Genomic DNA, 114,605 nt, shown 5'->3' with positions numbered 1-114,605 from the left:
GTGATAGGCACTGATGACGGACAGGTATTCGCGAAGCTCTTCGCGCCCCTCGTAGTCGTGACCATGGATCGGACACCGACCAGGAGGTGGGCGGCGAAGGAGAGTTTTGATCGCACGACCCAATCCGTGATCGATATCTTAACCCAGGAACGGTTCCTCGTTACCGAAGGCACGGACCAGTACAGTCTGGTCGCGGTTGCGCATGAAAAGCTCTTTGAGGGTTGGCCGAGATTGGCGCTGTGGATTGAGGGGAATCGGGAGCAGTTGTTCATTCTTCGGCAGGCGGAGACCGAGGCCGGTGAGTGGGAACGGCACGGGTATGATCTCAACTATCTGTGGTCTCCGGAGCGTCTCAAGACGCTACAAGGGGTTCTCCACGATCCTCACCATGCACAACGTGTCCATCAAGCCGTGCGCCTCTATGCCGCACCACAAGACAAGCTCATCGATCGCCTTCAGGACGCTTCGTGTTCCCACACTGAGCGTCTGAAAATCGGTCAGTATCTGGCGGCGCTTGGGGATCCACGTCAGGGTGTCGGTCTCCGTCCCGACGGCGTGCCCGACATCGAGTGGATCGAGATCCCTGGAGGCAAGATCGAACTGGAAAAGGTTGATCATGTATTCCAGGTGAAACCCTTCAAGATTGCGAAGTACCAAGTGTCCAACGCCCAATTCCAAGCGTTTCTGGAGGCAGCGGAGGGGTATCAGAACGATGAATGGTGGGAGGGCATTCAACATCAGGAGGTGGCGCAGCCTGCATGGTCGGAGGCCAACTCTCCTCGAGAGACGGTGTCCTGGTATGAGGCCGTCGCCTTTTGCCGGTGGCTGAGTATCAAAGTCAGTGGACAAGGGGGGACCAGTGTCAGTATTCGCCTTCCCACCGAATGGGAATGGCAGCAGGCAGCAACAGGTGGTGATCCGAAGTGCGAGTATCCATGGGGAGGTTCGTGGGACGCAACTCGCTGTAATAGCGATAAGAGCCGACTGAGACGCACGACCGCGGTGGGAATGTATCCAGAGGGCACGACGGAGCAAGGTGTACTGGATCTGGCCGGGAATCTTTGGGAATGGTGCCTCAATGAGTACGAGACCCCTGAACAACCGAAGGCAGGGCGTATTAATATGCAAGGCGCCCGGCGCGTGATCCGTGGCGGTTCTTGGGGCGACGACCCGGTGCTCCTGCGTGCCTCGTCCCGGTCCAGGTTCTTTGCCGACATCCGGTACAGCTACATTGGTTTTCGTCTCGTCCAGGACTTAGAGCCCTAACCCTTTGTTCTTTGTACTTTTACCCTTTGCATCTTCACGGTTCTTGTGTTCCCATTCTGGTCCGGAGAGGGTTCCTCTGAACAAGCACCTCAACGAAGGAGGTGATGCATGGCCAAATTCACGGTTGTGATTGCAGGCGATACACTGAAGCGCGCTCGGATGCGAGCCCTGGAGGAGGGGACATCCGTGAACGCAATCCTACGGGACTATCTCACTGATTATGCTGGAATGAAGGCGAAAAGGGATAAGGCGATTGAGGATTTGTTGCGGTTGTCGCAGGAGGCAAAGTCGAGGCGGGGAAATCACCAGTGGCCACGAGACGAGCTTCACGATCGGTAAAATCGAGAGGGGACCTCGTCTATTCGACTGCACTGCTTCTGCAATCCTGTGTTGAAGAGAATCTGCTTATTACAGCATCTCCCTCCGGATCGTGATCGGGATCTTCGCTTTCATCGATTGCTGAAATGAGACCAATGCACGTTGCTGTTTCTGCAACAGCATGTCATCCAGCACTCGTTGTTTGGCCTCCGCCATCTTTGCAGGGTCGTTACCATCCGCGGGGCGGGTCATGAGCGACTGCCCTTCGGCGATTTCCTCAGGCGTCAGTGCGACTGAATCTCGGACGATCATGCGCGCCTTGTTGGCTAAGACTTCCTGGTGTTGGATCGACTCGAAGGCCGCTGGGGTGAGGTGATTGGCGGCGAGGATACGCTTGTAGAGCTCTGGGTCGAAGGCACCGTTTTTTTGAAAGACCGGTGTTTGCATGATCAACTCACGCAAGTCGGCGTCGGACACCCGCACACCCATCTCTTGGGCGGCGATGATCCATACGCGGCTGTCGACGAGTTGACCCATGACGAAGTCCTTGAACTCCTCATCTTTGAACTCGGTCTTGACATTGTCTTTGTAGATACGGTGCATATTCTCGTAGGTGCGCTTAAACTCATCCAGTGAAACCGATTGTTCGCCGACTTTCGCCACCGGTCCACCAGTCTGTTCACCGAATCCCCACCAGCCCATCGTAATGACGAACGCAATGGCTAGGATCCCCATGATGGACTTCAACAGCCAAGGATAGTTGTGTGATGCATCTCGCATTGTCTTAATCATCAAACCCCTCTTTGCTTTTGTGAGGGTAACAGTGTACTTATGGGCTGGGCGGAAGGCAAGGGCCGGCTCCTGAGGCGCAGCGTGTCAGCACGGAGTGATGAGTCATGCGAAGACCCTTCGCTTGAGGCGTTCATGAGTTATTCCGGACCGGTACGAAAAAATATTCAGAAAAAGATGGCTCTTTGTTTGTGCAAGTTGGCGAATTTTGTTATACTTTGCCACTAATTAGAAGGAGATCCCTTGAGAGGGGAGGGGCCAGGCTCGACGCCGTTCGATTCCAGGGTGTACCCGAAGGCCCATGTGCTGAATCGCTTCATCGCGAAATTGATTGATCTATTCATCGTCGTCGCTGCAGGCGAAATTGCTCCTCCGGTCGGTTTTCTTTCCGGTTTGACGTACATCCTGATCGCCGATGGATTTGCGGGGGGAAAGAGCATCGGCAAACGGCTGGTTGGTTTACAAACCGTGCGCGTGGATGGCCGAGGGACCGTAGGGTTTCGAGAGTCGATCATTCGGAATCTTCCATTGGGTGGTGCGCAGGTCGCCTATGCGATTCCGTACATTGGATGGCTGGCCTCTCTGGCGATTCTCGCATTTGAAAGCTTTTTGATTATCGGGAATGAACAGGGGCGTCGCCTCGGTGATGAAGTGGCCCGGACACACGTGTTAGACGCTGGTCAACTGGCAGTTCCGGATTAAGCGCCATAACGATCACGTATGCAAGCTGGACTCTGAATGGGCCAGCTCAGATGAAGGGAGAGATGCCGTGGGGTTCCCGGGAGATGTGTTCGGCTGGTTTTCCGATGACCTGGCGATCGACTTAGGGACGGCGACGACCCTTGTGTATGTTCGTGGGAAGGGGATTGTCCTCAATGAACCCTCCGTAGTCGCAGTTGAAAAGAAGAGCGAAAAAGTACTCGCCGTCGGCGCCGAAGCAAAAAAAATGCTCGGTCGCACTCCAGGGAACATCGTCGCGGTTCGGCCCATGAAGGAAGGCGTGATCGCCGATTTCGAGATGGCTGAACAAATGCTGAAGCACTTTATTCGGAAGGCCCACAACCGCAGTGCGTTTGTTCGGCCACGGATCATCATTGGTGTCCCCTCTCGGATTACGCAAGTCGAACAGCGGGCGGTTCGTGATTCAGCGGAATTGGCCGGTGCTCGGGAAGTCTACCTCATCGAGGAACCGGTTGCCGCGGCAATCGGTTCAGGGCTGCCGATCACGGAGCCATCCGGCAACATGGTCGTTGATGTGGGTGGCGGTACGACCGACATTGCGGTCATCTCGCTGGGCGGGATCGTCTATAGTGAGTCCGTCAAGGTCGCCGGCGATCGGATGGACGAAGCGATCATGAATTACATCAAGAAGAAGTACAATTTGTTGATCGGTGAACACATGGCCGAGCGGATCAAGTTTGAAATCGGGTCCGCCTATCCGTTCGAAGAGCGGAAAACCATGATGATCAAAGGACGAGATTTGATTACGGGGATTCCGCGCACATTGGTCATTGATGACGCCGAGATTCGTGAGGCGTTGCACGAGCCGATAGGAACAATTGTCAATGCCATCAAGATTGCCTTGGAAAACACTCCACCAGAACTGGCGGGAGATATCATCGATCGTGGGATCGTGCTGACCGGTGGTGGCTCCCTGTTGAAGGGAATGGATACGCGATTCCGTGAAGAAACAAACTTGCCGATCATTACGGTCGATGACCCATTGACGTCCGTGGTCTTGGGGGTCGGGAAGATTCTGGATGAATTGGATCTGCTCCGAAAAGTATCGGTCATGTCTCAAGCCAACAACCTCCGGTAAGGTCCCATCCCCTCATGTGGATGGTTAATTTACGCGTGACGTCCAATGCCAGACGTGTGGCCCTCGTTCTTGCCGTCGTTCTGATCCTCAGCTTTTTGCTTCTGCCAGGCCAACTCCAAAGTGTGTTTCAAGGTGTGGGTGGTCCGCTCGGATGGATCATCAGTTGGCCGTTGAGTGTCGTTGCCGGGGTTCATGATCGGATTGCTGGAGTGTGGGGTAGCTATGTCGCGCTCCAGGGGATGGAAGAAGAGAATCGACAATTGAAACGAGAGATGGAACTGCTGAAAGAGCAGAATGTCCAACTGCGAGAGTCTGCCGCAGCCACCGAGCGACTGGCGACCCTGCTGGAGTTCAAAAAACAAGCTCTTCCCACACTCATCGCGGCCCAAGTGATCGGTCGTGATACCGGCAATTGGTACAAGACGATCATCGTGGATAAGGGAGCGTCCGACGGGATTCAGCCTGATCAGGGCGTAATTACTCCCGCAGGAGTTGTTGGGCGGATTGTCAAAACGACGGCGTCCACTGCTGTGGTGTTATTGGTAACGGACCCGAACAATGCGATTGCGGGATTGATCCAGCGCACCAGGGACGAGGGAATTGTCGAAGGGACGACCCAAGGGCAGGCACGCCTGAAGTATATCCCGCTCCTATCGGGTGCACGGCCCGGTGATCGAGTGGTCACCTCAGGATTGGTTGAAGGGTTTCCACGAGGGCTCGCGATCGGGACGATCACAAGAATTGATAAAGAAGAGGAAGCCCTGTTCCAGTCTGCGGAGCTGACGCCTGAGGTTGATCCCAGCCGGATTGAAGAGGTCCTCGTCATCCAGTCTTCTGTGGTGCCGACAGAAAAAGAACGATTGAGTATGCCAAGGCCGAAGCCATGAAAGCGTTGCTTTACAGCGTCATCATTGTGGGGATCGTCCCCATTCAATCCGTGCTGTTGCCGCATCTTACCCTCTGGGGCGTGAAGCCGGATCTTGGAGTTGTGGCGGTATGCTTGATTGGTCTGATCAACGGGGAGCTTGATGGCTTGTTAGTTGGCATGGCAATCGGATGGGCGTTGAGCCTGTTTTCTGCACAGGACGTGCTCACCGGAGCCATTCTAAAGGGGGGCCTTGGGCTGGCCGCCGGTCTAGCGGGACGACAGATGGTGTATCTGAGCCCTCTCGTACTTGTGTTGGGGTTACTGGCGGTTTCTTGTCTGATCGGACTGGTGACTCCGTTTGTGCTCAGGCTGAATGCCCAACAGGATTTGTGGTGGGCGGTCTGGAATGTGGTGTTGCCGCAAGCCTGTCTTGATGCGGTCATCGGTGGAGCGATCTACTGGCTGCTGTGGAGTCAGTTCAATATCGAACAGTTGATGTCTGAATCCCGAATGTAGGCAGTGACGTGGCGACAGCCCATTATTCAGAAACAGAGTTTGGGGATCTTCATCGGCGGCTAGTCATTCTCCGTGTGGGGCTTCTGTTGGTTGTGGCGCTGCTTGGGCTTCGGCTCTGGCACCTGCAGATTCGTGAAGGCCCCTATTATCGTGATCTGTCTGAAAATAACCGGACCAGGCAAGTACTGCTGGAGCCGGCTCGCGGGTTGATCTATGACCGGCATGGGGTGCTCCTGGCCAATAACGTGCCGAGCTTCAGTCTCTATGTCACATTGGAAGACGTGAAGGATCGGGAGCTTTTGGTCAAGCAGCTGACTGACCTGCTCGGTCTTGACGCCGCTCTTGTTCGGAAAAAATTGGCTGCCAGGGGGAGTAAGCTCCTTCCACGAAAGATCAAGGACCGCATGACCCTACGTGATGCCACATTGGTGGAGTCGCATCGACTTGATCTGCCCGGTGTCATGATTCAGGTGGAATCGCAGCGTAATTATCCGGGCGGTATGACGGCCGCTCACATCCTGGGCTATGTGGGAGAAATTTCCGGAGAGCAACTGGAAAAGCCGGAATTTCTTGATCTCCATCAAGGTAGTGTGGTGGGGCAGTATGGGGTGGAAAAGTCCTACGATCGCCACATGCGGGGCGTCGCCGGCCAGAAGAATGTGGAGGTCGACGCGCTCGGTCATGAGAAGAGGGCGACCGTGGTCGACAGGCCCCAGGCCGGCAATGATCTGTATTTGACCATTGATGCGAGACTTCAGAAGGTGGCCGAAGATCTGCTCGGCGAAGAGCATGGGGCCATTGTCGCGCTCGATCCGAACAGCGGGGATATTCTGGCCATGGCCAGTCGTCCCGGCTTTGATCCCAATGTCCTCTCACGAGAACTCACCGCGAAACAGTGGGTAGAAATCGTTCAAGATGAGGGGCGTCCGCTGAACAATCGTGCCTCACAGGGGCAGTATCCGCCTGGCTCGACCTTCAAGATTCCGATGGCCATTGCCGCCTTGGAAACGAAGACCATGTCACCATCCAGCACCGTCTTTTGCAATGGGGGCTATCAGTTCGGGAAACGGCTCTACCATGACTGGAAGGCTGGTGGACATGGGGCCGTTGATCTCCACAACGCGTTGGTCCATTCCTGTGATGTGTACTTTTATACGGTCGGGCAACGAATGGGGATCGATCTGATGGCGGAGTTCGGTAAGGATTTCGGCCTTGGGAAAGCGACCGGGGTGGAGTTGCCATCGGAGCGATCAGGCATCATGCCGTCGACGGCATGGAAGCAAAAGGCCAAGAATGAGCAGTGGTTACCGGGCGAAACCATTTCAGCCGCGATTGGGCAAGGCTATGTCACGGTGACGCCGTTGCAGATGGCGAGTTTAGTCGCTACGGTTGCCAATAACGGTGTCAGTTACCGCCCTCGACTGGTCCAGGCAGTGATGGACCGAGCGACCGGGAATCTGATGGAGATGCCGGCGGTTCCTCGTGGGAAACTTTCCGTGAAGCCGGAAACCTTCCGGCTCGTCAAAGATGCGCTTGCCGATGTTGTGACGAAGGGGACGGCGACGCGAGCGAAGTCGTCACTGGTGACAATTGGTGGAAAAACCGGTACAGCGCAGGTGGCGGCCCTTCGCACTGGGCCTGAGGAAAGTATTCCGAAAAAATTCAGAGACCATGCGTGGTTTGTGGCTTTTGCACCGGTCGAGTCACCCAAGATCGCGGTGGCGGTGATCGGCGAGCACATGGGGCACGGGGGGGCAGCGGCAGCTCCGCTGGCAAAGGAAGTCATCGAAACCTATATGAAGCTCACGCCCCAGGTACCAACGGTCACCTCGGATCGTCCCAGCATGGAAGGACCAGGGCGTTTCTCAAGCGACTCATGATCAATCGATTGACCGAACATCGTGAACTCGATAGTTTCGACATCCGCTACGTTGGGTTGATTCTCGCCATTCTCGGGATCGGCGTCCTCTCGATTTACAGTGTGACCTATGGGCAGCGTGGCGTCGGGACGCCGTACTATCTCAAGCAACTCATCTGGATCGGGGTCGGCGCGGCAGCGTTCCTCATCATGTGGGCGTCGGATTATCACCACCTTGCGCGGTTCGCCTATCCAGCCTATGCCGCGATCTTGGTGATGCTGGTCGTCGTCTTGTTCGAGGGGCGAACGAGCAAGGGGGCTCAACGCTGGATCGCCTTGGGTCCGTTGAGTTTCCAACCGTCGGAGTTCGCCAAGCTCATCCTCGTATTGGTACTGGCCCACTACTATTCGAAGGCACCGAGGGTCGGGTGGTTACAGCGAGTGATCGTCCCCGGGCTTTTGGTGCTGCCTGGTCTGCTCCTTATCTTGAAACAGCCGGATTTGGGCAGCGGGCTGAGCTTTGTCGCGGTCTATGCAGCGATGTTACTCATGGTCGGAGTTCGGTCACAAGCTTTAGGGGTAATTCTATTGTTTTCGATCATGTTGTTCCCTTTTGCCTGGGAAGGGGTCTGGGGGTCCTTGCATGATTACCAACGACAGCGCATTATGGCGTTCGTTGACCAAGACTATGATCCAGGTGGCAAGGGCTACCATGCGCTGCAATCGAGAATCGCCATTGGATCAGGAGAACTATTGGGTAAGGGGCTCTACGGCGGGACCCAAAGCCAGCTGAAGTTTTTGCCGGAAGGGCATACTGACTTCGTGTTTGCCGTATTCGCTGAAGAATGGGGATTCATGGGTGTGCTGGTGTTGTTGGCGTTGTTTGTTGGGTTGATCTGGCTCTCGTTGGAAATTGCGTCCAAAGCCAAGGACCAGTTGGGAACGTTGCTCGCTGCAGGGATTGTGGCCATGCTCTGTTTTTGCGTGGTGGTGAATATCGGGATGACGGCAGGCATGTTCCCGATCGTCGGTATTCCTTTGCCGCTTGTGAGCTATGGAGGGAGTGCCACGATTATGACCATGGCAGCCTTGGGCTTGCTGTTGAATGTCAAACGTAAGCGGTTAAGTTTATTTTATTGAGTCATGTCGGACAGTTGAACCACAGCGGTTCAGCTGTCCGTGAGATAATACCGGTTGGACAGCCAATGAAGCTGATTATATGGATGAGGCGCAGATCCGGATTCTTACCCGCATCACTCGCTTCCCCTTCGGCCTCGGCGGCTGTGAAACAAAGGAGTATGTATGGGAAATGAAATTGCGATAACGGTCGCGCGAGAAGAAACTCGTGTCGCCGTGCTTGATGGCGGGGTCGTCACGGATTTATTCGGGGACCGCGCGAAGCACAAGGATTTTGTGGGAAATATTTACAAGGGACGGGTCGCGAAGGTTTTGCCGGGTATGCAAGCTGCCTTCGTCGACATCGGGCTGGAGAAGGCAGCCTTCATGCATGTCTCGGATCTATTGGTGGAGGCGGAGCCCGGTGACATGCTGGTGGAAGCGGAAGAAGACGAAAAGGATTCCGACATGCTCAGGCCGAAACGGCAAAGTGCAAAGCCGATCGAACAGCTCTTGAGCGAGGGGCAGGAACTGATGGTGCAGATTTCAAAGGGGCCGATCGGCACCAAGGGGTCTCGAGTCACGGCCTATGTGTCGCTGCCCGGGCGATATCTCGTATTTATGCCGAACGTCGATCATATCGGTGTTTCCAGGCGGATTCCACGGGATGAGGAACGGGCCAGACTGAAAGAAATCATGCGACGGGTTCGACGGCAGGGTTACGGGTATATCGTGCGGACGGTCAGCGAAGGGGTCAAAGAAGACGAGCTCAAATCCGACGTCGATTTTCTGCATGTATTGTGGCAGGACATTTTAACGAATCGTGAACGGTTGCCTGCTCCTGCCTTGCTTCACTCGGACTTGAGCCTCAGCTTTCGTGTCGTCCGAGACTTGTTCAGCAAGAAGGTGGATCGGCTCTGGATCGATTCGCGAGAGGAATACGACGCCCTCCGGGGTTTTGTCCAGCGGTTTTCACCGGAGCAAACGGCGCGGATTCACTTGTATGACAAAGACGAGCCGTTGTTCGATCATCTTGGTGTGGAGCAGGAGATTGTCCGTGCCTTAAGCCGGAAGGTCTGGTTGAAGTCGGGCGGGTATCTGGTAATCGATCATACCGAAGCGATGACGGTGATCGACGTCAATACGGGGCGATTTGTCGGGAAGCGAGATCAGGAAGAGACGATCTTGCGGAACAATCTGGAGGCGGCCAAAGAGGTTGCCTATCAGCTGAAACTTCGTGGAATCGGTGGGATCATCATCGTCGACTTTATCGATATGGAGCGTGAAAAGAATCGGGATAAGGTCTACCATGCGCTGGTGGACGCCATGGGATCGGACAAGGCGCGAACCAGGATTTCTCGGATCTCGGATCTCGGCTTGATCGAGATTTCCCGTGAGCGTGTGCGCGAGGATCTCTTGCGCTCGTTGTCGGAGCCCTGTCGATATTGTGAAGGCCGAGGGTATACGAAGTCTCCCACGACCGTGGCCTATGAAATCTTTCGCGAGATCAGAAAAATTGAACCATCGGCCGATCAGCAACGGATCATCGTGGGGGCCCATCCGACGGTCGCTGAGTTGCTTCAAGACGAAGAGCGGTATGGTGTGGAAACGTTGGAACGCGACTGCGCTGCAAAAATCATCGTGACGCCGGATAGTCAGTTGCACCTGGAGCAATACGATCTCGTCGTGTTGTAGTGCGGTGCCGTGTCAACCGGTATCGCGTATGAGGTCGCACGCATCCTCCCTGCCGTTCCATACACCTCCCATTGTGTGATCGAGGCCGAGCATGGACGAAGCCTTCTTGACCCAGTGGCTCTCGCTTCAAGCCATAGACGGTGTCGGGGATCGAACGGTGCTGAAGCTCATTCAGGCCTTTGGATCATCCGATGCCGTGCTGCACGCGACCAGTGGTGATTTAGTCGCGGCAGGTTGCAGCTCCGATTTGGCAGATGCTATTCGCCGGGGGCCGTCAGCGGAGAGTCGTCGGCAGATCGATCGGCAAGTCGCTGCTGTTGTGCGCCTCAAGGTGCGGACTCTCACGTTTTTTGATGACGAGTATCCCGGACGATTGAAAATGATCCCAGACCCGCCACCGCTGTTGTACGCGAGTGGAGTACTGGTGCCGCAAGATGCAGTGGCGGTGGCCATTGTAGGGGGACGACGAGCAACACCTGTCGGGAGAATGATTACGGAGGAGATTGCCAAGGACCTCTCTGAATCCGGCGTGACCATCGTGAGCGGTCTGGCGCGTGGGATCGACGCAGCGGCTCATCGTGGCGCACTCGCAGGCAAGGGACGAACGATTGCGGTCCTGGGTTGTGGCATCGATCGAACCTATCCGTCTGAACACCAGACTCTCCGGCGGACCATTGAATCGCACGGGGCCGTTCTCTCAGAGCTTCCGATAGGTGCGGCTCCTCAAAGTCACCACTTCCCACGAAGAAATCGGATCATTAGCGGGTTGTCACTCGGCGTATTGGTCAGTGAGGCAGCGACTGATAGTGGGTCATTGATCACGGCGAGACTGGCATTAGAACAGGGACGAGACGTGTTTGCGGTGCCTGGTTCCATTAAAGAGGAAGCCTGTCGGGGATCAAATCGCTTGATCAAAGAGGGGGCAAAACTCATCGAAAGCGCGCGTGACATTCTGGATGAGATTGTGCCTCAACTCGATGCGCGACAACGGGCGATGTTGCGGTTGGAGCGTGCTGCGGTCGATGCCGTGGCGCCGTTGCGTCACGAAGAGGCGGCCGTCTATGAAGCGTTATCGTATGAGGCACGGTCGGTCGATGCCGTGATTGAAAGCACCGGATTGCGGGCAGCACAAGTCGTTGCAACATTACTGTCCTTGGAGTTAGGAGGACGCATTCGTCAGTTGCCCGGTCAACAATACATCCGCACCTAGTCTCGGCAAGACGTCACATTAACGTCAGTCGACAACCGTCACGTGAATGAAAACAGTGGTGACGCGATGGGGGAGAAGTATCTCGTCCGGTGAATGAATTGATCTGCGGTACGGAGCGTAACGACACCAGCCGTCTTGCTGTCTCGCCATAGGGCTATTCCATGGTCTACCCTCGATAAAATGGTACCGTCTCCCAATCTAGTTGCATGAATCTTCGATATTTGGTACGGATGATACAGTTTGTGGGGAATTGACGGAGCTGCTATGGCAAAAAATCTGATCATCGTTGAGTCGCCGACGAAGGCGAGAACGATTACGAAATATCTTGGCCGCGGCTATACGGTGATGGCATCGGTCGGACATGTCAAAGATCTGCCGACCAGTAAGCTGGGCGTGGACCTTGAGAACGATTTTGAGCCGCAGTACGTCACCATCAAAGGCAAGTCGAAGGTATTGTCAGAAATTAAGAAGAAGGCGGAAGAGGCGGACAAGATTTTCTTGGCGCCGGACCCGGATCGTGAAGGAGAAGCTATCGCCTGGCATCTTGAGCAAGAGCTGCTGGGAAAATCAAAGAAGAAAAAGCAGGATGGAAAGATCTTCCGAGTCTTATTCAATGAGATCACGCAATCGGCGATCAAACGCGCGCTGCAATCACCGGGCGAGATCGACATGAATCTTGTGAATGCGCAGCAAGCTCGCCGTGTGTTGGACCGTATCGTCGGCTATCAAGGCAGTCAGTTGCTGTGGAACAAAGTACGCCGCGGTCTCAGCATGGGGCGGGTGCAGTCGGTCGCGATGCGGCTGATTTGCGAACGCGAGGCGGAGCGGGAGGCCTTCCGGGCAGAAGAGTACTGGTCGATTACCGCGCTGCTGGCGGGTGCCAATCCGCCGTCGTTCGAAGCCAAGCTCCATAGCATCGATGGCGGAGAGGCCTCGATTGAAAATGCCGACCAGGCCGGGCGCATCGTCGGCGAGGTGCAAGGCAAGACATTCGTCGTGCAGTCGATTGAACGACGCGAAAAGAAGCGCAACCCCGTGGCTCCGTTTATCACCAGCCGACTGCAGCAGGAGGCGTCGCGCAAGTTGCATTTCTCGCCGAAGAAGACCATGACGTTGGCGCAGCAGTTGTACGAAGGGATCGAAATCGGCGCCGAAGGGGCGACGGGGTTGATCACCTATATGCGAACCGACTCGCCGCGTATTTCCAATGAGGCAATGGCCGATGCGCGAGAGGTGATCCAGTCTCGATTTGGCGCGGAGTACCTTCCGGCTACGCCGAATGTGTACAAGACGTCGAAAGCGGCGCAGGAAGCGCACGAGGCGATCAGACCGACATCAGCAGCCCGCGATCCTGAGTCCATCCGCCAGTATTTGGAACATGATCAGTATAATCTGTACAAGCTGATCTGGAATCGCTTCATTGCATCTCAGATGGTGCCGGCGATTTTAGATGTGACCCGCATCGATTCATCCCCGACGGGGACGACGGCTCGGTACATTTTTCGTTCCACCGGAACCGTTGTGAAGTTTCCTGGCCATACCATTGTCTATATGGAGGGAGTCGATAAGGAAGCTCCGTCACAAAAGCCCAAGGCTGACCAGGAGGCAGACGACGATGAACGGCAACTACCGGCGCTGTCCGAAGGCGAACGGTTGCGGCTTGTGGAACAAGAGGCGCAAACAGTGCCGGGCTTACTGTCGAAGCAACATTTTACGCAGCCGCCACCCCGATACAACGAAGCGCTGCTGATCAAGGAGCTGGAAGAAAAAGGGATTGGGCGTCCGTCGACCTATGCGGCGATTATCTCGACCATCCAGGACCGCAAATACGTGGAGAAAACCGAAGGACGGTTGGTTCCAACAGAGACAGGGAAAACGGTCAATGATTTTCTGCTGAAGGGTTTCCCTCAGCTCATCAACGTCGATTTTACCTCACAGCTTGAAGAACAGCTGGATGCTGTGGAAGAGGGGAATAAACAGTGGGTGGCGGCGGTGCGAGATTTTTATGCCCCGTTCACCATGGAAATGGAACGTGCCAAAACGATTCCCGGTCCTAAAGATATCGTCGAGCCACCGACCAACATCCCCTGCGAGAAGTGCGGTCGCATGCTGGAAATTAAGTGGGGGCGTAACGGCAAGTTTCTCGCGTGCCCGGCTTATAAAGACGATCCACCGTGCAAGAACACCCAAAACTTCGAGAAGCTGCCGGACGGGACCATCAAAATCGTGCCGAAGGAAGAAATTACCACGGATCAGAAGTGCGATAAATGCAATAGTCCCATGGTGGTGAAGACCGGACGATTCGGGAAGTTCATTGCCTGCTCAGCCTATCCGCAGTGTAAGACCACCAAACCGTTGGCGTTGGGGGTCAAGTGTCCGCAGCCCGATTGCGGCGGTGATCTGGTGCAGAAGCGGACGAAAAAAGGACGGTCATTTTTTGCGTGCAGTAACTATCCGAAGTGCGAATATGCTTTGTGGGATCGTCCGATCCCCAAGGCCTGCCCCACCTGTCAGGCTCCGTTCCTGGTCGAGAAAGTCAGCAAGCAAGATGGCCGGAGCGTCCAATGCCGTAATGAGGAATGCGGTTACCGCGAAGCAGGCTGATCATCACCATACGGATTGTGCCTTCTCAGCTATCGACGTCCATCCTGTGTCGACATCACAACTGGCCTGAAGCCCTGTAGCCTTCGACCCATGCCGCCAACCACTATCGGGTTGTACCTCCTGTTGCACGTCTGGCGAGTCTTCAGTGTTGTCCTGTTCTTCTGTGCAAGCGTGGTATGGATGGGTCCGGCGGCAGCGGAAGAGTCCTGGGTAGGGAGCCAGACGGTCGGATTCGTAGCGGGCGGAATGTTGCCGGTTCGCTTGTTGGAGTCGCAGTCATCAAAGCTGAATGGAGTTGCGGTCCATCCTTCGTGGCAGATCACACTGACTGATCCGATCGGGGAAAGCTGGTGGAGCGGCACGATTGCACTGGGGGTGGAAGCCGCATTCTTAGGAGTGACAGAACCGACCGGCGCCTACGGGATCGGATTCACGCCGAAGCTGCTCTACACCTTTTCGTCATTCGGTCGACTGAAGCCCTATATCGAAGGCGGTGGTGGACCACTGTGGACCAATTTCGATGGCCGGATTCGTGAGCAGGGATCAGACTTCAACTTTCTGGTCTGGGGTGGGGCAGGTGTGAGCTACGATTTGACCTCGCATTGGGCCATCAATGCCGGCGTCCGCTTCAGCCATATCTCCAACAGTGGCCTCGATACCCCGAACAGCGGGCTCAACTATTTGCTACCGTTCGCCGGCGTCTCCACCAAGCTTTTTTGACGATGGACGCGTGCTGCACGACAGGAATTGTGTCCATAGGCTGCAGCAACTTGGGGCGCTGAACTTGTGCTGATAGGGCCGTCCAACGTCACTCCTATTCGGGAATCGTGGAAGGTACCTCGGTGAAAGAGTCTCCATGATACAGGGCTACTCCATTCTCAGGATCGCGCTACTGAGCATTGCTGTTTTCGCCCTCGTGATGGGACTTCCCACCACGACGACTGCGGCACCGGTTGAACCGGTTTGGTCTCTCGTGCAGCAGGAAAAACCAGCCCTTGTGCAGACGTTACAGCAGCTGGTGAATGTTGAATCGGGTAGCCGAGACAAGGAAGGGCTCGACCGTCTCTCAGCGCTCATCGGTCAACGTTTGGCGACGCTCGGGGCGCGGGTGGAATATCACGAACCGTCATCGGCCGAGATTTTCCGTCTCTACGATACGCCTGGTGTCTTGGGCAAGATCGTCATCGGGCGCTTCCAGGGAAAAGGCTCCCGCAGCGTCATGCTCATGGCCCACATGGATACGGTTTATCCACATGGCACGCTCGCGACGCGGCCGTTTCGGATCGAAAGAAGCCGCGCGTACGGTCCGGGAATCGCGGACGACAAGGGCGGTATCGCGGCGATCCTCCATGCCGTTTCAATCCTACAAGCGATGGACTTCCGTGAATTTGGAACACTCACGGTGGTGATCAATGGTGATGAGGAAATCAGTTCGCCGGCCTCACGTGCTCTCATTCAGCGGTTGGCCGCTGAGCAGGACGTGGTGCTGTCTTGTGAGCCGCCTTTGAGTAAGCAGGATGAAATTACACTGGCCACAAGCGGCATCGGCCTGGCGACGCTGACGGTGAACGGCAAGGCGGCTCATGCCGGTGTGAATCCGGAACTCGGTCGGAATGCGATCATCGAACTCGCCCATCGTATACTTCAGGCGAACGATCTATCCGATCCTGAACAGCGCATCACGTTCAATTGGACACTCATGAACGGTGGTCAGGTGCGCAACATGATCCCTGATAAGGCAACTGCCTGGGCCGACGTGCGGGTCAATCGGCTGGCGGATCTCAAGCTGATCGAGCAGCGTTATCGCGAACGCATTGCGACGCAGACATCGCTCGTGCCGGACACTACCGTCGAAGCGGGTTTTGAACAACGCCGTCCACCACTAGAAGTCACGGATGCCTCGCGTGTGCTTGGTCGTAAGGCTCAGGCGATTTACTCGGAGATTGGCCGTGCATTGAAAGTCGATGAAAGCGGCGCAGGTGGGGGAACCGACGCGGCCTTCGCCGGTGTGTCCGGCAGGCCGGCCGTCGTGGAGAGTTTCGGTTTGATCGGCTTTGGCTTTCATTCATTCGATGAAGAGTATGTGGACCTAGATTCGATTGAACCGCGCCTCTATCTGCTGGTGAGGCTCATCATGGAATCCTCGCGGGCATCGAAAGACTAGCTGATCCGGGGTGAACGTCCTTCATCGCTTGGTGGATGGACAGGCAAACAGCGTTGGGTATCGTCAGTCTGCTAGGATGCAGGAATGAGCCATTCGTCGGCGACCTCCGCACCGCGGCAAGCCGCCGTTCTCTTTATTCTCATCACAGTCCTGCTCGACATGTTGTCGTTCGGCATCATCATCCCGGTGTTGCCGAAACTCGTCGAGGAATTTTTCTTCGGTGATACGGCCCAGGCAGCAGTCCTTTACGGCCTGATGGGGACGGCTTGGGCATTTATGCAGTTCTTCTGCTCGCCGATCCAGGGCGCGCTGTCAGATCGATTTGGCCGGCGACCGGTCGTGTTGCTGTCCAATCTGGGCCTGGGCCTCGATTACATTGTGATGGCGCTGGCACCGAACGTGGGCTGGCTTGTCGTAGGCCGGGTCATTTCAGGCATGGCCTCCTCCAGTTTCAGTACGGCCGGCGCCTACATTGCCGACGTGACCCCGCCGGAGCAACGCGCAGCAGCATTCGGCAAGATCGGCATGGTCTTCGGTCTCGGCTTCATCATCGGCCCTGCCTTGGGTGGCTGGCTCGGCGCGCTTGATCCTCGGCTGCCGTTCTGGGGTGCGGCAGCCCTCAGCCTCATGAACGCTGGATACGGATACCTTGTGCTTCCTGAGTCACTGGCGCCTCACAAACGGATGTCGTTCAGCTGGGCGCGGGCCAATCCGGTCGGCTCGCTCGTACTGTTGCGATCGCACCATGAACTGTTCGGCCTCGCGACCGTGGCGTTCTTTAGTTATCTCGCCCATGCCATACTGCCGAGCGTGTCCGTGCTATACATGGGCTATCGCTACGGATGGGGACCGGCATCGGTTGGGCTGATGATGGCTGGAGTTGGCGTGGCGGCCATGATCGTGCAGGGCGGACTGATTCGTCCGATCACGGCGAGAGTCGGCGAACGGAAGACGCTCATGCTCGGGTTGAGTTGCGGAGCGATCGGCTTCTCCGTCTATGGCCTTGCCCCGGAAGGTTGGATCTTTTGTCTCGGGATTCCTGTGATGGCCTTCTGGGGACTGGCCGGTCCCTCAAATCAATCACTCATGACACGCCATATCAGCAGTTCAGAACAGGGCCAGCTCCAAGGCGCTATCGCCAGCATCAACGGCATGACTGGCATGATTGGACCAACTCTCTTTACCCAGACCTTTGCCTTCTTTATCCGATCTGATTCCGGTCTGGGTCCTCAGCACTCAACCTTCACCACGTCCTTAGATCTTCCAGGCGCCCCGTTCATCCTCGCCTCGCTCATGCTTCTCAGTGCCGCTGTGATTGCGTGGCGGACGACGAGGCGATCATGAGCCTTATCCAGCAACGCCTATCCAACACGTTTACCGCATTTGTTGATTCTGAGAAGGCGAGTGGGGTCGTGCTCATGGGTTGCACAGTGCTCTCGCTTGGACTTGCCAATTCGTCCATCGGCACAAGCTATTCGGCGCTGTGGCAGAGCTCGATCGGTGGTGCGAGTCTGGAACATTGGATCAACGACGGGCTGATGACGATCTTCTTTCTGCTTATCGGATTAGAGCTGGAACGAGAGCTGTACAACGGTGAACTGGCTCAGCTCAAGAACGCTCTGCTTCCCATTTGTGCAGCTATCGGTGGAATGATCACACCGGCGTTGATTCACCTGGGGATCAATGGGGGAACCCCCACTCAGCCCGGGGTGGGGATTCCGATGGCCACGGACATCGCCTTTGCGCTTGGGGTGTTGGCCATCCTCGGCGACCGCGTTCCAGCCTCACTGAAGGTGTTTGTCGTGGCCTTCGCCATTATGGATGATTTGGGTGCCGTCGTCGTGATCGCGGCATTCTATACGACACACCTGTCCATATGGCATTTGGCCTGTGCCGCCGGAGTGTGGATGCTCTTGGCAATGTTGAATCATGCGTTTCGCGTGATGTCCCTCGTACCGTACCTGTTCGGTGGCCTGTTGCTCTGGTGGCTCATACTTCAGTCGGGCGTACATGCGACCATTGCCGGAGTCGCACTGGCCTTTGCCATTCCCTTCACTGCCAGGGAGGAGGATGAGGCGTCCCCGTCGCATCGACTCGAACGGTTCCTACACAAACCGGTAGCCTTCATTGTCCTGCCGATCTTCGCGTTGGCCAATACGGGCATCGCGGTAGGCGCTGACTGGCTGGAAAATCTGACCAGCCCGAACAGCGTCGGCATCATCGCCGGGTTGACGCTTGGAAAGCCGGTGGGTGTGATCATGCTGTGTGCTGTGGCCGTGGCTAGTGGTCTCTGCCGATTGCCAGAGGATCTGACGTGGCACGAGATCGCCGGAGCGGGAATTCTTGGCGGCATTGGTTTTACGATGTCGATCTTCATTGCCAATCTGGCGTTTCCCGGTAATCCGGATACGACCAACGCCTCTAAACTGGCCATTCTTCTTGCCTCGTTGATCGCAGGAACCACTGGGTTTCTTTGGCTCAGGGTTTTTGGCAAGCCCAGGCAGACGGATGGCCAAACAGTCCAATGAACGACCAGCTTGATCCTTCCGTACATGAATGGACCAAGTACGAACGGCTGATTCTCTTCGACGGCGTCTGCAACTGGTGCAATGGCTGGGTAAACTTCGCGATCGCCCATGATCCAAATCGGCGGTTCAAGTTCGGGACACTTCAGTCCGATCCGGCGCAACGTATCCTCCATGACCTGCATATGCCCACCACGAACTATCAGACCTTCCTCTTGCTGGAAGGATGCTGTGTCTATACCAAGTCCACCGCGGCTCTCAGGGTGCTACGACAGCTCTCCAGGTGGTGGCTCCTGTATTACGTCTGTGTGCTGGTGCCTGCCTTAATCCGTGATGTGGTCTATGACTTCGTGGCGCGTCGTCGGTACCGGTGGATGGGACGATCGGCCACCTGCCGCGTTCCAACTCCGGCAGAGTGTGAGCGATTTGTCTGACGATGGATAATGGAATGTGGGGGGAGCGAATATGTAGTGTTGTGTCGTCATTAGGACAGCCGTGCACAAGACAAGACTTGACCCTCGCTACTCACGCTATCTGTTCGTGCGGCTCATCATGGAGGACTCGTGGGTCTCGAAACTGGAAGCAAGGAATGAACCAAAGGCAAAAGCCTGATACACCACTTCTGAAGTGAAGGGCTCGATCCCTTTTGATCCCGAACTCTACGCTTGTCTTAGAGGGATATCTGAGACTACGATTTTCCTGCCAGCATCTGGCACGCCTGTCTCTTGAAGCAGATCAAGAAATGCCTGACGAATGATTGCAGGGAATTGGCATGGTCCGATTATGATTCTATCTATAAGGTCTGGGATGGCAAGGCCAACCAGGCCTTGCTCTGTATGATTCTTGAGGTCTAACTTCAAGACTCGTTGAGGAGTTCCCTGAATAACCTCAATGGCAAATGTACAGTGCGGTGTTGGGAATATTTGAGGCGATGCGATTACTCGCCACTCTCGCTCTTCGTGAAATCCTGGGTGCTTTGTGCATAAAATTCCAAACAGGAACATGTTGAATACCGCGCTCTTCAGATGCTCACGACCAAGGTCTCTCAAAAAGCCTAGATCATTAGTAATGTTTTTTGCGACTTGATTGAGTTGTTCTGCAACAGTTTCTGGCCGTTCATACAATACAGGGCTTGAGAAGACTTCTAGAACCTGCGTGTTACCGAACATAACGGCGCCATTGATAACCAACGCAATACCGGTACCGCACCCATATGCTCTCCACATAGAGAGCCGTCCATGTTCATTTTCTTCAGGTAGGTGCTGTGATACGCATGTGAGGTAAGTATCATCAAAAATAATCGGCAACCAGCCATTAAAGAGGTCCCTAACTTCGTCAGCCAGCCCTTGGAAACAAGCATTAAGAGCTGTATTGAAGTTCTCGCCAGGCTCTGCTTTGTACGCATCGTTTAAGCACTGAAATCCATACTGGACTTCGGAATAGTCATTCATGACGGCTGTGTTTCGTAGCCAGATTTGTCTGCTCCTAAGGATCTTAGTCGCAGTATCAGCGGTAGTGTAGTAAACAAAACGACAACCAGCAGACATCACCTCTTCCTTTTTGATCTCGCTGCGCGGGAAAAATATCTGAGTAAGTCGATCTTGATCTTGGGGCGAGAGAGGCATATGGGTGCTACCATCCATACGTAGGTGCCTTGATGGCTTGGTTACAAAAGATAGTGTATTTACTCTTTGAAGGCAACCATGGTCCATGAGGGCATAATTAGTTCGAGAAGATAAGGAAGCGGACACCGTTTCTAAGAAGCAGGTAGGGGGGCGCGTCTTGCAATTCAATATTGTGTTACGAGTGGAGAGGAATCTGTCACAACCGTGTTCCCCAAGACCCACTACTCGCTGAGTAACTTGCCGAGCGCCGCGTAGTCGAGCGTCTCGAGCGACGTGTTGAACCATGCATAGTTCGGATCGGTCTTCCGCTGAGGGCTGAGCCCCACCATAATTAAGTGAATACGCCGGGGGTCGCGTTGCGCGTATGCCGGATCGATTTTTGCGAGTGGCTTGCCCTTCGGATCGTCCACGCGGATGACTTTGTCTGGCGTCATCAAATTGCTGATGGTGCCCGGCGCTATGAGTTGCGGGGCGGTGAATGAGGCACGGTAGGCATCGAAGGCGCTGCGCTGCTGCGTCATCCACTGTGCAGCTTGAGCTGACTGGCGTGCGCCCTCTTTCTGCATTTTCTCGAGCGAGACAAGCATCTGGGTGCGCATCTTCTCTGCTTCCGCTGCATTGATTTTCTTCATGTCGTGATACATCTGCTCAATCTTCGCTTCATTGAGTTCGTTGCCGTTCCCTTGTACGGAAGCCTGGTATTCCTGCTCCTTTTTCTTGAGGTCGCGCTCGCGCCATTCCAGCATCTCGGCAATCGTCACCGGCACCCACGGTTCATAACCCGCACGACTCATCAACAGACGAGGATTGTCCTTGTTGCCACCTCCGGCATACATGGGAAATCCGCCAGTGGCGCCTAATGGCGTCGGCATTCCACTGGCTTTCAGTTCGCCATCGCCCAGCTGCCCGCCAAACATGGCTTCTGGTTCGTTAATATAGATGCCGATCGTCCCATCTGAGAGCCCGCCGCCGCGATCCGCAAACTTGCTGATCTTGCAGCCGCCGGTGCGCCAGGCTTTCTGGTTGTAGGCCGTGGTAATAACTGAGGCCGATTGCCGGTCCCATCCACCGTAGTCGATGGTGGTACGGACCCGCACCGGTTTGTTGCCTTGCATGAAGACCGTGTTCTTCTGGACAATGGCGGCCACCGCACGCGCGGTACGTTGGAGCTCCGTGGCGCCGGGCTGCTTCGGGTCGAAGCCTTCTTCGCGCGTGGGCACGATGCAATCGAGCTGTGCCAGGGCGAACGCAGGCACTAGGAGCGCGATCAGCGTCATGGCCACCACTAGCTTCATGTTCATCGACATTCTCAGCTGATTTAATATTTTTGCTAAATGCGAGATAAACACAGAGATCCGTTTCCGTTACTGGCTTTCCACCGCTCCTTGCCACAGCATGTCGTACCCAAGTTCCTTGGTCTCGGAACACATCGTCGCCAGTTTGGCAAATTTCTTTTTGAACACGTCGTCTGTGTGCGAGCGTTCATGCGCGTCGAACGACCGCCAATAGGTGACAATCACATAATGGTAGTCGGCGGTTTTGGATGACGAGAGCGAACCCTCGTTCGAGACGAAGCCGGTGAACTTGAACACTTGTCCAGCGATGAATCCGCCTTTCTCTCCTCCGTAGATTCCTTTGACCACAGCGCAGAGTTCCCCCACGGCTATCTCCACATCCTCAAAGGTGACGCCGGGTTTGAGCGTGACGGTGTTGAACAGCATTTTTGATCCAAACGGGATCGTGATCGGTCTGAACATAGGCATCCTCCTGCTCTCAATTCACTCAAGACGGAGACACGACGATGGATGTACTACAGCATATACATTCGACCATTCCTGCTCATGCTCTCTTGTCTTTGCTGTTACGTCAACGAAAAGGCGTCGCAGCAACTGTGTGAAGGGGAGGGGGGGGATCCCGTTTCTGATTGTCCACTGGTATGGAGAGAGAGCTTGGTGGGGGTCACCTTTTAGGACGATGCGAGAACACCAGCAATACAACCGGTCAACAGCGTTGTCAAAAAGGCGGTCCATAAGGCGCGCAGTCCCAGCAGCGAAATATCTTTTGCCCGATGCGGCACCAGGGCGGAGATGCCGCCGACAAAGATGCCCATGCTCGCCACATGCACGAATCCGCAGAGGGCATAGGTCATGGCCGTGAGGGATCGTGGGGAGAGCGGTGGTGGAGACGCGGATTGTACCGCGGCCAATTTGAAATAGGCCGCGACTTCCGTCTCGATAAACCGCGAACCTAGCAAGTCTGCGCCGATCTGCCACTCCTCAGGGCGAAGACCGAGGAGAATAGCGAATGGCCAGGTCAGCCAGGCGAGGACCCGTGAGAGAGAGAACGGCGCTCCGTTGATCATAGGAAGCTGTGCCAGCGCCAAATCGACCAACGCCTCCAATCCAAGAAACACGATCAGCAACGTAGCAATGCCGACCGCCATTTTCATCCCCTGCCCGGCCCCATCGATCAAGGCGACAATGAGGTTGGAGGGCGGTGGGATTGCTGCATCGTCGGATGAAGGAATAGTAGGCACTCCGCCCAGCGTCATGGGCTGTCCATCTTCTGGAATGGTGAGTTTACTGATGAGTACGGCACAAGGAATCGAAATGATCGACGCGGAAATCAGATGCCCACCGATCTGAGGTATCACATGCTGGAGCGCTGACACGTAGATGCCCATGACTGTGCTCGCCACGGTCGCCATCATGCACGTGAGCACCAAGAGTAGTTCCGATCGCGTCAGATCGGCGAGATAGGGACGGACAATCAGGCCTGCCTCGATGCCCACGAAGATATTCGCGGCGCCGGAGAGAGACTCTGCTCCCGATAAGCCCATGGTTCGGTAAAAGAGTCGGGCAAACAGGCGCACGATCGTTTGCATGACCCCCGTATAGTACAGCCCCGCCATCAATGCGGAAAAGAACACGACGGCCGGCAGCGCTTGCGCCGCCAGGATAAAGCCGATTGAAACCGTCCCATCCGGCAACGTCTGGCCGGGACCAAGTGTGAGAGGTCCAAGAAGAAACACCGTTCCTTTTTGCGAGGCGGTGAGCACCGCGACCACCATGTCGTTGAGAGTACTCCAGAACCAGCGGGAGCCTGGGAACCAAAAGGACAGGGTGCCGAGTCCCCAGGCCAAGGCAGCGCTGCCCCCGATAGTCGTCCAGTTTGGTCGATCGCGCTTCCCCGTTACCCAGGCCAGCAACGCAATCGTGACGAAACCGATGCACGCAAGAAGGCGATAGGACCATTCCTCCACCGTCATATCCTCCATTTGCTGAAAGCCCGGCGGGAGGCTACGCTGCGAGCCGATTGCCGTCAAGAGGAAATGTGGCGTGCGATCTACTCTTCTTCAGCTGAGACCATCCAGACCTGTGCGAGGAGCCTTCCAGGCTCCGCTGCTCTCCCATATGGGTGGCACAATCCCCTACAGATGCGGGATTGGATCTCGTCGCGGCGCGGGCAAAATGGAGGCCTGTGCGCCGGTTCAGGAGTCAACATCCTGTTCAGATTCACTCGTACTGGAAGGAGAGGACGATGAGCATGTTCGTATTCACCCAAGCGGCTCATGGGTTTTATAAATACAAGGATGTTATCGCGCTCGGGGCATTGTTGTGGCTGGTGCTGTTACTGATTGGCTGTTCCACCTCAAGGAAGGAATACGTGGTGAACTTTACTCGCGGGAACGATACAACCGCTCAAGGTTCACATGAGCGTCCATGCCAGACGGTGAAGCATTGCCAGATACTGGCTGATCGCGATGGGGTGCGGTCATATTGGATGGTGTATCAATGAGGGGGCAACGGCTTGAGCGGGATGGCTATGAGGCTACAGGGATGAACAGCCAGGCTCATGATCGCGAACTTTTTAGTCTTGTGGCATGAAGAACTCTTCATGCGCCCATCATATAAGCTTCATGTTGGAGGTGTATAAGAAACGCGGGTAACACAGGAAAGGGGGCATCCATCATGATGTTCTTCATTGAAGTATATGTATTCGTGGCGATATTCGGGACGCTTTATGGAATGTTGCAGCTTACCGGTCGGTGAGGATTGTGAATCTTGAAGACAAGAGTCTTTGACTATTACTGGTAGTCACGTCTTATTTCCAGGTGAAAGCCTAGTCGATACAACCTAGAGGAGTCTGGAGGCTAGCGATCCGTGACAGTTCGAGTTAGGACGCTTTTGCTGTGAGTGGGAGCCGCGCATTGAGCTGTTTGTGAAGCAGCCAGGCCAGTATGTGGCCTTTCGGGGTCAGTGCAAGCAGCATGGAGCGATCGTCTTGCGGCGAACGCTGTTTGATAACCCATCCCTTCTGGTGTAAACCACGAGCCAGTTGACCCATTGTTGAGCCGGCGATACCAAACACCACCGCACACTGCTGGATAGAATTGTCGGGATTTCGTTGAAGATAGAGCACGGCACGGGCCTGAGCTGGAGTGACTCCAAGGTCAGACAGTTCCCCTCGATAGGCATTCAACCACCTCAAGCACACTCGCCATTCTCCTGACGTCGTCGATCGTGATTCTCGGAGCAGCGTCACAAGCCTCATGGCTCTATGCTGCCTCAAGATTCTAAGTCTGCCCACTCATTCTGAAATTTCTGCCGTCTTGGCTGGCGCATGGAACGAGTCATGTCGAGCCGGATGTAGGAATCAGGATCGTTTCAATGTGTCCCTCAGCCGCGCCGTATCTTTTTTACGAGTTGTGTGCCAGATCTGGTACGATCCTCCACCTCGTACTTACCCATATCTGAGCATGTGTAATTATTCAGCGGCTTGCTCAGTAGTCGATGCGGGGGTGTCGGAGGAACAGCTTGTGGACGATCACGATTCGGATAAACCGAGTGCTAGGTCACGGGGCATCGGTCTGATTGAGCGGTGGCAAAATATTCCGCTCTACGGACGCATCGTGATTGCCTTGGTGTTTGGTGTCATCACCGGGTTGCTGCTTGGTAGCCATGCAGCTTCGCTGGCGATGCCGGGGAAATTGGTGTTGCGCCTGCTGGGTGCGCTTGCGCCGGCGTTGATCTTGGCGGCAATTGTGCACACATTCATGACAACACAGCTGGATGGGCCACTCGCGGCGAGGCTCCCACGGTTGTTACTGCTGAATACGTTAGTCGCGATCATCGTCGGCCTCACTGTCGCGAACGTGATTCAACCAGGGCGGGAGGCTGGACTTGCGCCGTCATCTGCACCTGAGGACACGGCGAAGACTGCCAATCCGCTCGTCCTCTTCCTTGAGAATGTGCCCAAGAGTCTGCTGGGGCCGCTCGGTGATGATGGCAAGGTAATCGGTGTGATCTTTATTGCGGTGGCCTTTGGCATAGCGCTTCGTAAGGAACGGGAGCGTCCTCTTGGAACCGTAGGCCATTTTGTCGAGCTCTTCCTGGAATCACTGATCAAGATTTTGCATTGGATCATCGCAGTCGTCCCGCTGGCGGTCTTTGGCATCGTCGCCAGCATCGTGGGGACGGAAGGGTTTGTACAGTTCAAAGCGCTGGGGATCTTTGTTGTAAGTGTTTTGCTGGCGCTTGCGATTCAGGCGGCTTATTACCTGGTTCGTATCCGTTTTGGTTCGTGGGTGTCGCCCGGACAATTGCTGCGGGGTGGGCGCGATGCGCTGCTGATGGCCTTTTCCACGGCCAGCTCCACTGCCACGATGCCCATAACCTACGCGTCGCTTAAAGATAAGGTGGGCTTGCGGGAGCAGTCCGCCAGTATGGGGGCGTTGGTTGGGGCGAATTTCAATAACGACGGCACGGCGCTTTACGAGGCGATGGCAGCTTTGTTCATCGCTCAGATGATCGGGGTGGATCTGAGTGTTCAACAGCAACTGATGGTCGTGCTCACGAGCATTATCGCCTCGGTCGGCGCCGCTGGCATTCCCGAAGCGGGTCTTGTGACGATGACCATGGTGCTTACTGCTGTTGGGTTACCGGTCGAATACATTCCGGTCCTGCTCACGGTGGACTGGTTTCTCGATCGCTGTCGCACGGCGATCAACGTCATGGGCGATATGAACGTCAGTTGTCTGTTGGATGGGAAGCAGAAGGAGGAGGCCTAGCGGACTTCGGAAATGCCTAAAGACAGGCCTGTCCTCAGTGCATTGAAGAACTCTGCTCGAACCTGAGCCGTGGGTCGTTCGCAACCCCCGCGTTCGCGTAGCTCGTCGAAGAGCAAACGTTGTTCTGAGCGAGAATCTTACCCCTTGGCGATCTTTTGTTTGTGCTGGTGTGTCAGGGCTGCCCGCAGCTTTTCTTCCTGTTCCTTGCTGAGAGATGTCTTCAGAATTGTTCCCTCATACCGGGCGAAGCCTGTCAGCAGCTTGTCTTGGTCTGCATTCCTGATCAGGAGAAAAATCGCGGACGTGCCTCGCTGGATCGTGCTCCCCAAATCCTTGATGAACTGATCGGGAATCCCATAGTCGCTCAGGAGGCCAAATTCACTGGCTCCCATAGAGACCGCTCCGCCGCTGGCTCCGCCTGCGAGGCTTCCCAACAAGCCTGCAAGGGGGTTAAAGAACAACAAACCTATCAACCCTCCCCATAACATGCCTAGCGCGACACCATGAGTGGTGGCCCCCCCGAACACATCGACGCATTGCTTCAGGTGGACCTTGCCGTCCATATCGCGAATGACGATGACGGCGTCTTCCAGGTCGAGGACATACTTCGATTCCATGGCGCGCAGTTCGTTGAGTACGCGGTCGGCTGTGCTGGAGTCCTTAAAGGCGATGCAAACTAGTTCACTCATGATGTATCTCCTTCAAACCTTCGATGAAGCGTCGCCACGATGGATGGCGGCAGGAAGTCAACTCCGTTGGTCTTTATTTAGATAGCAGTTGGATTGCCTCTAGAGCAAGATGGGTGTCTCGCCCCTTGTTTTTCAGCATCTCGTTCCCTTACTCTCGGCGGTTCCTGATTGAATAGGCGGACTATGCTGCAAGCTGTTGGACTGAGTTGCCGTCGGGGAGAACGCCGACTGTTTTCGGATCTCAATGTGCAGGTTGAGCGGGGGAAGCTGTTGGCAGTCGTGGGGGAGAACGGGAGCGGAAAGACCAGTTTGCTCCGTATCTTCTCGAGTTTATTGCCGCCTGAAGACGGTTCAGTGCGATGGGAGGGGCAGGATATTCAGCAGCTGAAAGAACTCTACTCCGGGCAGCTGATGTATCTCGGGCACCTCAACGGAATCAAGGACGATCTCACGGCGGTTGAAAATTTGATGAGTTCGATGGCGCTTGCCGGGGAGCCCTGTTCGGAGCGTGGGGCGAAGGAGGCGTTAGAGGCGATCGGGCTGAAGCGGCTGGTCCATCGCTTGCCCTCTAAAGTGCTCTCCCAAGGGCAAAAACGTCGAGTCGCGTTGGCCAGGTTGTGGCTGTCGACGCGCCCGCTCTGGCTTTTGGACGAACCGTTCACGTCGCTCGATGCGGCATCAACCACGGTGGTGACGCAACGGCTTCATGCCCATTTGCAACGGGAGGGGTTGGTGGTCGTCGTCACCCATCAGGAGATTGCGCTTCCCTCGGAGCGGCTGCAACAGCTGAGGCTGGCTGGATGAGTCACTCCAGTATGTGGGACTCGATCAGTGGAATCATCCGGCGGGACCTGCTGTTGGCCATGCGACGCTGGTCAGATGCCGCGATGTCGGTCTTTTTCCTGGTGATTGTCGTGAGCCTGTTTCCTTTGGGAGTCGGGCCCGAGCCGGCTGTCTTGCGGACCATTGCCCCAGGTGTGCTGTGGGTCGCGGCCTTGTTGACGTGTCTGTTGTCGCTTAGCCGCGTGTTTACCCCGGATTATCTAGACGGGGTACTTGAACAAATGGTCCTGGTTCCCCAACCGTTGTCGCTCCTGGTGTTGGGGAAGGTGTTGGCCCACTGGGTGATCTCCGGGCTCCCCGTTGTGCTGCTTTCACCGCTTCTGGGATTACAGTTCGGCCTGGAGGGGGAGGCGCTGGGGGTACTGGTATTGTCGCTCTTGCTTGGGACGCCCACGTTGAGTATGATTGGTGCGATCGGCGCCGCGTTGGTCCTTGGCGTGCGGGGGAGTGGTCTACTGGTTGCCCTCCTGGTGCTCCCACTCTACGTTCCAGTCTTGATCTTCGGGGCCGGCGCCGTGACCAGCAGTATGGCTGGGACCGGCGGCGAAGCAAACTTGTCGCTGCTCGGCGCCTGTCTGGTGCTCTCGCTCTTTCTGGCACCCTGGGCCACGGCAGCGGCATTACGTATCGCTTTAGAGTAAAAAGGATTTCAAGGACGTGATTTGGTCGAAGTATTCAGCCCCTCAAGCGTTTTATCCCCTGGCAGGCCGCCTCATCCCCTGGTTTGCAGCGGTGGCCGTCATCTTGATGGTCGTTGGCCTCTATATGGGGTTCTTTGTGGCACCGACTGATTTTCAGCAGGGGGAATCCTATCGGATTATCTTTGTGCATGTTCCGGCTGCCTGGATGTCGATGTTTCTGTACGTGGTGATGGCCATCTGGGCCGGCGTCGGAATGGGGCTCAATGCCAGACTGTCCTTCATGATGGCGCAAGCGATCGCGCCTACCGGAGCGATGTTTACTTTTTTAGCCTTGTTGACGGGAGCCATGTGGGGGAAGCCAACCTGGGGAGCTTGGTGGGTCTGGGACGCTCGATTGACGTCGGAACTGATCCTCTTGTTCCAGTATGCGGGGGTCATGTTGCTCCGGACCTCGATCGATGACGTGCGCCGTGCAGATCGTTCAAGCGCGGTGTTTGCCCTGGTTGGGGTCGTCAATGTGCCGATCATCTATTATTCTGTTCAATGGTGGAACACCTTGCACCAAGGGGCTTCCGTGAGTATGGCGACGGGTTCGAAAATGGCGGCGACCATGCTGATGGCCATGCTCATTATGACGATCGCCTTTTGGATGTACAGTATCGCAGTGATCCTTGCTCGGGTCCGCTGTGTTATGGATGAGCGGGAGTCTCTGCCGACTTGGGATGAAAAACCAGCGGCGATGCCTGAAGCAATGGAGGCGCGCTGATGCAGTGGGGGAGCGCATCGGAGTTTTTTGCAATGGGAGGCTATGGCCTCTATGTCTGGACCTCGTTTGTCGCTACGGCTTTGTGCATGGCATGGGAAGTGTTGGCCCTGTGGCGACGACGGGCGGCGGCGCGCGCCGAACAGCGTGCTGCGTTGTTGGGAGGCACGGATGAAACCGCGGCATAAACGGTTTGCATTTATCGGGTTGGGTCTCGTGGTAGTGGTTGTGGCCACTTGGTTGGTGATGAATGCATTGAAGAGTAATCTTTCGCTCTTTCACACGCCCACCGAGGTGGCAAACGGCGACGTGCCGAAAGGCCGACCCTTCCGGATCGGAGGGATGGTCGAAGACGGCAGCCTCAAGCGTGAGGGCGATGGTCTCACCGTCCACTTTGTGGTGACGGATACGGCGAAGCGCGTGCCCGTGACCTACAAGGGAATATTGCCGGACCTGTTCAAAGAAGGGAAGGGCGCCGTTGCACAGGGTCAGTTGGCGCCTGACGGCACCTTTGTGGCCAGTGAGGTGCTGGCGAAACATGATGAAAACTATATGCCGCCTGAAGCGGCCGCAGCGATGGCTAAGGCGAAGGCTTCCGGGGCCCAGCAAAGCAAATCGCTCGTGGTTCCTGAAGGTAGGAAAGATTCACTATGATTCCAGAGATCGGTCATTTTGCGTTGATTCTTGCACTGTGCGTTGCCGTGGTGCAGGGCATTCTTCCTATCTACGGTGCGGCGGTCGGGAACTCGGCGTTGATGGCCGTGGCCAAGCCGGCTGCGCGCGGGCAGTTTTTCCTGGTGCTGACCGCGTTCGGTTGTCTTGCGTACGCCTTTGCTGAGAAGGATTTCTCTGTCCTCTACGTCGCGGCCACAAGTAACTCTCAGCTCCCGCTCCATTATCGTCTGGCGGCTATCTGGGGTGCGCATGAGGGGTCGCTGCTCTTATGGACCTTCATTCTGACCATCTGGATGTTTGCGGTGACGCTGTTCTCCGCTCATCTTCCCGAGTCCACGCGATCTCGTATTCTTGGCGTGATGGGCCTCGTCAGTATCGGATTTCTTTTGTTCATGCTGACAGTTTCCAACCCATTCGAGCGGCTGATTCCAGCTGCTGCTGAGGGGCGTGACCTCAATCCGCTCTTGCAGGATCCAGGCATGGTGATCCATCCACCGATGCTGTACATGGGGTATGTCGGGTTCTCGGTGGCCTTTGCCTTCGCCATTGCCGCCCTGTTGGGCGGAAATCTCGATGCAGCCTGGGCTCGCTGGTCTCGCCCATGGACGACTGTCGCGTGGTGCTTTCTCACGGTCGGTATTGCGATGGGCAGTGGTTGGGCCTATTACGAGTTGGGTTGGGGTGGGTGGTGGTTCTGGGATCCGGTTGAGAATGCGTCGTTCATGCCGTGGTTAGCCGGCACGGCCTTGGTGCACTCGCTAGCCGTCACCGACAAGCGAGGTGGGTTCAAGGTCTGGACCGTGCTGCTCGCCATCATGGCATTTTCGTTGAGTCTTCTTGGGACATTCCTCGTCCGGTCCGGTGTGCTGACTTCCGTGCATGCCTTTGCCACAGATCCTAAGCGCGGCATGTTCATTTTGGTGTTCTTAGCTGTCGTCATCGGCGGGTCGCTCGCGCTCTATGCTTGGCGGGCACCGCGTGTCGGATTGGGAGGCAGTTTCGCGTCAGTGTCGCGTGAAGGGATGTTGCTCGCGAACAACGTGCTGCTGGTGGCGGCGATGGGCTCGGTGCTGTTAGGAACGCTCTACCCCTTGTTCTTGGATGCGCTGGACCTCGGAAAGATCTCCGTCGGGCCGCCGTATTTTGACTCGGTGTTTGTTCCGTTGATGGCTCCGGCAATTTTCTTGATGGGAATCGGTCCCCTTGCTCAGTGGAAAAAAGCCAGTGTGCCAGATCTGACCAAGCGCCTGCGGTGGGCGTTCGGTGTGAGTGTGGTCACGGCGATCACATTGCCGATTGCCATGGGCAATTGGACGCCCTTGCTCAGCCTTGGCCTCTTACTGGCGATTTGGATCTTCACCACGGCCGTGGTGTCGTTACGAGAACGGTTGACGCATGTCACCGGCGATAGCCTCATGGGGCGGTTAGCATCTGTCCCTAGATCCTACTGGGGGATGATTGTGGCCCATTGCGGTATCGCGGTCTTTATCGTCGGGGTGACGATGGTGAAGGGGTTTGAGACGGAAAAAGATGTGCGGATGAACGTTGGAGAAACGGCGACGATCAATGACTACACGTTCCGATTCGATGGCGCACAGGATGTTGTTGGCCCGAATTACACCGCGGCTCGTGGGAGCTTCTTGGTGAGTCGTGATGGCCGAGAGGCGACGGTTCTCTATCCTGAAAAACGTCGGTATACGGCTCAGAATCAGATCATGACGGAAGCGGCGATCGATCCCGGGTTGTTACGGGATCTGTATGTGTCATTGGGGGAGCCGCTTGATGACGGAGCTTGGAGCGTGCGGCTCTACCATAAGCCGTTTATTGACTGGATTTGGGGCGGGTGCTTTATTATGGCCCTTGGCGGAGTGCTCGCCATCAGTGATCGCCGGTATCGTATCGCTTGGCGTCGGCAAGAGCAAGATGTGCCTGCGTCTAATCGGGCGGCAAGGCGAAAAGTGGCATGAACCGATTTCTCCTGCCGCTGTCCATTTTCATTGTCGTCCTTGTGTTTCTCGGGATTGGACTGAAGCTCAATCCTCGAGAAATTCCCTCTCCCCTCGTCGGGAAGGCCGCGCCGGATTTTTCTCAACCACAGCTGCTGGAGCCAACCAAAGTATTTTCTCCGGCGGATATGAAGGGGAAGGTCTGGTTGCTCAACTTTTGGGCTTCGTGGTGCAGTGGGTGCAAGACGGAGCATCCGGTCCTCATGGAGCTGGCGAAGTCCGGTGAAGTGCCGATCTACGGCATGGATTATAAGGATCAACGAGATGAAGCGATGACCTGGTTGAGCCGGTGGGGCAATCCCTATCCTGTCGTGGGCGTGGATGACGCCGGCCGGGTTGGGATCAACTACGGAGTGTACGGAGTCCCAGAGACTTACGTCATCGACAAGCAAGGCGTCATTCAGTACAAGCAAATTGGTCCATTGGATTCTGAAACAGTTGAGAAGAAGATCATTCCCCTCGTTAAGCAGCTTGAAGCACAATGAACATACAATGGACCGCACTCATCGTCGCTCTGTTCCTGTCCGGGCCAGTATGGGCTGGTGAAGCCAGGCCGTTGGCTGATGACCCGGCGAGTGAAGCGCGACTTAAACATCTTGCCGTCGAACTGCGCTGCCTGGTGTGCCAGAACCAGACTCTGGCCGATTCCAATGCCCCGCTTGCCGAAGATCTTCGTCGAGAAGTGCGGGAAATGATCGCGAAGAACATGAGCGATCAGGAGATCATCGAATTTCTGACGGCGCGGTACGGCGACTTTGTCCTGTATCGGCCGCCACTCAAAGCCTCGACGACACTTCTGTGGGTCGGGCCGTTTCTCTTGGTGATCGTTGGCGCAACCGCCTTGATCATCACGCTACGGCGTCGGGCAGGCAAGGTGGTTGATGTGCCGGTCACGGAAGATGAGCATCGACGGGTCGAACAGTTGCTGGCTGAAGGAGGAAAGCGCTCATGACGGTAACATTTTGGTCTATCGTGTCCGCCATGACTTTTGCCGTTTTGGGATTTGTCTTGCGCCCGCTGTTCATGCGTCAGCCGACCGTGACCAACGATCAGGAGAAGAAACTCCCGGTGTATCGGCAGCAGTTTTCTGAACTGGAACAAGATCTTGCCAACGGTTTGCTGACTGATGACCAGTATCAGGCTGCGCGGAGTGAACTGGAGCGTCGTGTACTCGAAGAGACCGGTTCCACTGACGCTTCAACGGTGACCACGGGAGGACTTGTGAATCTTCGATTTGTGGCGCTTTCATTAGCGATGATTATTCCCGCGTCTAGCGGTGTCCTCTATTGGACGTTGGGGAATCCTGCCGCCATGACCCATCCAGCGGCGTCCGTTGCTTCGCAAGGCGGCCCCGGTGGTGATGGGCAGATGGCGGAGGGGTTGAACCAGCTTATCGAGCAATTGCGAAAGAAGTTAGAGCAAAATCCGAACGATGGAGTCGGATGGGGGCTGCTCGCTCGATCCTATATGGCGATGGAGCGGTACGCGGATGCAGTCCCGATTTTTGAAAGGGCGACAAAGCTTGATCCCGACAATGCGGGTCTTCTAGCCGACTATGCCGATGCCCTCGCCGTACACCAGGGGCGTAAGCTTGAGGGAAGGCCGGAAACCCTGATCCAAAAGGCGTTGAAGCTTGACCCTCACAACGTCAAGGCCCTGATGTTATCAGGGACGATTGCGTACAACCGGAAAGACTTTGCACGTGCAGCGAAGGAATGGGAGGATGCCCATACCTATCTTCCGCCTGATGATCAAGAATCGTCTGATCAGCTCAAAGCCAGTATTGCTGAAGCGAAACGGCGAATGGGCGGTGGTCCGAGCATGAATATGCTGGTGGCGAATCCACCAATGGAACAGGCAAAGCCGGCCAAGCCGACGACGCAATCCGGTCAGTCTCGCGCAATTACAGGAAAGGTGATTCTGGGGCCGAATCTGGCGAACAAGGGGTCTCTGCCGGATACGCTGTTCGTGTTTGCCAAGGATGTGGCTGGCCCACCGATGCCGGTGTCTATCGTGAGGGCGTCGAGAAAGGATCTTCCATTTACGTTCAGGCTGGATGACTCTACCAGCCCCATGCCATCGAGAAAGTTATCGGATATCGACACCGTTGTCATCGTTGCGCGGTTATCGAAATCCGGGAAAGCCATGCCGGAGAGTGGGGATTTGGAAGGGATGAGTCAGCCGATCAAGCCCGGTGCTGAAAACATTACGGTCGTCATTGATCGGGAACGGCCGTAATCGAAGTGGATTCGTCTGGTTTTAATGAAGAAATCTGCGAGGTTCTCCGCTTGTGATGCATGAAAATTTCTTGACACTCGGATGGGGCTGAGCTATATTTCGCCGCCATTCTATTTCTAATCTTGCGCAATAGAAGTAAGTAAATACAAGCGTGCAATGAGTGAGTGTTTGTTGAAGGACAGAGCGCACTGGCCATCAAACGGAAGGAGTCGAGCTGTGACGGTAAAACACCTGGTGAAGTATGCGCTGGTGGTCTGCGGCGTGTTGGCGGCAGTCCAGGCGCAGGCAAGTTTTCCCACCGTGCCGAAGGAAACCTATGAGGCGCTTAAGATCGATCGATCGGCCTCGCCGAAGGAGCTGTACGAAGCGCTTTTGAAGCGGTACCTGGATCCGGTCCAAGGAGTCGGGAAGGGGAAATATGGCGACTATTGGCAGCCGGTGTCCTTTAGCCGCTATTTTGACCCGCACACCTTCTATAAGCCGCCGCAAGCGGTGAAGGAAGTGGCGAGTCGCGAGCAGTGCGTGAAGTGCCATACCGATGAATCCCCAGGCTGGGTGGCGGCGTGGAAGAAGAGCACCCATGCGAACCTGGACAAGATCCGCAAGCTGACTCCGAAGGACGATACCTTCTATAAGAAGGCGAAGCTGGAGGCCGTGGAAGAGAATCTGCGGTCACTGGGAAAGTTGGGCAAAGGCGAGAAGTTGAAGGAAGTGGGCTGTATCGATTGCCACTTCGACATCAATACGAAGAACAAGGCGGATCACCGCAAAGATATCAAGATTGCCACAGCCGACACCTGCGGCGCCTGCCACTTGCAAGAGTTTGCGGAGCGCGAGTCGGAGCGGGATACGATCACCTGGCCAAAGGATCAGTGGCCCAAGGGTCGTCCGTCGCATGCGTTGGACTACAAGGCCAACGTGGAAGTGGAAGTCTATGCCGGCATGCCGCAGCGGGAAATCGCGGACGGCTGCACAGGCTGCCACGTCAATCAGAACAAGTGCGATACCTGTCATGCCCGTCATGACTTCAATGTGGCGGAATCCCGGAAGCCGGAAGTCTGCGCCCAGTGTCACAGCGGCGCGGACCACAACAACTGGGAAGCCTACAGCCTGTCGAAGCACGGGTTGAAGTATCAACGGGATAAAGATAAGTGGAACTTCAATGTTCCGATTAAAGAAGCCATGGCCAAGGGGGCCGAGACCGCGCCGACCTGCCAATACTGCCACATGGAGTATCAAGGCAAGATCGCCCACAACATTGTGCGGAAAGTGCGCTGGGCCAACTATCCCTTCGTGCCGGGGATTCGGGAGAACATCAAGACCGACTGGGCCGAGAAGCGCAATGATGCCTGGGTGAAGACCTGCACCAATTGCCACTCGGAAACCTATGCCCGAGCCTGGATGGAGTTCATGGACAACGGGACCTTCTCCGGCTTGGAAAAGTACGATGAAGCGCATCACGTGGTGGAAGAGCAGTACAAGGCCGGCCTGTTGACCGGTCAGAAGACCAACCGACCGGCGCCACCGGCACCGGAGACCGATGGGTTTGAGAAGTTCTTCCAGATTTATTGGTCGAAGGGGAACAACCCAGCGGCCAATGAGTTGCGGTTGTTTGAAATGGCGGAAGACCACTTAGTGCAGTTGCATGTGAGCTTGGCGCACCAGTATTGGGGCTATACCTACACGGTGGGTTGGGCCGCAATGAACCGGGCCTATGTGGAAATCATGGATGATGATACGCGCTTGAAGGAGAAGTTGGACCTGCAAGCACGGGTGGCCAAGTTGGAAGGCCATATGAAGAGCAGTCTGTTGGATCTCGACAGCGAGACCGGCAAGATCTCCCTGGGCGGCATCGGCGGGGGCATGATGCTGGCGGGGACGCTCGCACTCGCCGGTTGGCGGCGGAACAAGAAGTAGTCAGTTGGGTACATCGTCCCTGAGTGAACCGATGTCACATTCCTCAGGGGCACAGAAGATCCTCCCGTCACTAGGAGTAATCCTGGTGACGGGAGGTCTTGTTTTGCTTGGATGGTTTTCCTACCTCTGGTTTAAACCAGCCCCCGTTCCCTACAGTTATCAGCTTGTTGATGAAGGTGGAGTATCTAAGTTCCCAAACCTTCCGCTAGATTCCTGGCCAGACTTAAAGATCAGTAAATATGAGCTACGAGTTCAGTCTGTTGAAAAACCGATTGCCGTTGCCTATCGTGCTATGAGGGCCAATGGCAATTCGATCCTGTTGAACTGGGAAGGTTTGGTCTCCGAGCCGATCGGGTTTATGGGAGGAGAGCTTGCCGAGCTGGCCACTATTGGCAACGATCTCACCCAACATGTTCCCAAAGATGGTCTGATCTTAGCCTGGTGGGACATTTCTCGACAGCTTCATTTGTTGTCTGAGCGGGAAACGCTGTTTAAGTCCCATCTCGGACAGCCGCTGATCACCCCCTCATATTGGAAAGATCGTACGCCTATTATTCTCGAGTACGAGCGACAATTTTGGGGTGACCGGGGATCTGCGGAGGAAGAGCAAAAGTTTCAACAATTTGTTGATGCGCTTTCATCAGAGCCCACAAAAGGGGCTGCTATGCTTCGCGAATTGGCTGGTACCAGAGAATCTTATATCGTAGTTCATCCAACCGATCTTTATAAAGTAGGTCTTCTGCGGCCGGATCGCATGGAAATTGCGTTCAAGGATTTTCCCCTTACCGGAAACGTTCATGGGCTGGCCAATCAGGTCAAAGCCTGGATGAAGGAGTATGGCTATGACACCTATACACTTCAGTCGCTTTCCGAAAAAGTTGTCCGTGCCTATTTCCTCAACCAGAATAAGAACGGCAAAATTTTACTTGCTCAAATGTTGCCGCTGATGAATTCAACGCCCATTGACTTTGAAGCGTTGCAACTTGTCCATAAGCATGGCGGCTATTGGGTGTATAAAATTCCGGCTGCTCACAATCCTTCCTGAGTCTTATAATCAAAAATATCAGGCTAGCAGTTCTGAATTTGCTCATGGTAAACTAACCGCGTCTGAGGCGCGGAGTAAAATAAGTGGAAGTGTTGTACAATCATATTGTTTGGTATTGGGATAGCAATCAACGGGTGCGTATTCCTATATCTATCGGAAAGGAGATGCCGTGAATTACCGCATTTTATCTGGATTGGCCGCTGCAGCGGTATTCCTCATCATGGCTGGGACAGCCTCAGCCGACGGGACGTTCGAGGGTAGGAAGAAATGCTTTAACTGCCATAAAGGCGAGGGAGAAGCTTGGGAGAAGACTCTGCATGGGAAGGCAATGGAGTCGCTCAAGCCCAGCAGAGGTAAGAAGAAGGACGAGGCGATGGTCAAGGCCAAGCTTGATCCTAAAAAGGACTATACAAAAGACAAAGATTGCGTTGGATGCCACGTCGATGGGTTCGGTAAGGAAGGTGGGTACGTCATCGAAGAGCCCGAGAAATTCTTAACCGGCGTCGGGTGCGAATCCTGTCACGGAGCAGGAAGTGACTACCGTAAGATTCACCGGAAAGCCGGTGAAGCCTATGAGAAGTCGCAGAAAACCACAGAGCGTGCCAATCTAGTTGAAGCCGGGCAGGATTTTGAGTTTCAAGAAAAGTGTAACGCCTGCCACTTGAATTATGAAGGGTCGCCGTGGAAGGGTGCGAAGAAACCCTATACTCCGTTCACACCGACCGTCGACAAGAAATACTCGTTTGATTTTGAGAAGTATGTGCGAGACGACAAGGCAATGCACACGCATTTCAAGCTTGCGGGGACATTCACTGGTCCTCCAATGCCGAAATTCCATGAAGAATTTCAAAAGGCCGCAAAGCCAGCGGTGAAGTCTGATAAGGGTGGGGACGAATAATAATGCCAAAACTCGGAACCTTAATAGCTGGAGCGGTTCTGGGGATAGGGTTCATCACTGTAGTCTTCGGCGGTGAAGCAGCTATCTCTAGGACCGAGTTTTGTATCAGTTGTCACTCTGAGATCTATCCCTATGAGGAGTTAAAGAAGTCCTCACATTGGGGGGCCATTGGTATGGATCCGGGTTGTAAGGACTGCCATGTCCCGCAGGGATTATCCAACTTCCATAAAGCAGTATGGACGCACGTGGTGGATGGAGTTCCATTCCTGATCAAGGAATTCACCACTGACTACTCGACGATCGAAAAGTTCAATGAGCATAGGCCGGAAGCTGCCTTCCGTGCACGGATGAAGCTCAAGGAGTGGGATAGTCTTACCTGTAGGACCTGTCACAAGAATACCAAGCCACCGGGGGCGTCAGCCAAGGCTGCGCATGCAAAAATGCAAAGCGAAGGAGCCACCTGTATCGATTGTCACCAAAATCTGGTGCATAAAAAAGTTCCCGAGCATGATCTCAATGCAAGTCTTGCTCAAGGGAAGCCGGTGATCAAGGAAGTGAAAAAGAAGGCAGACGACGACGAGGACGAGAAGGATTAAGGTTCTCTCCGTCTTCCATTGTGGAGTGGTGTCACAAGGCCGTACATCGATCACGATGTACGGCCTTGTGCTTTTGTGCGGCGAAATATGTGGCCCAGTGAGGGGGGCTTACTTTTCTGGTCCAGTCAATCGGGGCGCTGTATTTTCTGGTGCTCCAGTCAGTGCCCGCTGCCTGAGCTTGTCTCGCCATCGAGGCGAGAGGGCTTCGCAATCAGCCAAGTTCTGTGCGGCTTGTCGATCTTTGACTAGGTGGTGCATCACCTGGTTTGCGGTTGACACGGTCCAGCGTGGATAGGGGCGTTCTTGAAGGACAAGATTCTTCCCTGCCTGAACGGGGCCCTCCTTGAGGACGCGAAAATACCATCCAGTGCGACCCGTTTCCTGAACCTGCACAGCCAGGTCCTTGATCCTCCAATAGCGAGCTAATTTCCAGCAGGGTTGTCGAGGTTGAGAGATTTGTACTATGACCTCTCCTAGTTGAAAGATGTCGCCGATGCACACCTGCTGTTCCAGTAGGCCTTGTATAGTAAAATTTTCCCCAAAGCCTCCCATGGGGAGATTCGTTAACCCGAGTGTTTGTCCCCAATAGGAATAATGCTCATGCGGATAGACGTTGACGGCTTTGTCCTGACCCCCATGATTGATGAGATCGGCTTGGCCATCACCCGTGAGATTGAGTGTCCCCAACCAAATCGATTGGTCGGTGGACTTCTTGAAGAAGCCGGTCGTCCATTCTTGATGCGAACCAGACTGGTCCGAAAAACCTGCTGAGGTCATACGCTGTGGGAGGCCGACCTGTAAGGAGATGACTCTAGCGCTGAGATCCGTGTTCACAACAGGCACCTCACTTGGAGCATCTTTCATGTCAGGGTTATTAATATATGGTTACGTGGGGACGATCGAGGGTGTGGCTCTGACAGATTCACAATTCGCTGATCCTCTTCAAGCCCCATCCGGACTTGTAGCAATGGGCGAGCCATTTCATGCCTCGTAAGGTTGGTCCGGCTCCTCCGATAGCCACAGCATCGACGAGACAGTACCAAGCACCGGCGCCGCTCGGGGGATTTCCCTGCGGCCATCCCAAGAGAGGATCGATGGTGGCCCATTCCCAGGCCCCAACGGCCGTGCCAATTAATTCAAGCCAGGTCGTGATAAAAAAAGCTGCCAAGTAAACCATCGGTGAACGACCGATGAGCAGCCAGACCAAAAAAATTCCAAACAACAAGGCTCCAACCCAATCCCCACGATTTGGATAGCCACTGACTCCCCACAGCGACCAGGTGCCCCAGACGGCGATGACAAGGAGGGCAATTTTCCCAGGGTGCCGTACAAACAAGGCTGATCGTGCCAGCGCTACTGCTGTCAGATAGACCATCCCATGTCCTGGTGGGACATAGGCGGGTACATTTTCAAAGCGGTAGGTGTAGCCACCCATGTAAATAGAGGCGAAGTGCTCACCAATGGTGGCAAAGAGGACCGCAATAGCAACCTGTGTTCTAGTCTCCCGATTCTCTCCGATCAGTAAGGTTACGAGAAAGATCCATGCAAACACTCCGAGGAGTTGTTGGCGTTCAACGCTGGCACTGATCTCCATGACACAGCTTATTGCCACGCTGAAGAAGGTGAAGGCGGCAATCGCGTAGTCCCTTGCTCGATGGCTATCGAGCGTAGTAGAGCCAGGGAAATGGCGGACGGCGACTTGGCTAACAGAACGAATCCAGCGTGATGAGGCGAGAAGAGCTGATGGGGCATCCATGTGTCTTACGATGTCTTTGGGGGGGAGGACAATGCTGTGAGTTGTGCCCCTATGTACTGTCTTGTTGAGCGTCAATTCAAATCATTTTCATCATACAGGAGCCGGAAAAGGTGGGCAAGTTTGTGAGTCGTCGGTGTTACTAAAAGGCTAGTGATGGGCTCTGAGTAAAACAAGATTGGCATGGATGTCGACACCAGCCACTCCTCGTCTTGGTTCTTCCGTAACGCAACTGAAGAGGTGGCCACTGTTCAAGTCAAACAGGTACCTACCGCTTGATCTGCTCGGAAAGAAAGCGTTCCAGCCCGATTTGGTCGATGGTTCGGAGTCTTGTCTCGAACCAATCAATATGTCCTTCCGTGTCCTCAAGCATGTGCTCCAGCAGATGTCTCGTGGTGAAATCGCCGACTGTGGCGCAGTGTGCAATGCCCTTGCGAAGCAATTCGACGTCTTCACGTTCAAATTCAAGATCAGCCCGAAATAACGCCACGACATCCTTCCCCAGCGTCACAGATTCAAGACGCTCCATTTCCGGAGTGCCGTCCAAGTATAGGATATGATGGATGAGTCCTGCCGAGTGCTGCATTTCGTCGTTCGCGAGATGGCTGTAATACTCATGAAGTCGTTCATATCCCCAGTTTTTACAGAGCCCCGCATGCAACAGGTACTGATGTATTGCGGTCAGCTCGGCAGTGAGTACGTGATTGAGTTGTTCCAGGACCCCTTCTTTGGCCTTCATGATCCCCCTCAAGATTCGTGTTTAATCTGTTCAGCGAGGTAGTTCTCAAGCCCCACCTGTTTGATTGTTTCCAGCTGAGTTTCGATCCAATCGATATGCGCATCGACATCCTTCGCCATCTCTTCCAACATATGTCGAGTCGTGAAGTCCGTTGCTTTTGTGCAATGGACGATTCCCTCATTCACCAGAGCCAGCATCTCCTGTTCCGCCTTCAAGTCTAACTTGAGTTGCTCTGCGACGGTCTCACCGACTTGGACCGTGTTCATGCGCTGCACATTCGGGACCCCTTCCAAATAAAGGATATGACCGATCAGTTCATCGGCATCCTTCATTTCATCAATACTTCGTTCTCGCACCTTGCGATGGAGCCGTTCATAGCCCCAGTTCTCACACATCTTGGCATGAACGAAGTACTGATTAATGGCCGTCAGGTCTGCGGTCAAAATCTTATTTAAAATGGTGATGACCCCGTCTTTTGCCTTCATGGTGTATGCCCTCCCGTTCGTGTCAGCCACGCCGTCCGTTCTCATTATCAGCACGTCTCAGCGTTGCCGTCAACCCAAGGAATAGATACATTTCGAGTTTGTCTCTCAGTGTCGATGAAATGAGTTCTCAGTATTGCGAGCGGCTGTGTGTGGCAAGGGCCTGATTGATGGGGGAATGGAGTACTTCCGGAGAAAGAATTGAAACGTAATGAGAGTTTGAAAGGACAAGTACGGAGGTGTGCGGATGCAGCTTTTTTCAAATGGAGCGCACGCTTCTAGGCCACTCACTCAGTGGCACCGCGGAATCCAAGCCCTGCCAGCGTGTAATTGTGCCACCATCGAGTACTTGAAAGAGTCGTTTGCGGGGTGGTACATTTTTCAGATCCCAATTGCCTAGAATATTAAACGGTAACTATTTAAGTTATGATAAAGCAAATAACACGCGTTGGTGTGCCTCTCTTGATCCTTGCGATCTCAGTCGTTTCCAGCCCTGGGCTCGTCGCTGCGCACGGCAATGTATCCATCGAGGAGGATATCTGCGTACGCAAGGTCGGTGGGAATTTGGTGCACTTGAGCGCCTACCAACCGCAGATTGAGCCAAAGGCTGAGTATTGTACGGACATTCCGGATGTCGGTGATACCTTTCTGGTGGTGGATCTTGTCGATCCTGGGCTCCGTACAGTCCCGGTAGGAGTCAGGATCATTCGCGGAGTCAATGACAATGAGCAAGACGAAGCCAAGACGGTGGCCTATTGGAAACCGGTCTCTCATCCAGATGGGATTCTGAGGGGAGAGGCACGGTTGGAGAAGGGCCTCTACAAGCTCATTATTACGGCAGAGGGTCTGAGCCCTTCGGCATATTTACTGCGAGTGCAACAGGTTGACTACTCGAAGCTGGGACGTTCGGCTCTAGGGCCATTGGCGTTGTTACTGGTGCTTGGTGTGGTGGGGTATGAACTCTCGAAGTCGAGCCGAATGCGAAATTGGTGGGCGTCCCGCCGGCGCTCATGAAGAGCTGGACAAGCAATGGAGATCTTATGCAGTCACTTCACTTTTCCACAGAGGGATCATTTATGAGGCCTTTCATCTATTTTAAGCTGGCAATTGCATGTGTGGTAGGTGCCCTGAGCGTCTTTAGTTCCACGCAGGTCTACGCTCACGGCGGACTGGCCATGGCTGAAGACATGTGTAAACTCACGGTCGGTCCATACATGATGCACTTCAGTGGATACCAGCCGGAGAATACGCAGCAGAAGCAGTTCTGTGAAGACATCCCTGCAATTGGGCACACCATCGTCGTGCTTGATTATATTGAACAGGAACTTCGCACCCTTCCTGCTGAAGTCCGGATTATCAAAGACACCGGGTCGGAAGACAACCTTGAGGCCGACACCGTTTTTCATCTTCCGGCAAAAGTCTACGCGAATGGTTCTATTGACTTTAATCATACCTTTGAGAAGCCCGGGAAATTTGTCGGCATCGTGAAGGTAGGGGAAAAGGGAGAGCATGTTTCCAAATTCCCGTTTTCGGTTGGGGAGCCGAAGTCATTTTTGAAATACCTAAACATTTATATGGTTCCCGTGGCGGCTGTGCTCATTGTTGGGGCCATTGTGTTTTTCATGCGGGATCGCGGAAAACCTTCCCAGATCGCGGCCTCCTAATAACGAGCAGTATCGATGGCGCAAGCATTCGATTGTAAGGAAAGAAGAGGTTCTACGATGTTTTCTTACGTTCTGGTTCGTGCCTGGATCTGTTGTCTCTTCCTGCTGGTCGCAGCGCCGTTTCCGGCGATGGCCCAACATGGACATGAATTAGCGGCCGACACCTGTGTGCTCCATGTCGGTCCTTATAAGATGTATTTCCATACCTATCTGCCGGAAATGTACTACGACCGGCAATTTTGTCAGGAGCTTCCCGCCATCGGGAATGCGGTCCTGGTTCTTGATTTTGTGGAACATGAACTCCGTTCTGTCCCGGTTGAGGTGAGAGTGATCAACGATACCGGTTCAGAAGGGAATCTGGAGGCTTCGACGATTGCGCATCTTCCGGCCAAGGTCTATCCAACCGGCTCGATTGACGTGAAGTACAATTTTGACAAGCCCGGAAAATTCGTTGGTCTTGTTTCGGTCGGTGAGAAACAGGAGCATGTTTCTCGGTTTTCATTTTCAGTGGGGGAAACAGGAGCGGTTTCACACCTGATGCACTACATCACGGTCTTTATACCGGTTTTGGTAGGGCTTATTATAGCGGTGTATTACACCTTTCGTGATCGTCGGAAGCCGTCACAAGCCACAGTCTCGTAGGCACCGCATCATGATCAGAATCGCTGATCTGAATGACTCACGATGCTGAATATTTTTCGGAACCACAAGGGGGCAGACGGAAGGCTGATGATGGCATCATTGAATAAGCACAAGACTCTATGGGCCTCTCTTTCTCTCGTGGTGGCGGCGTTGGCTTTAGGAATGCCAGCGACTCCAGCACTCGCCCATTCGATGTTGGTGAAGGCAGAGCCGGCTCGACGGGCGGTTCTTACGAAGTCGCCTAGTCAGGTGCGTTTGTGGTTCAACGAAAAGATTGAAGGGGACTATGCGTCGTTGGTCGTTCTGGACGACAAAAAACATTCGATCACCGATACCAAGCCGACTCTCGCATCTGATGATCCTAAATCAATCATCCTGCCATTGCCCGAATTAGTCCCTGGTAAATACTCCATCAAGTTTCGCGTCCTCTCGGTAGATGGGCATGTCGTCGAATCGTCTTTCGACTTTACGGTGAAGGGCGAAATACAAAAGAAATGATCGAGTTTGCTGGTGCGCTGTTTCGCGGTCTGCAGCTAGTGTCCGCCATGCTGCTGATCGGCGGGTGCGTGTTTTTGGCTATCGCCGGTCAGCAAGGCGCCTCGTCGGGGCCTTGTTGGCGGACACGCCTGAGCAAGACCTTCCCATGGTTGGCCCTCATTCTCCTCGTCGGCTTATTCGGCCTGCTCGCCACCACGACAGCCCAAGCGACCGGGGTTTCTGGCAATGCGTGGAACCTGCAAGCCTGGACGGACTTTTTGCAGAAGACGCGGGTCGGATTCATTTGGATCCTGCGCGCGGCGAGTGCTCTCGCCGTCCTGGCGGTCGTGCTGTACATTCGGATTTCGCCTCCGGCGGAATGGCGCTACATCATGGGAGCAGTTGTCGCAGCATTGCCCGTGGTTCTAGGTTCTTTCGCGAGTCATTCCGCAGCCGAGGAGCAGGCAGTCTTCGCCACGGTGACCTATGCCCTGCATCTTATCGGCGCCAGCGTCTGGTTTGGCGGGCTTCCGGGTGTCATCCTCGTTGCCTCTACTGCGGCGCCGGGCCCGGTGAGCGAAAGATCTCGTGCCGGTGAGGTGCTGAACAGATTTTCAGCATTGGCTTTATATACGATGGTGACCATCGTCGTCTCGGGCCTCGTGGTGGCCAATCTCATGATCGACACCAATTTCGCCGGTCTGGTTGCGACCGCCTATGGTTGGCTTCTCATCACGAAGTTGACGTTACTGGCGATCATTCTTTCGATCGCCTCACGCGCAAGGTCAGTGTGGGTGCCGGCATTGAACGAGAGCCCTGATAGAGCCGCAACCGGCAGACAGAAACTCCAGACTTGGGTGACAATTGAGTTCAGCCTGGCCATCTTGCTGGTCATCGTTGCAACGGTGTTGGCCAATGCCGTACCGGCCAAGCACGATGTCATCGATAATTGGCCCTATCCGTTCCGTTTTTCAATCGACGCCAATTGGGTCGATCCGCTTGTGCGCACGATCGTACTGACTGGCATCGTGTTTCTGATCACGGCCGGAATCGCGATCTCCCTCGGTCGCAAGAAACAGTGGGGAACCTCGTGGCGAATCGCTATCCCGTCAGTGCTGGGAATTCTTGGCCTTGGTGCGACGCTCTATCCCCTTTCCGTGCAATCGTACCCGGAAACCTATCGAAAAACTCCGGTCCCATTCGACGCCATTTCGATTGCCAATGGGGTTGACCTCTTTACGGCGAACTGTATTCCTTGCCATGGACCTCAGGCAAAAGGAAACGGTGTATTGGCGAAAGCGTTACCGAAGCAACCGGTCGATCTTCTTACGGAACCTCATACAGCCATGCACACGGCTGGTGATTTCTTTCATTGGCTCACCTATGGACGATTCAATGGTGTCATGCCTGCCTTTGGCGAGAAGCTTTCTGAAGAAGACCGCTGGGATCTGCTGAACTTTCTCCATGCCAATAACCGAGGCTATCAATCGAGAATCATCACGCCGCGTGTTCTGCCTGACCAGCCCTTTCTGGCGACGCCGAACTTCTCGTACACCGCGCACGACGGTTCAAGCGGGACACTGAAAGATTTTCGTGGCAAGCAAGACTTATTGCTCGTCCTCTTTTCTTGGCCGGAATCGCGCGAGCGGCTTGAGCGACTTCGTTCTATTGCGGCCGAGATTGCGAAGAATAATACGGCCATGTTGGCTGTCCCCATGGCAGACTTGTCTCCCGATGAGTGGGCTGTGGTCGTACGGGATATGCCTTTCCCGGTCGTGACGCAGGGGGCGCGCGAGATCTCCAGCAGTTATGTGCTATTCCGGAGGACGCTCTCGCTTCCCGACTTGTTCGGAGGCGGAACGAGACCAAAGCACATTGAGTTTCTTTTTGACCGCTTTGGATACCTACGAGCTAGGTGGATTCCTCAGGGGGATGGGACTGGTTGGGCGGACGTTGCCCTTCTGACACAACAAATTACACAGCTCAATCAGGAGCGAGAAATTCTTCCACCGCCCGGCGATCACGTTCATTAATCGTCGCCTTCTGCAAGTTCTTCAACGAGTCAGGTGTTCTTTCGTTCATATCCGTCACCCCTACCAATGAGTCATCTTGACTTCATCGATTCTAGAGGAGTATACCTCTGCCACCTGACCAAGGTCCTTATGGGAGTTGTAGCGATGGGGCTTGGTTAGTGTTCTTCATGATATCTTCATGATATTTTGCTTGACTCATCTTAAAGCTTTGTCGGATACTTGCGGACCTTTTGCGGGCTCAACTCTGAAGTTTTATGCAGTGCCTGTACTGGGGGTTGTGTGTTTGGACTATGGTAATCAGTAGTTGCACGTTTTCATTTAAAACAAGGAGGTAGCGGACATGGCAGCTGACAGTTCCGGGCGGGGCTATGACGTCTCGCAGTGGTACGATTCAAAGCCGGTGAAGATCGGCTGGTTTGCGATGTTGGCGATCGGGGTGTTTTGGGTCCTGTATCAACGGACCTTCGGGTATTCGCATGGGCTGGATTCCATGACCCCGGAGTTTGAGTCGGTGTGGATGGGGCTGTGGCGGTTTAACATTTTGGCCAACGCCATTTTCTTTGCCGTCTCGATCGGCTGGATCTGGGTGACGCGGGATCGGAACCTGGCGAACCTAGACCCGAAGCTGGAGTTGAAGCGGTACTTTTACTGGATGGGCTGGTTGGTGTGCTACATCTGGGGCGTGTACTACGCAGGCAGCTACACGTTGGAACAGGATGCGGCGTGGCATCAAGTGATCATCCGGGACACGAGCTTTACGGCGAGCCACATTGTGGCGTTCTACGGGACGTTCCCGCTGTACATTACGTGCGGCGTGTCGAGCTACCTGTATGCGCAGACGCGGTTGCCGCTGTATAGCCAAGCGACGTCGTTCCCGTTGGTGGCGGCGGTGGTGGGGCCGATGTTCATTCTGCCGAACGTGGGGCTCAACGAGTGGGGGCATGCGTTCTGGTTTGTGGATGAGCTGTTTGCGGCGCCGTTGCACTGGGGCTTTGTGACGTTGGGCTGGTGCGGGTTGTTCGGCGCGGCCGGTGGAGTGGCGGCGCAGATCGTGAGCCGGATGTCGAATCTGGCGGACGTGATCTGGAACAACGCTCCAAAGAGCATCTTGGATCCGTTCCCGGCTCAGGTGCAGAGCGCCAGCGCCAAGAGCGTGTACTAAGCAGCAATAGTTAGCAGTCCACATGTATCATTGGTCGGTAGCGGAAGCTGGTCTGGAGATTTGAAGTACTGATGGGTCTCTAGGCCGCTTCTGATCGGCTGAAATGACGGAGGGTGTCAGTTATGTTTAGAACCGATGAAATTATCAAGGCCTCGAAATTGCCGCCGGAAGGGGTGGCAATGTCTCGGCACATTGATCACATCTATTTTATCCCAATTTTGTTCATCACCATCGTCGGGACCTTTCACATGCACACCGCGTTGCTGTGCGGGGATTGGGACTTCTGGTTGGACTGGAAGGATCGGCAATGGTGGCCGATCGTCACCCCGATTACGACCATTACGTTTTGTGCGGCCCTGCAGTATTACAATTGGGTGAACTATCGTCAGCCGTTCGGGGCGACGATTACGATTCTGGCGCTTGGGTTCGGAAAGTGGATTGCCGTCTATACGTCGTGGTGGTGGTGGTCGAATTATCCGCCGAACTTCGTCATGCCGGCGACGCTGCTGCCGAGCGCGTTGGTCTTGGACATCACGCTCTTGCTCACCAGGAACTGGACCTTGACGGCGGTGATCGGCGCATGGATGTACGCGATTCTGTTTTATCCCAGCAACTGGCCGATCTTTGGCTATAGCCACACCCCGATCGTGGTTGATGGCTCATTGCTCTCATGGGCCGACTACATGGGCTTCATGTATGTCCGGACCGGGACGCCGGAGTACATCCGCATGATCGAGGTCGGGTCGCTGCGCACCTTCGGTGGGCACAGCACCATGATCTCGGCCTTCTTCTCGGCGTTTGCCTCGTCACTCGTGTACGTGCTGTGGTGGCAGTTCGGGAAATTCTTCTGCACCTCGTACTTCTACTTCACGGATGACAGGCAGAGAACGGTCAAGGTGTACGACGTATTCGCCTACGCCACGTTAGCACACGGCGATAAGGCAAAAGTTGGGGGGAAAGCATGAACGCCAAACAAACCTTTAAACGCTGGGTAATGGGCTTCTGCGGAGTTGCGACGCTGGCGTTGACGCCTGTTGTTGATGTGACTCCTGCATTTGCTCATGGAGAGCGCTCGCAGGAACCATTCCTGCGGATGCGAACTGTGAACTGGTACGATACGGAATGGGTTGGTAAGTCGACAAAGGTTAACGATGTAACTGAGTTACGTGGCAGGTTTCACTTGTCTGAAGACTGGCCTCGTGCAGTCGTGAAACCGCATCGTACGTTCTTGAACGTAGGGTCTCCGAGCTCGGTCTTTGTTCGTCTGAGCTCAAAGATGAACGGTGTTCCGATGTTCAACTCGGGCCCTCTCGATATCGGTGGCGATTATGAATACGTTGTTAAGCTGAAGGCCAGACTCCCAGGCCACCACCATATTCACCCCATGCTCGCGATCAAGGAGGCCGGTCCGGTCGCTGGTCCGGGTGGGTGGATGGACATCACGGGTCGTTATGAAGATTTTACGAACCCAATTAAGACTCTCACTGGCGAAACATTCGACTCTGAGACGATGGGTGGTATGACTGGCGTCATGTGGCACCTTTTCTGGGTGGTTGTCGCATGTTTCTGGGTAGGTTGGTTCATGATCCGTCCGATGTACCTGGTTCGTGCTCGTGTACTTGCTGCATACGGGGACGAGATCTTGTTGGATCCCATTGACCGTAAGGTCGGGGCGGCAATGCTCGTATTCGTGCTGGTTGTTGTAGTCGTTGGATATCTGGCAGCAGAGTCCAAGCACCCGATCAGTGTACCTCTGCAGGCTGGTGAAACGAAGGTGAAGCCGCTGCCTGTGAAGCCGAACCCGTTGACCATCGAAGTGGTTCACGCTGAGTACGATGTTCCTGGTCGTGCCCTGCGTATGAACCTTCATGTGATCAACAATGGCACGCAGCCAATCAGTATTGGCGAATTCACCACGGCAGGTATTCGGTTCACCAATAAGGTTGGTGCAGCTAAGGTGGATCCAAACTATCCACCAGAGCTGGTGGCCAGCGCCGGGTTGACCATGGATAAGGAGGGTGCAATCCTCCCTGGTCAGACGGTTGATATTAAGCTTGAGTCGAAAGACGTGCTCTGGGAAGTGCAGCGGTTGGTGGACATTCTCCACGATCCGGATCAGCGCTTCGCCGGGTTGTTTATGTCTTACACCGAAGGCGGTGAAAGGCTCATCAATCCAGTCTGGGCTCCAGTTCTTCCAGTCTTCACGAGATTGGGAGCATAACAAGCCTAGCGTTGGATCAGTAGAAGGCCGGCCCGTCTCATCGTTAGGTGAGGCGGGCCGGTTTTTTATTTGCCTATCGCAGTAGTAGCTTCTCCCTTGTACGGCTCTAGCATAGCGACTTCTGAATACCAGGATTCCAGTTTCTATGGGTGTGATGCAGTGTGTGCTCGCTCCCTTCAGTCCGTCTAAACGGGCTGTAGCTACAAGTATAGCTTCTAGTCAGTACGTCGAGAGCGAAGTGTGCAGGGCTGTTATACAAAGTAGGTTTGATCTAAATGGCGGAACTGATAAGGAGCACGTCTAGTGCTCCCCAGAAATCAAGCCACCTGGGGTGCATGTTGCGTGTGATATTGGACTGGGCTCCGATATCCGAGGGCACTATGGGGTCGTCCTTCGTTGTACCAGTGGATCCAGTCTCGAATGGTCCGCCGCGCCTCGTCAAACGTCTAGAACGTATGTTGCCAGACACACTCTTCTTTGAGACTTCGAAAGAACCGTTCGATGATCCCGTTCTATTCCGGCGTATAGGGTGTAACGAACTCCTACTGTAGCCGATAGGCTCAACAGGGCTTGCGACATCAGCGACTCTTGAAAATCAGCCCATTATCGCTGCGTAGGACCGGCGCGGTCGCGGGCCGGAGCGTCCTGAAGCGCTGGAGACCGGTGGCTTCGACGGCCCGATCGGCTTCCTTTGCCCGACTTCGTAATGCGAACGCGTAACCTACGATTTCCCGATCGTGGCAATCGATGACGGCGGCGAGATGGGCCCAGCCGTTCTGCCCACACGGAATATGGGGTCACATCTATCGCCCACCGATGTGGCTTCGACTTGCCCGACTGGTCCAGCCCTGCACGCGAGGACGTGGGGTGGAGATCCGTTGATGCACGAGCCATCCCTTCTGTTTCAGCACACGATAGATCGCCTTGCGGTTCACGGCAAACCCATCCCGGACGCGCAACAGCACCCGCAAGCGCCGAGACCAAAATGTAGGGTACGGCTCAATCCACTCGCACAACCGCTCGGTCCACGGTGGATCTGTGCGTCGCCGTGCATAGGCAGAGGAGCCTGTCCGATGCAGCCCGGCTCGGCTTATCCGAGACACCCAACAACGTGCCTCTCACGCGTCGGACGTCTTCCGGTCCAAAGGGTCGGGCTTCAACGCCTCCCGTAAAATATCGTTGTCGAGGACCAGATCGCCGATCTTCTGCTTGAGACTCTTGATCTGCTCATCCTTGATGGCGTCGTCATCCTTTGGGCGACTCCGGAGTGCGTTCTCGGCCCCGACCAGGAACTTCTCGCGCCAGTCTTCAACCTCTGCCACGGTCAACCCATGCTGCCCACGATCGCCACGCGGCACGTAACCGTCCATCGTTCGATTGCTTCACGGCCTTCTGCTGCCATCTCACCACCGCCTTGGTCCATTTAGGACCATGTCGTGAAGGGGGTCTCAATTGCAAGGTGGGCAGGATACAAAGGTAAGAAGCAAAATTGTATCTGAAGAAGACGCTGAGGGGCAGTGGGTAAATAATTGATCTTGTTGCTGGAGAACCGTGTCCCTTCACACCTGTGAAGGGACACGGTTCTCCTCGTATTAGGGGAGCGGGAGGGAGAACCGGACGACTCGAGCATCGTCATTGTTTATTGGACTACTTTCCGTTGGGAGTACGCCCTTCCAACCTACTGCAACCGCATTTGTTAGATCAGGGGACAAGGCAAGTCCGAAGAGAGCGTCGGTGGGGCCGCCGAAATCAAGAAGGGCCACACCATTACCGTTTAGGTTGGTATCACGTTGGCCATCAGGAGTGAGCAATACCACAGCAGCATCTTGTAATGTGGCAGTCGGCTTGCCTTGCCCCACAATGAGCACACGCTGGTCCGGCAACACCTTCAGAGTTCGACTGCGGTCGTCTTGACTCGCAACATCAATGGTGGTGACACCTGCATCGCCATAAGACTTATCCCAGGTGCCGTCAGACAAGAATCGTGCGCTGATCATATCCACTGTGGTTGCGGTCGCCAGACGGCCATATCCTGCAATAACCAGGGTCGATCCCTGGAGAGCGACATCGTACGCTTCAGCAACTCTTAGACCTAGGTCATTGTTGATAATACCGTTCTTGCCGAAGCTTGGATCAAGTTGGCCGTTTGAGTTCAGTCGAAACAGGACCGTTGATACGACTTCGTTCGGCGTATCCTCGGCGATCTCAGTGTGACCGCTTACGATGATCTTCCCGTCCGGTTGTACGATGGCCGTTCTTGGACTATCGTTACCTTGTTCCACATCGAGAGTGAAGAGGCCGTTAGTTCCGAAAGACTTATCCACCAACCCGTTAGCAGTTAATTTTACAACGGCGTAATCACTATCCGTCCGTCCAGCCACCTCTGCCAGCTTACCGCCGACAACCAGGAGATTGTCTCCTGATAACAACGTCAATCCCCAGGCGATATCTCCACGAAATGCCGTTCCATCGACCGTCCCTGTGCTGAGATCGAGGCGTGTGATTCCATTCGTGCCGAATGTCTGATCCAGTTGCCCCGTGGTATCAAATCGGATTACGGCAATATCGGTATCACGCGCGGCATCTCCAGTTGCTGTCGTATCGTGTTCGAACAAGCCGGCAATCACGATTTTCCCATCAGATTGGACGACGACGGCTCGCGCAAGTTCAGCTTTCTTGTGTGCGCCCACGGCCACATTAATGGTGGCGATCCCGTTTGAACCAAACGACGCATCCAATCCGCCAGTTGATCCAAAGCGCGCGACGGCCATCTGACTGTCATCATTTACAGTCGTAAAGCCTGCTGCGTAATACTGACCTCCTGCTGCTGAGGTGACGGCAAGGAAGCGGTCCGCTTCCGTGGCTGTGAGTGGTGCCGGCAGGATCTCACTCTTTAGTGCGGCGGGCGCTGAGGTGTTGGGGGGGGGCGATGACTCATCGCCGCTACATCCTGTGATGGTAAGAGTTGAACTGATCAGTAGTAGCCCAATAATGAAATAGAAGTCATGCTGTACATATGGGTGTGTCGTTTTAAATGCCATGGCACTCCTTATCTTAATGTGTAACCGTACTGATGAACCCAGGGAGGTAAGGCAAAGAATAGGTTCAATCTCCGGGCCATTTGACTTTGCGGAAGGGTTGTCAGCGTATATTTCAACCTGTCATGGTAGCGTTCTCCTTTCTTGAGTCATCCCCCGTGTCACAGCTGTGAGCCGTAGTCGGGTGCGCATCTGTGGAGAGGTACTTCAAAAACACAGAGCCCATGGTTGGTAAACAACCATGGGCTCTGGACTCTTAGTCCTTTGGCCGCGTCTGGGTCGATCAGAGACGTGATCGGTTATCCGTCCTTCAGTTTGTAACTCCGTGGTTCAATTCCTATGGCTGAGTTCTTCTCCGTTACGGAACCAGCGCATTTGAGATGACACGTCCCCAACCCTCGGGCCTCATACGCGTAAAGAACCAATCATGAGCCTGGGAACTGCCTCAACCATGCTTTTAGTCGCCGTGTTCGCATCGACTGTGCGAGCCCTCTGGCTTGTCCCAGCTGGCGGTGAGCACATCGGCACTTGATGCACCACAGCGTTGGGTTCGAGTGACAGATCGGTTCGTGACAGCGCTGGCAGGTCATTACGACTAACGGGGCGCGCGTGGAAACTTCCATCCAGCTCACCTCTCTCTCTGGTTGGGACGTGGTATGGCGCATAGCAAACGGTGTCCTATTGGTAGTCTTCGTTGAGCGATTGCAGAAATGCTGCAAGGGGTCTGAGGTCATTGGGATTAAGCGCAATCCCTTGCAGCTGGGCTGCACCATTGCGAAGTTGCTCTGCCCGTGCCAGGGTAGCCATGTCGCGATAAAATGTAAGCACATCGTCAAGTGTGTCGAATTGCCCGTTATGCATGAATGGGGCTGAGTGGCCTAGGTCTCGCAGCCCCGGTGTTTTGAATCGGGCGACGGCACGATTCAATAGATCGCTCTGCGAAGCGGAACACGGCTGGTCCTCATCGCACAGAATGGTTCGGATCTTGGACTGAGGCGTTGGCATGTCAGGATTAGCGAAGACGTTCCACAGGCCTAGATCGGTCAAGGTTGTTGCAGATGCGGGAACGGCTCGGAATCGCTCGCTTGCCGCAGGATGCTGTTCTGTAGCTGGTAGATCGTCGGCGGTTCGCGTGGCGAGTGTAGGGATCGCCAGATTCATGAAGGCGCCATTCCCATGGCCAGGAATCTGATCATATTCCTTCTGGGTCGTTCCCGTATTGTGAGCTTTGAAATCGGTGAAGTTCGGTGCAGGGTGACAAACAACGCAGTTCCCGATTGTCCCGGTGGCCAGTTCAGATGGTGAGGCGGATAGAGCCGCCGGTTCTGCGAGGAACATTTTCAATCCGGCCAATTCTTGTGCTCCAAACGAGAATGGTTGGGTATGAAATTGAAACTGACCACCAACCCGATTCGGATTTGAGGTGACGAACCTGAGGGTGCCGGCCGATTCACGCTGTTTCACAAGTTGCAACAGACGTCGGCTGTAGTCGATCGGTAATTCGTTGGAATCCGGTGCCTGCGGGAGTCCGTTTGTCGCTAAAAACACATCGAATGGAGAGCGAATGGGTGAGCCGCTGTCTTCGGTCTGTGAAAAGCGGAGGCCATTGACGTAAGCGGCCACTACTTTGACCACGGCATCGAAGACCTCCTGATCGGTCCCGGAGCCGACGAACGCGCGGAATTGGGGCGGAAGACGCAATTCATCAGGCGTGTTTGGATTTGTGCCGGCAAAAAGAGTTCGGTAGGGCAGACCGGTGTCAGTCAGATCGAAGGAGCCATCGTCCCCTCGGACGACATTAGCGATGTGGGCGATGGCTTGCGCCTTTTCGTCAGGCAGCCAGCCAAAGTTACGACCTGTAAAGGTGGCCGCAATCAGCTCTTCGATGGAACTAAACTCGGCATCGAAGTGGAGCAGGATGCCTCCTGCTCGAGTGAGTGTCGAATTTACCAAGGGTGGAGAGTTTCTCGGGGCGTGCGTCTTGCCATCCCCTCGCGCCGGAATCGGACTGCGGCGCGCGAAATCGGCGTAGGCCCGCATCCCTCCACCAGGGACGGCGAGGACATCGTCGACCAAATGGCAAGCACGGCAATTCATCGACATCCCCTTGAATGGTCCTGGATCGAGTGGTGCGCCAAGCGTTTCGACAGTATCCATGACAATATCGCCTGTGTTGGGATCATTCATGCTGCCGCCGTTGTCTAGGAAGATCTTGAACGATTGGGCGAATCGGGTTTCCAGGAACAGCCGTTCACCGACCGCCTCCTCGGCACCGGGCGTGCCCGTATCGGTAATCGGAGGCGTCGTGTTCTCACCGCCTGATCCCGAGCATGACACGAGCCCAAGGAAAAGAAGGATCGGAGCTAGACCGCTAAGGGAGAGTGTTGATTGAGAGCAAAGGGCAGTGGGACTCATGATGCAAGAGGTCCTTTCGTAATGATTGTGTTATCCATTTAGTACTGTGTCCTTAACCATGGTTCGTGACAGTCTGTTATCATTTCTTGGGCGGCAGGGATCCTCGGGAGGCGAGGACCCCTGCCGGGTCAAGTGGGAGGGGTGGGGCCTCCCACTTTGAAGCCGGCGTAGCTGGTACGCCGGCGGGGTTACTGCTGGAGCCGGTCTTTTATAGACACTGGATTCGTTTCTGCTCAACACTCCACCAAGGTATTGACCACGAGAGGATCAAATTGAGTGCCTGCGGCTATCTGTAGGATGCGGAGCGCGACGCGATCACGCTGGAGTCGATCATGAGTGTGCGGAACGTGAACCGCCGTAAATGCATCGGCAACGGACAAGATTCTTGCCCCTAAGGGAATAAATTCTCCCCTGAGTCCGTAAGGGTAGCCAGATCCGTCCCAGCGTTCGTGGTGATGTGCGATCATGACGGTGGCTTCACGGAGGAATAGAAATGGCTCAAGTAAGATCGATCCGAGCCGTGGATGATTCTGAATAGTGGCGTAGGAGTCTGCGTCGTGTGATTCTCGCCCCGTTTGAAACTCAGCGGGGAGCATCAGGAGACCAATATCGTGGAGGAGAGCGGCCAACCTCAACTGGTGCAGGACCTCGGTATTCATTCTCAGCGCCTGTCCAATATAAATGGCAGTGATAGCCGTGGCCTCGCCATGTCCTGCTTGCCAGGGCAGAAGCCGATCCAATTCCCTTGTCACTTGACGAACCAAAATGCTCTCCAGATCGCGTTGTGATGTAGGAGAAAGGGAGAGGCGGTCGATTTTCTTGAGCATGCCTTGAATTGCCAAGACGGCCGGCTGGACCTGATCGAGACTGTGGACCTGCATGGCGCTACCTCCTTCAAAACAAAGAGCCCGAAACCACTGTTGTGATTTCGGGCTCTGGGTGAACAACCGCTGGCCGCTCAGAAAGTACGATGGTGTCAATAACCTACGACTCCGGTGGTCGTTTCCCTCCCATGAGCGGCTGTCTAAGCACCCACATTTCATACAGAGGAACGATCATCATGACCAGAAAGCTCAGGGTCATCAGCATGTCACCCGTGAGCATGGAGAGGACGAAAACGGGGGAAACATAGCTGATGAGCCAGGGCGACAGTAGATCGAGCATGACGCCACCAAAACCGGCCCAGGTGACGATGGCCTTGAGGAGATGGCTGGCGTTGGTCAGGTACATCACGTGAATCAAGATCATAAACACGACCGGCATGGTGAAGAGATGGAAATGAGTGATTTCGGCCAGCTCGCGAAACGACATCGGTTCGCCAAAGGTCGCATCGGAGCCTCGATAGTGTTCGGCAATGCCTTGTGGGGACAATCCCGTCATACTATGTGCCCAAAAAAACGAGAAGCAGAATCCGACGAACATCAGTAACAAAAATAAGGTGTACAGCAAGCGAATGTGGCGATCTGAGTCACGTAGTCTGAATTTCTGGTTAAAGTTTCGCATGCTCGGGACGCTGGGTCCGCTGTGACTAATTGCCAAATATCGACGGCAGGAACCCCTTATCCTTTTTGACGGCCACTGTATCGCTACCAATCCCGGCGGGCTTGAGATAAAACTCGTCGACCAGGACCAGCACTCGTTTGACGCCGGCGCTGATCGAGCGGACGGACATGGTGGCTCCGGAGATGTTGATAATATCCTTATTGATCCGGATTGGATCCAAAACCGTCTTGCCTTCATATTGTACGTTGAACCGTTTCCGCCCTACTTCGCTTCCTCTGGCTTCACGAAATACCAATAGTTCAACGTCGGAGCAGGCTCCTTTCGCATCGACACCGACCATGTAGGTCATGTGTTTATGCTTGCCGATGGTGTTGTGGACGATGGCATAGCCATCGACTTTTTCTCCCGTTTCACCAATATAGACTTCGAATGCTTGTTCCGGGAATTTCCACCCGATGCGTTGTTCGATCAGATCCTTCTTGTCTTGGCTGAGTTGGATGACTTCCTTGCGAACACGTTGCGATTTCGGGAGGATGATCTTTACAGCCTCATCTTCCGACATGAAAACTTCAGCATGATTCAATTCCGCCTCGGTGAGATAGCGCTTCAGATCGTTATCCCATACCTGTTCAGCTCCAGCCGATACAGGAGCGGAGAGGCAGAGCGCTGCTCCAATCACGAAGCCTGAAAGGACTTTTTTCAGGTGGCTGAACATCCGTGTTCCTGTAACTTGGCATCCAGGCGATCTTGTACGTCTCGCATGACTTCTTCGGAAGGATCAATCGGGGCCCAGCCGAAGAGACGTGATCCTCCTCGCATGACCCAACTCTGTCGTTCTTCGAGGAAAAAGACACGTGTCTTGTCGTCCACCCGCTTCACCCGTAGGGTGAGGCGAGATCGATCTTTGCTGTCCGGGATTTCCCGTCGAAACGCACCGTACTTTCGGCCAGGCATCGGGATTTCAAGCCAGTGTGTGACGATCACTCCGGCCTCTTTATCAGTCGTATCGGCAGACCGATCCTTTACGGCATCAATGGCGGCATCCCAGGCTTGGTCATAGCTACAGGTGGTAGCTCGTTGTTGCATGCCGCTGGTCATCAAGGCACAACCGCCCACACTTCCAATCAAAAGGATCGGGAGAAGACGGAGGTTCATTCGCTGCAGAAACGTTGTCATGTCATGTGCTCCCCGCCGAAACGGCGGGGAGCCTCCTTAGCTATATTGTTAGAAGTAGGTTGCTGCTTGGAACAGAAATCCGTCTCCGTCCATCGGACTGTTGGCAGTACCTAAATCCCCTGCAGGGGTTAATCCCACTGCGCCGTTTTGCGCGTTATGCTGCCAATTGATTTTGAAGACCATGTCTTCGACGGGTCTGAAATTTAGACCGACTGTCAAGCGATCGAGTTCTCGTCGATTACCAAGGCTATTTACTCCACCCACCGTGCGATTGTCTGTATCCGTGTCGATTTGCTCCCAGCGAACTGTTGCCGTGAAGGTGGATGCATCCGAGAAGTGGCTGGGGGCCAGTCTCTTCAGAATTTCTGGCATAAAGTGATAGTTCCCCTGGACATAGTAACCGAACATGCCTGCAGGGCCGATTGCGTTGCCGGTTACCCCTGTAGCATTATTGTTGCTGATTCTGGTCCATGCCGCTTCACCAATCAGCTCGAAGGGACCTCGTTGTAACGTCCAATCTACCGCAAAGATGTCGATATTTCCTGAGCCGATCGTAGCAGCCGAGGGCTTATATTGCCCATGGTAGCCAGAGCCGGCGATTTCAATGCCCAACATGGGACTAAAGGCTAAACGACCGACGACGGCCTTGCTGTCATCACGATCTCGAGATACGCTTCCGCGCGCACTTCGGATGCCCAAATCAGTGATTGCACCGGCAGTTTGGGTCATACCATTGACCGCATAGAGTTCATAATCGATCTTCGACAGTGCCGATGGGTAGAAAGTTCCATAAATACCGGCGCCGGCCTCGAACCAGGTGCTTGGAATAATGAGTCTGGATACCATCGGCCGATCAACCAGATCGTTTAACGGTGAATCATGGAGGAGATTGAACTTGCCGACCGGCATGAGGAGGATACCGCCTCGGAGATTGATTCGTTCGTCGACCAGATAGTCTAATTGGGCGAACTCGATCTGAATCGAACCATCGCCCTGGGGAGAATTGGTTCCACCACGTTCAATCTCGATTTCTGCAGCAAACTTCACTCGATCCGTAATGTCTGCATAAATGAAGGGCACGAGGCGCTGCTGGCCGAAGCTATTGCGGCTGGGATTGTCTAAGTTCTGGCGAGACAGGATGTTGTACATCACGTCCGCATACCCGCCAAGCGTGGCTTTAGGTGCGCTCAAGAATGGCTTTGCGTAAATCAATTTTCCTGACCCCGTGGAACTGAACCCGAGAGAAGTTTTTTCTTCTCCTGGGCGACCGACCCGAATGTCGGTCATTGGCCCGGCCTCCACAGGATATTGTTTTGGAGACGAACTCACTCCGGGAATCTCCCGAGATTCCCGTTCCTGTGCTTTTTGTAACGCTTCTTCGAGTCTTTTCACTCGTTCCTCAAGGCTCTCTTCTGCGAAGACCGGGGTGACCGACAGCGCCAGAATTGAAAGAGCCCCGAGGATTGACCGCATCTTCATGGGTATCCTCCGTAAATAATGAGTAAGGTTGTGGCCCGACTCGGGACTCGATGGTCTCTGGTCTTTCTGGTAACTCGTATGGATGGACTCGGTACGCATGCTTCCTGTGCGAGGTAAGACTAAGTCGAAGCGGTTCCCCAACCTTCAATCGAAGAAAATGGAATCACGACGATGCGTTTGCACCGCTTACACTTGAGTTCCAGCCCTTGTCCGCACACTTTGGCGATCAATTGCCCGCACTCGCAGCGCGTCTCAAGGGTCTGAGGACCTTCGGTTAAGGAAGCCTTTGCGCTTGCCATAGACATACGAGCCACTGGTTTAAGTGAAATTGAGAACGATTATTAATATCCTGATCGGTGTTTTGCTGTCAAGATATAATTTCAGTCCTGCAGTACTGCTAGAATCTTGAGAGATTTTGTATAATTTTGCAGTAAACATGAAACTCGGCATGGTTCAATTGGTATTTGTGTTGACCGTCGTTGCGAGCCTGTCGGGGTGTGTGACACGGTTGCCGGCTTTGATCGATCCACAGGATGTGACTGGAGGTCTGGTTGTGGGGAGAGACCACTGCCTTGACTGGAGACAGATCTCGGCGGTTTTCACCTGCTGTGCGGTTCGTTGAAATTGAGGACCAAGTGTTTCACAAGCGATTCCAAGTTGAAATCAACTCTCCCGATCGACATTTTGTTGTTCATCTGCCGTCCGGGCAATATCGGCTGACTAGGGTACAGATCTCTGAAGGCCCCTTCATGTCTATGGCGGATGTAGCGATGACTTTCCCAGTCGATGCCACTGCCATGACCTATGTGGGGACTTGGAGATTCGGAGTCGATGTCCTGCATTATGGACGGATGCTCATGGTCTCTGTGATCGCCGATCAAGCCGAGCGGGAAAAGGCGCAGGAGTTTCTTGATGCCCAGTATTCGACGTTGAAGGGGAGCTCGATGGTTGAAATGCTTCCGCAGCCGACAGAGGTCGAAGCACGACTGTATGAGGTTATGCCGTACCCGCGGTATCCGAGATACTTTCGCCGGCACTGGTGGTAAGAGTGATAGCCCAATGAAGATTTCTCAATCCCCGATCAGCCTCCTGGCGATCTATGTCCTTGTTCTGATCATGCTGGGCGGTTGCGCACAACTAGCTCCGTCCTCTGCAGCCGTGATCGCGAAACGTGCTCAGATGCACATGGGGACGCTTGTGACTGTGACCGCTGTCGCGTTTGATACGCAGGTGGGTGATCGAGCTGTCCAAGCTGCTTTTGATGAGATTAAGCGACTTGAACAGTTATTGAGTACCTGGCGATCTGACAGTGAGCTCTCACAGGTGAATGCCGAAGCTGGCCGCCGACCTGTCAACGTAAGCCGAGAGACTTTTGAAGTGGTTGGGCGATCTTTGGACATTTCACGCCTGACCCATGGGGGATTCAATATTGCACTAGGACCTGCGATCGAAGCTTGGAGTGTCACCGAACGGCAGCAGATTCCTGACGATTACACATTGGAACAGTTGAAGCCGCTCGTTGATTGGACAAGCATTCAACTCGATCAGAAAGCACAGACGATTTATCTGCCGCGCAAGGGAATGCGCCTTGATGTCGGTGGGGTTGGAAAAGGCTATGCCGCCGATCGGGCGGTGGAGGTCATGAAACGAGCAGGTGCTAAAGGTGGAGTAGTCGCGTTATCCGGAGACATTAAAGCATTTGGTGTGCTCCCAGAGCGAACAGGGTTTCCTGTCGGGATCAGGCATCCTCGTGATGAAGGAGCGCTTATCGGCATCATCGATTTGCAAGATGAATCAATTTCAACGGCCGGTGACTATGAGCGGTTCTTTGAACGGGATGGTATTCGTTATCACCATATTCTAGACCCCTATACGCTGCAGCCGGCACGTGAATGTCAGAGTGTGACGGTGATTGCCAAGGAAGGGGTGATGGCCGACGGGTTGGACACCGGTATTTTTGTGCTTGGGCCAAAAAATGGGATGGCGCTGGTCGAACAGTTGCCGGATGTTGAAGTCATCATCGTCGATGCGAACGGTACCCTGCTGGTGTCCTCGGGGCTTCGTGATCGGTTGGGTGCGCCATGAGCATCAGCTTCCCCGATTATCGAGCGGTTTTCATGTCGTAACTGATTGAGAACTTCACCGATATTTTGGGACGTTCCAGTGGATGCGCGAGTTTGACTGGCGAGCCGTTTCGGACATCTTCCAATGCAACCTGGTCCAATGCTGCGTTCCCTGAACCCTTGGCGATGCGCACATCGCTCAGTGAGCCATCCTCGTGCAAGAGCGCAATCAGAGTGACTTTTCCCTCAATCCCTTCGGCACGCAATGCTGCGGGGTAACGTTTATCGAGTCCCTCAATCCATTGTGCCATGAGAGCGGCGAGCCATCCATAATCGATAGTGGTTGATCGTTGTGGGACAGCCGATGCCTCCGAAGAAGTCTTGGAGGGTGAAGAGTCAGGAGAGGGAGCCATAACTGATGGTGAGACTGGTGACTCACTGATGTCGGTATGGTGAACTGATGCATGTTCAGATGCTGGCATCAATTGGGGCGGCGAAGGAGTCAGCTCTGGTGCTTTGGATTCATCCTGAAGCGGTTCTACCTGTTGAGGCAGTGGAGCGAGCTCGGTTGGTGGTATCGCTGGAGCTGACGCAACCGGCGTCGATTCACTGCGTTGAACCGGACGTGCCGGCGTAGGGGTGTGCTTGGTGGGCGGTGTCGTGTGTGCAGCCGGAGCAGTCGCTTTTGCTGAAGGTGAAAGGGTTTCCACCATCGCCACATTCCATTGGAACAGGTCCCCTTGTGGGGCCAGATGAATACGTTGCGCGAAAAAGATGGCGACAAGAGCCAAGCCGCCATGTACGAGGCAAGAGAGAAGCCATCCAGCGGCTGTGGGGCTGGAATCATGAAGAAGAGGTCGCGGCGAGTCTTGCATTTAGAGTCGAATGACCTCCAAGCTCACTTGTTGAAATCCAAGGCCGCGAATCTCATCGACGAGTGCCACGAACTTTTCGAGCAATGTGACTTTATCTGCACGAACAACCACCGCTGACTCGCGAGGCCGAGAGCTCAGGACCGTGGGAAGGCCACCCTCTGGGACCGGTGTATCGTTGACAAACAAGTTTCCCTCCGCCGTCAAGGCAATCACGATGGGCACGTCTTGCCGATCGCTGACTGCTTTCGCTTTGGCGAGGTTGACGGGAATTTGGCCCGTGCTGATGAAGGTGGCCGTGGTTAACACGATGACCAGCAGGACCAACATCACATCCACGAGGGGAATGACGTTGATCTGATCAATGTTCCGATCCATGTTGTGCCTTATAGTCTGTGAGGAGTTCGGTAACGCGTCGACGCAGCAGGTTATTCATGACGACACAGGGAATCGCGACGAGCAACCCAACGGCGGTTGCTTTCAACGCCAGGCTTAACCCGATCATAATGGTATTCACGGCCATTGTGCCTGATGTCCCCATCGTATGAAAGGTTAACATAATTCCGAGGACGGTTCCGAGGAGGCCAATATAAGGAGCGTTGGCCGCTACAGTTCCGATCACGACAAGACGCTTGGTCAGCGTGATTTCCAGCAGCTGGGCGTTGGAAAACCGAGAGAAGTCGACACGCTTATAGAAGAGCCACCGTTCGATGGCCACCGCCACGGACCACACACTGAGCACCAGTAAGAGACCAATCACCCCGTAATCAATGACGTCTTTCAATGCATCCATCGCGACTCCTTACATTGTGGAAGGGGGTTCAAGCCGGGCGGGGTTGAGGACTTCAACGCTCGTTCATCCATGCCAGATTTCTGGGGAAGCTGTCAATGTTCACCTGCAGCCAGTCTATTCCAGTGTTGCTATGGAGGAGGGGGTGCTTCGGTCTGAAACAGTACGGTATGGGTTGCCGAAACATGGAGTTCGACAGAGGTGCCTTCCTGGTAGACGCTGGTCGAGCTTTCACTGCTATGGACGATTTGACCGGAAGGAAGTTGAACTCTGTACAAATTTTCAGATCCGCGGAACTGCCTGGCCATGATTCTCGGTTCGGCGGATTTGTTGGGCACGAGATGCACGTCGTCCGGGCGAATCATGACGGCAACATGGTCTCCTTCGGACCCGTTGAGCGTATTGGGAAACGTTCCTAGCTCGGTGTGAACCAATCCCTGATGAATCCGGCCGGCAATGAAGTCGGCTTGGCCTACAAAGTCGGCCACGAACCGCGTGGCCGGCAGATGGTAAATAAGTTCAGGGGAGTCCATCTGCTCGAGCACCCCTTGATTCAACACGGCGATGCGATCGGCCATGGCAAAAGCCTCGTCATGGTCATGCGTGACCATGATGCTGGTGGTTTTCATCTGACGTAACAAGGCGTGGACTTCTTGGCGCATGCGACTAGCCATGTCGGGGTCCAGGTTGCTGAACGGTTCATCCAGCAGGAGCAAGACCGGATTTTGCACCAGCGCTCGTGAAAGTGCTACGCGTTGCTGCTGCCCTCCCGATAACTCATGCGGATATCGGCGATCAAACCCCTCCAACCCGGTCAAGCACAGCATCTCATCGACTCGATGCTTTCGCTCTGCCCGCGGCAGGTGGTTGAGTCCAAATGCGATGTTGTCGGCGACACGCAGGTGCGGAAAGAGAGCGTATTCCTGAAAGACCATGCCGATGCGTCGATGTTCCGTGGGAACCGTCTCCGAGGGAGATGAGACCACCCGTCCCGACAAGAGAATTTCTCCAGACCGTACTGGCTCAAATCCGGCGATGGCTCGTAGCACGGTGGTTTTCCCACAGCCGGATGGCCCGAGCAGACAGAGGATTTCACCTTCCCTGACGGAGAATGCGATATCGCGAACGGCCGGTCGACTTGAACCATAGGCACAGGAGATGGAGCGGAGCTCCAGGATCGGAGCCGCCGGAGAGCAGAGATGGGCGGCTGCATGGAGTTGGTCGGCACTGATCGGTCTGGTCCATGCTGAGGTATTCATGATCGGTCCTTACGCGGTGCGCCAATCGCGGGAGAGTAATAAGCCAAGGGCGGGTAGACCAACGAGCACGATCAAGAGAGCGGAGGGGGCCGCCAGCTGATAATATTCTTCACTCGCTTCAAGCCAAACTCGGATGGCCAAGGTGTCAAACCCAACGGGGCGGAGCAAGAGCGTGGCAGGCAGCTCTTTCATCGTTTGAAGAAAGATTAGAACCCAGGCCACGATGATGCCGTTACGGATGAGCGGCAGTGTGACCTGTCGCACGGTTTCGCGAGCGTTCAGTCCCAGGGTGCGTGCAACTTCTTCAAGATTGGGAGTGATCTGCTGGATTGCCGGTTCGAGCGATTGGAGCCCAGCCGGAAGAAAGTGTAAGACATAGGCGATGATCAAGACGATAACTGTTCCATAGACGACCGGTATCAGGTTGAGACAGAGGACCAACACGGCGAGTGCCGCGACCGGTCCCGGTAACACATATCCGGCATAGGCGGCCTGGAGGCAGCCGGTGTTGAGCCACGTGGGTTTGCGACTTGCCAGATAGGCCAATGGCAGTCCGACGAGCACGCCAGCTGTGGCAGCCAGGGTTGCGAGCACGGCACTGTTCCAGACAAAGCCGAAGAATTGTGCATCAAGAATCGCAAGGGCTTCAGGAGACAGGCTCCACGCGATCAAGAAGCACACAGGGATCCCGAAGGCTGCCCCCAGGATTACAGAGAGAGATGCCGTCAGGCCTACCGTCTGGAGCCGGTTGCACTGGATTCGCTGTGGAGCGCGGTAGCGACCAGCGGTTTGGTAAAAGCGACTTTTGCGACGAAACCATCGCTCGGTTACCAAGAATAAGAGTGCCAGGACGACCAGCAATACACTTAAAATACTCGCGGCCTGATTGTCCAACTGGCCGGTCATTTGTTGAAACACGGCATACGTCAATGTTTGATAGCGTAAGAGCGACACGGCTCCAAAATCGGAGACCACGTAGAGGATGACCAGCGCAACACCGGCGACAATGGACGGTCGCAACAGCGGGAGGGTGACGGAGAAAATCCTTCTCAGGGGAGAGGCGCCACAGGTACGGGCGACTTCTTCAAACGACACATTGAAATTCAGGAGCGCGCTCCGCGTGAGCAAATAGATGAACGGGAATGTTGCGAGCCCCATGACCAAGGTGACGCCCATAAAACTTTGAGGCGAGAAGATTCTGGCCTGAGGGTTGCCTGCCAGCATCTGCCAGAGTTGTTCAACCGGGCCGCCGAATCCCAACAGATAGTTGAAGACATAGGCTAACACGAACGTCGGCATGGCGAGGGGAAATACGAGAGCAACTTCCCAGAACCGGCGCCCAGGAAACTCACAGCGGGTCACGATCCATGAGGTCGAGACCCCTAAAGCAAGCGCGAGGAGCACAACAGCACCGGCCAAAGAAATCGTGTTCCAGAGGAGTTCAGGTACACGCGTTGCCCACAGTCGATACCAGACCGATGGATCAGCCGAGAGGGCCAAGGACACGATGTAGATCAATGGGAGTAGAACGAGTGCCGCACTGGCCAGTGCAGCTAATTGGAGGGAAATGAGCGATGATGGGCGTACGGCAATCACAGGTCACTCGGTGTTACCGCATCCCCACTTGTTCGATGAGTCGAAGGGTGGGTGCTCGGAGTTCGGCAAGTTTCGCCAAAGGCACCATGGCGGCTCGAAAACTCTTTCGCTCGACGAGAGCTGGGTCAGCTTGAACCTCGGGATGGAGCGGATATTCTTTATCAAGATCAGCAAATATCTTCTGACCTGCCTGTGAGACGAGGAATTCAACGAGCAGTTTGGCTTGTTCCACACGAGGCGTATGTTTCAGGACGCCGATGCCGGCTACGTTCATAATGGCCCCCATGCCGCCTTCTTGTTGATCAGGCATCAGCACCGCGATGGGCGCAGCTGGTTGGGTGGCGAGATGACGATAGACGTAATAGTGATTGACGATTCCCAGCGCGACCTGACCTTTGGCGACCGCCTCGACGATCTGGGAACTCTTCTGGTAAACCTGAGTCCCGGCATTATCTCGAAGCCCCTCAAGGAACGTCTTAGTGCGATCATCACCGATACTGGCGCGGATCACGGAGACGCCTGCTTGCAGATATTCGCTGCCGGCGTTCGGAATGGCGAGTTTCCCCTTCCATATCGGATCGGCCAAGTCCAGCAACGATTTGATGTGGTCCGGCTTTACCAGCGTGGTGTTGTAGGTAATGATCCAAAATCGTCCGGACAAGCCGATCCAGCTGTTGTCGGTTGCCCGAAACTGAGGAGGAATGGCTCGCTCGATTTCGCGCATGCTCAGTGGTCGGAACAATCCGGCCGTACGGGCGAGTTCCAAACTCCCGGCGTCGTTCGTGATAAATACATCGGCTGGACTTCGGTCGCCCTCGGCTTTCATCCGATTCACCAGCTCGGTTGTACCGGACGACAGCAAGGCGATCTTGATGCCGGTCTTCGCGGTGAACTCGTCCAGAGCCGGCTTGATCAACCGTTCAGCCCGTCCGGAATAGACGGTCAACTGGTCGGCAGCGGTGGTGACGCTCGGGAGAATCATGGAGAGGAGCAAAACAATACATGCAGCACGTACGCCGATGAACGGATGGTGATTGATGCGCAGAGTGGTCCACGGAGCCTTGTGAAGAGATCCCGACATGGCAGACCTTTATGGGATAGCGACCGATATGATTTGAAATTGATAAGCTATATCAAAAAGAATACCAGAAACATTTTGGCGGGTCAATGACGGCAGTGGGTGCAGAGTCCGTAGAGTTCGAGCCGGTGGGTAGTAATCGTAAAGCCGTTCTTGGTCGCGACTTCCTCTTGAAGTCGTTCGATATCGCAGTTTTCAAATTCCACGATCTTGCCACAGCCTGTGCAGATGAGGTGGTCGTGATGGCCCTTATGGGACACGTTGTCATACTGAGTCTGTGTTCCAAAGTGCCGAGCTTGAGCCAACCCTGCTTCGCAGAACAGGTTGAGGGTCCGGTAGATGGTTGCGAGCCCAAGATGAGGATCTTTACGTGCCAACTGATGGTACATTTCCTCAGCCGTGATGTGTTCTTGTTTCAAAAAAGCGTCGAGGATCAACTCACGCTGGCGTGTAAATTTGAGTTGGTGTTTCTCGAGATGCTCTTTCAGAATTTCCATTTCCTTGGCATGTTTAGACATCGTAACAGATCGCTCCTCCCTAAAGAGGGGGATTAAAGACGAAATGAAGCAGTGGGTCAAGAGGCTTTCTCTCACCGATCGACCAGCGTCTGGTTCCCCTTTGACGGCTGCTCCCATGGCTGTCTATAGTGAGGCTCTCGGTTGTCTGGTGAGGATTCAGTGAGAACACCCAGTCAAATTCTTGTTGACCGTGTGCTGCTGCTCTACATTCTTCAGCTCGCTGAATCCCATGGATTATTGAGTGATGTGAAGCTCCAGCAGCTCTGTTTCCTGTGTGAACTCCAGACCTTTGCCAAGGGGGTCAAGGCCCTCCATTTCGAATTCTTCCGATTTGCATACGGGGCCTTTAGTAAGGAGCTGGATAATGATCTGACGTCGCTCCGGCGAAAAGGCCGAGTTGAAAACTTCACCGTCTCGGATCAAGTGAAGGAGGAGGCGATCCCATTACTGCTCACAGCCATCGAGGGTGTGGAGGCCAACGAACAGGTCAAAGAGATCATCGAGGCCGTCGTGGCGGCCTATGCGCCACAAGATAGTGGCACTATCACGAATTCGGTTGAGGCGGTGCAGCTCAGTACGCCTCAGGATCCTGAACTCAAAATTCCCATTCGAGATATCGTGTTTCACACGACACTACTCGTGCCGCATCGCATCGACGTGCAAGCTGAATTCATCATCCCTCCCGCTATCGCGGGAAAGCTCAATGCGGCGATGGGGTATGAGTCCCGACCGGCATGGGACAGTCAGAGTTGGTAGAGCTCTTCGTACTTCTGCTCCACATAATTCAGGAAGGGCTCGGGACGGAGTGAGGAGCCCGTGATCCGTTCGGCCAGGTGGGCTGGGGTAAACATGCGACCCCAGCGGTGAATCTTCTGCTCCAACCACCGGCGCAGGGGGAGTAGTTGTCCCGCAGCGATATCAACCTCCAACTGTGGGAGCTCCAATTTGGCCTGTTCAAAGAATTGGACAGAATATAGGTTGCCTAGGGTATAGGTCGGGAAATACCCGAAAGCGCCGAACGACCAGTGAACATCCTGTAACACGCCTTCGGTATCGGACGGTGGTCTGATGCCGAGATATTCCTCCATCTTGTCATTCCAGAGCGCGGGTAACGCTTCAGGCTGAGTCTTGCCTTCCACTAGCGCTTGTTCAATCTCAAACCGCAACATGATGTGGAGATTGTAGGTCAGCTCGTCCGCCTCGACACGGATCAAGGAGGGCTTAACGCGATTGATCGCGGCATAGAAGTGATCGACATCCATTCCGTGCAATTGGTCAGGGAAGGTCTGTTGTAAGATCGGGTAAAAAAAACGCCAGAACGGCCGAGACCGCCCGACGCAATTCTCCCAGAGGCGGGATTGGCTCTCATGGATTCCCAAGGAAACTGAGTCGCCCAGCGGCGTGCCGAAATAGCGCTGATCAAGGCCCTGGTCATACAACCCGTGACCGCCTTCATGGATACAGCTGAACAGGCAAGACTGGAGCTCCTGTTCATGCACGCGAGTTGTGACGCGTACGTCGGTGGGATGAAACGAGGTTGTAAAGGGATGGGCCGAGAGGTCCAGTCGACCACGTTCGAAGTCATACCCCATGGCTGTCAGGACCAATCGGCCAAACTCCAGCTGACGACTATGATCATAGGAGTGGTGGAGAACGCCGTCGTCAATCTGGACCCGACTCTGAGTGATCTTTTTCAGTAACGGCACCAGGCGGGCCTTCAACACCGCAAACACGGGCTGGAGCGTCTCAATGGTGGCTCCTGGCTCATACACATCGAGCAATGCGTTGTAGGGTGAACTCTTATAGCCAAGATACTCCGCTTCTTCACGTTTGAGCTGGAGCACGGTTCGAAGATTCGGCAGGAACATCGAAAACTTGTTGGTCTGTTTGGCCTCCGCCCAGACCTGTTGTGCGAGGGAACATTCGCGACTGAGCTTCACCACAAAGTCGGATGGGAGTTTCTGTGCGCGGCTGAAGTCCCGCCACACTTCCCGCAACAGAGAGCGGGAGGGTTCATCCCACGCGTCGCCTGGTTGTTCGGCTGCCTGGCCGGTCGCAGGGTTGACCCATTGGGACAAGAGCGACTGGACCTCCGCCGACACCAATTTTTGATGGGCGATGCCTTGCAGCACCGCGATCTGTTCAGCCCTCGCCTCTCCACCACCGGCCGGCATGTAGGTTTCCTGATCCCACGAGAGGACCGAGGCGGCGCTATTGATCCGTTGAATCTCCAAGAGTCTTGTGGTGAGGGGTTCTAACGTCGCGAGGGTTTTCAAATCGGCCTCCTGTTCCCTATGCTAAGATTCACGCTTGCCATCCAGTGGTCGGGCGCAGTGTACGCAAGGGGCGACGCGTTTTCAAATAGCTGAAAGGGACACTCATGGAAAAGTTGGTTCTGTCTGAGATCGAAACCTATGCTGAAGCCCATTCCATGCCGGAGTCCGCTATTTGTCGTGCTTTGCGCGAAGAGACTCAGCGGACCATGGAATATCCCCAGATGCTGGTCGGTCCATTGGAAGGGGCCTTCTTGAAAATGATGACCAAGTTGGTCGGGGCCAAACGGGTGCTGGAAATCGGCATGTTCACCGGTTACAGCGCCCTGTGCTTTGCCGAAGCACTGCCGGACGATGGAGTAGTTATTACCTGTGAAGTTAACGAAAAGTCAGCAGCCGTGGCTCGGCGTTATTTTGGGCAGGTGCCAGTTGGGAAGAAAATCAGCATTCGTACGGGCCCTGCCCTCGACACGATGCGGACGCTCACTGGTCCATTTGATGTCATCTTCATCGATGCTGACAAGATCAACTATCTCAATTACTATCGACGATCGCTCGACCTGCTGAGTCCGAACGGCGTCATTTTGATCGACAACGTACTCTGGAGCGGCGAGGTGTTGAAGCAGCCACCGCCGGATGAGTCCACGGCCGCCATTCAGGAGCTCAACCGTGTCATTTCAACAGATCGGCACGTCACTGCTGTACTTGTGACGATTCGGGACGGGATTTTGGTGGTGAGAAGGCTAGGATAGAGCACGATTGTCTTTGGCTGTTGACTCTACATTGACCGCTTATCCGTTTAAGTATAGGTTTGGAGCGGCAAGAAACCCCATTCCCCATATTTATGTCCGAGCTTAAGGGTTTGAAGATCTAGAGGTGCTTTGTGAAGCCCCATGCCTTTGTCGCGATGCCGTTTGGTGTGAAGAAGGACAGCCAGGGTGCCGAAATCGATTTCAACCTCGTCTATTCGGAACTGATCAAGCCAGCACTAGAGGCTGCCGGATTAGAAGTGTTCCGGGCAGATAAGGAGATGTGTGCGGGTGATATCCGTACAGACATGTTTCAGGAATTGCTCATTGCGGATCTTGTCGTCGCAGATCTGACGATCGATAATCCAAACGTTTGGTATGAACTTGGAGTACGACATGCCCTGCGTGCGCGGGGGGTTGTGTTGGTATGCGGCGGACGAGTCACAACCGCGTTCGATCTCTACACTGATCGCAAACTTCGCTATTCCATTCAGGATGGCAAACCAGATTCCGCGACAGTGGAGCAAGACAAAGTGAACCTGACCGGGATGGTTAAGTCGACGATGGAGTCGTGGAATGGTCGCAAGATCAGTCCTGTCTATAATCTGCTGGCAAATCTTCAGGAACCGGACTGGAAGTCGTTGCGCGTAGGCGATGTTAGGAAATTCTGGGAGCAATATGAGGCCTGGGAAAAACGCATCGAACTGGCACGAAAATTTGGATATATCGGGGATGTACTGATACTCGCTGATGAGGCACCAAGTGCTGCCTTTCGAACCGAAGCGTGGATTGCTGCCGGAGAAGCGCTGCGTAAAGCCGGGCATTTCACCTTTGGATTGGAGCAGATCGAACGAGGGCTTTCATTGGAACCGCAGAATCTTAAAGGTCTCCAAGAGAAAGGCATTTGCCTCCAGCGGCTTGCGATGGAACGGAAGCCGGGGTACTCATTAGACCACGCGCGATCTCACTATCATGGGATGCTCAAGACATTTTCGAACGATCCTGAGACGTGGGCCTTGCTTGGCCGGGTTGATAAAGATGCCTGGGTAGCATCCTGGCATCACCTGGGCAACACGCCGAAACAGATGCGAGAGGAGGCCGCATATGAGGATGCCTTACTGCGCGCTGCCATCGAAAGCTATTCAAAGGCCTACCGCTGTAAGCCCAGTCATTATTATTCTGGTATCAATGCGCTCACACTCATGCATCTCTATCGGGACTTGACGAATGATGAGCGGTACAACAAGGAAATGACGACGATGGCTGGGGCAGTGCGATTCGCCGCCGAATGTGAGCCGAATCAGGAGCAACGGTTTTGGGCTCTTACCACCATCGGCGAACTAGAAGTCCTGGTAGGGTCACCGGGAACCACGATAGCTGCCTATAAGGAAGCTATCGCGAAGAGTGGGAACGATTGGTCTTCTTTGAAATCCAGTCTCGCGCAGCTGGAGCTTTTTAAAGACGTTGGTTTCCACTTGGATAATGTGGAGGCAGGTCTCGCTGTCTTTGGTCGAGCTCTACAGAAACTCGAGAAACCAGAAGACAAATGGGAGCCAAGGCTTGTGTTCCTCTTCAGCGGCCATATGATTGACGCTCCGACCAGAACGAACCCACGGTTTCCTAGCTCGAAGGAACAGGTCGCGGCTCAGAGAATTGCTAGTTCGCTGGAGAAACTAGGAGCTGGCCCAGAAGATCTTGCCTTGACCCTTGGCGGTTGTGGGGGAGATTTATTGTTCACCGAGGCCTGTCTGCAGCGGGGAGTGAAGGTACAGTGGCTGCAACCGTTTAATGAGCCAAAGTTTATCCAGGAATCTGTGGTCTGCTACGATGAGACTTGGCGAGCGCGATATCTCAAGGCCAGGGATGTACTCATGAGCGATATTCGCTCGGCTCATGAGTGCCTAGGGCGAACTCCCGAGGGAGGGAATCCATTCGAACGATGTAATCGTTGGCTACTGTATACGGCCATGTCATACGGTGTCCGTAAGGTACAGTTTGTCTGTCTTTGGGATGGGGGTGGGGGCGATGGTCCGGGCGGTACGGCACATATGTATCTGGAAGTGAGGCGCCGCACTGGGCAAGTGACTTGGATCGACTGCAGAAATTTTTAGCCAGTTATTCAGCGGTCGGCAAGCAAATTCGTCGAGTTGTACGCAGCGCCTCTGGGCAGCTCCCGTCCTGTCATGTCTCGGTTTAGGCCGTTGCGAGGTCGGTGCATAGAAGCTATACTTACTCCGCAAAAAAATGTGACGGCCGCATCATTGTATTTACATAATTTCATGGCGTTAGGTGATGTGGTACGGGTGTTTGTTGGTAAATACACAGCAGGACACCTTACTAGTACTTATCCAGATTGAACTTAGTGTATGGCTGAAGATCCCATCATCGCTATCGTAGGAAATATAATTACCTCTTCTGACGCACCGGAGGCCGCCGAGGCACTTGGGCGGGAATTGGCTAAGGCCGGGCTTCGCATCCTCGTGTATTCTAGTGGGGCTAATTTTCTGGAAGGCCATATCGTGAAGGGGTATGTCGCAAGTCGCTTGGCCAACCGCCGTTCCGTTCAGGTTCGCTATCCTTTGCATGGGCCAAAACCGGAGTTTCTCGAGCAGCAGAGCAATGACGAGGTCTTTGATTGGCGGCCCGATTACAGCCAGGATTGGGAGATGTCGTTTTACCAGTCGCTGAACGAGGTCAACGGTATTCTGCTAATGGGTGGAGGTGAATCCACGAAGATTGCCGGCATGGTTGCCATGGGCCACGGGGTCGCCATGCTTCCACTGGCTGGGTTTGGTGGTGCTACGGCACGGGTGTGGGAGACGCTTCGGCCAGGGCGGGATCTGCCTACTGGTGATGAGATCTCGTTAATGGCACGCCCTGGGTGGTCCGATGAATATGCGGCCGACTATGTCAAGATGATTAAGGACCAGCTTGTCCGCAAAGCTGAATTGGCGAGACAGCGTAGGATTGAAGAACGACGCAAAGGGGTATCCATCAGTTGGCATGCGTTCTCTGCTGTAATTGTCTTCATCCTGGCGGTGGCCGCAGCCGCCATCGCGTTTGCATGGGAGGGGATCCCTATATATCCGTTGATTGCTCTGTTATTTTTCTCACCGCTACTGGCCGGAGTTGCCGGTTCTACAATCCGCCTGGTATTTGACGCGAGTCAGGGTTCCATTCCCGTGACCACACAAACCACGTTGACTACCGTGGCCTTGGGTCTAATTGCGGGTGGAGCGGCCGGACTGTTGTTCATAACTGCCCAGATCACGACGGCACCCGCAACAGGTAACGGAAATATCGTTTCGCCGGAGCAGGCTAGGAAGCTTGTGCTCTTTGGAGTGCTCATTGGACTCATTGCGGGATTGACCCTTGATGCCGTGTTCCGGAAGCTCATCTCCACGGATGTCGTCAATGTGAGTGCCATAGAAGCGAAGAAAGGTCCCTGATTCTGTGGTAGGCCAGAGCAGATTTGCGGTGTACTTCAGTCATAGTTGGCACTCACGTGATGTGGAGCTGAATCTCCAGGTTTGGGAAGAATTGGCCACAGATTGTACGCTGCTGGTGGATCGTCCAGATGAACCTGGAGCTGATCCGCCTTACTATATCAATCGAATTGAGGAACTGCTTAGACGAACTGATCTCTTCGTCAGCGTTCTGACCTACCGCGATCAACCTGAGGCTGTAGCAGGGGCTGACGGTACGCGGTTGCACTGTTCACCATATAGTCTATTCGAGATTCGACTAGCTGAACGAGTCGATATTCCGCGACTGGTCGTGTATGAGAGAGGGACGCGTTTCAGACCTCCGGAAACGATTCGACCTTGGGAAGTATATGTTGAGTTTTTTTGTGGAAGCAAGGAACGTCGTATCGAGTCGCAACAATGGACAACCGTGATCCAGTCGAAGATTCGTCAGTGGAAGGCCTGGGCCGTGAATCACCGGCGCCCGGTGAGCTACGAGCGGTCCAGGAGGGCCGTTATCTTGGTTGGTGAATCGCTCTATAAGGGAGCTGGCGAAGCTCTCGAGAGTGGCTTGCGGGCTGGTGGATATAGGACAGATCGTTGTGACCCTGAACGGCAAGGAAGCGGTAAAGTCTTTCGGCTCCTCCGAGAAGCCGAGCTAGTTGTCGCTGAGTTTGGGACATCCGATTCCCGTCTAGAGCAGATTTATGGTGCTGCTCATGGTTTGGGATTACCCACGATTCGTATGGTGTCTGCGGCATCTGGGCCCATAGAACTGCCTTGGATTCTGAAAGGAGGTCCAGGCGGTTTTGAGAACGATATTGTGATGTGGAGTAAACCGGAGGATGTCCTAGCCTTGGTTGACCCTCGCATTGCCGCTATGGATCGTATCAGTGAGGCCCTCAGCGATGGTGATGGTTTCGACTATCTTCAGTCGAAGCGCTATGCGAAGTTTTTCGTGTTTCTCAGTCACACCTTGAAGGGGGCAGACCGGGCCCTCGTGGAGCAGATCTACAGGCTTCTCAAAGAAAGGTATGTGATTCCCTTTGAGTACCATCAGGCGAATACCGCTGGCATGGATTGGCGGGCTGCTTTGGATGAGTCGCTCAAGAAGACCACTCACTTCGTCACTCTTCTCGATCCTATGTATGAGCAGTCGGAGACGTGCGAGTACGAACTCCGCGAGATTCTGAAGCGGAGAAACGAGGTGGCAATCTTACCCTTCATGATTAACGGCAGGGATAGGCCGAATCCAGATCTGAAAAATATGCATAATGAGCTACTCTCGAATCCGAACCCTTCTGCCAATGCCAAAAGTGTGGTTCAACAGGTGATGCAAGAGCTCGATAGGGCTCTCAGCGGTTCCAGCCAGATTTGAGCAGTAGTGCCAAAACACTGTGCGATATAAGCAGCGACCTACCTGGCAACATCTTGCATCTGTGTCAGGAAGGGAATCGACGACTGGACTCGTGATCCGGATCGATCGCTGTACGCTCTAGTCCGTGGGGAGCACCTGAATCCGTTTTGATACAGAGGGTGTATCCTTTTGGATCCTTTCCCCTCATTCATCAACACCATCCCTGAAAAAGATTTTGTTTTCCTGAGACTTCCAGGAGCCAGGGGAATGCTGTATTCTCCCTTCCTGTAGTGCATCCTAGGTGGGACATCGTGAGCGCCCTTTTCCGCAGACGAAGTGGCAAGGTGTTTGCTCCACCACAGTCAGGCGACCCGAATCGTTGTCCATATTCTGACAAATCGCATAGGTGAGTTGGAGACAAGGAGGGAAAGATGGGACAGGTGAGATGGAAGATTGGCCGGCAGCTGATCCTGGGCCTACTTCTGGCCGTGACAGTGTCCGGCTGCGGCCTCACGGTCAAACAAAAGGCGGCGCTCAACAGTTTTTCCGCTGCGACGCAAGAGTTTTCTACGGGGGCACAAGCCGAATTTCAAAAAAACCGCCAAGACGTGATCGAGATGAATCGTGCTTGATTCGAGCTTGGCGACGCTAGAGTCAAACTCATGGAGTTCGACCGACTTTTGACGCGCGACCGAGTCCAAACCAGAGTGACGGCTCTCCAAACACTCGAAGACTACGCCGGGCTGCTCCACAAGCTGGTCGGAGCCGTGCCGGATGGGGAATTGCTCGAAGCCAGCAACAAGTTTGCATCGAATCTCAGAAATGTGAAGGGCGTCTCGTTCTCTGATGAACAGGCGGAGGGGATCGGGAAAGCGGTCGCCGCCGTGGGGGGGCTGTATGTGGAGTACAAGCGAGCTCATGCCGTTCGGGAGGTTGTCGAAACAGCCAATCAGCCGATCTTGTCGGTCATCGATCTCGTGAAGCGTGATCTTGATCCGAAAGAGTTGGGCTGGAATGCCGGCTATAAGTTAACGGCGTCGGAATTGGAGGGGCATGCGCTCAAAGTGGGCGGGCCGGTTTCTTCACATGATCTCGCGTCCAAGTCTCTCGTCTACAAGGCGCAAGTCATGGCGTCGGAAAACACGGCCCGGCTCGACCTTGTCTCGTCAGAACTTATCGGCCTGGCGTCGGCTGTCGCCGAAGCGCAACAGAACCTGCTTCAGGTCTTGCACACCTCTGATTTGAACGTGGATAGCGTGCGTCAGCTTGCCAACAAGGTTCGAGAGTTTAAGTCGATCTATGGCTTACTCCACCATTAGGTGATCGATCTGTTGAGGAGGGATTGCAATGCCGATCAAACGTACGAAGACCAAGAAAACCAAAAGAGTCAGAAGAACCAAAGTTGCCCCCAAAACCAGAGGTACCAAGAACGCACCTCGCTCACAAGCAAGAGCCCTGACTCGAGGACTCGAACCGATCATGTCGATCGGGCCTGAATTGATGGAGGTGATCGATCAGTTGGTGCAGCTCATGCGCGAGACAAGGGACCCACGGCAGCTCGAACAATTGGACGAGCAACGCGTGGCGCTTTCAGAGCATGCAGCATGCTTGATCGATGGTCATCTCGAAGATACGACTGCCCAATATCAAGCGGCTGTCGAAAGTCTGCAGCAAGTGTCTCAAACCATACGGCAGGCTATTCAGGGCTTGGAGTCGATCAAAACAGTCATTCAGAAAGCTGCGAAGGCGGTTGAACTTGCAGGAAAAGTGGCCGCCATGGTGTGAGCCGTCCATCTCTAGGGCAGATTGAAAAGGAGGAGTTATGGCGAAGCGAGCGGTACTCATCGGAATCAACAAGTATCAAGTCCCAGGGTCGGATCTGAATGGGTGCGTCAATGACGTGAAAAACCTGAGCGGGGCGTTGAAAACCTATTATGGCTTTGCCGACAAGGACATCACGACCCTCACCGACCTGAAGGCAACGAAGAAGGCCATGCAGGCGGCGATTCAAAAGCTGATCGTCGGTGGGAAGAAAGGCGATACCTTACTGCTTCACTATTCTGGCCATGGTTCGAATGTGCCGGATGACAATGGAGACGAAGCGGATCACAGGGATGAGATTCTCTGTCCGACGGACTTGGATTGGAAGGATACCCTGCGGGACGACTGGCTCAGGAAGACCTTCAATAGACTTCGCAAAGGTGTGAGCCTCACCGTCATTATGGACTGTTGCCACTCAGGGACGATCACGCGTGCCATCCTCCCGCCGGATGCTCCCGTGCGAGAGCGGTTTCTACCGTGCCCGCTCGATCTTATGGCGACCGAGTCCGGCCGGAAATTACGTGGAGTGGTTCAAAGAAAACTGAAGAAGGCCTCCAGTGGGCGGAGCCGGAAAAGCGATATCGTGGATGCCGATATTCAGGAACTGCTGATCACGGGCTGTCGGTCCACCCAAACCTCCGCCGATGCGGATATCGGTGGGATCTATAACGGGGCCCTGACGTATTACTTGGTGGAATCGATCAAAGAAGCTCACGGCAAGCTGACCTACCGAGAGCTGCACCAGCGGACCGTTGCAAAGCTGAAGCAGAATGACTACGACCAGGTGCCCCAACTTGAAGGGCAGAAGACTTCCTTCGATCGCCAGTTTCTGAGTTGAAGGAATAGAGACGACGATATCACGTCCGGTGCGCCATCTCGGCATGTCCGCAGTGTTGTGTGAGGATGGTGATGCACCGGTCTGTGTGTCGTGCCTGCATGACTTGAGTGGAGGACAACGATGAAGTCGGCACAGACCCAGTCGACACTCCAAGTTTCCGTGTTGCATGGAGATCTCAATCACACCAACCATCCCATCTTACTCGGCCATTACGAGGGCGACACGATTGCAGGGGCAGAGCGTGTCGTGGACAACATGGTTCAGGGCGCGTTATCCCAACGCTACCACCTGGGGCGCTACCCCGGACGAAATGGGACTGCCGCCGTCGCCATCGCTCCGTCCAGTGAAATCCAAAAAATATTGGGTGTCCAACATGGCGCGATTGTCATCGGACTCGGCAAATGGGGTGAATTGACCCCGTCATCGCTCATTCAAGGCATCTCGCAGGGGGTGACAGAGTATTGCCTGCACGTTTACCAGTGCCGCGGTTCAGTGGATTCCGGGAAGGAATCGGAAGGGCTCACAATCAATAGCCTGTTGATCGGGTCGAATACATCGGCGAACATCGCGGTGGAGGATTCGGTCAATGCTATTGTACGGGGCGTGGTCTTGGCAAATCGCGCCCTCGCACAGCGCTCCGTCAAGAAGCAGGGTGCTGGGTTGCCACGTGTGGTTCATATCCAGCTTATCGAGCGGCTCCTAGATGTGGCGGTCGAGGCAGCCAAGTCGACGTTTCGCACCGAAAAGCGAATTGAACAAGAGTTTCAGGTTGCCATTCAAGTCGCACCCTACTTGAAGAAAGGCAAAGGCGGTCAGACCAGACTGGTTCCGTCCAGTACGAAAGACTACTGGCGTCGCTGGACTATCTCTGCAGTTCAGGACGCGCCACCTCCACCTCCGATGAGTCTGCCTACCGTGCTGAGGGACCGCCTCCGCACCGTGCTACAGGATGATCAAAGCAATGATCCGAAGGTCTATCGTGCCTTGCTCGACCTGGCCTTACGAGATTGCGAGCCGACGGCGCTCCGTCCACACAAGCTTCGCTTTCTGGCCCTGTCGGATCGAGCGAGAGCCGAAGCGATGCTGCAGGAGAATCAGTCAGACCTGATCGAACAACTGATTCAACGTTCGATCACCACCCAGACCTTTCGTCAGGACATCGCGAAGACACTGTTCGAACTCTTGATCCCGCTGGACCTGAAAGAAAGTCTCCGCAGCCTCGAAAACGTTGTCTTCATTCTCGACCATGTCACGGCCAACTATCCCTGGGAACTGATAAGCGATGCGGATCAGTCTCCGGAGCAAAAGCAGCCTCTCTGTGTCCGAATGGGGATGATCCGACAGCTGCAAATGGTCGGCTACGACAACCATCCGCGAGACACCACCTCCCGCAGCGCCTTGGTCGTTGGAAATCCTCAAACCCCACTCAATTATCGTGATCTGCCTGGTGCCAAGGCGGAGGCTAAACGTGTGGCCGAGCTGCTGGAACAAGCCGACTATCGAACAGAATACACGCCGACTCGTCTGAGGGCCGAGGAAGTCTTGAATCAACTCTTGGCCCAACCCTATCGCATCATCCATATTGCTGGTCACGGGTATTATCACGAAGGGGACGCAGAAACGACAGGGACCAAGTCCGGCGTCGTCCTTAGCGGCGGGATCTTTCTCACCGCGGCAGAAATCGCGCAGCTCGATCCGATCCCGGAATTGGTGTTCTTGAATTGTTGCTACTTGGGACAGATCGATCGTACCGCCCCAAATACGTTGGCGGCGAACAAGTTGGCTGCCAGCATCGCGGGGGAATTGATCCGAAAAGGCGTACGGGCGGTTGTGGCGGCAGGGTGGCCGGTTGAGGATGAGCCGGCGCTGTGTTTTGCGGAATCGTTCTACCGAGATCTGCTCGCTGGTCAGCCGTTCGGTCGGGCTCTGAAGGAAGCCCGGTCCAACACGTGGAAGAAATTTCCGTCTTCTAATACATGCGGAGCCTATCAAGCCTATGGTGATCCTGATTTTGCCCTGTCCAGCAATGAAGGTCGCGACCATGTCGATAGTGACGATGCAAAGGTCGCGGCCGAAGAAGTGCTCCTTCAGTTGGATGGTCTTTCGCAATCACTCGCCCATGCTGACGACGCGAAGGTGCGTGCAGTGTTGAGTCAGGTGGAAAAGAGCTGTGCGGCGGACTGGCTGAATCAGGGAAACGTGCAGGAGCGGCTCGGCGCGGCCTATGCCGGAGCCGGTCTTTTCAAGGAAGCCATCGCTCATTATGAACGGGCAGCTGAATGCGAGGACCCTGCCTATCCTGCTACGCTTCGCACTTTCGAACAATGGGTTAACTTAGCAGTACGACTTGGGGCAAAAGAAGGCGACAAGACCCAGATTAAAGCGGCCATTGAAAAGGGCAGGCACCTCCTTGGTTTTTCCAGGACGTCGGAGCGGTTGAATCTTATGGGGGGGGCGCAAAAGAGACTGGCTCAACTTGAGACAGATACAAAGCAGATACGAGCGCACTTGGAACAGGCTGCTGCCGACTATCGTGAAGCGGCAGATCGACGGCAACAGGCAGGAACGCTCGATTCCTATCCGATCCTCAACGCCATCGTGCTCGAGGTGCTGCTTGGGAAGGACGACGTCGATCGGGAAGTTGTACTTTCCCGATGCGAGGTCCAGGCACAAGAAAACTTTGAAAAGCCTCGCAGTGCGTGGGATGCCATTACGATCGCGGATGTTGCCCTGATTCGGGCGCTCATCGGCCAGTCGCTCCCTCAAGAAAGCAACAACCTAGTGGACAAGTACCAGGCTGCCTTTGCCAAATCATCAACGACTCAACGTGAGCAAGATTCCGCTCTGACGCAAATGAGATTTATCAGAGAGATACTCAAGAAATTGCCGCATGCTGATCGTGACGCGAGTGCATCAGCCGTCGAGTCACTCGATCAAATCCTGAAACAGTTGCAGCCACCAGACCAGCTCTCGGCGAGTCAAGCCAAACCAACATCTGCTGGGACCTCCAGCGAGCCGCGTCGCTCGAGGCCCTTGCCGAAACATCTCGGACAAAAGAAACCAACGCGCAAGGACACGGGGCGTCAGTCCTCCCGCATAAAGGTGAAAACAGGCAAACGCCGGCCGACGTTGTCGTGATGAACACAAAGGCACGGCAGGTCGTGGGGCCAATGCCCAGCGAGTCGCCGACAATGGTCAGCACAAGAGTCTACTCATCAAGGAGAGATCAAATGAGGGAAAAAGTGACCTCCCAATCAGCTCGTGAATTCGTCAACGCTGCGAAGTTGCCGTCTCCGACACGTGGAGTCGTTGACGGCAGTCGAGAGCTCATCGATTTTAACGCGCAGAAGACCCAGACCATGGTTGTGGCATCGGATGTCGTATCGTTTGTGAAAGGCGTATCGACCGAACGGCGGCAAGATATCGTCAATTCGAGCCTGCTCGCCCAGTTGGTGGCCAATAAACAAGTGCCCGACAAGACGAACGTCACCCAATGGTACAAAGCCTACTTCGAGGTGCTGCAGAATATCGGATGGGTCATTCAAGACCACAGTTTCTCTTCCTACACGGAAGAAGCGAATGGTCTGGAAGCGCACGAAGCGATCCTCAAAATCGCCGGAGCCTTCCTCGGAGGCACGCCAGGGGCCCTTGCAATCGTGATGTCGACGCTCGAAGCGCTAAAATCGATGGACGACAGCAAACCCTGGATGACCATTTTCGACCGCGAGACCAAGCACGCCAATACGGGACACTTCCAGATTGCATTGGCGGAACAGGGCGACAACGACCAATTCATGGTGTCGATGATGGCGTTCAGCTTGAAGGCCGAGTCGATGTTGACGCAGATCCTCTTCTTTAAAATTCGGAAGGACGAGGTGCAGTTGGAGAAGTGCGCGGGCAAGGTGACGATCAACGACGAGGTGCTCACCAGCATCCGAGACCAAGTGAAACAAAAGCTTGCGGCCCATACCAGTCAGTACATTGCCAAGCTGCCGGATCTTGGGTGAGCGAAGTTGAGTGGCTGCAAGCCATGCGAAATAGGTTCGGCGTGAGCACCTGGGTAACTGGGACCAGTGTAGAGGGGCAAACCCGGCTTCCTGGTGCGGGGTGAGCACCGCCCCGCACCAGACGAAGAAAGCTACTTCGTTACGGCTTGTGCCACGTCCAGCACTTTGACGTCGAAGTAGAGGGTCTTGCCGGCGAGGGGATGGTTGAAGTCGAGCACGACGGTCTCGTTTTTCACTTCGGAGATACGAGGATAGACCTTTTGCCCGTCGTTGGTGGTTCCCTCCAACTGGGCGCCCACCTTCTGGGCTGCGACCGGCACCATCTTTCGGTCCACTTCCTGAAACGCTTTCAGATCGACCGTACCGTAGGCCTCTGTCGGCGGAACGGTCACCTTTTTCTTCTCTCCGGGCGCCATACCTTCCAGTGCCTTTTCCAGACCGGGCACGATTTCATGCTTGCCTTGCATGACTTTTATCGGCTCTCCCCCGACATTGGTATCGACGACCGACTGATCATCGAGTTTCAGGGTGTATTCGAGAGTGACTTGTTTCCCGTTCGACACGGTCATCGGCGAACCACCTTTCTTGACGTCGCCTGCTGAGGCACAGGCCGCTGTCAGAAAGAGGATTGTGCCCCAACCGCAGAGTGACGGAACAACATATGGACGTCTCATAGGGTACCTCTCTGTGAGAAGTGGGTGGTGAATAGACTGGAAAGGGTCGCGAGGCAGATGTGTGCAGGCGGGCGATCGGTTCCAGACTTAGCCCGCATTATTCATGAGTGCTTCTACTCCAACCGCCGATACGCCACTGCGACAAGCCTGGTCCAAAGTGTTGTATGACCAGGCGGGCAGGCTCGCATCTCGGAACCTCGACATACTGTTTCAAGTATGCCTCGATTCCTTAAGGCTCTGCGTGCCCGTCTCGTGTCGCGTCTCGACGGTTTCGTCACGAACCATCATGAGTAATGCGGGCTGGTTATGTGGATGAATTTCACGCTACCACATCAAGTCATGTGATGCTACCCGCAATATTGCAGACTGTTCTATTGTGAGACACAGTGCGTGAACGGCTTGCGCCAGGCAATTGGTGTTCAGCTCTCGATCTATGATGCAGTCGGCAGGAGTCTGAAATCTCCGAAGAAAGTTGTATCGTTGACTGATCTGGGTACAATGTGAAGGAGACTCTGCTGAGGGCAAGAGGTGGAAGACGTTATACGTGGAGGGAGATTATGGCGCGTCGGACGAGCGGTGAACAGAAGGAAGCAAGCCACAATGAGCCTCGTGTTTCGGTTGCCAAGGTGGGTAAAACGGTCAGCTCGCGCCGGGCTACTCAACGGGAGTTATTTTCTGTCGCTCCTGCCAGTGGAAGGGTAGAAACTCAGGCGGAAGGGCAGGACCATCTCCATCAGCAAATCGCGGAACTGGCCTATGTTCTCTATGAGCGAAGTGGGTTCCAGGAAGGGAATGATCTGGAGCATTGGTTGGAAGCCGAACGCCAAATCAAGGGGGTGCGCGACCGGGCCGCGTAACCGGGCATCAGAACTCCACCCAACTGCATCTGGCCTATCAGGTTGCAAGAACCCCCTTTGTTCATCCAGTTTGAGAAACTCACCATAGGCTTCGAAAGCCTCAGGACGAACGAAGGAATGATTGATCACTGATATTTCTCGTTCGTGTGAAGCCCGTCGATTGACTCAAACCAGGGTTGTGTCAGACTGCTATTCGCAATCGGCGCCTATTGTTTTCGCGTATAGGTGATCTCCATCATCTTTGTTTCTTTCTGGCCGTGATGTGAGCGGTACATCTCAACCAGTTGATGGTCGGTGTCAATGATGGTCCAGATGGCGCGATGGGTCATCGTGCCTCCACCCGGTTCTGCATGTGAGCCTCTCAGGGTAATGGTCTTCCCATCGACGCTCCCGGTCCCCTCCATGATGAAGACGCCGGTCCCTCTCGTATCTACCCAGACCGTTATGTATTTCTTTCGCATGTTGTCGTAGGCGTCGATGCTCATGCCGGTGAATGGTTGGCCCATCATCTGGCCGTGGAATTCCTGGTGGAGAAATCGTCCCTCCATCATCATGTTTGATTCTGCCGTTCCGGTCGACTCCATCGGTGGCTTGCCCGGTTCCATCCATTCCTTTGTCGTGGTGGTCCAACTGCCAACCAATGTCGCAAACAGTTTGTGTGGCTCTCCAGGCATGGCGGCCTGTTTCCAGAGCTCCATCATGGCGAGGGGATCCGTCGGTTTCTGTCCTTTCATGTCCTTGGCCAGGGCCGGTGAGACGGTGAGCAGGATGCAGAGTGATGTCAGCATGAACGAGAGTATGTGCACGATAATCTCCTTGCGAGTGAGTAAACCTCAACGTTGCGTTTGCTAGTAGTGTGTTGATAAACATTTTCACCAAGCTGAAAAGGCACAGCATTCAAAGTCTCCAACGGGAGCAGAGTGGCCCGCAGGCTTTGCCACAGCCTGCTAGTGGATGCCCATACGGCAGCCGTTCCGTGGTCAACGAACCGAAGGTCTCTACGAGTCATGGGATTCGAAACTCGTCACCTGTTCCTATTGTTTTCTCGTATAGGTGATCTCCATCATCTTCATTTCCTTCTGGCCATGGTGTGCACCGTACATATCGAAGGTCTGGTTGTCGGCATCGATAATCTTCCAGACGGCGCGATGCGTCATTTTGCCTCCACCTGGTTCAGGATGGGAGCCACGCAATGTGATGGTTCTGCCGTCAGGACCGGCGGTTCCTTCCATGAGGAAAATGCCGGTGCCCATCGAATCCATCCAAGCCGTCACATATCTCTTGCGCATGTTGTCGTAGGAATCGATGCCGATGCCATTGAACGGTTGGCCCATCATCTGCCCGTTGAATTCCTGGTAGAGGAATCGTCCGTCCAGCAACATCTTCATGTCGGCGGTCCCGGTGGATTCCATGGGTGGCTTGCCCGGTTCCAGCCACTCCTTGGTAGTGGTGATCCAACTCCCGGCCAGTGTGGCAAATAGCTTGTGCGGTTCACCGGGTGTCCCGAGTTGCTTCCAGAGTTCCATCATCGCCTCTTTGTCCATCGGCTTGTCGTGCTTCTTGTCCTTGGCTAGGGCAGGGGAACCCATCAACGCAAGACACAACGTGGTAACGATAAAAGATAGGAAACGCATGGCGGCCTCCTTGTGTTTGGCTACATGATGTAAAGTGTGGCTTGATCTGATATCAGGTGTTCAGTTCAATGTGTACGTCAGCCTCGCCGAGCTGCCTCAATGGTGGCGATGTCGATCTTCTGCATGGTCATCATGACATCGAACGCGCGTTTGGCCTCATTGCCTCCGGCAGCCATCGCCTCCATCAATACACGTGGCGTGATCTGCCAGGAGACACTCCACTTGTCCTTGCACCAGCCACACTCACTCTCCTGGCCGCCATTGTCCACAATGGCATTCCAGTAGCGGTCGGTCTCTTCCTGGTCGTCGGTCGCGATTTGGAACGAAAAGGCTTCATTATGCTTGAAGGCGGAACCGCCATTGAGACCGATACAAGGGATACCGGCGATCGTGAATTCCACCATGATCACCTCGCCTGCCTTGGTGGAGTGGTTATCGCTCGGAGCATGGTAGATCCTGCCCACGGCGCTGTTGAGAAAGGTTGCGGCATAGAACCGTGCGGCATCTTCCGCATCTTTGTCATACCACAGACAGATTCTATTTTTTGCAATGGTTTTCTTGCCCATATCGTCTTCCCTTCTTTTGAGCACGAGCCATTTTCATTTTGTTCGCTTCTACCACGTTCTCTTTTACCCTAAACCTCACGATCTGTTCGATCAAGGTGTAGGGGATGGGTTGACCCAGCCGAAACTTTGCGGTCGCCTTGCCGCTGAGATATTCAGAGAGCTCTTTTAGGAATTGTCGACGAAGGGTTGCCGTTATTGGGTAAATCCCGATGTGTGCGTTGAATCCAGCGAAGTAGATCAGGGGACCGTTTAGTGTGAACGTTGGAATCCCATAGCTGATCGATTCTTTGGCGCCAGGTGCCGCCCGCTTGATGGTTGCCCGTATCTTTCGAAGGGAAGCCTGAACGGCATGAGGAAATCCGGCGAGATAGTCGTCGACTATTTTTGGTATCGCTTGTTTCCTCTTCATCCAGTTCGCTCCACGAGTAATCGTTCTTCATACGGGGTGAAGGATGCTACCCCTTCCGCATCTGAGCCGGATCCATCAGGACGACTTCCCAGATGTGGCTGTCCGGAGCTGCAAAGTGTCTCACAACTATCACATCCATTGTTATGGCAGTAGGCCTTGCGCATCTGCCGAGTTACTCGGGAATCTCAGCTTCGACGAGTTTCCCCAGTAGGATCAACGATTCTTGCCAGCCGAGGTAGCATGCTTCGGCAGGAATGACGGCAGGCACATGTTCTTGCACAATGTTCACGTCCGTTCCACACGACACCTGTGCGAGAGTCACCGTCACGTGCATCTCACCAGGGAGGTTTGGGTCATCGAACGCGTCGGTATAGCGGAGTCGTTGATGCGGCACGAGCTCAAGGTACCTGCCGCCGAATGAGTGGCTCTTGCCGGTCGTAAAGTTCGTGAACGACATTCTGAACGACCCCCCGACCTTCGCATCCAGATGATGCACTTTCCCCGTAAATCCATTTGGTGGCAGCCATTTCGTCATCGCATCTGCATCAAGAAACGCACGGTAGATTCGTTCCGGCGTCGCGCGAAAGACACGATGTAGGCGAATAGTGCTGGTCTCCATTGTCTTTTCTCCTTGTTCTGAAAAGGCTGTGATCTTGGACAAGCCTGACTCCTGGGTGAAGATGATGGCTCACCTAATAGTCGAACCGACAGGCCCCAAATCGACATCCGTCTTGTCGCAAGCTATTCACCCGGTAACCCACTGATTTCTCGCACGGGCCTGATTTCGACTGTTCCGATCCTGGCGCCGGGCACTCGTTTGGCGATGCTGACGGCCTCCGCTAGATCCTTCGCATCGACCAAGAAGTAGCCTGCCAACTGTTCCTTGGTTTCCAAGAACGGCCCGTCGGTCACGATCGCCTTACCGTCTTGCACTCCAACGATGGTTCCCGTCGCTTCCGGCTGCAGCGGGGAGGCATGGACCTATTGCCCCTTGGCATCGAGCTGATGGCAGAGCTGGATCGACTCGGCCAGCATCTCCTTGCGTGTTTCCTCCGGAATCTTGTCCAAGGCCTTTTCATTGTAGTGAACGAGCAATAGATATTTCATGAGACGGCCTCCAATGCTCTATGGGAAAGGCATCACTTATTGGGTGAGGGTTGCCTCTCATTTTAGTCCAACTCAGTCAGCCGGTTTTTCAGAAACCGCCGTTCAGGTTCTTGTTTTACGAGAGCCAGTGCACGTTGGTATGAGGCCTGAGCATCCGCGTTCTTACCGAGCCTTCGGCAGAAGTCGGCTCGCGTGGCATGGGCCAAGTGATACTGGGCTAACGCGCCGCACTCTAGCAGGGTATCGACCAACTCTAAGCCTTTTGCTGGTCCGTCACGCATGGCCACTGCGACCGCTCGGTTGAGTTGGACAATCGGCGACGGTTCGACTCGCAAGAGAAGATCATAGAGTGCGATGATTTGCGCCCAATCTGTTTCCCCTGAGCTGGATGCTTCGGCATGGACGGCAGCGATGGCGGCTTGGAGTGTATAGGGTCCGATGCATTTCATGGACAAAGCTCGTTCTACCAATGAGATGCCCTCGCTACTCTGTGCTCGATTCCAACGTGAGCGATCTTGTTGCTCCAAGAGGACAAGATCGCCGGTGGCAGACGTGCGTGCCGGTCTTCGGGATTCGTGCAAGAGCATCAAGGCCAGGAGGCCGATGACTTCAGGTTCCGGCAACAGTTGTAGCAAGAGACGGCCGAGCCTGATGGCCTCATCGGAGAGCTCCGCTCTGGTGAGCGATGTGCCGAATGATGCGGAGTACCCTTCATTGAACAGCAAATACACCACGCGAAGGACGGTCTCGATGCGATCCGGCAACTCTGATGGTGGAGGCACCTCATACGGAATGCGTGCATCACGGATTTTTGCCTTGGCACGGACGATCCGCTGTGCAATCGTCGCCGGTTTTGTGAGAAACGCATGCGCGATCTCTTCGGTGGTGAGAGCGCAGATCTCCCGCAGTGTCATCGCAAGTTGCGCTTCTTCAGCTAGCGCCGGATGACAACAGGTAAAGATCAGACGGAGACGGTCATCTTCGATGTGCTCGTCTTCCTGTTCTGGCAAATCACAGGTGGTACTCTCGATCTGTTTAGCGAGTTCGTTCAGAGACGCATCATGCCGCGCCCGCCGTCTCATCCCATCGATCGCCTTGAAGCGGCCCGTGGAAACCAGCCAGGCACGGGGATTCGTTGGTATCCCCTCACGTGGCCATTGTTCCATCGCAGCGGCGAAGGCTTCGTGGAGCGCCTCTTCAGCCGCATCGAAATCGCCCAACAGGCGGATCAACGTCGCCAGGACCTGGCGTGACTCAACGCGGTAGAGGTCATCGATCTGCTCCCGTGTAGCTGATGAGGGATGTTGACTCATGGCCTCTCAGTCTGCGCAGCCCAGTTCTTTCATGGGGCGAACCTCTATACTGCCGAACTTGGCAGCTGGAAACTGCGCCGCAATGCGAATGGCGTCGTTTAGGTCCGGGACCTCAATCATGAGAAACCCACCCAACTGTTCCTTCGTCTCGGCGAACGGCCCATCAGTAGTCGAGGTCTTGCCTCCCCGGACTCGCACGGTGGTGGCGGTTTCTACGGGATGTAGGGGAGAGGCAGCCAGCAACTGGCCGGCTTTCTGTAACTTGTCACAATAGGCCATCGCTTCGTCGGAAATGCCTCGTCGTTCGTGGGCAGAGAAGGCATTCAAGATCTTTTCTTCAAGGTAGACAAGGCAAAGATATTTCATCCTGTCCTCCAGTGGGCTATCCGAATAATAAGGTAACGCCGTGCCGTCAGTTACTTGGCACGTTCGTTCATCTCCCAGAGGGCAAACGTATTGCCCTCTGTATCCAAGCAAATGGCGAAGTAGCCCATCCCTGGAACGGCCGTCTTGGGCTTACAGACCGTCCCGCCGAGTTTCTCAACCTTCGCCGCTGCCTTGGTAACCGATGGCACACTGACGTAGTTTGTGATCGGCTGTTGCGGGTGCATGCGTGGCATCATGCCCCCATCCGGTGACGCATCTGGACCTCCCGTATCAATATGCCAGTAGTCGTTGATGGCAGCGGGCAGCTTGGCAAAGTTCCAGCCGAACAGTGATTTGTAGAACTTCCGGGCCCGGTCCGGATCATCAGCAGGCACTTCGAACCACACGATACTGGCTGGCGCCTTATTCTTCTTAGCCGTTGGCCCGTTCTTCTTTGTCGCCATGGGATCCTCCTTGATATGAGAGCTGGGTGGTTTCTTATAGGATAGTCGTCGAGAACCGGAGAAATCGACAGGCCATTTCGCTCTTGTGTGAGCAGGTATGGCAACCTGACGCTAAACAAGGCGGTCCAGCTGACGAGAGTGGTCTATGCGTCCGCTTCTACTGGTATGAGTGCTGTTTCTGACTTGGTTTCTGATACTGGAGCTGATTGGTATTGTGCCGCGAGCAGTGAGTAGAAGATCGGGACGACAAAGAGCGTAAAGAGAGTGCCGACCGTCATCTCGGTGACGAGTATCATGCCGATACTCTTGCGGGCTGCTGCTCCTGGTCCTGTGCCCAGCACGAGTGGGAAATGGCTGAAGATGGTGGCGGCCGAGGTCATGAGGACTGGTCGCAGCCTGGTCAGGGAAGCCTCTCTGATGGCTGCGAGCCTCGACATCCCACGGGTCTGAGCTGATTGGCAAATTCCACGATGAGAATCCCATTTGGGCGATGAGTCCGGCCAGTGTAATCAGCCGGACTTGAGAGTAGATATTGATGGCGGTCAGATTGACCGCAGTCTCGCTTACCTGTTCGCCTAGTGATAAGCGCCATTTGACGTACGCCCATCGTCCTCGATAACCTTAAGCAACAGCGCGGCTCATGACTTGGAAGCATACCATCCGTATGAACGAGCAATTGAGAGAACCCATCTTGGCCGTCCTCATGGTCATACTCCTGGTAGGGCTGTTCGCGTTCGATCTGAATTCACCGATGGCGTTTGCCGATCATGAGTTGTATGTCGTAGTTGTTTTGGTTGCCACTGTTTCGCGGCTTTCATGGATGCCGTCAATCGCTGCTGGTGCGGGAACCCTCCTTACCATCATTGGAGGGATTGGCACTCCATGGTTTGCTAATTTGCCACCTTGGGTCCAGGTGGGGAACCGGTTCATCACGATTGTGATTCTGTGGGTGCTCGTCTGGTTTGCCCAGAAACGGCGCCAGGCCGAAACGGCACTGCAGAGGGCGAATGAGGATCTGGAACAAAAGGTGACAGAAAGGACTCAGCAACTTACATCCGTTAATCAGACCTTATCAATGGAAGTCGCCGAACACGTTCAGACTGAACAGGCGCTACGACTTTCCCAGGGGCGGCTCGCTGACATCCTTGACCTCGCCGAAGACGCCATCATCGTCACCGAACATGATCGATCGATCACACTGTTTAATCAAGGAGCGGTGAAGTTATTCGGTTATGAGCCAAGCGAGGTGCTTGGGAAGCCGATTGATCTCTTGCTACCCGAAAGATTTCGGATTGATCACCCATCGTCCATCGACGAGTTTGCTCATAATCCAGAATCAACTCATCGGATGGCACAACGCCGTGAGGTGTCTGGTTTAAAGAAAGACGCACGTGAGTTTCCTGCAGAAGCCAGTATCTCCACCCTGAGCGTTGGCTCGAGAGTCACGTATACGTTAATCCTACGAGATATCACGGAGCGCCTGAGGACGGAGCGGCAGCTCCAGTCATTGACGGCCGAACTGATGATGGCGCAAGAAGAAGAACGGAGACGTATTGCGCGCGAGCTTCACGACGACATTAACCAACGGCTGGCCTTGGTAGCAATCGACATTGGGAATATGTTGTCCACCCCATCCTCAATGACCACACAAGCGAACAACATGATCCAATCCATCAGTCAACGGTTGGCCAAGATATCCGATGACGTTCGCCGTATGGCATATAAATTTCATCCCTCTATTCTGGACGATCTAGGTCTCACTGCCGCACTCAAACATATGGCCGAAGAATGGTCCGAGAAAACTGGAATTAGAATAGTCATCGTAGGGGAAGAGATGGCCGATCCTTTACCGCGCGATGTTGCCTCATGCCTCTATCGAGTCACTCAGGAAAGCCTTGCCAACATCATGAAGCATGCTCGTGCCACTCGTGTGGAGCTTGAACTGATCTGCGACGGACAGGAGATTACACTATCGATCCAGGACACTGGTGTTGGCTTCGATCTTAAGAATGCTCAGGCAGGCCATTCCGGGTTAGGTCTTGTCAATATGCGGGAGCGTGTTCGATCCGTGCAAGGACGATTTGATATCCAGTCCGAGCCAGGGCGAGGTACACATATCATGGTACATATTCCATTTTCTGGAGCGCCACATGAAGAAACCACGAGTTATCTTGGCTGACGACCATACCTTTGTGCTCGAGGGATTCAAAAAATTACTGGAAGCCCATTGCGAATTAGTCGCGTCTGTGGAAGACGGCCGCGCTCTCATTGAAGCCGCTGTAAACCTTCAGCCTGACATCGTGATACTGGATATTTCAATGCCAAAGCTGAACGGCGTTGAGGCGGCGAAAAAGCTCAAGAAGCAGGTTTCAACAGTGAAACTGATTTTTGTTACGATGCATGCCGATATGGCCTATGTCGACGCGGCGTTCAGAGCCGGAGCGTCAGGTTATTTATTGAAGCGATCGGCAGCCACAGAATTGATGCAGGCGGTGCGGTCTGTGATGAACGGTAAATTCTATATGACTCCGCTCATTACAAAAGAAGTCGTGACGTCGTTCCTCAAGCCGACACACGCTCGTTTGGCTACGATCGACGACTTAACGACGAGGCAGCATGAGATTCTGCAATTGGTTGCCGAAGGATTGTCCGCGAAAGAAATCGCTGACCAACTGAAGATATCTCACCGCACGGTTGAGTTTCACAAAACCAAGATTATGGAGCAACTCCACGTCCATAGTACGCCTGATCTGGTCAAATATGCCGTGGCACATGGCTTAGTCACGGCATCGTGATCCCTCTCGACTTACTACGGTAGTTGACCAACCAAAACCTCGTAGTCTCTTCAAGCACGACCGGTAGTCTTTCTTTCCCTTATTCCAACGGCGCTCCGCTAAGCTGCATCCTCATGGATGGTTTGATGCGTCAACTCTGATTCACACCGGAGTCATGTGTATCCTCGACTCGTCAATGAGCCGATGACAGTTTGTCCTGTGATCTATGTTCAGCTAGACACGCGTGGATCTCAGGAAATGGAATCTAGCTATAGAGAGCAAGAAGGTTGATCTTACTCATATTCACTGCGTCTTCCTCATTCTACTAAATAGGAGGTAGAACACATGGTCATTACACGTAGACAGTTCATGAAAGCTTCTGCCGGCACGATCGCTGCTATCGCTGTGGCGGACAAAGTCCTGGCCTTGACGGCGCTTCAACCGGTCACAGAAGTCGGCAACCCCTTGGGGGAATATCCCGACCGCTCCTGGGAACGGGTCTATCACGACCAGTATCGGTACGATTCATCGTTCACGTGGGTGTGCTCCCCCAACGACACACATGCCTGCCGCATTCGCGCCTTCGTTCGGAACGGAGTGGTGATGCGGGTCGAGCAGAACTATGACCACCAGACCTATGAAGACTTGTATGGCAACCGCGGCACTTTCGCGCACAACCCTCGGATGTGCCTCAAGGGATTTACGTTCCATCGGCGCGTCTATGGACCCTATCGGCTGAAGGGCCCCTTGATCCGGAAGGGCTGGAAACAGTGGATGGACGATGGATCGCCCGAGCTGACGCCTGAAACCAAGCGCAAGTATAAGTTTGCCAGCCGGTTCTTGGACGATATGCTTCGGGTCTCCTGGGATACGGCGTTTACCTATGCGGCGAAGGCGATGGTCGTCATTGCCACCAGATACAGCGGTGAAGCCGGGGCACGGCGTCTTCGCGAGCAAGGGTATGCGCCGGAGATGGTGGAAATGATGAAGGGCGCGGGTGTGCGCTGCTTCAAGCACCGGGCAGGTATGCCCATTCTCGGATTCATCGGCAAACATTCCAATACCCGTTTCAACAACAGCGTCCTACCGGTTTTGGATACGTGGGTACGCAAGGTGGGGCCGGATCAGGCGCAAGGCGGCCGGTATTGGAACAACTACACCTGGCATGGGGACCAAGATCCCTCCCAGCCATTTTGGAACGGGACGCAAAATTGCGACGTGGATTTGAGCGATATGCGTTTCACGAAGTTCAACACGAGCTGGGGTAAGAATTTCGTCGAGAACAAAATGCCGGAAGCGCATTGGAAGCTCGAATCGATCGAGCGCGGGGCGCGCCTTGCGGTGATCACGCCGGAGTACAATCCCACGGCCCAGCGTGCCGACTACTGGATTCCCCTTCGCCCGCAATCGGACGGGGCCCTGTTCCTCGGCGCCTGCAAGATCATTCTCGATGAGAACATGCACGACGTCGACTATCTCAAGCAGTTCACGGACATGCCCTTGTTGGTCCGCACGGATACCCTGCAGTACCTGGACCCCCGTGAGGTGATTCCGGACTACAAGTTCCCTGATTTCTCACACAGTTATTCCGGCCGAATCCAAGCCTTGAAACCAGAGTACATCGAACGGTTAGGCGGGTTCATGGTGTGGGACCTGGCCAAGCAGAAAGCCGTCCCACTCCATCGTGAGCAAGTCGGCTGGCATTTCGATAGCAGCGGCATTCAGCCCGCGTTGACCGGCACCTATCGAGTCAAACTGTTGAACGGACGCGAAATCGACGCGCAGCCCATTTACCAGATGTATCAGATTCACTTCCAAGACTACGATCTGGATACCACGCATCAGATCACCCGCTCGCCCAAGGATCTCCTGGTCCGCTGGGCGCGCGACTCGGGCACGATTAAACCGGCGGCCATCCACAACGGCGAGGGGGTCTGCCACTATTTCCACATGACCTCCAATGGACGGGCGGCCGCCCTGGTCCTGACCTTGACCGGCAATATCGGGAAGTTCGGCTCCGGCTGTCATACCTGGTCCGGCAATTACAAAGTGGGGATTTGGAGTGCGACGCCCTGGTCGGGGTCCGGCTCCGGCGTTCACCTATCGGAAGATCCATGGCAGATCAATCTAGACCCCAATGCCCATGGGAAGGAAATTAAGTACAAGAGCTACTACTATGGCGAAGAGCCCGGGTACTGGAATCATGGGGATACGGCCTTGATCGTCAATACCCCGAAGTATGGCCGCAAGGTGTTTACGGGAAAGACCCATATGCCGACCCCCAGCAAGCTTCGCTGGGTCGTCAACGTCAATCTGTTGAACAACGCCAAGCATCACTACGACATGGTGCGGAACGTCGACCCCAACATCGAATGTCTCATTACGCAGGACATCGAGATGACGTCCGACGTCAACCATGCGGATATCGCCTTCGCCGTGAACTCCTGGATGGAGTTCACCTATCCGGAAATGACGGCGACCGTGTCGAATCCCTGGGTACAGATCTGGAAGGGGGGAATCCGGCCGCTGTACGACACGCGGAACGATGCCGATACGTTTGCCGGGGTGGCGGCCAGACTTGCCGAGATCACGGGCGAAAAACGCATGCGAGACGTTTTTCACTTTGTCTATGAGAATCGCGTGGACGTCTACGCCCAACGTCTCCTGGATGCGTCGAGCACCTTTTACGGATATAGTGCCGATGTGCTCTTGAAGTCGGAAAAGGGATGGATGGTCATGGTGCGGACCTATCCGCGGCACCCCCTCTGGGAGGAGACCAACGAGTCGAAGCCGATGTGGACCCGATCGGGGCGCATCGAGAGTTATCGGGTTGAACCGGAAGCGATCGAGTACGGGGAGAACTTCATCTCCCATCGTGAGGGACCGGAGGCGACGCCGTATCTGCCGAACGCCATTTTCACGACCAACCCCCATGTTCGGCCGGACGACTATGGAATTCCCGTCACAGCCCAACACCACGACGACAAAACAATCCGGAACATCAAGCTCCCGTGGGTAGAGATCAAGCGCCACACCAATCCCCTCTGGGAGAAGGGCTATCAGTTCTACTGTGTGACGCCAAAGACGCGTCACCGCGTTCATAGCCAATGGTCGGTGAACGACTGGGTGCAGATCTATGAGTCGAACTTCGGTGATCCCTATCGCATGGACAAACGGACGCCGGGAGTCGGCGAACACCAGGTGCACATCAATCCCCAAGCAGCGAAAGATCGCGGCATCAACGACGGGGACTATGTGTATATCGATGGGAACCCGGTGGATCGTCCCTATCGTGGATGGAAACCGAGTGATCCGTACTACAAAGTGGCTCGACTCATGATCCGGGCCAAGTACAACCCGGCTTATCCGTATCACGTGACCATGGCAAAACATGCGCCGTATGTCTCCACGCCAAAGTCGGTCAAAGGACACGAGACCAGACCGGATGGACGGGCCATTGCCATCGACACGGGGTATCAGTCGAACTTCCGCTATGGGGCGCAACAGTCCTTTACACGCAGCTGGCTCATGCCGATGCATCAAACTGATTCGCTCCCAGGGAAAAGTGCAAACGGGCTTAAGTTTAAATGGGGGTTCGAAATCGACCACCATGCCGTCAACACGGTGCCGAAGGAATGTCTCATCCGGATCACCAAGGCGGAGGACGGCGGGATCGGGGCCCGTGGTCCTTGGGAACCGGTGCGTACTGGATTTACGCCAGGCCAAGAGAACGAGTTCATGATTAAGTGGCTGAAAGGTGAGCACATCAAGATTAAGGTGTAACCGGAGGCCAATGGTCCAATCGGCAATGGTCAATCAGAGCCGAATCTGACTGGCCATTGCCGGTCGCCTTTACCAAATGGCTGTGACTTATTGCCCCATGACACCAAACGGAGGAAACCATGCCTGAAGTCTATAACTGGCAGCTGGGACGAAAGATGTTGTATCCCTACGAGGAGCGGCATCCGAAGTGGCAGTTTGCCTTTGTCTTCAATATCAACCGCTGCTTAGCGTGCCAAACCTGTAGTATGGCCGATAAGTCGACCTGGCTCTTCTCGAAGGGGCAGGAGTACATGTGGTGGAACAACGTGGAGACCAAGCCCTATGGGGGGTATCCCCAGTTCTACGACATCAAGGTCACCCAGCTGATTGAGCAGGTCAATCCCGGCGGACAGGTCTGGAACGTCCGGGTGGGACGCAAACACCATGCGCCGTACGGGGTATTCGAAGGGATGACCATTTTCGACGCGGGCGCCAAGGTGGGGCAGGCGGCGATTGGGTACATTCCAACCGACCAAGAATGGCGGTTTGTGAACATTTATGAGGACACCGCCACCTCCATGCGCGCGCTGGTGGAAGGCATCGACAAGACCGGGTTCTCACGGGATGAACCCTGGAAGATGACCGGCAGCAGCTTGCCGGAACATGAGACCTTCTTCTTCTACTTACAGCGGATCTGCAATCACTGTACGTATCCGGGCTGTTTAGCGGCCTGCCCGCGGAAAGCGATCTATAAGCGTCCTGAGGACGGGATCGTCCTGATCGACCAGAATCGATGCCGGGGGTACAAAAAGTGTGTGGAACAGTGTCCGTACAAGAAGCCCATGTATCGAGGGACGACTCGGGTCAGTGAAAAGTGTATCGCCTGCTATCCTCGGATCGAAGGCAAAGATCCGTTGACCGGGGGAGAACCGATGGAAACCCGGTGTATGGCGGCCTGTGTCGGCAAGATCCGGATGCAGAGTTTGATGCGGATCGGCGAGGATGGGCTGTGGGCGGAGGATCGGTGGCACCCGCTGTACTACACGATTCGGGTCGAGCAGGTGGCCTTGCCGTTGTACCCCCAGTGGGGGACGGAGCCCAACGGCTATTACATTCCACCGCGGCATTCCCCGCGCGGGTATGCCCGCCAGATGTTTGGGCCTGGTGTGGACAATGCCATTGAAAAGTACCTGGTTCCAAGCCGGGAGCTCCTCGCGGTGCTCCAGCTCTGGCGAGCCAGTCAGCAGATCGTCTTCCGGTACGATGTGATCCCTGGGCCGAAAGTGTTCGAGACCCAGATTCACGGCAAGCGCTTTGAGATGTACAACGACACGGTCCTGGGCTTCAATAAGTCCGGGAAAGAAGTGGCCCGGATTCAGGTGGAAGAGCCGATCTACATTCGGCCGGCCGAACGGGTGACCTGGCTGTAAGTCGGTACGGACGAGAACCGGTAGAACGAGGGGTGGGGCTCCGAAGAAGGGTTCCGCCCCTCTTCTATTTCAGGCTAGGGCGTTTGCGATCTGCGCAGTTTCTGGTTCAACGTCCTTCAAGATCAAACAATATGCGTCAGTCACTCCCGATCGTTCACGTCGCATAAGATACCACGAGTGGTCTATGTGTCGGCTTCTACTGGTTTGAGTGCGGTTCCTGTCTCGGTTTCTGATGTTGGAGCTGATTGGTGTTGTGCCGCAATCAATGAGTAGAACACCGGGACGACAAAAAGGGTAAAGAGCGTGCCGACCGTCATTCCTGTGACCAGCATCATGCCGATACTATTGCGGGCTGCCGCTCCTGGTCCTGTGGCCAGCACGAGTGGGAAATGGCCGAAGATGGTGGCGGCCGAGGTCATGAGGACTGGTCGCAGCCTGGTCAGGGAAGCTTCTCTGATGGCTGCGAGCCTCGACAGTCCACGGGTCTGCAGCTGATTGGCAAATTCCACGATGAGAATCCCATTTTTGGCGATGAGTCCGACCAGTGTAATCAGCCCGACTTGAGAGTAGATATTGATGGTCGTCAGGTCGAGAAAGCTGACGACTAAGGCCCCAGAAATAGCGAGCGGAACCGAACCGAGGAGTACGATGAGCGGATCGCGGAAACTTTTAAATTGGGCAGCCAATACCAAATAGATCAGCACCACCGCAAAGCCCAGTGTGACAGTGAGGGCTGAGCCCTCCTGACGGAGCTGGCGCGATTCACCGGCATAGTCGACGAAGATCCGTGGGCCGACTGCTGCAGCAGCCTCTTCGAGCACCCGGAGACCTTCTTCTTTGGTGACACCTGGTTTGAGCCCGCCGAAGATGCGGACGGCATTCCGTTGTTGGAAGCGGTTCAAGCTGCGTGGCGCCGTACTGGTTTCGATGTGGGCGAAGGTCGACACGGGCACCAATTGGCCGCCTGGAGCCTTGATCTTCAAATCGAGTAACGGATCGATCGTTGCACGGTCTTTATCGCCGAGTTGAGGGATGACTTTGTAGCTTCGGTCGAAGTAGTTGAAGCGGTTGACGTAGGCCCCACCGAGCATAGTCCCCAACTCACGACCGACCCCGGCCAAATCGAATCCCAAGTCTGCGAGCCGCTCACGATCCAGGACGACCCTCGCTTGAGGGAGATCGATCTTGAGGTCTGTATCCACGTAGAGAAACTTTCCGCTTTGCCACCCCGCACCCAACAAGGTTCCGACGGTTTCGAGCAGTTGCTCACCAGGCGCATCGGATTCAAGAATTAACTCAACGTCGTACTGTCCCGGAGTGGGGAGCGGCGGATCGAGCCGGGGGAAGACGCGCAGTCCAGGGACTTGCAAGACGGCGCCATACACGTCGTCGTACATCGCTTCGGTTGAACGGGCACGATCATGCCAATCTTTTGCGACAACCCCTCCGAAGCCGCCCCATGCAGTGGTGAGTGACCAGGTATAGTCTGTTTCAGGGATGGCGGTAATTGCTTTGACGATCTGAAAGTGTTTGCGGTTGGTCGCCTGCACAGTGGAATCCGGTGAGGCTTCAAAGAAGAGGCTGATATGGTTCTGGTCTTCGACAGGCGCCAGCTCCAGGCGAGAGAAATGATACAGCGGCCAGGCTGCGATCATGATGAAGAGGGCAGCCGACACGATTCCCCAATTCATCGTGAGGGCGCCGTCGAGCAGCCAGACATAGATCCTCCGTGCTTCGTCAAACCGTCGGTTGACGAACGTGGTCAACCGACCTTCTTGACCTTGTGGATGGACAAAGCGAGAACTCATCACGGGTGAGAGGGTGATGGCGACGATTCCCGACAACACCACCGCAACAGCCAGGGTTATGGCGAATTCGAGGAACAGCGATCCGGTAAGTCCGCCTTGAAAGCCGATGGGCGCATAGACGGTGGCGAGCGTGATGGTCATGGCTACGATGGGACCGAGTAGTTCCCGTGCGGCCGCTCGCGCGGCTGCAATTCTGGATTTGCCAAGACGTACGTGCCGTTCCACGTTCTCCACCACGACGATGGCGTCGTCCACAACCAGCCCAACGGACAATACAATCGCGAGAAGCGTGAGCAGGTTGAGGCTGAACCCGAAGGCGATCAAGAAAAGTGCAGCTCCGATCAGTGAGACCGGTATCGCCACCAGCGGGACAAGGGCCGTTCGGACTGATCCCATGAAGAGAAAGACCACCAGCGCGACGATCAGAATTGTTTCCGACAGAGTCTTGGAGATTTCCGTCAGGGCGTTTCGGATGAACATGGTGCTGTCCCAGACGAGTTTCATGTCGATATCGCTCGGCAACGTCGGGCGAATTCGGTCGACCTCGTCGCGCAGGCGATGGCCGACCTCGATCTCGTTGACGCCGGGTACCGCCCAGATACCGAGGTACACGCCTTCCGTTTCGTCGTATTTGGCGATGATGTTCGCTTCTTCCGCTTCGCGCTCGACGCGCGCCACATCTTTAAGCCGTACGATGGCGCCGTCTCGGTCGGCGATGATAAGTTCCTCAAATTCAGTCGTCGAGCGAAGGTCGGTATTGGCGAGCAAATTAATCTGGACCTGATTGCCTTTCGTCCGGCCGACGGCGGCGAGGTAATTGTTCCGTCGGAGTGCTCCTTGAACGTCACCGGGGGAGAGATTGAATGAGGCCAGACGGTCAGGATCGATCCAAATCCGCATAGCGATTTGCCGTTCACCTTCGAAGGTGACTCGCTGGACGCCGGGCAGCGTGGCCAGCTGCGGTTGCAATGTGCGCAGAAGCCAATCGGTGACGGCTGGAACCGTGCGCTCCTGTGAGCTGAAGCTGAGATAAAAGGAGGCATAGGGGCGATCCGCCCGCTGTATTTCAATCGCAGCCGGCTCGGCTTCCGGCGGCAGTTCCGCCCGCACCTGTTGCAGCCGCGCCGTAACCTCAGCGAGGGCCGCCGTGCTGCTGTGGTTCAACTTCAAGTGGACGGTCACGGTGCTGACGCCGGACCGACTGGTCGATTCGACATAATCCACACCACTGATGGCCGAGACGACTCGCTCGATTGGTGTACTGATAAATCCACGAATGGTCTCGGCACTCGCTCCGTAATAAATGGTAGTGATGACGACCAGCGAGTTCTCGATTTTCGGATACTGCTGGACCGGGAGGGCGGTCAAGGCTTTCCACCCCGCAAGGAGGATCACTAAGTTCACGACGATGGCCAAGACCGGATGGACGATGAAGATATCAGTGAAGGACCTAGGGGAAACAGACTGTTTCATCGTTGGGGCGATCACGCGTTGTTGGCTCAATATTGTGCTTGCGTTGATGGGCTGTCGGGTCCAGCCGTGATGGTGACAAGGGCACCGTCGCGGAGTTTAAAGGACCCGACAGCGGCGACCTGTTCACCGGCGGTAAGTCCCTCATGAATCACGATCTCGTCGCCTGCCATCGGTCCACTCTCGACGTGACGCGCGCGCACCCTTGTCTGACCATCTTGTCCCTGTGTGACCACAAACACCTGGTCTCCCCCAGGCCCCTTGCGGAGGGCACTCACGGGAACAGCGACAACCTGGCGCATTGAACCAACAGGTACACGTACTCGTACGGAGGCTCCCGGCGCAAGTACCGTGCGTGAACTCTCGATCCTGGCTCGCACCATGGCATTCCTGGTGATTGGATCCACACGCGCGTCGAGGGCGATAATCTTGGCCTTGATGGGTAGGGCTGCGCCTACAGCTACGACTTCGACGGTTTCGCCGACCCGCAAACTTCCGGCCACTTGTTGCGGCACAGCAAAATCCACATTCACGGCTTCACTCACTCCTTGGAGTGTAGTAAGGAGTGTTCCCTCGTCCAGATATTGGCCGGGATGGACATCCGCGATTCCCACTCTGGCTCGGAATGGGGCGCGGATTGTCTTTTTGGCAATGACGGCTTTGGTCCTGGCGATCTGGGCTTGGGCCACATCTAAATCGGCCCGTGCCCGGTCCACTTCTTCCTGCGTGGTGGCAAGCTCCTGACTCAGATGTTGCCGACGATTGAGAATCGTTTTCGCGAGTGCCACCTGAGCTTCTTGTGCGCGCAGGTCTGCTTCTTCGACCGAGACATCGAGTGCGACCAACAAGGCTCCGGCTTCCACGAGCTGTCCTGGTCTGAGGCGGACTTCGCGAACCGTGCCGGCCAGTTCGTTCTTCAGCGAAATTGACCGGAGCGCGAGGACGGTTCCGATCGATGTGGTGTTCGGCCGGTGATCGATGGTTCGTGCGACCGTGACCGTAATCGATTCGCTCGGCTCCGGCTGCCTCGCCGAGGCGGCATGCTCACTTTGTAGAGATTCGTATTTCCAAGCCGCCAAGCCGATGCCTAGGAGGGCGATAAACAGAACAAGGACGAGTGATCTGATCCAATTCTGGCGATTCATCGTGTCGGTCATGGCGCTATGGTACCAAAATCAGATACCCCAGTGCTCGGCTGGTCTCGATTTCCCCTTCCGAGTGCTCTTGTTGTGTTCTACCCCATGGCTGGGGGGTGTGCTCAGGGCAGGTCTGTTGTGTGGTCTGAATAGAACGATTCGGGCGTACCCTCTTTGACGAACCCTGGCACAGGGTTGGTCAACAGCTTGGAAGAGAGAGTGTTACGCGTTAGGGTTTCACATCCGCTTCCCACGCAATGCTGGCGGGGCACCATTGCCAGATGCCGAGAGTGATGATGCGGGTCAATCCAGCCGGGATACAGGCCGTACGGTTCACCTCGACCTTCCGGTTGATCAACTTGGTTGAATCGCCACATCGCTTCAGATAGTCGTCGGCCTTAATGTCATGGAGGTTGACATGAGGCACAACGAACGCAACCACCGGAACCGGCAGGACGGCAATGGAGGAGTCATCGACTCCTTGAGAGCCCGAGCAATGGGCTTGAGTTTTCGGATATCTGACGTCATCTCGGACAAGCGCTGTGGTACAGCCCGTGAGGAGCAGCGACGTACTGATAAGCAGTGCACCCCACCCCTGTCGACTTGGTTTCCAGATCATGAACACCCTCCCTGTTGGTCGGCCATGTTCTTTAGACGTAGGCTAGTGACAAACGTCAACGTCGTCAAGTCAATGACCGATCGGTAGAATACTGCATGAAGGCAATGGGGAAACGACGGTATCCCAGTGGCCATGTCTCAGCCGTCCACCTCTGTGGCCTATGGATCAGTCATTCTTGCAGCGGCCCTCTGGGGTGGATCGATTGTCGCGCAAACGATGGCGCTCACGTCGTTTTCCGCAGTTGAAGCTTTGGTCCTCCGTGATATTCGGTCCGTCACGGGCCTCGGTGCTAGGAATCTGACCCCGGTGCAGCGATTTGGTTGTCCGCCCTGATTTTAGGGGAAGCCATTGGTTTGATTGAAATTATCGGTATCTGTCTCATTCTCGCCGGTGTCTGGGTCGTCAATCGCCAAACGGCCGAACTCAAGAGTTAGGCTTATTCCATTCCCTAGGGGCCGTCTCAGGTGAACGCCTGATTGCCGCTTGTAGTATCATGCGTCATCTATTCCCTCCGGTTACCACTGGTCTGTTATTCTCTCCCTGGGGGGCTGACATAGGGTTCTTGAGGTAGCCCGCCAAGGATTTTGATGAATAGTTATGTTGCCAAATTCCTGATCGCAGTCGTGCTCATCTTGACGATGGTCTCCGATGCACTCACGCCATTGGGCGTAGCTGTCTGGGTGGGGTATGTGTTCGCGGTCTTATTGACCCTGTGGGTTGAACGGTCGTGGGCTCCCCATGTGGTCGCAGGCATCGCGACGGTTCTCCTCCCGATAGGGTTTGTGCTGTCAAAGCCTGGGACGATCGAACTCTGGGTGGCGATCTTCAACCGAGTTGCCTGTACTGCGTATGTCTGGACCATGGCAAGTCTCGTTGTCCGTGTAAGAAACTCCAGACTGAATGACGCAACGAGACGCCTCGGGGCTATTGTCGACGGCAGCGACGATGCCATCGTGAGTTTGAGGCTGGATGGAACAGTGATGTCGTGGAACACGGGGGCTGAACGGATGTTTGGATACACCGTGGATGAGATAGTTGGGCATTCCATTACTCGGATTCTCCCATCAGGTAACCAGGCAGATGAATCCTGGGTGTATCCCGTGCTGCGGGGAGAGGAGAGCGTTCAGAACTATGACACGGTCAGAATCAGTAAGGATGGGCGGCGCATTGATGTCTCGATTACCATGTCGCCACTCAAGGACCAGACCGGCCGGATTCTAGGGGTGTCAAAAATTATTCGAGATATCAGCGAGCGAAAACGGGCACAGGTCTTGTTGCACCAGGCGCTTGGGGAGTTGGAAAAGAAGGTCCAAGAACGAACGACCGAACTCAGTCAGGCGAACCGCTCGCTTCGAGATCTTTCCGGTCGTCTGATGCAAGTGCAAGAAGACGAACGAAGTCGGCTTGCCCGGGACTTACATGACGAAGTCGGGCAGTTGCTCACGGCGCTGAAGATCGATTTGCAAGCGGTTCAGCATGGTACATCCGGCCCATTGATTGGGGGGGCACTCACGGATAGTCTGGGGCTGGTGGATCGTCTCCTGACTCAGGTGCGGACGTTGGCCTTGGATCTGCGCCCGTCCATTCTCGATGACCTGGGTCTGGTTCCAGCGCTTCGATGGTATGCAACTCGGCAAGCCCAGCGGAACGGCTGGATACTTCATCTCACGATCGATGGGGTCGTTGGGCGGATTCCAACCATGATCGAGGTGGCCTGCTTTCGCGTGGTGCAAGAGGCCCTCACCAACATTGCAAAGTATGCGAGTGCGAAGACCATCGAGTTGACGTTGCGTCGACAGACGCAGGAGGTTATCCTGATTATCCATGACGACGGTGTCGGGTTCGATGTCGCTGTGGCGCGGCAGCGGGCACGAGATGGAGCAAGCATGGGTCTGCTCGGGATGGAAGAGCGCGTACGGCTCGCTGGAGGCCACTTGTCGATTTTGTCAGGAGCGGGACAGGGAACCAGTCTTGAGCTGCACTTTTTACTTGCGGACGACCCTCAGATGACGGGCGGGTCGTTGAAGGAGGTGCATGCGTCATGAGTGATCTCCGCATGATGATTGTCGAGGATCATGCATTGGTGAGAGCCGGGATGCGGGCGCTCCTGCAGAAAATCGGTGGGATTGATGTCGTGGCCGACGTCGGGGATGGGTGGGAAGCTGTGAAGGCTGTCCAAACGGATGCTCCGGACTTGGTTCTGATGGATATTGCCATGCCGGGATTAAACGGACTCGATGCGACGGCTCGGATCGTGAGGGAATCGTCGAACACACGTGTGATCCTATTGTCGATGTATGCCAATGAAGAATACCTCCGACAGGCGCTGCAGGTCGGGGCGTCGGGGTACTTGCTGAAAGGTGCTGATCTGGCAGAGTTAGAATTGGCGATCAGAACCGTGGGTCGTGGTGAAACCTACTTGACCCCCGCCGTCGCCAAGTACGCCGTGGAGGCCTACCGAAATAAGTCTGGAGAGCCGTCCAGTCCCTTGGCCAGGCTGAGCGGGCGTCAGCGCGAGATCTTGCAGCTGATCGCCGAAGGTTGTACGACGAAAGACATTGCCCAACGTCTGAACCTCAGTGTGAAGACTGTAGAAACTCACCGAGCACAACTGATGGAACGGCTCGAAATTCATGATGTGCCGGGACTCGTTCGCCTAGCGATTCGTGTGGGGTTGGTTCACGTCGACTCCTAAGTGGTTTTCTTCCCCTCCATCTTCTGATGTGTTTCAGTAACCTCATCGGGGTGCTTCAGGCACTCCTCACGTCCTCATCAGGGTTTCCCCGATAGGCCAAACGCACCTCATCTGTGATGCTCTACGTACCAGCTGTGGTGGTACGGAACGCGCGGAGTTGTGAAGATGTTAACGAAGCACCATTCGCCCATTCGGACAGTGTTAGTCGACGGCAGCCCGGAGTGTCTTGTTCGCTTGGAAAAGTGGTTGGGTACGCTCTCTGATATTGCCATTGTCGGGAAGGCCAACTCGGGAGTCGACGCGCTCGAGCAATGCAGGTTGCTTCGCCCTGATCTCGTGCTTATGGACGTAGCCCTCCCATGCTTGAACGGCTATGAAGCGACGGCCCGTATCAAGGAGGATGGTCACTGTCCGATGGTCATCTTAATGTCCCTCTTTCACATGGACGAAGCCTATGAGGTCAATAGTTATTCAAAGGCCGATGTGGTTCTGAATAAAGATGTCTTGTACGACGAACTGATTCCCACTGTGACTCGGCTCTTTCCCGGCAGAGCGGGAATATCGGAAGAGCGATCATTCAACGATAGCATGGTGTGAGATGGTCGATAACCGATGTGGCGGGTGGATGATGTTGGAATAGCCTGAGGGGGAGAGTGGGGGACAGGTTTGTGTCTATGAGGAATCTTGGCGCCGTGTGAACTGTGGCAATGGTGTGAACTCAGTCATTGTCAGGAACCGAGCAGAATAGGGTGTGGTTTCCATAGGGTCTGTCGGATGATCAAGGAGATGCCGTCCACTAGGAAGCCGTGAGGGGTGGTGTCTCTGATGAACATAAAGGAGTATGTATGAACGTCAAAGGGTTTATCCTTGAAGACGACCAGGGGCGGGAGTTTGTGATGGTCTGTGAGAAGCCCTATCTGCAGCCAGGGAGGACCTTCTCGCTTCGAGGCTGGCAACGGAGGCGCCTGGTTCCGTTGCACTATTCGGAGCGGGAGCTTCGCCGAATCGTTGGAGGAGTGTTAGTCACCCTCGACGATCTCTTTAAAAGTCTTCCGAGATTCCCTAACTGCGTCAAAACTTCTTGCTCCGCCGAGGAAGGTTCGACGACACCGCCCTTGAGGAAGCCGCTGCTCTTGCGGAAGGTGGGCAAAGATGGGAATTGTGCCAGTACATGAAGTGATCTGGTTCAATCTCACTTCTTCGGGACCATTCTGGACATGCCGCACCAGGAGTGTGGGGCCATAATCGTCTGTTGAGTAAACGTGGCTTTGCTGCTGCTGACGAGCTAGGAACACTACGTGGGATCGTGATTGTTCCGATTCCGCGACTCGCCTCTTTGCTCTTCATCTTTCCCGCAGGATAGGTTGGCCTGGTGGTCGCATGTTCTGCCGGAGGCTTGACTCGGAGTAGGAGTACCACATCCTACGATGTCGTTGCGAAATATTCTCGCAGCGCCGGATTCTCTTGCAGTATGATACGGCTTCTCTGACTAAGGGGTGCCGTGTGTTGAAACAGCGCATCGAAGCCGTTACGAAAGCCAATCAGAGATTCTATGAGGTCTTTGAAAGTCTCGACATCGTCAAGATGGACGAGATTTGGACGCATCAAGAGTATGTCACCTGTATTCATCCAGGTTGGACCATCCGTTCCGGATGGCCTGCCGTTCGCGACTCGTGGGTGCTGATCTTTAACAACACGTTCTCAATGAAGTTCGAGCTGGCCGATATCATGGTTCAGGTAGCAGGCGATATGGCCTGGGTCATCTGTGTGGAAAATCTTGTGACTCAACAAGCAGAGGAGCCACAACAGGCCAAAATTCTTGCCACCAACCTTTATGAACTCATCGGTGATGAGTGGCTCATGATTCACCACCATGGATCGCCGGTGATGGGGTGAGGAGGTTGCAGGCAGCCTGGTCATCTCCTGTGCTCGCCCAACGCGCTGCCTCAGAAGGCCCTCGTTGGATGCGCGCAGTTAGGAGACTACCAGGCCGCCCGCTCCAGGGCGGGATAGAGAAGAGGAACGCGATGCTCGATCAATGCGTGTGGGTGGAGACATCCCGTTCACTATCCTTGCTTGAGTATGGGTGATACGCAATAAGGAAGACACATCGGAGTTGGTGAATCACATGCGCGTCTTTCTGGGATTTCTGCTGGCGCCATTGGTCGTGCCACTCTATTTCTGGGTTGTTGGCTTCATGCGTGTAGGGAAAGCAACGCTGGGGGACATGGGAGAAAATGCGCTGGGATCTTTTTTTGTCACTGGGCCGTACGCGTACTTCCCCGCTTTTGTTCTGGGTCTGCCTGTCTATCTTTTTCTCCAATCAAAGGATCTATTATCTTGGCAGGCACTTGCAGTTTCAGGAGGGGCTTTAGGGGCGCTCGTGGTGATGGTTCTCTTACCTGTGGAGCGAGAACAAGTCCTATGGATAGGTCTATTCCCAGGTGGCTTGTCGGGACTGGTGTTCTAGTGGATGGCAGTGAGAGAGCAACGAGGTCAAGAGGATCTTGACCTTGGCTAAGCTAGTCTCCTGAGATCCTAATGTGCTCTGTGCAGGGTCTGTCGCTATAGCTTCGGCGCAGGGGTGGGGACTTCATCGATCCGTATGGTTTTCATCCATTCGGCGGTGATGGTATCACGTTCTACCATGGACATACCGGCGTAAGTCGAGAACATTTGCGGTCCACGACGGCGTCGCCATGTGAGAAAACTGAGGAAATGGTCTTTGCACACGGAGTGCGTGCCGGCTGGCGCGTAGGGATTTGCAAGGCAGTTTGTTACGCAGCAGTGAGTATCGTGCACCTAAACCTCTTTAAGTTTAGTCAGTATGCCGGTCAGTCCTGCTGAATTTCAAGCCCAATACCGGGTTCGTTGCAAGATCTTCTGGAATGCTTAACCAAGAGGATTTCTGATGCGTATATTGTTTCTGTTCGTCGGACTCTTCACAGTGTGCCCTGTTTTGAGTGGTTGCTCCGCATGGCCTGGTCAAAACATTGGCTCTCAAGATTTATCAGCAGAGAACCCTGGGTTAGCCTCAGGACTCCTACCCCAGGGCGTTGCAATCGGCGATGTGAGCTCGCAGAGAGCTTTGTTATGGGTACGCACCGATGGGGCCGCTGTAGTGCGAGTGGAATGGGCGTCGGTATCATTATGGAAGCAGGTTTCAACATCAGCGACGGTCGTAGCCCCGATATCGAAGACGGTGCTCCTCAAGACAGGTGCAGAGACGGATTATACGTTGACCATCCCTCTTGAAGGTCTGACTCCCTCGACTCGCTATCGGTACCATGTTGTGGTCGGTCCTGCAGAATCATCACCATCGCAATTTCTTGGAAAACCGGCCGGGACGGGTGAATTCGTCACACTGCCGGATGTGACAACCTCTGCGGCCGTGAGTTTTGCCTGGAGCGGAGATCTTGGTAGCGGGGGACGATGTCGCCGAGGAGTGGATGGGTATCCGATTTTTGAGGTGATTCCTCGATACCAGCCAGACTTCTTTCTCTTCCTTGGCGATTCTATTTATGGAGATCATCCCTGTCCCTCGCCTCCGAATGAGCCGGGTGCCGACTTCAAGGCCACGACCTTGGATGCCTATCGATCACGCCATCGCTACCAACGGAGCGCTGATGCGTTACGACGGTTTTTGATTGGAACGCCGGTCTATGTAATCTGGGACGATCACGAGGTCCGAAACAATTTTGCCGGTCCGTATGACGAGCAGATGCCTGCTGGTCGGCAAGCGTTACGGGAATATTGGCCGATTGTGTCTCCCCTTGAGGACCCACATCGTCTCTATCGGACGGTTCGGTACGGTGCCGACCTTGAACTGTTTATCTTGGATGTTCGGCAGTATCGGAGTCGCAATGCGGATCAAGATGGTGCCTCCAAGACCATGCTTGGCGCAACGCAATTGGCATGGCTGCTCGATGGCCTTCAGGTTTCAACTGCGACATGGAAAGTCATTGCGACGCCCGTTCCGCTCTCGATTCCAAAGGGCGGTGATCGTTCAGTTCCTGGAAACGATGGGTGGGCAGGTGGGTCGGATGGTACCGGATTTGAGCGAGAGCGACAGGTCATTATTGACACCATTCTCAATCGGACGATCAAAAACGTGGTCTTTCTCTCAGGGGATGTGCACTGGGTGCAAGCCAATGCCTATGACCCCAACCAGGACGGGATCATCGACTTTCATGAATACATCGCGGGTCCCCTCTCTGCACCGTCGGGGAGATTCGCTCCAACTCAAATGGGGCTTCATCCCACGGAATTATTCTATGAGACCGGGTATCATAATTTTGGTCTGGTCAGGGCCACGAAGTATGATTTCCACGTGAGCATAGTGGATGAAACGGGTAAGGAGCGAGTGTCCCACCGAATTGTGGCGAAATAGCACATGCCGAGATCTGAACTTTGCCCCTTGCAATCCAGACTTGGTGGCGGGTACGGTACGGGATTCCAGGGCATTTGATATGTTTTCTTGAGCGAAATAGAAAGGAACACCATGTCAGGATTGATGTCCGCCGGTGATATTTTTTCGAGAGCGGAAGCGGCGGCCGTAGCAGCAACGGGGCCGGATGAGAAGGCCTTACAGATTGATTATGCGGAGTTGAAAGAAAAATTTCGTCACATGTTGGGCGATCGTAAGGTCGCGCTCTGCCACGTTAATAAATTTCTACCGGAAGGGTATGAAGACCAAGGGCGGTTCAATCTGGTACTACTGACGGCGGGTCATGTGGTATTTGATGTCGTGATCGGGGACTCTTACTTCCGATATGATGTGGTCTCAGTCGGTCAGTTGGACAAGGTGCAGCTGATTGATGCGATGTGGGACAACAGAGAAAAACGTCGGGAAGAACCGTTCCTAAGCCTTCGCCTGATGCATGGTGAAGAAGCACATTTGCTGTTGGCATTGGACGACGAGGAGCGGGCCAGCCTGCTCAAGTTTGCCTCAGCAGTCGCGATGGCAAGGAATCCAGAGCGCTAGGTTGGCGCTCAAATCCTTATCGGAGGGGCTCGTACAAAAGCGTCTGCCGAGGTGCCCCTGGTGTCGGCTACTTGGTTTAAGATAAGAACACCACTCGCTATTGATTTCAGTCGATGTCGGTAGAACGTTGATGCGGTGAATAGCTAGTAGTTTGACGGCCTCTCCCTGTTGTCTCATCCCATCCCTCACAAAGACGTGGGTCATCCTTGGAAGTACCTTGCCAGTGGCCCCAGCGTCGTTGTGGGTAATCACCCTCAAGGATCACGATAAACTAGTCTTTACCTTCCACGTACATTCCCTGAGTGAGCTTCCCCCGATTCCGTGGACACCGGGTTAAGCCACAGCGGTCCTCGCTTCGTACTCGGCTGGGGAGTGATAGCCGAGGGTTGAGTGACGGCGCTGCCGATTGTAGAACACCTCGATGTATTCAAAGATGTCCTGTGTTGTGGCTTCACGGGTGGTGTAGTGCCGATGGTACACGAGTTCTCGCTTTAATGTTCCGAAGAAGCTCTCGACACAGGCGTTGTCCCAGCAATTGCCGGTGCGGCTCATGCTGGCCGTGATGCCATGCGTGGGGAGCAGCTGCTGATAGGCCCCTGCGGCATATTGACTCCCGCGATCGGAGTGATGCAGGAGTCCTGCTGTAGGCTGCTGCGTGCTGAGCGCCATGCGGAGGGCCTGCTCGGTTAAATCTCCGGTCAAGCGCGGGCCCATCGCCCAGCCGATCACGGCACGCGAGTACAGATCCAGCAGCACGGCCAGATACAGCCAGCCCTCTAGAGTCCAGCCGTAGGTGATATCGCCGGCCCAGACTCGGTTGGGCTGTCGCACCGTGAACTGGCGGTCAAGCGTGTTCGCAGCCACGGGTAAGCCGTGCAACGAGTACGTCGTGACCCTCCACTTCTTCACGGTTTTGGCCTGAAGCTCGGCCTGACGCATGAGCCGCGCCACGCGATGTTCCCCAACCCGGTGGCCCTGTTTGCGGAGGGCCCGCCAGAGCCGGGGACTCCCGTCGGTCTGGCGACTGTCGTGGTGAAGCAGCCGAATTGCGGTCAGTAGGTCTCGATTGGCCACCGCCCGGGTACTCTCTGGGCGCACCCGCCAGGCATAATACCCTGCAGGAGACACGGCCAAGGTTCGGCACATCAGACGGATCGGATCGCGACGGTCGTGCTCTTGGATCACCCGATATCTCATCGCGACTCCTTCGCGAAGAACGCCGCCGCACGTCGTAAACAATTCCGCTCCTGCTTCAAGGTGTCAAGACCGACGTTGGTTGTCCACAAAACACCGATCTGAGATGTCCCCTGTTCACCGATGAGATTGTCCAGTCTGTCGGGTTAGATTGCCACATCCGTGGTGCCTTCCTCGGGTTCGGCGACCGGTCGACGGCCGAAGAGCCCAGCCTTTCTCTTTTCCCGAAGCCGGTAGCTCTCGCCCTTGATATTCAGCGTCGTGGCATGATGCAGGAGCCGATCCAAGATCGCCGTGGCCAAGACGGGATCATTGAAGACCTCACCCCAGTCCGCGAAGCTCTTGTTGCTGGTCACAATCAAACTCCCACGTTCATAGCGGCGGACCAGCAGGCGGAAGAACAGACTGGCCTCCTCCCGTGACAGTGGCAGATATCCCAGCTCATCGAGAATCAGGAGACGGGGATACGTCAGTTGCGGGAGCATGCGCTCCAGCCGATTCTCCTGCCGGGCGCGGATCAGCCGACTCATCAGCGTCTCCAACGTCAAAAACAGCACGGATGAACCGGCCTCGACGGTTTTGATACCCAGGGCAATCGCCAGATGCGTCTTGCCCACACCCGGTGGGCCCAGCAGGACCACATTCTCGGCGCGCTCGACAAAGCTGAGTCCCGCCAGTTCCCGTACAACCTTGCGATCGAGCGAGGGCTGGCACTCGAAGTCGAACTGCTCCAGGGTTTTGAGCCATGGAAACCGGGCCATCCGCAGCCGGAGGTCGATTCCCCGTTGCTGCCGCCCGCGCCACTCTGCTTCGAGGGCTCGAGCCAGAACCCCTTGGTAATCCAGATCGCTTTTTGCCGCCTGCTCACAGACGCCATCGAGTTGGGTGAGCAGGTGGTCCAACTTCAGCCGTTCGAGGAGGACGCTGAGTTCCATCATGCCCCCACCTCCTCGTAGACCGCCAACGGCCGCTGCTCTACCGCCAGCGTCTGGGCCCACAGGGCGGCGTGGTGAGATGGAACCGTGACCCAGCCGGGTGCTCCGGGCACCACGCAATGGGTGACCACGAGTTGCTCGTCGTGATAGACAGCCAACTCGTTTTCCAGCGTCAGTCGGATCTGGACCGTTTGACCCGCCAAGTCAGCCGGGACGCTATACCGGCGGCCACGGACCTCGATGTAGGCATCCCAGCTCACCTGCCGAATTTCGCGGTAGGCCGTATCGTAGCGTGTGGCGGGCAAGGGCCGTAAGGCCGGTGCCTCGCGGGCGAACCGCTCAGCCACGATCTCCTGCACGGTCCCATGTCGCCGTTGGTCGGCCTCCTCCCGCAACCACTGCGCGGCAAGTTGATTGAGATGCGCCCAGCTCTCAAAGGCACGATACCGCACAAAGAAGTGGTGCTTGATGTAGCCGACCATCCGCTCATCTTTGCCCTTGGTTTGTGCTCGGGCAGGTTGGCAGGCGCGCGGGACAAACCCATAGTGGCCCGCCAGATCCACAAACCGGGGATGGAAGCGAGCCGGGCCACCTCGTGGATGAGCGAGCACCGCCGCTTTCTGATTATCCACCAAGACTTCGGCGGGGACGCCCGCAAACCACTCGAAGCTGCGGATGAGTCCGTCATAGGTGTGCTCGGCGTCCTCACGGTCCGTGCACCAGAAGTGGAATCGCCGCGAGAAGCCCAGCGTGTTCACAATGAAGTGGACCACCGTTTCCTGGCCCGCGAGCTGCGTCCGCTGTTCGGCCCAATCGCTCTGCAGCTGGCGACCCGGTGCTGTCTCAAACCGCACCGTCGCCCGACGCACCCGCAGGGCGCGTTTCTGGCGGATGTAGTCCCGCAGAATGGTGAGGTAAGCTCGAAAAAGTGGACGCCTTCAACCTAGAATGAGAGGGCTGGAGGTGTGAGATGGAACAGGTCCCGCGACAGCAGTATACGAAGGAGTTCCGAGAGCAGGCCGTGCGGCTAGTCCTGGAACAGCAGGTGACGATTCCGGAGGCCGCCAGGCGCCTGAGCATGTCGGGCAGGACGCTCGAGCGCTGGGTGGGTCGGGCTCGGCAGGGCCAGCTCACTACGCTGGGAGAGAGCCGACGGCCCGTGACGGAGCTGGAGGCCGAGGTGTCTCGGCTCAAACGGGATCTTGCGGAAGCGCGGATGGAGCGCGACATCTTAAAAAAAGCCACCGCGTACTTTGCCAAGGCGCAGCTGCCCGGTACGCGCTCATGAGGACGCTGCGTCTCCAGTATCCGTTGACTCTGTTGTGTCGGGTGCTGGAGGTGTCCCGAAGCGGCTACTATGCCTGGCAGCATCGGCGTCCGTCGACACGCGCCCAGGAGAATGCGCGGCTGGAAGTGGCGATTCAGGCGGCACACGTGCGGACCCGACACACGTACGGCCCGGAGCGCCTCCAAGCGGAATTGCGTGAAGACGGCTTTCCAGCTGGGATCGGCCGTATCAAGCGGCTGCGGAAGAAACTGGGCCTGCGCTGCACACCGGTGCGACGGTTCACGATCACCACGGATTCGGCGCATCACCTGCCGGTGGCGGAGAATCGCTTGGCACAAACGTTCACCGCGACACGCCCGAATGAGACCTGGCTCACCGACATCACCTATGTTCCTACAGGGGAAGGGTGGTTGTATGTAGCCGGGGTCAAGGATCTGTATACCTGTGAGGTCGTCGGGTATGCCATGGGGGCCCGGATGACGACGGACTTGGTGCGCCACGCCTTGGGGAACGCGGTCGGGGCGAAACGCCCACGCCCGGGCTTGCTCCACCACTCCGACCGTGGGTCTCAATATTGTGCCCACGACTATCAGGATCAGCTGCGGCAGTTCGGCATGATCCCCTCCATGAGTCGCAAGGGCAATTGCTATGACAACGCACCGATGGAGAGTTTCTGGGGAACACTGAAAACTGAGCTGGTGCATCACCGACGATATGAGACGCGGGAGCAGGCTCGGCAAGAGATTACAGCATACATCGAGGTGTTCTACAACCGCCAGCGACGGCATTCCCGGCTGGGGAATCGCTCGCCCGCGGCATTTGCCCAACGGTGGGCCCGTCAACAGTCGGCGGCGTGAGACTGTCATTCATGGCGTCCACTCTTGACAACCGGGGTCA

General features: G+C 55.0%; 115 protein-coding genes and 2 pseudogenes (1 of these 117 running past the window's edge). 69 read left to right on the top strand and 48 right to left on the bottom strand.

The window, feature by feature from the left end:
* Both COMA1_RS00565 and COMA1_RS00560 read left to right on the top strand, forming a co-directional pair.
* Positions 1-1,266, top strand: the 3' end of a protein-coding gene (locus COMA1_RS00565) for an nSTAND1 domain-containing NTPase (RefSeq protein WP_176697752.1). 1,470 nt of this gene lie to the left of the window's left edge; the window shows 1,266 of its 2,736 coding nt (coding positions 1,471-2,736); its start codon lies beyond the left edge, outside the window; the stop codon is at positions 1,264-1,266.
* Between the two features lie 108 nt (positions 1,267-1,374).
* Positions 1,375-1,605, top strand: a complete 231-nt coding sequence (locus COMA1_RS00560; protein ID WP_090742269.1) for a hypothetical protein — start codon at positions 1,375-1,377, stop codon at positions 1,603-1,605.
* A gap of 69 nt (positions 1,606-1,674) precedes the next feature.
* On the opposite strand, the gene COMA1_RS00555 is transcribed toward COMA1_RS00560, so the two are convergent.
* Entirely contained in the window at positions 1,675-2,376 is a 702-nt protein-coding gene (locus tag COMA1_RS00555) for a SurA N-terminal domain-containing protein (RefSeq protein ID WP_090742265.1), read from the bottom strand.
* Positions 2,377-2,616: 240 nt separating this feature from the next.
* On the opposite strand from COMA1_RS00555, the gene COMA1_RS00550 reads away from it, so the two are divergent.
* The 14 genes from COMA1_RS00550 to COMA1_RS00485 all read left to right on the top strand — a co-directional run bounded on the left by COMA1_RS00550 (position 2,617) and on the right by COMA1_RS00485 (position 19,182).
* A complete protein-coding gene (locus COMA1_RS00550) occupies positions 2,617-3,075 on the top strand; it encodes an RDD family protein (RefSeq protein WP_090742262.1) in 459 nt (152 codons plus the stop codon).
* 67 nt (positions 3,076-3,142) lie between these two features.
* Complete coding sequence (locus COMA1_RS00545; RefSeq protein ID WP_090742259.1) at positions 3,143-4,192, top strand: rod shape-determining protein; 1,050 nt, start codon at positions 3,143-3,145, stop codon at positions 4,190-4,192.
* Between the two features lie 14 nt (positions 4,193-4,206).
* Complete coding sequence (mreC, locus tag COMA1_RS00540; RefSeq protein ID WP_245630779.1) at positions 4,207-5,079, top strand: rod shape-determining protein MreC; 873 nt, start codon at positions 4,207-4,209, stop codon at positions 5,077-5,079.
* Positions 5,076-5,576 (top strand): hypothetical protein, encoded by a 501-nt coding sequence (locus COMA1_RS00535; protein ID WP_090742256.1) that lies wholly within the window; start codon positions 5,076-5,078, stop codon positions 5,574-5,576. The genes mreC and COMA1_RS00535 overlap by 4 nt, the downstream gene beginning before the upstream one ends.
* Positions 5,577-5,584: 8 nt before the next feature.
* Positions 5,585-7,456 carry a penicillin-binding protein 2 gene (gene mrdA, locus COMA1_RS00530; protein WP_176697751.1) on the top strand — a complete coding sequence of 624 codons (1,872 nt, stop codon included), beginning with the start codon at positions 5,585-5,587 and terminating at the stop codon, positions 7,454-7,456.
* Positions 7,453-8,574 (top strand): rod shape-determining protein RodA, encoded by a 1,122-nt coding sequence (rodA, locus tag COMA1_RS00525; RefSeq protein ID WP_090742250.1) that lies wholly within the window; start codon positions 7,453-7,455, stop codon positions 8,572-8,574. The genes mrdA and rodA overlap by 4 nt, the downstream gene beginning before the upstream one ends.
* 162 nt (positions 8,575-8,736) lie before the next feature.
* Complete coding sequence (locus COMA1_RS00520) at positions 8,737-10,245, top strand: Rne/Rng family ribonuclease (protein ID WP_090742247.1); 1,509 nt, start codon at positions 8,737-8,739, stop codon at positions 10,243-10,245.
* A gap of 91 nt (positions 10,246-10,336) precedes the next feature.
* Positions 10,337-11,455 carry a DNA-processing protein DprA gene (dprA, locus tag COMA1_RS00515; RefSeq protein WP_090742244.1) on the top strand — a complete coding sequence of 373 codons (1,119 nt, stop codon included), beginning with the start codon at positions 10,337-10,339 and terminating at the stop codon, positions 11,453-11,455.
* Between the two features lie 264 nt (positions 11,456-11,719).
* Entirely contained in the window at positions 11,720-14,059 is a 2,340-nt protein-coding gene (gene topA, locus COMA1_RS00510) for a type I DNA topoisomerase (RefSeq protein WP_090742241.1), read from the top strand.
* Positions 14,060-14,149: 90 nt separating this feature from the next.
* Positions 14,150-14,779, top strand: coding sequence for an acyloxyacyl hydrolase (locus COMA1_RS00505; RefSeq protein ID WP_090742238.1), 630 nt, complete (start codon positions 14,150-14,152; stop codon positions 14,777-14,779).
* 136 nt (positions 14,780-14,915) lie between these two features.
* Positions 14,916-16,223, top strand: coding sequence for a glutamate carboxypeptidase (locus tag COMA1_RS00500; RefSeq protein WP_090742234.1), 1,308 nt, complete (start codon positions 14,916-14,918; stop codon positions 16,221-16,223).
* An 84-nt stretch (positions 16,224-16,307) separates the two neighbouring features.
* On the top strand, positions 16,308-17,567 hold the full coding sequence (locus tag COMA1_RS00495; protein WP_090742231.1) for a TCR/Tet family MFS transporter: 1,260 nt from the start codon (positions 16,308-16,310) through the stop codon (positions 17,565-17,567).
* The gene (gene nhaA, locus COMA1_RS00490) at positions 17,564-18,751 is read left to right on the top strand and encodes a Na+/H+ antiporter NhaA (protein WP_090742228.1); all 1,188 of its coding nucleotides are present in this window, start codon (positions 17,564-17,566) and stop codon (positions 18,749-18,751) included. The genes COMA1_RS00495 and nhaA overlap by 4 nt, the downstream gene beginning before the upstream one ends.
* Entirely contained in the window at positions 18,748-19,182 is a 435-nt protein-coding gene (locus tag COMA1_RS00485) for a thiol-disulfide oxidoreductase DCC family protein (protein WP_090742225.1), read from the top strand. The genes nhaA and COMA1_RS00485 overlap by 4 nt, the downstream gene beginning before the upstream one ends.
* A 225-nt stretch (positions 19,183-19,407) precedes the next feature.
* On the opposite strand, the gene COMA1_RS00480 is transcribed toward COMA1_RS00485, so the two are convergent.
* The 4 genes from COMA1_RS00480 to COMA1_RS00465 all read right to left on the bottom strand — a co-directional run bounded on the left by COMA1_RS00480 (position 19,408) and on the right by COMA1_RS00465 (position 23,641).
* Complete coding sequence (locus COMA1_RS00480; RefSeq protein WP_176697750.1) at positions 19,408-20,391, bottom strand: DUF2971 domain-containing protein; 984 nt, start codon at positions 20,389-20,391, stop codon at positions 19,408-19,410.
* A 203-nt stretch (positions 20,392-20,594) separates the two neighbouring features.
* A complete protein-coding gene (locus COMA1_RS00475; RefSeq protein ID WP_090742219.1) occupies positions 20,595-21,674 on the bottom strand; it encodes a hypothetical protein in 1,080 nt (359 codons plus the stop codon).
* Positions 21,675-21,737: 63 nt separating this feature from the next.
* Positions 21,738-22,130 carry a hypothetical protein gene (locus tag COMA1_RS00470; protein WP_090742217.1) on the bottom strand — a complete coding sequence of 131 codons (393 nt, stop codon included), beginning with the start codon at positions 22,128-22,130 and terminating at the stop codon, positions 21,738-21,740.
* A 209-nt stretch (positions 22,131-22,339) separates the two neighbouring features.
* On the bottom strand, positions 22,340-23,641 hold the full coding sequence (locus tag COMA1_RS00465) for a NupC/NupG family nucleoside CNT transporter (RefSeq protein WP_218055273.1): 1,302 nt from the start codon (positions 23,639-23,641) through the stop codon (positions 22,340-22,342).
* 272 nt (positions 23,642-23,913) lie between these two features.
* Between COMA1_RS00465 and COMA1_RS00460 the strand changes: the two genes are divergently transcribed.
* Positions 23,914-24,171, top strand: a complete 258-nt coding sequence (locus tag COMA1_RS00460) for a hypothetical protein (RefSeq protein ID WP_090742214.1) — start codon at positions 23,914-23,916, stop codon at positions 24,169-24,171.
* 378 nt (positions 24,172-24,549) lie between these two features.
* Here COMA1_RS00460 and COMA1_RS00455 read toward each other — a convergent pair whose 3' ends face one another.
* Positions 24,550-24,927, bottom strand: coding sequence for a MarR family transcriptional regulator (locus tag COMA1_RS00455; protein WP_090742211.1), 378 nt, complete (start codon positions 24,925-24,927; stop codon positions 24,550-24,552).
* 265 nt (positions 24,928-25,192) lie between these two features.
* Here COMA1_RS00455 and COMA1_RS00450 point away from each other — a divergent pair, with 265 nt between their 5' ends.
* Positions 25,193-26,443 (top strand): dicarboxylate/amino acid:cation symporter, encoded by a 1,251-nt coding sequence (locus COMA1_RS00450; protein WP_218055272.1) that lies wholly within the window; start codon positions 25,193-25,195, stop codon positions 26,441-26,443.
* 137 nt (positions 26,444-26,580) lie between these two features.
* On the opposite strand, the gene COMA1_RS00445 is transcribed toward COMA1_RS00450, so the two are convergent.
* On the bottom strand, positions 26,581-27,132 hold the full coding sequence (locus COMA1_RS00445; RefSeq protein WP_090742206.1) for a DUF1269 domain-containing protein: 552 nt from the start codon (positions 27,130-27,132) through the stop codon (positions 26,581-26,583).
* 183 nt (positions 27,133-27,315) lie between these two features.
* Here COMA1_RS00445 and ccmA point away from each other — a divergent pair, with 183 nt between their 5' ends.
* The 13 genes from ccmA (at position 27,316) to COMA1_RS00380 (ending at position 38,754) form a co-directional block, all read left to right on the top strand.
* Positions 27,316-27,936, top strand: a complete 621-nt coding sequence (gene ccmA / locus COMA1_RS00440) for a cytochrome c biogenesis heme-transporting ATPase CcmA (protein ID WP_090742204.1) — start codon at positions 27,316-27,318, stop codon at positions 27,934-27,936.
* Positions 27,937-27,947: 11 nt separating this feature from the next.
* Entirely contained in the window at positions 27,948-28,616 is a 669-nt protein-coding gene (gene ccmB, locus COMA1_RS00435) for a heme exporter protein CcmB (RefSeq protein ID WP_090742201.1), read from the top strand.
* Positions 28,617-28,632: 16 nt separating this feature from the next.
* Positions 28,633-29,382 (top strand): heme ABC transporter permease CcmC, encoded by a 750-nt coding sequence (gene ccmC, locus COMA1_RS00430; RefSeq protein WP_090742198.1) that lies wholly within the window; start codon positions 28,633-28,635, stop codon positions 29,380-29,382.
* Complete coding sequence (ccmD, locus tag COMA1_RS00425; protein WP_090742195.1) at positions 29,382-29,567, top strand: heme exporter protein CcmD; 186 nt, start codon at positions 29,382-29,384, stop codon at positions 29,565-29,567. Before ccmC ends, ccmD begins: the two co-directional genes overlap by 1 nt.
* The gene (gene ccmE, locus COMA1_RS00420; RefSeq protein WP_090742192.1) at positions 29,551-30,033 is read left to right on the top strand and encodes a cytochrome c maturation protein CcmE; all 483 of its coding nucleotides are present in this window, start codon (positions 29,551-29,553) and stop codon (positions 30,031-30,033) included. Before ccmD ends, ccmE begins: the two co-directional genes overlap by 17 nt.
* Complete coding sequence (locus COMA1_RS00415) at positions 30,030-32,021, top strand: heme lyase CcmF/NrfE family subunit (RefSeq protein WP_090742190.1); 1,992 nt, start codon at positions 30,030-30,032, stop codon at positions 32,019-32,021. The genes ccmE and COMA1_RS00415 overlap by 4 nt, the downstream gene beginning before the upstream one ends.
* Positions 32,018-32,545, top strand: coding sequence for a DsbE family thiol:disulfide interchange protein (locus COMA1_RS00410; protein WP_090742187.1), 528 nt, complete (start codon positions 32,018-32,020; stop codon positions 32,543-32,545). Before COMA1_RS00415 ends, COMA1_RS00410 begins: the two co-directional genes overlap by 4 nt.
* Positions 32,542-33,012: a cytochrome c-type biogenesis protein gene (locus tag COMA1_RS00405; protein ID WP_090742185.1), complete on the top strand. Its 471-nt coding sequence runs from the start codon at positions 32,542-32,544 to the stop codon at positions 33,010-33,012. Before COMA1_RS00410 ends, COMA1_RS00405 begins: the two co-directional genes overlap by 4 nt.
* Complete coding sequence (gene ccmI, locus COMA1_RS00400) at positions 33,009-34,298, top strand: c-type cytochrome biogenesis protein CcmI (RefSeq protein ID WP_090742181.1); 1,290 nt, start codon at positions 33,009-33,011, stop codon at positions 34,296-34,298. Before COMA1_RS00405 ends, ccmI begins: the two co-directional genes overlap by 4 nt.
* A gap of 216 nt (positions 34,299-34,514) precedes the next feature.
* Complete coding sequence (locus COMA1_RS00395; RefSeq protein ID WP_218055271.1) at positions 34,515-36,215, top strand: multiheme c-type cytochrome; 1,701 nt, start codon at positions 34,515-34,517, stop codon at positions 36,213-36,215.
* Positions 36,216-36,246: 31 nt separating this feature from the next.
* Positions 36,247-37,260 carry a hydroxylamine oxidation protein HaoB gene (gene haoB / locus COMA1_RS00390; RefSeq protein WP_090742176.1) on the top strand — a complete coding sequence of 338 codons (1,014 nt, stop codon included), beginning with the start codon at positions 36,247-36,249 and terminating at the stop codon, positions 37,258-37,260.
* A gap of 169 nt (positions 37,261-37,429) precedes the next feature.
* On the top strand, positions 37,430-38,158 hold the full coding sequence (cycA, locus tag COMA1_RS00385; RefSeq protein WP_218055270.1) for a cytochrome c-550 CycA: 729 nt from the start codon (positions 37,430-37,432) through the stop codon (positions 38,156-38,158).
* Between the two features lie 2 nt (positions 38,159-38,160).
* Positions 38,161-38,754: a NapC/NirT family cytochrome c gene (locus COMA1_RS00380; protein ID WP_090742174.1), complete on the top strand. Its 594-nt coding sequence runs from the start codon at positions 38,161-38,163 to the stop codon at positions 38,752-38,754.
* Positions 38,755-38,862: 108 nt separating this feature from the next.
* Here the strand turns inward: COMA1_RS00380 and COMA1_RS00375 are convergent, their stop codons facing one another.
* The 4 genes from COMA1_RS00375 to bfr (COMA1_RS00360) form a co-directional block, all read right to left on the bottom strand.
* Complete coding sequence (locus COMA1_RS00375) at positions 38,863-39,588, bottom strand: MOSC domain-containing protein (RefSeq protein WP_218055269.1); 726 nt, start codon at positions 39,586-39,588, stop codon at positions 38,863-38,865.
* A gap of 88 nt (positions 39,589-39,676) precedes the next feature.
* Entirely contained in the window at positions 39,677-40,510 is an 834-nt protein-coding gene (locus COMA1_RS00370; RefSeq protein WP_218055268.1) for a hypothetical protein, read from the bottom strand.
* A gap of 265 nt (positions 40,511-40,775) precedes the next feature.
* On the bottom strand, positions 40,776-41,246 hold the full coding sequence (gene bfr, locus COMA1_RS00365) for a bacterioferritin (protein ID WP_090742171.1): 471 nt from the start codon (positions 41,244-41,246) through the stop codon (positions 40,776-40,778).
* An 8-nt stretch (positions 41,247-41,254) separates the two neighbouring features.
* Positions 41,255-41,731 (bottom strand): bacterioferritin, encoded by a 477-nt coding sequence (gene bfr, locus COMA1_RS00360; protein ID WP_090742168.1) that lies wholly within the window; start codon positions 41,729-41,731, stop codon positions 41,255-41,257.
* Positions 41,732-42,154: 423 nt separating this feature from the next.
* On the opposite strand from bfr (COMA1_RS00360), the gene COMA1_RS00355 reads away from it, so the two are divergent.
* The 8 genes from COMA1_RS00355 (at position 42,155) to COMA1_RS00320 (ending at position 49,927) form a co-directional block, all read left to right on the top strand.
* Positions 42,155-42,742 (top strand): hypothetical protein, encoded by a 588-nt coding sequence (locus COMA1_RS00355; RefSeq protein WP_090742165.1) that lies wholly within the window; start codon positions 42,155-42,157, stop codon positions 42,740-42,742.
* A gap of 62 nt (positions 42,743-42,804) precedes the next feature.
* Entirely contained in the window at positions 42,805-43,392 is a 588-nt protein-coding gene (locus COMA1_RS00350) for a hypothetical protein (protein WP_218055267.1), read from the top strand.
* 57 nt (positions 43,393-43,449) lie between these two features.
* Positions 43,450-44,034: a hypothetical protein gene (locus tag COMA1_RS00345; RefSeq protein ID WP_090742160.1), complete on the top strand. Its 585-nt coding sequence runs from the start codon at positions 43,450-43,452 to the stop codon at positions 44,032-44,034.
* Positions 44,035-44,121: 87 nt separating this feature from the next.
* Complete coding sequence (locus tag COMA1_RS00340; RefSeq protein ID WP_218055266.1) at positions 44,122-44,532, top strand: copper resistance CopC family protein; 411 nt, start codon at positions 44,122-44,124, stop codon at positions 44,530-44,532.
* A complete protein-coding gene (locus COMA1_RS00335; protein WP_090742157.1) occupies positions 44,529-46,544 on the top strand; it encodes a CopD family protein in 2,016 nt (671 codons plus the stop codon). Before COMA1_RS00340 ends, COMA1_RS00335 begins: the two co-directional genes overlap by 4 nt.
* A 340-nt stretch (positions 46,545-46,884) precedes the next feature.
* Positions 46,885-47,706 carry a bacterial ammonia monooxygenase, subunit AmoC gene (gene amoC, locus COMA1_RS00330; RefSeq protein WP_090742153.1) on the top strand — a complete coding sequence of 274 codons (822 nt, stop codon included), beginning with the start codon at positions 46,885-46,887 and terminating at the stop codon, positions 47,704-47,706.
* A 122-nt stretch (positions 47,707-47,828) separates the two neighbouring features.
* On the top strand, positions 47,829-48,671 hold the full coding sequence (gene amoA / locus COMA1_RS00325; protein WP_090742150.1) for a bacterial ammonia monooxygenase, subunit AmoA: 843 nt from the start codon (positions 47,829-47,831) through the stop codon (positions 48,669-48,671).
* Positions 48,668-49,927 carry a methane monooxygenase/ammonia monooxygenase subunit B gene (locus COMA1_RS00320; protein WP_090742146.1) on the top strand — a complete coding sequence of 420 codons (1,260 nt, stop codon included), beginning with the start codon at positions 48,668-48,670 and terminating at the stop codon, positions 49,925-49,927. Before amoA ends, COMA1_RS00320 begins: the two co-directional genes overlap by 4 nt.
* A 317-nt stretch (positions 49,928-50,244) precedes the next feature.
* Here the strand turns inward: COMA1_RS00320 and COMA1_RS22070 are convergent.
* The 11 genes and pseudogenes from COMA1_RS22070 to COMA1_RS20510 form a co-directional block, all read right to left on the bottom strand.
* Positions 50,245-50,361: pseudogene (locus tag COMA1_RS22070) on the bottom strand (integrase core domain-containing protein); the annotation flags it as partial.
* Between the two features lie 369 nt (positions 50,362-50,730).
* Complete coding sequence (locus COMA1_RS20515; RefSeq protein WP_141654167.1) at positions 50,731-51,030, bottom strand: hypothetical protein; 300 nt, start codon at positions 51,028-51,030, stop codon at positions 50,731-50,733.
* Positions 51,031-51,045: 15 nt separating this feature from the next.
* Entirely contained in the window at positions 51,046-51,297 is a 252-nt protein-coding gene (locus COMA1_RS00310; protein ID WP_090742143.1) for a hypothetical protein, read from the bottom strand.
* Between the two features lie 222 nt (positions 51,298-51,519).
* On the bottom strand, positions 51,520-52,968 hold the full coding sequence (locus COMA1_RS00305) for an NHL repeat-containing protein (RefSeq protein WP_090742140.1): 1,449 nt from the start codon (positions 52,966-52,968) through the stop codon (positions 51,520-51,522).
* A 675-nt stretch (positions 52,969-53,643) separates the two neighbouring features.
* Positions 53,644-55,380 carry a hypothetical protein gene (locus tag COMA1_RS00300; RefSeq protein ID WP_090742138.1) on the bottom strand — a complete coding sequence of 579 codons (1,737 nt, stop codon included), beginning with the start codon at positions 55,378-55,380 and terminating at the stop codon, positions 53,644-53,646.
* Positions 55,381-55,613: 233 nt separating this feature from the next.
* Positions 55,614-56,261: an HD-GYP domain-containing protein gene (locus COMA1_RS00295; RefSeq protein WP_176697747.1), complete on the bottom strand. Its 648-nt coding sequence runs from the start codon at positions 56,259-56,261 to the stop codon at positions 55,614-55,616.
* A gap of 103 nt (positions 56,262-56,364) precedes the next feature.
* The gene (locus tag COMA1_RS00290; RefSeq protein WP_090742132.1) at positions 56,365-56,883 is read right to left on the bottom strand and encodes a hypothetical protein; all 519 of its coding nucleotides are present in this window, start codon (positions 56,881-56,883) and stop codon (positions 56,365-56,367) included.
* Between the two features lie 25 nt (positions 56,884-56,908).
* Complete coding sequence (locus COMA1_RS00285; protein WP_090742128.1) at positions 56,909-57,598, bottom strand: FMN-binding protein; 690 nt, start codon at positions 57,596-57,598, stop codon at positions 56,909-56,911.
* Entirely contained in the window at positions 57,583-58,059 is a 477-nt protein-coding gene (locus COMA1_RS00280) for a hypothetical protein (protein WP_090742125.1), read from the bottom strand. Before COMA1_RS00280 ends, COMA1_RS00285 begins: the two co-directional genes overlap by 16 nt.
* Before the next feature lie 48 nt (positions 58,060-58,107).
* Positions 58,108-59,538, bottom strand: a complete 1,431-nt coding sequence (locus COMA1_RS00275; protein WP_090742122.1) for a porin — start codon at positions 59,536-59,538, stop codon at positions 58,108-58,110.
* A gap of 119 nt (positions 59,539-59,657) precedes the next feature.
* Positions 59,658-59,843, bottom strand: a complete 186-nt coding sequence (locus COMA1_RS20510) for a hypothetical protein (RefSeq protein WP_218055265.1) — start codon at positions 59,841-59,843, stop codon at positions 59,658-59,660.
* 131 nt (positions 59,844-59,974) lie between these two features.
* Here COMA1_RS20510 and COMA1_RS00270 point away from each other — a divergent pair, with 131 nt between their 5' ends.
* The 3 genes from COMA1_RS00270 (at position 59,975) to COMA1_RS00260 (ending at position 61,623) form a co-directional block, all read left to right on the top strand.
* Complete coding sequence (locus COMA1_RS00270) at positions 59,975-60,160, top strand: hypothetical protein (RefSeq protein ID WP_090742119.1); 186 nt, start codon at positions 59,975-59,977, stop codon at positions 60,158-60,160.
* Positions 60,161-60,308: 148 nt separating this feature from the next.
* On the top strand, positions 60,309-60,584 hold the full coding sequence (locus COMA1_RS00265) for a hypothetical protein (RefSeq protein WP_218055264.1): 276 nt from the start codon (positions 60,309-60,311) through the stop codon (positions 60,582-60,584).
* 13 nt (positions 60,585-60,597) lie between these two features.
* Positions 60,598-61,623 (top strand): FAD:protein FMN transferase, encoded by a 1,026-nt coding sequence (locus tag COMA1_RS00260; protein ID WP_218055263.1) that lies wholly within the window; start codon positions 60,598-60,600, stop codon positions 61,621-61,623.
* Between the two features lie 16 nt (positions 61,624-61,639).
* Here COMA1_RS00260 and COMA1_RS20850 read toward each other — a convergent pair whose 3' ends face one another.
* The gene (locus COMA1_RS20850; protein ID WP_176697746.1) at positions 61,640-61,912 is read right to left on the bottom strand and encodes an energy transducer TonB; all 273 of its coding nucleotides are present in this window, start codon (positions 61,910-61,912) and stop codon (positions 61,640-61,642) included.
* Positions 61,913-62,073: 161 nt separating this feature from the next.
* On the opposite strand from COMA1_RS20850, the gene COMA1_RS20845 reads away from it, so the two are divergent.
* Positions 62,074-62,238 (top strand): hypothetical protein, encoded by a 165-nt coding sequence (locus COMA1_RS20845; RefSeq protein ID WP_176697745.1) that lies wholly within the window; start codon positions 62,074-62,076, stop codon positions 62,236-62,238.
* 238 nt (positions 62,239-62,476) lie between these two features.
* Here the strand turns inward: COMA1_RS20845 and COMA1_RS00250 are convergent, their stop codons facing one another.
* The 6 genes from COMA1_RS00250 to COMA1_RS00225 form a co-directional block, all read right to left on the bottom strand.
* Positions 62,477-62,851, bottom strand: coding sequence for an ExbD/TolR family protein (locus COMA1_RS00250; RefSeq protein WP_090742108.1), 375 nt, complete (start codon positions 62,849-62,851; stop codon positions 62,477-62,479).
* Positions 62,835-63,266, bottom strand: coding sequence for a TonB-system energizer ExbB (gene exbB, locus COMA1_RS00245; protein ID WP_090742105.1), 432 nt, complete (start codon positions 63,264-63,266; stop codon positions 62,835-62,837). The genes COMA1_RS00250 and exbB overlap by 17 nt, the downstream gene beginning before the upstream one ends.
* Positions 63,267-63,394: 128 nt before the next feature.
* Positions 63,395-64,522 carry an ABC transporter ATP-binding protein gene (locus tag COMA1_RS00240; RefSeq protein WP_090742101.1) on the bottom strand — a complete coding sequence of 376 codons (1,128 nt, stop codon included), beginning with the start codon at positions 64,520-64,522 and terminating at the stop codon, positions 63,395-63,397.
* Positions 64,523-64,531: 9 nt separating this feature from the next.
* Positions 64,532-66,118, bottom strand: a complete 1,587-nt coding sequence (locus COMA1_RS00235) for an ABC transporter permease (protein WP_090742098.1) — start codon at positions 66,116-66,118, stop codon at positions 64,532-64,534.
* A gap of 13 nt (positions 66,119-66,131) precedes the next feature.
* Entirely contained in the window at positions 66,132-67,199 is a 1,068-nt protein-coding gene (locus tag COMA1_RS00230; protein ID WP_245630777.1) for an extracellular solute-binding protein, read from the bottom strand.
* A gap of 83 nt (positions 67,200-67,282) precedes the next feature.
* On the bottom strand, positions 67,283-67,714 hold the full coding sequence (locus COMA1_RS00225) for a Fur family transcriptional regulator (protein WP_090742095.1): 432 nt from the start codon (positions 67,712-67,714) through the stop codon (positions 67,283-67,285).
* Positions 67,715-67,873: 159 nt separating this feature from the next.
* Here COMA1_RS00225 and COMA1_RS00220 point away from each other — a divergent pair, with 159 nt between their 5' ends.
* Positions 67,874-68,470 carry a hypothetical protein gene (locus COMA1_RS00220; RefSeq protein ID WP_090746645.1) on the top strand — a complete coding sequence of 199 codons (597 nt, stop codon included), beginning with the start codon at positions 67,874-67,876 and terminating at the stop codon, positions 68,468-68,470.
* Here the strand turns inward: COMA1_RS00220 and COMA1_RS00215 are convergent.
* Positions 68,458-69,990 carry a carboxypeptidase M32 gene (locus COMA1_RS00215; protein WP_090742092.1) on the bottom strand — a complete coding sequence of 511 codons (1,533 nt, stop codon included), beginning with the start codon at positions 69,988-69,990 and terminating at the stop codon, positions 68,458-68,460. The two genes, COMA1_RS00220 and COMA1_RS00215, sit on opposite strands and share 13 nt — an antisense overlap.
* Before the next feature lie 104 nt (positions 69,991-70,094).
* Between COMA1_RS00215 and COMA1_RS00210 the strand changes: the two genes are divergently transcribed.
* The 10 genes from COMA1_RS00210 (at position 70,095) to COMA1_RS00165 (ending at position 82,223) form a co-directional block, all read left to right on the top strand.
* Positions 70,095-70,739, top strand: coding sequence for an O-methyltransferase (locus COMA1_RS00210; RefSeq protein WP_090742089.1), 645 nt, complete (start codon positions 70,095-70,097; stop codon positions 70,737-70,739).
* 131 nt (positions 70,740-70,870) lie between these two features.
* Positions 70,871-72,847: a TRAFs-binding domain-containing protein gene (locus COMA1_RS00205; RefSeq protein ID WP_090742086.1), complete on the top strand. Its 1,977-nt coding sequence runs from the start codon at positions 70,871-70,873 to the stop codon at positions 72,845-72,847.
* A gap of 255 nt (positions 72,848-73,102) precedes the next feature.
* The gene (locus tag COMA1_RS00200) at positions 73,103-74,185 is read left to right on the top strand and encodes a hypothetical protein (RefSeq protein WP_090742083.1); all 1,083 of its coding nucleotides are present in this window, start codon (positions 73,103-73,105) and stop codon (positions 74,183-74,185) included.
* Positions 74,186-74,213: 28 nt separating this feature from the next.
* Positions 74,214-75,578, top strand: coding sequence for a toll/interleukin-1 receptor domain-containing protein (locus COMA1_RS00195; protein WP_090742080.1), 1,365 nt, complete (start codon positions 74,214-74,216; stop codon positions 75,576-75,578).
* Positions 75,579-75,988: 410 nt separating this feature from the next.
* A complete protein-coding gene (locus COMA1_RS00190) occupies positions 75,989-76,189 on the top strand; it encodes a hypothetical protein (RefSeq protein ID WP_090742077.1) in 201 nt (66 codons plus the stop codon).
* 30 nt (positions 76,190-76,219) lie between these two features.
* Complete coding sequence (locus COMA1_RS00185; protein ID WP_090742073.1) at positions 76,220-76,876, top strand: hypothetical protein; 657 nt, start codon at positions 76,220-76,222, stop codon at positions 76,874-76,876.
* A 28-nt stretch (positions 76,877-76,904) separates the two neighbouring features.
* Positions 76,905-77,342, top strand: coding sequence for a hypothetical protein (locus tag COMA1_RS00180; protein WP_090742070.1), 438 nt, complete (start codon positions 76,905-76,907; stop codon positions 77,340-77,342).
* A 37-nt stretch (positions 77,343-77,379) separates the two neighbouring features.
* Positions 77,380-78,216, top strand: a complete 837-nt coding sequence (locus tag COMA1_RS00175; protein WP_090742067.1) for a caspase family protein — start codon at positions 77,380-77,382, stop codon at positions 78,214-78,216.
* A gap of 120 nt (positions 78,217-78,336) precedes the next feature.
* Positions 78,337-81,354, top strand: coding sequence for a CHAT domain-containing protein (locus COMA1_RS00170; RefSeq protein ID WP_090742064.1), 3,018 nt, complete (start codon positions 78,337-78,339; stop codon positions 81,352-81,354).
* A 92-nt stretch (positions 81,355-81,446) separates the two neighbouring features.
* The gene (locus tag COMA1_RS00165) at positions 81,447-82,223 is read left to right on the top strand and encodes a YciI family protein (RefSeq protein ID WP_090742061.1); all 777 of its coding nucleotides are present in this window, start codon (positions 81,447-81,449) and stop codon (positions 82,221-82,223) included.
* Positions 82,224-82,354: 131 nt separating this feature from the next.
* On the opposite strand, the gene COMA1_RS00160 is transcribed toward COMA1_RS00165, so the two are convergent.
* Positions 82,355-82,897, bottom strand: coding sequence for an FKBP-type peptidyl-prolyl cis-trans isomerase (locus COMA1_RS00160; RefSeq protein ID WP_090742058.1), 543 nt, complete (start codon positions 82,895-82,897; stop codon positions 82,355-82,357).
* Between the two features lie 557 nt (positions 82,898-83,454).
* Between COMA1_RS00160 and COMA1_RS00155 the strand changes: the two genes are divergently transcribed.
* Complete coding sequence (locus tag COMA1_RS00155) at positions 83,455-83,754, top strand: DUF2934 domain-containing protein (protein WP_090742055.1); 300 nt, start codon at positions 83,455-83,457, stop codon at positions 83,752-83,754.
* 206 nt (positions 83,755-83,960) lie between these two features.
* Here COMA1_RS00155 and COMA1_RS00150 read toward each other — a convergent pair whose 3' ends face one another.
* The 11 genes from COMA1_RS00150 to COMA1_RS00105 all read right to left on the bottom strand — a co-directional run bounded on the left by COMA1_RS00150 (position 83,961) and on the right by COMA1_RS00105 (position 90,050).
* A complete protein-coding gene (locus tag COMA1_RS00150) occupies positions 83,961-84,560 on the bottom strand; it encodes a DUF1579 domain-containing protein (RefSeq protein ID WP_245630776.1) in 600 nt (199 codons plus the stop codon).
* 228 nt (positions 84,561-84,788) lie between these two features.
* Positions 84,789-85,388, bottom strand: coding sequence for a DUF1579 domain-containing protein (locus COMA1_RS00145; protein WP_090742048.1), 600 nt, complete (start codon positions 85,386-85,388; stop codon positions 84,789-84,791).
* Between the two features lie 77 nt (positions 85,389-85,465).
* The gene (locus COMA1_RS00140) at positions 85,466-85,939 is read right to left on the bottom strand and encodes a VOC family protein (RefSeq protein ID WP_090746641.1); all 474 of its coding nucleotides are present in this window, start codon (positions 85,937-85,939) and stop codon (positions 85,466-85,468) included.
* On the bottom strand, positions 85,926-86,363 hold the full coding sequence (locus tag COMA1_RS00135) for an iron chaperone (RefSeq protein ID WP_090742044.1): 438 nt from the start codon (positions 86,361-86,363) through the stop codon (positions 85,926-85,928). Before COMA1_RS00135 ends, COMA1_RS00140 begins: the two co-directional genes overlap by 14 nt.
* A gap of 172 nt (positions 86,364-86,535) precedes the next feature.
* Positions 86,536-86,982: an SRPBCC family protein gene (locus COMA1_RS00130; RefSeq protein ID WP_090742041.1), complete on the bottom strand. Its 447-nt coding sequence runs from the start codon at positions 86,980-86,982 to the stop codon at positions 86,536-86,538.
* Positions 86,983-87,104: 122 nt separating this feature from the next.
* A complete protein-coding gene (locus tag COMA1_RS21300; RefSeq protein ID WP_281176232.1) occupies positions 87,105-87,305 on the bottom strand; it encodes a YciI family protein in 201 nt (66 codons plus the stop codon).
* Between the two features lie 39 nt (positions 87,306-87,344).
* Positions 87,345-87,470, bottom strand: a complete 126-nt coding sequence (locus tag COMA1_RS21730; RefSeq protein WP_281176212.1) for a hypothetical protein — start codon at positions 87,468-87,470, stop codon at positions 87,345-87,347.
* A 62-nt stretch (positions 87,471-87,532) separates the two neighbouring features.
* Positions 87,533-88,783, bottom strand: a complete 1,251-nt coding sequence (locus COMA1_RS00120; protein ID WP_090742038.1) for an RNA polymerase sigma factor — start codon at positions 88,781-88,783, stop codon at positions 87,533-87,535.
* A 6-nt stretch (positions 88,784-88,789) separates the two neighbouring features.
* On the bottom strand, positions 88,790-89,149 hold the full coding sequence (locus COMA1_RS00115; protein WP_090742034.1) for a YciI family protein: 360 nt from the start codon (positions 89,147-89,149) through the stop codon (positions 88,790-88,792).
* Between the two features lie 50 nt (positions 89,150-89,199).
* Positions 89,200-89,613, bottom strand: coding sequence for a VOC family protein (locus COMA1_RS00110; RefSeq protein ID WP_090742031.1), 414 nt, complete (start codon positions 89,611-89,613; stop codon positions 89,200-89,202).
* Between the two features lie 143 nt (positions 89,614-89,756).
* Positions 89,757-90,050 carry an efflux RND transporter permease subunit gene (locus COMA1_RS00105; protein WP_218055260.1) on the bottom strand — a complete coding sequence of 98 codons (294 nt, stop codon included), beginning with the start codon at positions 90,048-90,050 and terminating at the stop codon, positions 89,757-89,759.
* 227 nt (positions 90,051-90,277) lie between these two features.
* On the opposite strand from COMA1_RS00105, the gene COMA1_RS00100 reads away from it, so the two are divergent.
* The 4 genes from COMA1_RS00100 to COMA1_RS00085 all read left to right on the top strand — a co-directional run bounded on the left by COMA1_RS00100 (position 90,278) and on the right by COMA1_RS00085 (position 97,579).
* Positions 90,278-91,792 carry a PAS domain-containing sensor histidine kinase gene (locus COMA1_RS00100; protein ID WP_176697744.1) on the top strand — a complete coding sequence of 505 codons (1,515 nt, stop codon included), beginning with the start codon at positions 90,278-90,280 and terminating at the stop codon, positions 91,790-91,792.
* A complete protein-coding gene (locus COMA1_RS00095) occupies positions 91,764-92,408 on the top strand; it encodes a response regulator (RefSeq protein ID WP_090742025.1) in 645 nt (214 codons plus the stop codon). The genes COMA1_RS00100 and COMA1_RS00095 overlap by 29 nt, the downstream gene beginning before the upstream one ends.
* 324 nt (positions 92,409-92,732) lie before the next feature.
* Positions 92,733-96,170 carry a molybdopterin-dependent oxidoreductase gene (locus COMA1_RS00090; RefSeq protein ID WP_090742022.1) on the top strand — a complete coding sequence of 1,146 codons (3,438 nt, stop codon included), beginning with the start codon at positions 92,733-92,735 and terminating at the stop codon, positions 96,168-96,170.
* Positions 96,171-96,289: 119 nt separating this feature from the next.
* Positions 96,290-97,579: a 4Fe-4S dicluster domain-containing protein gene (locus COMA1_RS00085; RefSeq protein ID WP_090742019.1), complete on the top strand. Its 1,290-nt coding sequence runs from the start codon at positions 96,290-96,292 to the stop codon at positions 97,577-97,579.
* Between the two features lie 182 nt (positions 97,580-97,761).
* Here COMA1_RS00085 and COMA1_RS00080 read toward each other — a convergent pair whose 3' ends face one another.
* The 3 genes from COMA1_RS00080 to COMA1_RS00070 form a co-directional block, all read right to left on the bottom strand.
* Positions 97,762-100,860 carry an efflux RND transporter permease subunit gene (locus COMA1_RS00080; RefSeq protein WP_090746639.1) on the bottom strand — a complete coding sequence of 1,033 codons (3,099 nt, stop codon included), beginning with the start codon at positions 100,858-100,860 and terminating at the stop codon, positions 97,762-97,764.
* A gap of 26 nt (positions 100,861-100,886) precedes the next feature.
* Positions 100,887-102,002: an efflux RND transporter periplasmic adaptor subunit gene (locus COMA1_RS00075; RefSeq protein ID WP_090742015.1), complete on the bottom strand. Its 1,116-nt coding sequence runs from the start codon at positions 102,000-102,002 to the stop codon at positions 100,887-100,889.
* Between the two features lie 220 nt (positions 102,003-102,222).
* Positions 102,223-102,612 (bottom strand): hypothetical protein, encoded by a 390-nt coding sequence (locus tag COMA1_RS00070; protein ID WP_090742013.1) that lies wholly within the window; start codon positions 102,610-102,612, stop codon positions 102,223-102,225.
* Between the two features lie 126 nt (positions 102,613-102,738).
* On the opposite strand from COMA1_RS00070, the gene COMA1_RS00065 reads away from it, so the two are divergent.
* The 9 genes from COMA1_RS00065 (at position 102,739) to COMA1_RS00025 (ending at position 110,291) form a co-directional block, all read left to right on the top strand.
* Entirely contained in the window at positions 102,739-102,945 is a 207-nt protein-coding gene (locus COMA1_RS00065) for a hypothetical protein (RefSeq protein WP_141654165.1), read from the top strand.
* Positions 102,946-103,199: 254 nt separating this feature from the next.
* Entirely contained in the window at positions 103,200-104,657 is a 1,458-nt protein-coding gene (locus tag COMA1_RS00060; RefSeq protein WP_090742007.1) for a PAS domain-containing sensor histidine kinase, read from the top strand.
* Complete coding sequence (locus COMA1_RS00055; RefSeq protein WP_090742004.1) at positions 104,654-105,307, top strand: response regulator; 654 nt, start codon at positions 104,654-104,656, stop codon at positions 105,305-105,307. Before COMA1_RS00060 ends, COMA1_RS00055 begins: the two co-directional genes overlap by 4 nt.
* Positions 105,308-105,472: 165 nt before the next feature.
* Positions 105,473-105,904: a response regulator gene (locus tag COMA1_RS00050; RefSeq protein ID WP_090742001.1), complete on the top strand. Its 432-nt coding sequence runs from the start codon at positions 105,473-105,475 to the stop codon at positions 105,902-105,904.
* Positions 105,905-106,152: 248 nt separating this feature from the next.
* Positions 106,153-106,482, top strand: a complete 330-nt coding sequence (locus COMA1_RS00045) for a hypothetical protein (protein ID WP_090741998.1) — start codon at positions 106,153-106,155, stop codon at positions 106,480-106,482.
* Between the two features lie 328 nt (positions 106,483-106,810).
* Positions 106,811-107,203, top strand: coding sequence for a nuclear transport factor 2 family protein (locus COMA1_RS00040; protein WP_090741995.1), 393 nt, complete (start codon positions 106,811-106,813; stop codon positions 107,201-107,203).
* Between the two features lie 232 nt (positions 107,204-107,435).
* A complete protein-coding gene (locus tag COMA1_RS00035; RefSeq protein ID WP_090741992.1) occupies positions 107,436-107,777 on the top strand; it encodes a hypothetical protein in 342 nt (113 codons plus the stop codon).
* A gap of 441 nt (positions 107,778-108,218) precedes the next feature.
* Positions 108,219-109,697, top strand: coding sequence for an alkaline phosphatase D family protein (locus COMA1_RS00030; RefSeq protein WP_090741988.1), 1,479 nt, complete (start codon positions 108,219-108,221; stop codon positions 109,695-109,697).
* 111 nt (positions 109,698-109,808) lie between these two features.
* Positions 109,809-110,291 (top strand): hypothetical protein, encoded by a 483-nt coding sequence (locus tag COMA1_RS00025; RefSeq protein WP_090741985.1) that lies wholly within the window; start codon positions 109,809-109,811, stop codon positions 110,289-110,291.
* 333 nt (positions 110,292-110,624) lie between these two features.
* Here the strand turns inward: COMA1_RS00025 and COMA1_RS00020 are convergent.
* From COMA1_RS00020 to istA, 3 genes and pseudogenes are all read right to left on the bottom strand, one after another.
* Positions 110,625-111,556, bottom strand: a pseudogene (locus COMA1_RS00020) (IS3 family transposase); the annotation flags it as partial.
* Positions 111,557-111,631: 75 nt separating this feature from the next.
* Complete coding sequence (gene istB, locus COMA1_RS00015; protein ID WP_090741979.1) at positions 111,632-112,423, bottom strand: IS21-like element helper ATPase IstB; 792 nt, start codon at positions 112,421-112,423, stop codon at positions 111,632-111,634.
* Positions 112,420-113,289, bottom strand: coding sequence for an IS21 family transposase (gene istA / locus COMA1_RS00010; protein ID WP_245630774.1), 870 nt, complete (start codon positions 113,287-113,289; stop codon positions 112,420-112,422). Before istA ends, istB begins: the two co-directional genes overlap by 4 nt.
* Positions 113,290-113,390: 101 nt before the next feature.
* Here istA and COMA1_RS00005 point away from each other — a divergent pair.
* A protein-coding gene (locus COMA1_RS00005) for an IS3 family transposase (protein WP_407921304.1) occupies positions 113,391-114,565 on the top strand; the annotation gives its coding sequence in 2 pieces (ribosomal slippage) (positions 113,391-113,667 and positions 113,667-114,565; 1,176 coding nt in all).
* The last annotated feature ends 40 nt before the right edge of the window (positions 114,566-114,605 follow it).

It is taken from the genome of Candidatus Nitrospira nitrosa, assembly GCF_001458735.1.
In the GTDB taxonomy this organism is placed as follows: domain Bacteria; phylum Nitrospirota; class Nitrospiria; order Nitrospirales; family Nitrospiraceae; genus Nitrospira_D; species Nitrospira_D nitrosa.
The sequence above is the reverse complement of the archived record's forward strand: the minus strand, read 5'-3'. Positions and strand labels throughout refer to the sequence as shown.

Coding starts and splice junctions, on each gene's coding strand:
- COMA1_RS00560 (WP_090742269.1), top strand. CDS start 1,375: ATGGCCAAATTCACGGTTGTGATTGCAGGCGATACACTGAAGCGCGCT.
- COMA1_RS00555 (WP_090742265.1), bottom strand. CDS start 2,376: ATGATTAAGACAATGCGAGATGCATCACACAACTATCCTTGGCTGTTG.
- mreC (WP_245630779.1), top strand. CDS start 4,207: ATGTGGATGGTTAATTTACGCGTGACGTCCAATGCCAGACGTGTGGCC.
- COMA1_RS00535 (WP_090742256.1), top strand. CDS start 5,076: ATGAAAGCGTTGCTTTACAGCGTCATCATTGTGGGGATCGTCCCCATT.
- rodA (WP_090742250.1), top strand. CDS start 7,453: ATGATCAATCGATTGACCGAACATCGTGAACTCGATAGTTTCGACATC.
- COMA1_RS00520 (WP_090742247.1), top strand. CDS start 8,737: ATGGGAAATGAAATTGCGATAACGGTCGCGCGAGAAGAAACTCGTGTC.
- dprA (WP_090742244.1), top strand. CDS start 10,337: ATGGACGAAGCCTTCTTGACCCAGTGGCTCTCGCTTCAAGCCATAGAC.
- topA (WP_090742241.1), top strand. CDS start 11,720: ATGGCAAAAAATCTGATCATCGTTGAGTCGCCGACGAAGGCGAGAACG.
- COMA1_RS00505 (WP_090742238.1), top strand. CDS start 14,150: ATGCCGCCAACCACTATCGGGTTGTACCTCCTGTTGCACGTCTGGCGA.
- COMA1_RS00500 (WP_090742234.1), top strand. CDS start 14,916: ATGATACAGGGCTACTCCATTCTCAGGATCGCGCTACTGAGCATTGCT.
- COMA1_RS00495 (WP_090742231.1), top strand. CDS start 16,308: ATGAGCCATTCGTCGGCGACCTCCGCACCGCGGCAAGCCGCCGTTCTC.
- nhaA (WP_090742228.1), top strand. CDS start 17,564: ATGAGCCTTATCCAGCAACGCCTATCCAACACGTTTACCGCATTTGTT.
- COMA1_RS00485 (WP_090742225.1), top strand. CDS start 18,748: ATGAACGACCAGCTTGATCCTTCCGTACATGAATGGACCAAGTACGAA.
- COMA1_RS00480 (WP_176697750.1), bottom strand. CDS start 20,391: ATGGATGGTAGCACCCATATGCCTCTCTCGCCCCAAGATCAAGATCGA.
- COMA1_RS00475 (WP_090742219.1), bottom strand. CDS start 21,674: ATGAACATGAAGCTAGTGGTGGCCATGACGCTGATCGCGCTCCTAGTG.
- COMA1_RS00470 (WP_090742217.1), bottom strand. CDS start 22,130: ATGTTCAGACCGATCACGATCCCGTTTGGATCAAAAATGCTGTTCAAC.
- COMA1_RS00465 (WP_218055273.1), bottom strand. CDS start 23,641: ATGACGGTGGAGGAATGGTCCTATCGCCTTCTTGCGTGCATCGGTTTC.
- COMA1_RS00460 (WP_090742214.1), top strand. CDS start 23,914: ATGAGCATGTTCGTATTCACCCAAGCGGCTCATGGGTTTTATAAATAC.
- COMA1_RS00455 (WP_090742211.1), bottom strand. CDS start 24,927: ATGAGGCTTGTGACGCTGCTCCGAGAATCACGATCGACGACGTCAGGA.
- COMA1_RS00445 (WP_090742206.1), bottom strand. CDS start 27,132: ATGAGTGAACTAGTTTGCATCGCCTTTAAGGACTCCAGCACAGCCGAC.
- ccmA (WP_090742204.1), top strand. CDS start 27,316: ATGCTGCAAGCTGTTGGACTGAGTTGCCGTCGGGGAGAACGCCGACTG.
- ccmB (WP_090742201.1), top strand. CDS start 27,948: ATGTGGGACTCGATCAGTGGAATCATCCGGCGGGACCTGCTGTTGGCC.
- ccmD (WP_090742195.1), top strand. CDS start 29,382: ATGCAGTGGGGGAGCGCATCGGAGTTTTTTGCAATGGGAGGCTATGGC.
- ccmE (WP_090742192.1), top strand. CDS start 29,551: ATGAAACCGCGGCATAAACGGTTTGCATTTATCGGGTTGGGTCTCGTG.
- COMA1_RS00415 (WP_090742190.1), top strand. CDS start 30,030: ATGATTCCAGAGATCGGTCATTTTGCGTTGATTCTTGCACTGTGCGTT.
- COMA1_RS00410 (WP_090742187.1), top strand. CDS start 32,018: ATGAACCGATTTCTCCTGCCGCTGTCCATTTTCATTGTCGTCCTTGTG.
- COMA1_RS00405 (WP_090742185.1), top strand. CDS start 32,542: ATGAACATACAATGGACCGCACTCATCGTCGCTCTGTTCCTGTCCGGG.
- ccmI (WP_090742181.1), top strand. CDS start 33,009: ATGACGGTAACATTTTGGTCTATCGTGTCCGCCATGACTTTTGCCGTT.
- haoB (WP_090742176.1), top strand. CDS start 36,247: ATGTCACATTCCTCAGGGGCACAGAAGATCCTCCCGTCACTAGGAGTA.
- COMA1_RS00380 (WP_090742174.1), top strand. CDS start 38,161: ATGCCAAAACTCGGAACCTTAATAGCTGGAGCGGTTCTGGGGATAGGG.
- COMA1_RS00370 (WP_218055268.1), bottom strand. CDS start 40,510: ATGGATGCCCCATCAGCTCTTCTCGCCTCATCACGCTGGATTCGTTCT.
- bfr (WP_090742171.1), bottom strand. CDS start 41,246: ATGAAGGCCAAAGAAGGGGTCCTGGAACAACTCAATCACGTACTCACT.
- bfr (WP_090742168.1), bottom strand. CDS start 41,731: ATGAAGGCAAAAGACGGGGTCATCACCATTTTAAATAAGATTTTGACC.
- COMA1_RS00355 (WP_090742165.1), top strand. CDS start 42,155: ATGATAAAGCAAATAACACGCGTTGGTGTGCCTCTCTTGATCCTTGCG.
- COMA1_RS00350 (WP_218055267.1), top strand. CDS start 42,805: ATGAGGCCTTTCATCTATTTTAAGCTGGCAATTGCATGTGTGGTAGGT.
- COMA1_RS00345 (WP_090742160.1), top strand. CDS start 43,450: ATGTTTTCTTACGTTCTGGTTCGTGCCTGGATCTGTTGTCTCTTCCTG.
- COMA1_RS00340 (WP_218055266.1), top strand. CDS start 44,122: ATGATGGCATCATTGAATAAGCACAAGACTCTATGGGCCTCTCTTTCT.
- COMA1_RS00335 (WP_090742157.1), top strand. CDS start 44,529: ATGATCGAGTTTGCTGGTGCGCTGTTTCGCGGTCTGCAGCTAGTGTCC.
- amoC (WP_090742153.1), top strand. CDS start 46,885: ATGGCAGCTGACAGTTCCGGGCGGGGCTATGACGTCTCGCAGTGGTAC.
- amoA (WP_090742150.1), top strand. CDS start 47,829: ATGTTTAGAACCGATGAAATTATCAAGGCCTCGAAATTGCCGCCGGAA.
- COMA1_RS00320 (WP_090742146.1), top strand. CDS start 48,668: ATGAACGCCAAACAAACCTTTAAACGCTGGGTAATGGGCTTCTGCGGA.
- COMA1_RS00310 (WP_090742143.1), bottom strand. CDS start 51,297: ATGGACGGTTACGTGCCGCGTGGCGATCGTGGGCAGCATGGGTTGACC.
- COMA1_RS00305 (WP_090742140.1), bottom strand. CDS start 52,968: ATGGCATTTAAAACGACACACCCATATGTACAGCATGACTTCTATTTC.
- COMA1_RS00300 (WP_090742138.1), bottom strand. CDS start 55,380: ATGAGTCCCACTGCCCTTTGCTCTCAATCAACACTCTCCCTTAGCGGT.
- COMA1_RS00295 (WP_176697747.1), bottom strand. CDS start 56,261: ATGCAGGTCCACAGTCTCGATCAGGTCCAGCCGGCCGTCTTGGCAATT.
- COMA1_RS00290 (WP_090742132.1), bottom strand. CDS start 56,883: ATGCGAAACTTTAACCAGAAATTCAGACTACGTGACTCAGATCGCCAC.
- COMA1_RS00285 (WP_090742128.1), bottom strand. CDS start 57,598: ATGTTCAGCCACCTGAAAAAAGTCCTTTCAGGCTTCGTGATTGGAGCA.
- COMA1_RS00280 (WP_090742125.1), bottom strand. CDS start 58,059: ATGACAACGTTTCTGCAGCGAATGAACCTCCGTCTTCTCCCGATCCTT.
- COMA1_RS00275 (WP_090742122.1), bottom strand. CDS start 59,538: ATGAAGATGCGGTCAATCCTCGGGGCTCTTTCAATTCTGGCGCTGTCG.
- COMA1_RS20510 (WP_218055265.1), bottom strand. CDS start 59,843: ATGTCTATGGCAAGCGCAAAGGCTTCCTTAACCGAAGGTCCTCAGACC.
- COMA1_RS00270 (WP_090742119.1), top strand. CDS start 59,975: ATGAAACTCGGCATGGTTCAATTGGTATTTGTGTTGACCGTCGTTGCG.
- COMA1_RS00265 (WP_218055264.1), top strand. CDS start 60,309: ATGACTTTCCCAGTCGATGCCACTGCCATGACCTATGTGGGGACTTGG.
- COMA1_RS00260 (WP_218055263.1), top strand. CDS start 60,598: ATGAAGATTTCTCAATCCCCGATCAGCCTCCTGGCGATCTATGTCCTT.
- COMA1_RS20850 (WP_176697746.1), bottom strand. CDS start 61,912: ATGGCACAATGGATTGAGGGACTCGATAAACGTTACCCCGCAGCATTG.
- COMA1_RS20845 (WP_176697745.1), top strand. CDS start 62,074: ATGCTGGCATCAATTGGGGCGGCGAAGGAGTCAGCTCTGGTGCTTTGG.
- COMA1_RS00250 (WP_090742108.1), bottom strand. CDS start 62,851: ATGGATCGGAACATTGATCAGATCAACGTCATTCCCCTCGTGGATGTG.
- exbB (WP_090742105.1), bottom strand. CDS start 63,266: ATGGATGCATTGAAAGACGTCATTGATTACGGGGTGATTGGTCTCTTA.
- COMA1_RS00240 (WP_090742101.1), bottom strand. CDS start 64,522: ATGAATACCTCAGCATGGACCAGACCGATCAGTGCCGACCAACTCCAT.
- COMA1_RS00230 (WP_245630777.1), bottom strand. CDS start 67,199: ATGTCGGGATCTCTTCACAAGGCTCCGTGGACCACTCTGCGCATCAAT.
- COMA1_RS00225 (WP_090742095.1), bottom strand. CDS start 67,714: ATGTCTAAACATGCCAAGGAAATGGAAATTCTGAAAGAGCATCTCGAG.
- COMA1_RS00210 (WP_090742089.1), top strand. CDS start 70,095: ATGGAAAAGTTGGTTCTGTCTGAGATCGAAACCTATGCTGAAGCCCAT.
- COMA1_RS00200 (WP_090742083.1), top strand. CDS start 73,103: ATGGCTGAAGATCCCATCATCGCTATCGTAGGAAATATAATTACCTCT.
- COMA1_RS00190 (WP_090742077.1), top strand. CDS start 75,989: ATGGGACAGGTGAGATGGAAGATTGGCCGGCAGCTGATCCTGGGCCTA.
- COMA1_RS00185 (WP_090742073.1), top strand. CDS start 76,220: ATGGAGTTCGACCGACTTTTGACGCGCGACCGAGTCCAAACCAGAGTG.
- COMA1_RS00180 (WP_090742070.1), top strand. CDS start 76,905: ATGCCGATCAAACGTACGAAGACCAAGAAAACCAAAAGAGTCAGAAGA.
- COMA1_RS00175 (WP_090742067.1), top strand. CDS start 77,380: ATGGCGAAGCGAGCGGTACTCATCGGAATCAACAAGTATCAAGTCCCA.
- COMA1_RS00170 (WP_090742064.1), top strand. CDS start 78,337: ATGAAGTCGGCACAGACCCAGTCGACACTCCAAGTTTCCGTGTTGCAT.
- COMA1_RS00165 (WP_090742061.1), top strand. CDS start 81,447: ATGAGGGAAAAAGTGACCTCCCAATCAGCTCGTGAATTCGTCAACGCT.
- COMA1_RS00160 (WP_090742058.1), bottom strand. CDS start 82,897: ATGAGACGTCCATATGTTGTTCCGTCACTCTGCGGTTGGGGCACAATC.
- COMA1_RS00155 (WP_090742055.1), top strand. CDS start 83,455: ATGGCGCGTCGGACGAGCGGTGAACAGAAGGAAGCAAGCCACAATGAG.
- COMA1_RS00145 (WP_090742048.1), bottom strand. CDS start 85,388: ATGCGTTTCCTATCTTTTATCGTTACCACGTTGTGTCTTGCGTTGATG.
- COMA1_RS00135 (WP_090742044.1), bottom strand. CDS start 86,363: ATGAAGAGGAAACAAGCGATACCAAAAATAGTCGACGACTATCTCGCC.
- COMA1_RS00130 (WP_090742041.1), bottom strand. CDS start 86,982: ATGGAGACCAGCACTATTCGCCTACATCGTGTCTTTCGCGCGACGCCG.
- COMA1_RS21730 (WP_281176212.1), bottom strand. CDS start 87,470: ATGAAATATCTATTGCTCGTTCACTACAATGAAAAGGCCTTGGACAAG.
- COMA1_RS00120 (WP_090742038.1), bottom strand. CDS start 88,783: ATGAGTCAACATCCCTCATCAGCTACACGGGAGCAGATCGATGACCTC.
- COMA1_RS00115 (WP_090742034.1), bottom strand. CDS start 89,149: ATGAAATATCTTTGCCTTGTCTACCTTGAAGAAAAGATCTTGAATGCC.
- COMA1_RS00110 (WP_090742031.1), bottom strand. CDS start 89,613: ATGGCGACAAAGAAGAACGGGCCAACGGCTAAGAAGAATAAGGCGCCA.
- COMA1_RS00105 (WP_218055260.1), bottom strand. CDS start 90,050: ATGTCGAGGCTCGCAGCCATCAGAGAGGCTTCCCTGACCAGGCTGCGA.
- COMA1_RS00100 (WP_176697744.1), top strand. CDS start 90,278: ATGAACGAGCAATTGAGAGAACCCATCTTGGCCGTCCTCATGGTCATA.
- COMA1_RS00095 (WP_090742025.1), top strand. CDS start 91,764: ATGAAGAAACCACGAGTTATCTTGGCTGACGACCATACCTTTGTGCTC.
- COMA1_RS00090 (WP_090742022.1), top strand. CDS start 92,733: ATGGTCATTACACGTAGACAGTTCATGAAAGCTTCTGCCGGCACGATC.
- COMA1_RS00085 (WP_090742019.1), top strand. CDS start 96,290: ATGCCTGAAGTCTATAACTGGCAGCTGGGACGAAAGATGTTGTATCCC.
- COMA1_RS00080 (WP_090746639.1), bottom strand. CDS start 100,860: ATGAAACAGTCTGTTTCCCCTAGGTCCTTCACTGATATCTTCATCGTC.
- COMA1_RS00075 (WP_090742015.1), bottom strand. CDS start 102,002: ATGAATCGCCAGAATTGGATCAGATCACTCGTCCTTGTTCTGTTTATC.
- COMA1_RS00070 (WP_090742013.1), bottom strand. CDS start 102,612: ATGATCTGGAAACCAAGTCGACAGGGGTGGGGTGCACTGCTTATCAGT.
- COMA1_RS00060 (WP_090742007.1), top strand. CDS start 103,200: ATGAATAGTTATGTTGCCAAATTCCTGATCGCAGTCGTGCTCATCTTG.
- COMA1_RS00055 (WP_090742004.1), top strand. CDS start 104,654: ATGAGTGATCTCCGCATGATGATTGTCGAGGATCATGCATTGGTGAGA.
- COMA1_RS00050 (WP_090742001.1), top strand. CDS start 105,473: ATGTTAACGAAGCACCATTCGCCCATTCGGACAGTGTTAGTCGACGGC.
- COMA1_RS00045 (WP_090741998.1), top strand. CDS start 106,153: ATGAACGTCAAAGGGTTTATCCTTGAAGACGACCAGGGGCGGGAGTTT.
- COMA1_RS00035 (WP_090741992.1), top strand. CDS start 107,436: ATGCGCGTCTTTCTGGGATTTCTGCTGGCGCCATTGGTCGTGCCACTC.
- COMA1_RS00030 (WP_090741988.1), top strand. CDS start 108,219: ATGCGTATATTGTTTCTGTTCGTCGGACTCTTCACAGTGTGCCCTGTT.
- COMA1_RS00025 (WP_090741985.1), top strand. CDS start 109,809: ATGTCAGGATTGATGTCCGCCGGTGATATTTTTTCGAGAGCGGAAGCG.
- istB (WP_090741979.1), bottom strand. CDS start 112,423: ATGATGGAACTCAGCGTCCTCCTCGAACGGCTGAAGTTGGACCACCTG.